Source organism: Virgibacillus litoralis (genome assembly GCF_017873675.1).
GTDB lineage: Bacteria > Bacillota > Bacilli > Bacillales > Amphibacillaceae > Lentibacillus > Lentibacillus litoralis.
Window position 1 is genome coordinate 1 of the sequence record NZ_JAGGKK010000011.1, and the last position, 115343, is coordinate 115343.

General features: G+C 38.5%; 111 protein-coding genes, 1 pseudogene and 1 riboswitch (1 of these 113 running past the window's edge). Of the genes and pseudogenes, 49 read left to right on the forward strand and 63 right to left on the reverse strand.

What is annotated here, in order from left to right; genetic code table 11:
• The first annotated feature begins 70 nt into the window (after window positions 1–70).
• A complete protein-coding gene (locus J2Z82_RS10495) occupies window positions 71–607 on the forward strand; it encodes a DUF3231 family protein (RefSeq protein ID WP_209480750.1) in 537 nt (178 codons plus the stop codon).
• A 212-nt stretch (window positions 608–819) separates the two neighbouring features.
• Here the strand turns inward: J2Z82_RS10495 and J2Z82_RS10500 are convergent, their stop codons facing one another.
• The 8 genes from J2Z82_RS10500 to J2Z82_RS10535 form a co-directional block, all read right to left on the reverse strand.
• Entirely contained in the window at window positions 820–1755 is a 936-nt protein-coding gene (locus J2Z82_RS10500) for a fumarylacetoacetate hydrolase family protein (protein ID WP_209480861.1), read from the reverse strand.
• A 22-nt stretch (window positions 1756–1777) separates the two neighbouring features.
• On the reverse strand, window positions 1778–5191 hold the full coding sequence (locus tag J2Z82_RS10505) for a hypothetical protein (RefSeq protein WP_209480751.1): 3414 nt from the start codon (window positions 5189–5191) through the stop codon (window positions 1778–1780).
• Between the two features lie 697 nt (window positions 5192–5888).
• Window positions 5889–6065, reverse strand: a complete 177-nt coding sequence (locus J2Z82_RS10510) for a YjzC family protein (RefSeq protein ID WP_209480752.1) — start codon at window positions 6063–6065, stop codon at window positions 5889–5891.
• 171 nt (window positions 6066–6236) lie between these two features.
• On the reverse strand, window positions 6237–6665 hold the full coding sequence (locus tag J2Z82_RS10515; RefSeq protein WP_209480753.1) for a cell wall hydrolase: 429 nt from the start codon (window positions 6663–6665) through the stop codon (window positions 6237–6239).
• A 175-nt stretch (window positions 6666–6840) separates the two neighbouring features.
• Window positions 6841–7821 carry a TIGR00341 family protein gene (locus J2Z82_RS10520; RefSeq protein WP_209480754.1) on the reverse strand — a complete coding sequence of 327 codons (981 nt, stop codon included), beginning with the start codon at window positions 7819–7821 and terminating at the stop codon, window positions 6841–6843.
• 257 nt (window positions 7822–8078) lie between these two features.
• Window positions 8079–9221: an ABC transporter substrate-binding protein gene (locus J2Z82_RS10525; RefSeq protein WP_209480755.1), complete on the reverse strand. Its 1143-nt coding sequence runs from the start codon at window positions 9219–9221 to the stop codon at window positions 8079–8081.
• Window positions 9222–9227: 6 nt separating this feature from the next.
• A complete protein-coding gene (locus J2Z82_RS10530; RefSeq protein ID WP_209480756.1) occupies window positions 9228–10025 on the reverse strand; it encodes an ABC transporter ATP-binding protein in 798 nt (265 codons plus the stop codon).
• A gap of 33 nt (window positions 10026–10058) precedes the next feature.
• A complete protein-coding gene (locus tag J2Z82_RS10535; RefSeq protein ID WP_209480757.1) occupies window positions 10059–10865 on the reverse strand; it encodes an ABC transporter permease in 807 nt (268 codons plus the stop codon).
• Window positions 10866–11016: 151 nt separating this feature from the next.
• Here J2Z82_RS10535 and J2Z82_RS19375 point away from each other — a divergent pair.
• Window positions 11017–11532 (forward strand): annotated as a pseudogene (locus J2Z82_RS19375) (peptidoglycan recognition protein family protein); the annotation flags it as partial.
• 105 nt (window positions 11533–11637) lie between these two features.
• Window positions 11638–12069 (forward strand): peptidoglycan-binding domain-containing protein, encoded by a 432-nt coding sequence (locus J2Z82_RS19700; RefSeq protein WP_342453627.1) that lies wholly within the window; start codon window positions 11638–11640, stop codon window positions 12067–12069.
• A gap of 63 nt (window positions 12070–12132) precedes the next feature.
• On the opposite strand, the gene J2Z82_RS10545 is transcribed toward J2Z82_RS19700, so the two are convergent.
• From J2Z82_RS10545 to J2Z82_RS10580, 8 genes are all read right to left on the reverse strand, one after another.
• Window positions 12133–12927: an ABC transporter ATP-binding protein gene (locus J2Z82_RS10545; RefSeq protein WP_209480759.1), complete on the reverse strand. Its 795-nt coding sequence runs from the start codon at window positions 12925–12927 to the stop codon at window positions 12133–12135.
• Window position 12928: 1 nt separating this feature from the next.
• Window positions 12929–13915: an ABC transporter permease gene (locus J2Z82_RS10550; protein WP_209480760.1), complete on the reverse strand. Its 987-nt coding sequence runs from the start codon at window positions 13913–13915 to the stop codon at window positions 12929–12931.
• A 69-nt stretch (window positions 13916–13984) separates the two neighbouring features.
• Window positions 13985–15028, reverse strand: coding sequence for an ABC transporter substrate-binding protein (locus J2Z82_RS10555; RefSeq protein ID WP_209480761.1), 1044 nt, complete (start codon window positions 15026–15028; stop codon window positions 13985–13987).
• A 388-nt stretch (window positions 15029–15416) separates the two neighbouring features.
• Entirely contained in the window at window positions 15417–15737 is a 321-nt protein-coding gene (locus J2Z82_RS10560; RefSeq protein WP_209480762.1) for a nucleoside triphosphate pyrophosphohydrolase, read from the reverse strand.
• A 249-nt stretch (window positions 15738–15986) separates the two neighbouring features.
• Complete coding sequence (locus J2Z82_RS10565; protein ID WP_209480763.1) at window positions 15987–17144, reverse strand: hypothetical protein; 1158 nt, start codon at window positions 17142–17144, stop codon at window positions 15987–15989.
• 205 nt (window positions 17145–17349) lie between these two features.
• Window positions 17350–18189, reverse strand: coding sequence for a glycerophosphodiester phosphodiesterase (locus tag J2Z82_RS10570; protein WP_209480764.1), 840 nt, complete (start codon window positions 18187–18189; stop codon window positions 17350–17352).
• A gap of 199 nt (window positions 18190–18388) precedes the next feature.
• On the reverse strand, window positions 18389–19048 hold the full coding sequence (locus J2Z82_RS10575) for a DUF4352 domain-containing protein (RefSeq protein ID WP_209480765.1): 660 nt from the start codon (window positions 19046–19048) through the stop codon (window positions 18389–18391).
• A gap of 177 nt (window positions 19049–19225) precedes the next feature.
• Window positions 19226–20596, reverse strand: coding sequence for an alkaline phosphatase (locus J2Z82_RS10580; RefSeq protein ID WP_280922995.1), 1371 nt, complete (start codon window positions 20594–20596; stop codon window positions 19226–19228).
• Window positions 20597–20858: 262 nt separating this feature from the next.
• On the opposite strand from J2Z82_RS10580, the gene J2Z82_RS10585 reads away from it, so the two are divergent.
• From J2Z82_RS10585 to J2Z82_RS10605, 5 genes are all read left to right on the forward strand, one after another.
• Window positions 20859–22403: a solute symporter family protein gene (locus J2Z82_RS10585; protein ID WP_209480766.1), complete on the forward strand. Its 1545-nt coding sequence runs from the start codon at window positions 20859–20861 to the stop codon at window positions 22401–22403.
• Window positions 22400–24139 carry a LytS/YhcK type 5TM receptor domain-containing protein gene (locus J2Z82_RS10590; protein ID WP_209480767.1) on the forward strand — a complete coding sequence of 580 codons (1740 nt, stop codon included), beginning with the start codon at window positions 22400–22402 and terminating at the stop codon, window positions 24137–24139. The genes J2Z82_RS10585 and J2Z82_RS10590 overlap by 4 nt, the downstream gene beginning before the upstream one ends.
• A gap of 20 nt (window positions 24140–24159) precedes the next feature.
• The gene (locus J2Z82_RS10595) at window positions 24160–24918 is read left to right on the forward strand and encodes a LytR/AlgR family response regulator transcription factor (protein ID WP_209480768.1); all 759 of its coding nucleotides are present in this window, start codon (window positions 24160–24162) and stop codon (window positions 24916–24918) included.
• Between the two features lie 271 nt (window positions 24919–25189).
• Window positions 25190–25555 (forward strand): DUF485 domain-containing protein, encoded by a 366-nt coding sequence (locus J2Z82_RS10600; RefSeq protein WP_209480769.1) that lies wholly within the window; start codon window positions 25190–25192, stop codon window positions 25553–25555.
• Entirely contained in the window at window positions 25552–27090 is a 1539-nt protein-coding gene (locus J2Z82_RS10605; RefSeq protein WP_209480770.1) for a solute symporter family protein, read from the forward strand. The genes J2Z82_RS10600 and J2Z82_RS10605 overlap by 4 nt, the downstream gene beginning before the upstream one ends.
• A gap of 157 nt (window positions 27091–27247) precedes the next feature.
• Here the strand turns inward: J2Z82_RS10605 and J2Z82_RS10610 are convergent, their stop codons facing one another.
• The gene (locus J2Z82_RS10610) at window positions 27248–27862 is read right to left on the reverse strand and encodes a PH domain-containing protein (protein ID WP_209480771.1); all 615 of its coding nucleotides are present in this window, start codon (window positions 27860–27862) and stop codon (window positions 27248–27250) included.
• A gap of 131 nt (window positions 27863–27993) precedes the next feature.
• Here J2Z82_RS10610 and J2Z82_RS10615 point away from each other — a divergent pair, with 131 nt between their 5' ends.
• Window positions 27994–28719, forward strand: coding sequence for a LysM peptidoglycan-binding domain-containing protein (locus tag J2Z82_RS10615; RefSeq protein WP_209480772.1), 726 nt, complete (start codon window positions 27994–27996; stop codon window positions 28717–28719).
• 275 nt (window positions 28720–28994) lie between these two features.
• Here the strand turns inward: J2Z82_RS10615 and J2Z82_RS10620 are convergent, their stop codons facing one another.
• Entirely contained in the window at window positions 28995–29225 is a 231-nt protein-coding gene (locus J2Z82_RS10620) for a hypothetical protein (protein ID WP_209480773.1), read from the reverse strand.
• A 274-nt stretch (window positions 29226–29499) separates the two neighbouring features.
• Window positions 29500–29601, reverse strand: a riboswitch (SAM riboswitch).
• An 835-nt stretch (window positions 29602–30436) separates the two neighbouring features.
• Here J2Z82_RS10620 and J2Z82_RS10625 point away from each other — a divergent pair.
• A complete protein-coding gene (locus J2Z82_RS10625) occupies window positions 30437–30877 on the forward strand; it encodes a CBO0543 family protein (protein WP_209480774.1) in 441 nt (146 codons plus the stop codon).
• A 123-nt stretch (window positions 30878–31000) separates the two neighbouring features.
• Complete coding sequence (locus J2Z82_RS10630; RefSeq protein ID WP_209480775.1) at window positions 31001–32170, forward strand: D-alanyl-D-alanine carboxypeptidase family protein; 1170 nt, start codon at window positions 31001–31003, stop codon at window positions 32168–32170.
• 48 nt (window positions 32171–32218) lie between these two features.
• On the opposite strand, the gene coaW is transcribed toward J2Z82_RS10630, so the two are convergent.
• Together coaW and J2Z82_RS10640 are read right to left on the reverse strand one after the other, a co-directional pair.
• Complete coding sequence (coaW, locus tag J2Z82_RS10635; RefSeq protein ID WP_245251431.1) at window positions 32219–33028, reverse strand: type II pantothenate kinase; 810 nt, start codon at window positions 33026–33028, stop codon at window positions 32219–32221.
• A gap of 107 nt (window positions 33029–33135) precedes the next feature.
• Window positions 33136–33288: a hypothetical protein gene (locus tag J2Z82_RS10640; RefSeq protein ID WP_209480777.1), complete on the reverse strand. Its 153-nt coding sequence runs from the start codon at window positions 33286–33288 to the stop codon at window positions 33136–33138.
• A gap of 139 nt (window positions 33289–33427) precedes the next feature.
• Between J2Z82_RS10640 and argF the strand changes: the two genes are divergently transcribed.
• The 3 genes from argF to argH are packed head-to-tail and all read left to right on the forward strand — an operon-like array spanning window position 33428 to window position 37013.
• Complete coding sequence (gene argF / locus J2Z82_RS10645) at window positions 33428–34402, forward strand: ornithine carbamoyltransferase (protein WP_390313525.1); 975 nt, start codon at window positions 33428–33430, stop codon at window positions 34400–34402.
• A complete protein-coding gene (locus J2Z82_RS10650) occupies window positions 34395–35612 on the forward strand; it encodes an argininosuccinate synthase (RefSeq protein ID WP_209480778.1) in 1218 nt (405 codons plus the stop codon). Before argF ends, J2Z82_RS10650 begins: the two co-directional genes overlap by 8 nt.
• Before the next feature lie 12 nt (window positions 35613–35624).
• Window positions 35625–37013: an argininosuccinate lyase gene (argH, locus tag J2Z82_RS10655; RefSeq protein ID WP_209480779.1), complete on the forward strand. Its 1389-nt coding sequence runs from the start codon at window positions 35625–35627 to the stop codon at window positions 37011–37013.
• Window positions 37014–37095: 82 nt separating this feature from the next.
• Here argH and J2Z82_RS10660 read toward each other — a convergent pair whose 3' ends face one another.
• From J2Z82_RS10660 to J2Z82_RS10675, 4 genes are all read right to left on the reverse strand, one after another.
• A complete protein-coding gene (locus tag J2Z82_RS10660) occupies window positions 37096–38031 on the reverse strand; it encodes a nucleoside hydrolase (RefSeq protein ID WP_209480780.1) in 936 nt (311 codons plus the stop codon).
• Window positions 38032–38214: 183 nt separating this feature from the next.
• On the reverse strand, window positions 38215–38745 hold the full coding sequence (locus tag J2Z82_RS10665; RefSeq protein ID WP_209480781.1) for a protease complex subunit PrcB family protein: 531 nt from the start codon (window positions 38743–38745) through the stop codon (window positions 38215–38217).
• Between the two features lie 318 nt (window positions 38746–39063).
• The gene (locus J2Z82_RS10670; protein WP_209480782.1) at window positions 39064–40578 is read right to left on the reverse strand and encodes a family 10 glycosylhydrolase; all 1515 of its coding nucleotides are present in this window, start codon (window positions 40576–40578) and stop codon (window positions 39064–39066) included.
• Between the two features lie 356 nt (window positions 40579–40934).
• Window positions 40935–41579: an SDR family oxidoreductase gene (locus tag J2Z82_RS10675; protein ID WP_209480783.1), complete on the reverse strand. Its 645-nt coding sequence runs from the start codon at window positions 41577–41579 to the stop codon at window positions 40935–40937.
• 154 nt (window positions 41580–41733) lie between these two features.
• Here J2Z82_RS10675 and J2Z82_RS19390 point away from each other — a divergent pair, with 154 nt between their 5' ends.
• Both J2Z82_RS19390 and J2Z82_RS10680 read left to right on the forward strand, forming a co-directional pair.
• Complete coding sequence (locus tag J2Z82_RS19390; protein WP_245251441.1) at window positions 41734–42432, forward strand: hypothetical protein; 699 nt, start codon at window positions 41734–41736, stop codon at window positions 42430–42432.
• A complete protein-coding gene (locus tag J2Z82_RS10680) occupies window positions 42407–43903 on the forward strand; it encodes an FUSC family protein (protein ID WP_245251443.1) in 1497 nt (498 codons plus the stop codon). The genes J2Z82_RS19390 and J2Z82_RS10680 overlap by 26 nt, the downstream gene beginning before the upstream one ends.
• 79 nt (window positions 43904–43982) lie before the next feature.
• Here the strand turns inward: J2Z82_RS10680 and J2Z82_RS10685 are convergent, their stop codons facing one another.
• From J2Z82_RS10685 to desA, 8 genes are all read right to left on the reverse strand, one after another.
• Complete coding sequence (locus J2Z82_RS10685; RefSeq protein WP_092501910.1) at window positions 43983–44186, reverse strand: CDGSH iron-sulfur domain-containing protein; 204 nt, start codon at window positions 44184–44186, stop codon at window positions 43983–43985.
• A gap of 297 nt (window positions 44187–44483) precedes the next feature.
• A complete protein-coding gene (locus J2Z82_RS10690) occupies window positions 44484–45212 on the reverse strand; it encodes a hypothetical protein (RefSeq protein WP_209480784.1) in 729 nt (242 codons plus the stop codon).
• Window positions 45213–45281: 69 nt separating this feature from the next.
• Window positions 45282–45809 (reverse strand): D-glycero-alpha-D-manno-heptose-1,7-bisphosphate 7-phosphatase, encoded by a 528-nt coding sequence (locus J2Z82_RS10695; RefSeq protein ID WP_209480785.1) that lies wholly within the window; start codon window positions 45807–45809, stop codon window positions 45282–45284.
• Window positions 45810–45813: 4 nt separating this feature from the next.
• The gene (locus J2Z82_RS10700) at window positions 45814–46392 is read right to left on the reverse strand and encodes a GNAT family N-acetyltransferase (RefSeq protein ID WP_342453623.1); all 579 of its coding nucleotides are present in this window, start codon (window positions 46390–46392) and stop codon (window positions 45814–45816) included.
• 273 nt (window positions 46393–46665) lie between these two features.
• Window positions 46666–46803: a hypothetical protein gene (locus J2Z82_RS10705; protein WP_175476684.1), complete on the reverse strand. Its 138-nt coding sequence runs from the start codon at window positions 46801–46803 to the stop codon at window positions 46666–46668.
• A 74-nt stretch (window positions 46804–46877) separates the two neighbouring features.
• Window positions 46878–47477 carry a response regulator gene (locus tag J2Z82_RS10710; RefSeq protein ID WP_209480786.1) on the reverse strand — a complete coding sequence of 200 codons (600 nt, stop codon included), beginning with the start codon at window positions 47475–47477 and terminating at the stop codon, window positions 46878–46880.
• Window positions 47474–48610 carry a sensor histidine kinase gene (locus J2Z82_RS10715; RefSeq protein ID WP_209480787.1) on the reverse strand — a complete coding sequence of 379 codons (1137 nt, stop codon included), beginning with the start codon at window positions 48608–48610 and terminating at the stop codon, window positions 47474–47476. The genes J2Z82_RS10710 and J2Z82_RS10715 overlap by 4 nt, the downstream gene beginning before the upstream one ends.
• 113 nt (window positions 48611–48723) lie before the next feature.
• Window positions 48724–49776 (reverse strand): Delta(5) desaturase DesA, encoded by a 1053-nt coding sequence (gene desA, locus J2Z82_RS10720; RefSeq protein ID WP_209480788.1) that lies wholly within the window; start codon window positions 49774–49776, stop codon window positions 48724–48726.
• Window positions 49777–49992: 216 nt separating this feature from the next.
• Between desA and J2Z82_RS10725 the strand changes: the two genes are divergently transcribed.
• The gene (locus J2Z82_RS10725) at window positions 49993–50583 is read left to right on the forward strand and encodes a sigma-70 family RNA polymerase sigma factor (RefSeq protein ID WP_342453624.1); all 591 of its coding nucleotides are present in this window, start codon (window positions 49993–49995) and stop codon (window positions 50581–50583) included.
• Window positions 50576–51721 carry a hypothetical protein gene (locus tag J2Z82_RS10730; protein WP_209480789.1) on the forward strand — a complete coding sequence of 382 codons (1146 nt, stop codon included), beginning with the start codon at window positions 50576–50578 and terminating at the stop codon, window positions 51719–51721. Before J2Z82_RS10725 ends, J2Z82_RS10730 begins: the two co-directional genes overlap by 8 nt.
• Window positions 51722–51902: 181 nt before the next feature.
• Here the strand turns inward: J2Z82_RS10730 and J2Z82_RS10735 are convergent, their stop codons facing one another.
• From J2Z82_RS10735 to J2Z82_RS10780, 10 genes are all read right to left on the reverse strand, one after another.
• Window positions 51903–52088, reverse strand: a complete 186-nt coding sequence (locus tag J2Z82_RS10735; protein WP_209480790.1) for a hypothetical protein — start codon at window positions 52086–52088, stop codon at window positions 51903–51905.
• A gap of 280 nt (window positions 52089–52368) precedes the next feature.
• Complete coding sequence (locus tag J2Z82_RS10740) at window positions 52369–53301, reverse strand: type II secretion system F family protein (protein WP_209480791.1); 933 nt, start codon at window positions 53299–53301, stop codon at window positions 52369–52371.
• 3 nt (window positions 53302–53304) lie between these two features.
• Window positions 53305–54264: a type II secretion system F family protein gene (locus J2Z82_RS10745; RefSeq protein WP_209480792.1), complete on the reverse strand. Its 960-nt coding sequence runs from the start codon at window positions 54262–54264 to the stop codon at window positions 53305–53307.
• A complete protein-coding gene (locus J2Z82_RS10750; RefSeq protein ID WP_209480793.1) occupies window positions 54264–55589 on the reverse strand; it encodes a TadA family conjugal transfer-associated ATPase in 1326 nt (441 codons plus the stop codon). The genes J2Z82_RS10745 and J2Z82_RS10750 overlap by 1 nt, the downstream gene beginning before the upstream one ends.
• Window positions 55589–56770 (reverse strand): CpaE/TadZ family protein, encoded by a 1182-nt coding sequence (locus J2Z82_RS10755; protein WP_209480794.1) that lies wholly within the window; start codon window positions 56768–56770, stop codon window positions 55589–55591. Before J2Z82_RS10755 ends, J2Z82_RS10750 begins: the two co-directional genes overlap by 1 nt.
• Window positions 56770–57393, reverse strand: coding sequence for a Flp pilus assembly protein CpaB (gene cpaB / locus J2Z82_RS10760; protein ID WP_209480795.1), 624 nt, complete (start codon window positions 57391–57393; stop codon window positions 56770–56772). Before cpaB ends, J2Z82_RS10755 begins: the two co-directional genes overlap by 1 nt.
• A gap of 27 nt (window positions 57394–57420) precedes the next feature.
• Window positions 57421–58371, reverse strand: a complete 951-nt coding sequence (locus tag J2Z82_RS10765; protein ID WP_209480796.1) for a TadE/TadG family type IV pilus assembly protein — start codon at window positions 58369–58371, stop codon at window positions 57421–57423.
• A complete protein-coding gene (locus J2Z82_RS10770; RefSeq protein WP_209480797.1) occupies window positions 58371–58751 on the reverse strand; it encodes a TadE/TadG family type IV pilus assembly protein in 381 nt (126 codons plus the stop codon). Before J2Z82_RS10770 ends, J2Z82_RS10765 begins: the two co-directional genes overlap by 1 nt.
• Complete coding sequence (locus J2Z82_RS10775) at window positions 58748–59257, reverse strand: A24 family peptidase (protein WP_209480798.1); 510 nt, start codon at window positions 59255–59257, stop codon at window positions 58748–58750. The genes J2Z82_RS10770 and J2Z82_RS10775 overlap by 4 nt, the downstream gene beginning before the upstream one ends.
• 66 nt (window positions 59258–59323) lie before the next feature.
• Window positions 59324–59494, reverse strand: coding sequence for a Flp family type IVb pilin (locus J2Z82_RS10780; protein ID WP_209480799.1), 171 nt, complete (start codon window positions 59492–59494; stop codon window positions 59324–59326).
• Window positions 59495–59707: 213 nt separating this feature from the next.
• Between J2Z82_RS10780 and J2Z82_RS10785 the strand changes: the two genes are divergently transcribed.
• The 3 genes from J2Z82_RS10785 to J2Z82_RS10795 all read left to right on the forward strand — a co-directional run bounded on the left by J2Z82_RS10785 (window position 59708) and on the right by J2Z82_RS10795 (window position 62760).
• Window positions 59708–60040 (forward strand): DUF192 domain-containing protein, encoded by a 333-nt coding sequence (locus J2Z82_RS10785; RefSeq protein ID WP_209480800.1) that lies wholly within the window; start codon window positions 59708–59710, stop codon window positions 60038–60040.
• A gap of 133 nt (window positions 60041–60173) precedes the next feature.
• On the forward strand, window positions 60174–61751 hold the full coding sequence (locus J2Z82_RS10790; RefSeq protein ID WP_209480801.1) for a Na+/H+ antiporter: 1578 nt from the start codon (window positions 60174–60176) through the stop codon (window positions 61749–61751).
• Between the two features lie 373 nt (window positions 61752–62124).
• Window positions 62125–62760 carry a lysoplasmalogenase gene (locus tag J2Z82_RS10795; protein ID WP_342453625.1) on the forward strand — a complete coding sequence of 212 codons (636 nt, stop codon included), beginning with the start codon at window positions 62125–62127 and terminating at the stop codon, window positions 62758–62760.
• Window positions 62761–62798: 38 nt separating this feature from the next.
• On the opposite strand, the gene J2Z82_RS10800 is transcribed toward J2Z82_RS10795, so the two are convergent.
• The gene (locus J2Z82_RS10800) at window positions 62799–64454 is read right to left on the reverse strand and encodes an FAD-binding dehydrogenase (RefSeq protein WP_209480802.1); all 1656 of its coding nucleotides are present in this window, start codon (window positions 64452–64454) and stop codon (window positions 62799–62801) included.
• Between the two features lie 318 nt (window positions 64455–64772).
• Between J2Z82_RS10800 and J2Z82_RS10805 the strand changes: the two genes are divergently transcribed.
• Both J2Z82_RS10805 and J2Z82_RS10810 read left to right on the forward strand, forming a co-directional pair.
• The gene (locus tag J2Z82_RS10805) at window positions 64773–67148 is read left to right on the forward strand and encodes an immune inhibitor A domain-containing protein (RefSeq protein WP_209480803.1); all 2376 of its coding nucleotides are present in this window, start codon (window positions 64773–64775) and stop codon (window positions 67146–67148) included.
• 664 nt (window positions 67149–67812) lie between these two features.
• Window positions 67813–70179, forward strand: coding sequence for an immune inhibitor A domain-containing protein (locus J2Z82_RS10810; protein WP_209480804.1), 2367 nt, complete (start codon window positions 67813–67815; stop codon window positions 70177–70179).
• A 43-nt stretch (window positions 70180–70222) separates the two neighbouring features.
• On the opposite strand, the gene J2Z82_RS10815 is transcribed toward J2Z82_RS10810, so the two are convergent.
• Complete coding sequence (locus tag J2Z82_RS10815) at window positions 70223–70840, reverse strand: class I SAM-dependent methyltransferase (protein ID WP_209480805.1); 618 nt, start codon at window positions 70838–70840, stop codon at window positions 70223–70225.
• Window positions 70841–70895: 55 nt separating this feature from the next.
• Window positions 70896–72167, reverse strand: coding sequence for an MFS transporter (locus J2Z82_RS10820; RefSeq protein WP_209480806.1), 1272 nt, complete (start codon window positions 72165–72167; stop codon window positions 70896–70898).
• A 162-nt stretch (window positions 72168–72329) separates the two neighbouring features.
• Between J2Z82_RS10820 and J2Z82_RS10825 the strand changes: the two genes are divergently transcribed.
• From J2Z82_RS10825 to J2Z82_RS10875, 11 genes are all read left to right on the forward strand, one after another.
• On the forward strand, window positions 72330–72515 hold the full coding sequence (locus J2Z82_RS10825; RefSeq protein WP_209480807.1) for an H-type small acid-soluble spore protein: 186 nt from the start codon (window positions 72330–72332) through the stop codon (window positions 72513–72515).
• Between the two features lie 18 nt (window positions 72516–72533).
• Complete coding sequence (locus tag J2Z82_RS10830) at window positions 72534–72722, forward strand: H-type small acid-soluble spore protein (RefSeq protein WP_209480808.1); 189 nt, start codon at window positions 72534–72536, stop codon at window positions 72720–72722.
• Window positions 72723–72726: 4 nt separating this feature from the next.
• Window positions 72727–72846 carry a DUF4023 domain-containing protein gene (locus J2Z82_RS10835; RefSeq protein WP_209480809.1) on the forward strand — a complete coding sequence of 40 codons (120 nt, stop codon included), beginning with the start codon at window positions 72727–72729 and terminating at the stop codon, window positions 72844–72846.
• 95 nt (window positions 72847–72941) lie between these two features.
• On the forward strand, window positions 72942–73730 hold the full coding sequence (locus tag J2Z82_RS10840) for a CAP domain-containing protein (RefSeq protein ID WP_245251460.1): 789 nt from the start codon (window positions 72942–72944) through the stop codon (window positions 73728–73730).
• A gap of 270 nt (window positions 73731–74000) precedes the next feature.
• Window positions 74001–75239, forward strand: a complete 1239-nt coding sequence (locus J2Z82_RS10845) for a dicarboxylate/amino acid:cation symporter (protein ID WP_209480810.1) — start codon at window positions 74001–74003, stop codon at window positions 75237–75239.
• 859 nt (window positions 75240–76098) lie between these two features.
• A complete protein-coding gene (locus tag J2Z82_RS10850; protein WP_209480811.1) occupies window positions 76099–76860 on the forward strand; it encodes an AAA family ATPase in 762 nt (253 codons plus the stop codon).
• Between the two features lie 45 nt (window positions 76861–76905).
• Window positions 76906–78141, forward strand: a complete 1236-nt coding sequence (locus J2Z82_RS10855; RefSeq protein ID WP_209480812.1) for a polysaccharide deacetylase family protein — start codon at window positions 76906–76908, stop codon at window positions 78139–78141.
• Window positions 78142–78172: 31 nt separating this feature from the next.
• A complete protein-coding gene (locus tag J2Z82_RS10860) occupies window positions 78173–79036 on the forward strand; it encodes a M23 family metallopeptidase (protein WP_209480813.1) in 864 nt (287 codons plus the stop codon).
• Between the two features lie 28 nt (window positions 79037–79064).
• Window positions 79065–79457, forward strand: a complete 393-nt coding sequence (locus tag J2Z82_RS10865; protein ID WP_092491172.1) for a bactofilin family protein — start codon at window positions 79065–79067, stop codon at window positions 79455–79457.
• 404 nt (window positions 79458–79861) lie between these two features.
• Window positions 79862–80614 (forward strand): SGNH/GDSL hydrolase family protein, encoded by a 753-nt coding sequence (locus J2Z82_RS10870; protein WP_245251462.1) that lies wholly within the window; start codon window positions 79862–79864, stop codon window positions 80612–80614.
• Window positions 80615–80815: 201 nt separating this feature from the next.
• Window positions 80816–82012, forward strand: coding sequence for a PLL family lectin (locus J2Z82_RS10875; RefSeq protein WP_245251464.1), 1197 nt, complete (start codon window positions 80816–80818; stop codon window positions 82010–82012).
• A gap of 173 nt (window positions 82013–82185) precedes the next feature.
• Here the strand turns inward: J2Z82_RS10875 and J2Z82_RS10880 are convergent, their stop codons facing one another.
• The 3 genes from J2Z82_RS10880 to J2Z82_RS10890 all read right to left on the reverse strand — a co-directional run bounded on the left by J2Z82_RS10880 (window position 82186) and on the right by J2Z82_RS10890 (window position 86531).
• Window positions 82186–83274 (reverse strand): alanine/ornithine racemase family PLP-dependent enzyme, encoded by a 1089-nt coding sequence (locus tag J2Z82_RS10880; RefSeq protein ID WP_245251465.1) that lies wholly within the window; start codon window positions 83272–83274, stop codon window positions 82186–82188.
• Entirely contained in the window at window positions 83271–84359 is a 1089-nt protein-coding gene (locus J2Z82_RS10885; RefSeq protein ID WP_209480815.1) for an N-acetyltransferase DgcN family protein, read from the reverse strand. Before J2Z82_RS10885 ends, J2Z82_RS10880 begins: the two co-directional genes overlap by 4 nt.
• Window positions 84360–84710: 351 nt before the next feature.
• The gene (locus J2Z82_RS10890; protein ID WP_209480816.1) at window positions 84711–86531 is read right to left on the reverse strand and encodes a cation:proton antiporter family protein; all 1821 of its coding nucleotides are present in this window, start codon (window positions 86529–86531) and stop codon (window positions 84711–84713) included.
• Window positions 86532–86778: 247 nt separating this feature from the next.
• Here J2Z82_RS10890 and J2Z82_RS10895 point away from each other — a divergent pair, with 247 nt between their 5' ends.
• Window positions 86779–87291 carry a low molecular weight phosphatase family protein gene (locus J2Z82_RS10895; protein WP_209480817.1) on the forward strand — a complete coding sequence of 171 codons (513 nt, stop codon included), beginning with the start codon at window positions 86779–86781 and terminating at the stop codon, window positions 87289–87291.
• A gap of 385 nt (window positions 87292–87676) precedes the next feature.
• Here J2Z82_RS10895 and J2Z82_RS10900 read toward each other — a convergent pair whose 3' ends face one another.
• Window positions 87677–88708: a tellurite resistance/C4-dicarboxylate transporter family protein gene (locus J2Z82_RS10900; RefSeq protein ID WP_209480818.1), complete on the reverse strand. Its 1032-nt coding sequence runs from the start codon at window positions 88706–88708 to the stop codon at window positions 87677–87679.
• Between the two features lie 409 nt (window positions 88709–89117).
• Here J2Z82_RS10900 and J2Z82_RS10905 point away from each other — a divergent pair, with 409 nt between their 5' ends.
• The 3 genes from J2Z82_RS10905 (at window position 89118) to J2Z82_RS10915 (ending at window position 91385) form a co-directional block, all read left to right on the forward strand.
• Window positions 89118–89324 (forward strand): hypothetical protein, encoded by a 207-nt coding sequence (locus J2Z82_RS10905; RefSeq protein ID WP_209480819.1) that lies wholly within the window; start codon window positions 89118–89120, stop codon window positions 89322–89324.
• A gap of 101 nt (window positions 89325–89425) precedes the next feature.
• The gene (locus tag J2Z82_RS10910; protein WP_209480820.1) at window positions 89426–90364 is read left to right on the forward strand and encodes a Na/Pi symporter; all 939 of its coding nucleotides are present in this window, start codon (window positions 89426–89428) and stop codon (window positions 90362–90364) included.
• A 94-nt stretch (window positions 90365–90458) separates the two neighbouring features.
• Window positions 90459–91385, forward strand: a complete 927-nt coding sequence (locus J2Z82_RS10915; protein WP_209480821.1) for a Na/Pi symporter — start codon at window positions 90459–90461, stop codon at window positions 91383–91385.
• Between the two features lie 83 nt (window positions 91386–91468).
• Here the strand turns inward: J2Z82_RS10915 and J2Z82_RS10920 are convergent, their stop codons facing one another.
• Both J2Z82_RS10920 and J2Z82_RS10925 read right to left on the reverse strand, forming a co-directional pair.
• Window positions 91469–92743: a hemolysin family protein gene (locus J2Z82_RS10920; protein ID WP_280922996.1), complete on the reverse strand. Its 1275-nt coding sequence runs from the start codon at window positions 92741–92743 to the stop codon at window positions 91469–91471.
• 191 nt (window positions 92744–92934) lie between these two features.
• Window positions 92935–93147 carry a hypothetical protein gene (locus J2Z82_RS10925; RefSeq protein WP_209480822.1) on the reverse strand — a complete coding sequence of 71 codons (213 nt, stop codon included), beginning with the start codon at window positions 93145–93147 and terminating at the stop codon, window positions 92935–92937.
• A 474-nt stretch (window positions 93148–93621) separates the two neighbouring features.
• Here J2Z82_RS10925 and J2Z82_RS10930 point away from each other — a divergent pair, with 474 nt between their 5' ends.
• A complete protein-coding gene (locus J2Z82_RS10930) occupies window positions 93622–94530 on the forward strand; it encodes a Gfo/Idh/MocA family protein (protein ID WP_209480823.1) in 909 nt (302 codons plus the stop codon).
• Window positions 94531–94623: 93 nt separating this feature from the next.
• On the opposite strand, the gene J2Z82_RS10935 is transcribed toward J2Z82_RS10930, so the two are convergent.
• Window positions 94624–94980 carry a nucleotide excision repair endonuclease gene (locus J2Z82_RS10935; protein WP_209480824.1) on the reverse strand — a complete coding sequence of 119 codons (357 nt, stop codon included), beginning with the start codon at window positions 94978–94980 and terminating at the stop codon, window positions 94624–94626.
• Window positions 94981–95187: 207 nt separating this feature from the next.
• Complete coding sequence (locus tag J2Z82_RS10940; RefSeq protein WP_209480825.1) at window positions 95188–96747, reverse strand: malate:quinone oxidoreductase; 1560 nt, start codon at window positions 96745–96747, stop codon at window positions 95188–95190.
• A 206-nt stretch (window positions 96748–96953) separates the two neighbouring features.
• On the opposite strand from J2Z82_RS10940, the gene J2Z82_RS10945 reads away from it, so the two are divergent.
• Both J2Z82_RS10945 and J2Z82_RS19395 read left to right on the forward strand, forming a co-directional pair.
• Window positions 96954–97118: a hypothetical protein gene (locus J2Z82_RS10945; protein ID WP_209480826.1), complete on the forward strand. Its 165-nt coding sequence runs from the start codon at window positions 96954–96956 to the stop codon at window positions 97116–97118.
• 43 nt (window positions 97119–97161) lie between these two features.
• A complete protein-coding gene (locus J2Z82_RS19395) occupies window positions 97162–97287 on the forward strand; it encodes a DUF6254 family protein (RefSeq protein WP_245251470.1) in 126 nt (41 codons plus the stop codon).
• 113 nt (window positions 97288–97400) lie between these two features.
• Here J2Z82_RS19395 and J2Z82_RS10950 read toward each other — a convergent pair whose 3' ends face one another.
• Window positions 97401–98594 carry an aminotransferase-like domain-containing protein gene (locus J2Z82_RS10950; protein WP_209480827.1) on the reverse strand — a complete coding sequence of 398 codons (1194 nt, stop codon included), beginning with the start codon at window positions 98592–98594 and terminating at the stop codon, window positions 97401–97403.
• Between the two features lie 452 nt (window positions 98595–99046).
• Complete coding sequence (locus tag J2Z82_RS10955) at window positions 99047–100435, reverse strand: YjiH family protein (RefSeq protein ID WP_209480828.1); 1389 nt, start codon at window positions 100433–100435, stop codon at window positions 99047–99049.
• Window positions 100436–100930: 495 nt separating this feature from the next.
• Between J2Z82_RS10955 and J2Z82_RS10960 the strand changes: the two genes are divergently transcribed.
• Together J2Z82_RS10960 and J2Z82_RS10965 are read left to right on the forward strand one after the other, a co-directional pair.
• Entirely contained in the window at window positions 100931–102232 is a 1302-nt protein-coding gene (locus J2Z82_RS10960) for a chloride channel protein (RefSeq protein ID WP_209480829.1), read from the forward strand.
• Between the two features lie 171 nt (window positions 102233–102403).
• Window positions 102404–103015: a DUF421 domain-containing protein gene (locus J2Z82_RS10965; RefSeq protein ID WP_209480830.1), complete on the forward strand. Its 612-nt coding sequence runs from the start codon at window positions 102404–102406 to the stop codon at window positions 103013–103015.
• A gap of 521 nt (window positions 103016–103536) precedes the next feature.
• On the opposite strand, the gene J2Z82_RS10970 is transcribed toward J2Z82_RS10965, so the two are convergent.
• Together J2Z82_RS10970 and J2Z82_RS10975 are read right to left on the reverse strand one after the other, a co-directional pair.
• Window positions 103537–104226, reverse strand: coding sequence for an LrgB family protein (locus tag J2Z82_RS10970; protein ID WP_209480831.1), 690 nt, complete (start codon window positions 104224–104226; stop codon window positions 103537–103539).
• Window positions 104216–104590, reverse strand: a complete 375-nt coding sequence (locus J2Z82_RS10975; protein ID WP_209480832.1) for a CidA/LrgA family protein — start codon at window positions 104588–104590, stop codon at window positions 104216–104218. The genes J2Z82_RS10970 and J2Z82_RS10975 overlap by 11 nt, the downstream gene beginning before the upstream one ends.
• A 474-nt stretch (window positions 104591–105064) precedes the next feature.
• On the opposite strand from J2Z82_RS10975, the gene J2Z82_RS10980 reads away from it, so the two are divergent.
• On the forward strand, window positions 105065–105364 hold the full coding sequence (locus J2Z82_RS10980) for a staygreen family protein (RefSeq protein ID WP_245251533.1): 300 nt from the start codon (window positions 105065–105067) through the stop codon (window positions 105362–105364).
• A gap of 348 nt (window positions 105365–105712) precedes the next feature.
• On the opposite strand, the gene J2Z82_RS10985 is transcribed toward J2Z82_RS10980, so the two are convergent.
• The 4 genes from J2Z82_RS10985 to J2Z82_RS11000 form a co-directional block, all read right to left on the reverse strand.
• The gene (locus J2Z82_RS10985) at window positions 105713–106312 is read right to left on the reverse strand and encodes a dihydrofolate reductase family protein (RefSeq protein ID WP_209480834.1); all 600 of its coding nucleotides are present in this window, start codon (window positions 106310–106312) and stop codon (window positions 105713–105715) included.
• Window positions 106313–106324: 12 nt separating this feature from the next.
• Window positions 106325–106777, reverse strand: a complete 453-nt coding sequence (locus J2Z82_RS10990) for an SRPBCC family protein (protein ID WP_209480835.1) — start codon at window positions 106775–106777, stop codon at window positions 106325–106327.
• Complete coding sequence (locus J2Z82_RS10995; RefSeq protein WP_209480836.1) at window positions 106761–107120, reverse strand: ArsR/SmtB family transcription factor; 360 nt, start codon at window positions 107118–107120, stop codon at window positions 106761–106763. The genes J2Z82_RS10990 and J2Z82_RS10995 overlap by 17 nt, the downstream gene beginning before the upstream one ends.
• A 449-nt stretch (window positions 107121–107569) precedes the next feature.
• Window positions 107570–108490, reverse strand: coding sequence for a glycine betaine ABC transporter substrate-binding protein (locus J2Z82_RS11000; protein WP_209480837.1), 921 nt, complete (start codon window positions 108488–108490; stop codon window positions 107570–107572).
• Between the two features lie 361 nt (window positions 108491–108851).
• Between J2Z82_RS11000 and J2Z82_RS11005 the strand changes: the two genes are divergently transcribed.
• Entirely contained in the window at window positions 108852–109358 is a 507-nt protein-coding gene (locus J2Z82_RS11005; protein ID WP_209480838.1) for a CBO0543 family protein, read from the forward strand.
• Between the two features lie 254 nt (window positions 109359–109612).
• Here J2Z82_RS11005 and clpP read toward each other — a convergent pair whose 3' ends face one another.
• Together clpP and J2Z82_RS11015 are read right to left on the reverse strand one after the other, a co-directional pair.
• Window positions 109613–110194, reverse strand: a complete 582-nt coding sequence (gene clpP, locus J2Z82_RS11010; RefSeq protein WP_209480839.1) for an ATP-dependent Clp endopeptidase proteolytic subunit ClpP — start codon at window positions 110192–110194, stop codon at window positions 109613–109615.
• 24 nt (window positions 110195–110218) lie between these two features.
• The gene (locus tag J2Z82_RS11015) at window positions 110219–110908 is read right to left on the reverse strand and encodes a sigma-70 family RNA polymerase sigma factor (protein ID WP_245251534.1); all 690 of its coding nucleotides are present in this window, start codon (window positions 110906–110908) and stop codon (window positions 110219–110221) included.
• A gap of 1242 nt (window positions 110909–112150) precedes the next feature.
• On the opposite strand from J2Z82_RS11015, the gene J2Z82_RS11020 reads away from it, so the two are divergent.
• The 4 genes from J2Z82_RS11020 to J2Z82_RS11030 all read left to right on the forward strand — a co-directional run.
• Window positions 112151–113398, forward strand: coding sequence for a helix-turn-helix transcriptional regulator (locus J2Z82_RS11020; protein ID WP_209480841.1), 1248 nt, complete (start codon window positions 112151–112153; stop codon window positions 113396–113398).
• Window positions 113395–113529 (forward strand): hypothetical protein, encoded by a 135-nt coding sequence (locus tag J2Z82_RS19620; protein WP_280922997.1) that lies wholly within the window; start codon window positions 113395–113397, stop codon window positions 113527–113529. Before J2Z82_RS11020 ends, J2Z82_RS19620 begins: the two co-directional genes overlap by 4 nt.
• Window positions 113530–113967: 438 nt before the next feature.
• The gene (locus tag J2Z82_RS11025) at window positions 113968–114585 is read left to right on the forward strand and encodes a hypothetical protein (RefSeq protein ID WP_245251476.1); all 618 of its coding nucleotides are present in this window, start codon (window positions 113968–113970) and stop codon (window positions 114583–114585) included.
• Window positions 114586–114661: 76 nt separating this feature from the next.
• Window positions 114662–115343, forward strand: partial view of a hypothetical protein gene (locus J2Z82_RS11030; RefSeq protein WP_390313527.1) — the 5' portion only. The gene runs 278 nt beyond the window's last position; the window shows 682 of its 960 coding nt (coding positions 1–682); the start codon lies at window positions 114662–114664; its stop codon lies off the right edge, out of view.

The following is a 115343-nucleotide window of genomic DNA, read 5'->3' on the forward strand; positions in this document are numbered from 1 at the left end:
TTTATTTCGTCCAGTAATTATTTGGAAATTCAATTGAAAATGGATACCAGTTACAGGAAATATTTAACCTGTGGATACATTTGCAAGGCTAGTGAAGAATAGACCCTTATCTGCACAGGAAATTAAGCATTTGCAAGTTAATATTAACTCAAATACACTAGGTAAATCCTTCATGCTTGGATTTAGCCAAGTTGCTTCTTCTGATAAATTAAGAAAGTATTTTTATCAAGGTGCTCAATTAGCAGATAAACAAATTAAACAGCTAGGTTCCTTCCTTATAGAAGATAACTTGCCTTCTCCAAAGCTAATGGACGCGCATGTAACAGATTCTACCACACCACCATTTTCGGATAAGTTAATGCTTTATCATACAACATTGTCTAACGGTATAGGAATACAATACTATGGACTGGCTGTTTCCAAAATTATGAGACATGACATCCATGCAAAACTAGCTTCACTTACAACAGGTATTGCCAAATACTCAAATGAAGGTATTAATATTACAATCAATAATGGCTGGTTAGAGGAACCTCCAACGGCTGCTGATCGTAAAAAGCTTTCTAAAATGTCCCCCGGAAATTCACCTAATAATTTTAGAAATTAATTATAGTAACATTTAGGAAGCTATTCATTAAAGGGATTCTTATGAAAGTGTATTTTTCCTTTTTAGAACCCCTTATACACACCGGAGTCCAAGCCCTAAAGCTAATTGCCTTAGTTGCTCTTTTGCAGTTCTTAACTGTTAAAAAGCGTCTGAAACCCTTTATCGAAAGTGGCTTAAGACGCATTATTAATAAATCATCTATTAACAGAAGATTAATACCTTCCCATTACTTTATTTTTCAGCTTTCCAATCTTCTCTACTTCTATTTGTACGACATCCCCGTCCTTTAAAAATCGTGGTGGGTCCATCGCCATTCCAACACCATTTGGAGTTCCCGTCAGGATAATATCTCCCGGCTTTAATGTAATTAGATTGGAAATAAACTCAATCAGAAACGGAATATCAAAAATTAACTTATTTGTATTGGAAGATTGACGTTCCTCTCCATTCACAGTTGAACGAATCGATAAATTACCGGGATCCCCAACTTCATCAGCAGTAACAATCCATGGACCAACCGGAGTACTTTTATCCAAGGTTTTCCCCTGCAGCCACTGAGGCGTTCGTTTTTGCAGATCACGTGCAGATATATCATTCCCTATCGTGTAACCGGCAATGTAATCCAGGGCATCCTCTTTTTTAACTTGTGAAGCTTCTTTTCCAATAACGACAGTCAGTTCAGCTTCATAATCGAGTTTCTGTGTAACATTCCTTTTCTCAATCACATCTTCAGGTCCAATAAGCGCATTTGAAAATTTTGCAAACAGAACAGGAAACTCAGGAACGTCACTTTGCATCTCAACTGCATGTTCGGCATAATTCTTCCCTACACAAATAATTTTCGCAGGCACAGGAATAGGTGTGGATAGCAATATTTCTTCCTGATTTAGGCTAAACCCTTCTGTGCTATTTGTTTTAGCGTAAATATATGCTTCTTTAGCATTATCAATCACTTGATTTCCAGCAGCAAAAAAGTGCGTTGGATCAGAGGGAAGTACATTTTCTATCCTATTACTAAGATCTGTTTCCTGCCTTGAAAGAAGCAATTGACAATAGGCCTCCTGCAAGTCAATTACCTTCTCACCAAGCATAAACCCAACCCGAAATGAACCTGGTTTTCCTTTTAACTTATAGCTTACTAATTTCATCACAAACACCCCTCTTAAAATTTTAATCCCAGTTTTTGATCTTTTGAATAATTTTTTTATTAAAGACAGTAATTAATGTATCTTTTCCATCTGATGTTTTTTGCTTATGCCATTCATTGTAACTTGCAACTGCAATCAATATGGAACCCGTAATAAGTAGGTACATCCACCATGGCAGGTTTCCCCAATATGGTCTGGTTTGCAGAAATACATTTAATAGCAGTACTCCTGTTCCAACAAAGAAAAAGGACTTCATTTGATATGCCATACCACCAATAATGGATACAAGGGCGAGGGTTCCGACAATCAACGCGTCATAAATCGTTGAACTTGCCATCCCATCCTGAATCAAAAGAAGCGAAACAACAATCAGGACTGCCCACTGTACGTTGTTGATGAGTGTCTTCAAGGAATTATCCGCAGCCTTTTTAAGTAAAATAACAAGAACGATCCATGGCAGGACATACATTTCCCTTTCCATCAGCTCAGGTAAATCACTATTAACCAATATTGTATAATAGGGTTGCAATAAATAAGCACAAGCAACAAATATGACCCATTTCGGTGCTGCAAAGGGAATACGATTGTGTTGCAGCAATAAACTTCCAACTAGCAATAGCCCCGGCAGCAGTTTTGTCCATAAGTCTTCTGTCGTCCACAGATATAAACTGCCTGCAGCAATAAAGCCAACAAACGTATACCAATCAATACGCAGCGGCTCTCCTTCTTTTTCCTTTGTATCTCGAAAAACCAACTGATAAAACTGCTTTCCAACCAGCAAAGCAATCAGCGCAGATCCTGTTACTGTAGCCTGCATTGAATAATTCCATTCCAGTTGGTCATAGCTATATAACAGCAACCCCTGATATAGAAGAAGAAGGGGGACAGCATTAAGAACATCCCATTTTTCTTTATGCAAAATCCATAACAGACCAATTCCATACAGAATTGTTACAATGAATAGCAGCAAGTCAAATGGATTTACCGATGTGAAAACCCTGATTCCGATCAGAGAGAATGGAACTATATAAAATGCAATTCTTCGTCCCAAGGATCTATTACTGAGAAACCATCCGGCAGCAAGTGCACCACTTGTTATTAAGAAGGCATAATGTACATGGTTATTCAAATCCAACAAAAGCATAGCAAGACTAACAGTTATCCAAAATGACGTGAAGTCGGCGTATAAAAAGGTATTTACCTTCCATCCAACATTTACTTTAAGAACACTTACACCATAAATCACAGCAGCCAAAAGAAATGCCCAGACTGCCTCCTCACCATTAAACATGTAAGTAACAAGTAATGAAAACGGCAAGTAAATGTGTCCAATCCACCAAAAGGCTTTAACAAGTTTGCGGTCCTCGTCTCCGATGAATATTCCAGTACCCAAAAGCAGTAGTGAACCAACAACAAATTGCAATGAATGATACAAATCAGATTGGATAGTAAATTGCGTATGAACTGCATACAACACGGTGAAATAAAATAATAAAGAAGTGCCACCAATCAGATAAGGCATGACTATCCATTTTGTCTTTCTGTACAGCAAATAGGCCATTCCAACTCCACCAAGGACAATCAATGTACGAAAATTATCATCAAAGTCATATAAGAAAGTCCTCATCGTTCCAATAGCGTAAAATCCTTGAGCAACATAAAAAGCATTATCATAAAAGGTCTTTCGTTTAAGCTTTTTCCATAGAATACTTACAATTAGAACAATAAGACCTGCTAATACCAAATGCCCAGCATCTACAGAAAATGCAGCAACGGAAAATCGATCTTTTGTAAAAAACGAAACGACGGCGAGACCTATAGAAAGTGCATGAACCCAGGAAGCTACTCTATTATTTGTAAAATAGACTCGTTGTTCATATTGGTCCATGAAAAGAGCAACTATAGCTAACAATAGAAACATTGTACCTACCTGCCACCAGCTGACAAATCCAAAATTGAGCAATATAGAAAGGGCCATCACAGCTCCGCCAATATCACGTGAGCTCTGATTAATCGGCTGGACGAAATCAAGCTTCATGAAGCAGCCAAAAACAATGTATAAGAAGAGGCCGGCTATAAACACTGGTAAACCTAAATTCTCATAACCAAATAGATCACGGCCAAGTAAAACCACTTCATACAACGCAGCCATGAAAAATACTGGACTTAGATAGGAAAACAGCGTTCGTTTCACCTTGTTTGCTAAATATGTAAAATTAAAGGCTATGATTAAATACGCAATTAGTAAAACAAACGATGGTTCATTCATATTCATAAGTATTCCTTCAAAACTTATAAAAACAAATGCACCTGCTGAAACGATTGCACTCGTAATTTGGAAGGCTTTTTGCAGTGAACTGCTATCCTTTATAAAATTCGGCAGTACCACAAACACAATCCCAAGCAGCGCATACACAATTGCCCCAACCTCATTCAATGTTGAGAACTCAATCAATTGATAGGCACCGTATACTAACAACGCACTAAACACGAAATGATATTCCTTTTGATTTGTAACAAATATCATGGAAAAATATATCACTGCTGTAAGCATCAGGTTGAAACTATAAATCAGTTCATTTTCATAAAATACAAGCATAAGTAAAGTAGACAAAATTAAATTTGCCTGAATATACAGGACAAACTCTTGTGTAAACAACTGAAAACGTCCCTGCTTGTCTGCATAATGATACGCCGCGATGAGTAAAGCGTTAAATGCTATAATTCCCAAGTAAAAACCGTCGACAGGCATTTCTAAAGTTGCTATAAGGAATCCTGCGAACACCGTAAACGTTACAAAAGAAAACCACACAAATAAACGTGATGCTAACTTTATGGAGAGGAGTAAATACACAGGCAAAATCATCAGGCTCCCAACTGCCCCGTATAGATAACGTCCCTCACCTGAAAATGAAAAATAAGAGCCAAATAACTCAAAATAGCCTAGAGACAATATGACAATCGGCAGAAACAGACTACCAAGCACATGAAATGCAAACGCAGTCTTTTCGATTTTTAATATACGTGATGTAAAATATGCCAGACCAAAAAACAGTAAGGAAACGAGACCAATAAATCCTGATTTCTTCCAGTCTGTTAACGTATCCCAAGTACTTGTAGCAAGAACCAGTCCTCCAATCAGCAGCAAAACCACCCCAAGGATTAGAGACCATGTAATATTCCGATCACGGATTTCCTGTGAAGACAGTACTTTTTTGACCTTTTTTGGCTTTGGTGCTTTTGGTTCTGACTGCTTTTTAACCTTTTCCACATTCTGTTCCGATGTCTGTTGATTGTCTTCCTGATCAATATAATACTGATTATGAGCATGCCGAACATTCAAATATGTATCCTTGTCTATGTATTGTTTCTCTTCCAGCTTGTTCAGCTCTTCTTCTAAAATCTTTTGTCGCTGTTGAGCGTGCAAATGATTCAATATATCACCTCTATTTAAACATTACGTATTATGGGGAATTGGCTGCAAGACGTAAATAGCTATACGGACTTTTAGGAACATCTTGGAGATGGAGAACCCGTACTAATGAAAAACCCTCTGCAACGCTTTGTTTTATCGAAATATTTGAAACATTATTATATCATATGTTAGTGCGTATCTGTCATAATTTTCCACAATCTATAATGTGAATCCTCGTTCCGTTAAAAAGGCGAAAAACTGCTCTAACAGGGATGAAGTGAATCCTCATTCCGTTAAATGCACTAAATCAATAGAATATGGGGTTAAAAAAGACAAATAACGGAACGAGGATCCTAAAACATGCTCTAAACGAGGGGTTTTTGGGAAATAGCGGAATGAGGATTCAATAGGGTCTGCAAATGAGGGGAACGTGCACGAAAGCTCCTTATAACATACAAAATGGGAAAGCGGAAAGTGTAAAAGCATAATTAGGGAACTTTAGAAAACTTGGCATTCGTTAAAGGGATTCTTATGAAAGCGTACTTTGCTTTCTTAGAACCCCTTATACTCTGGAGTGCAAGCCTATTATAGATAAGCCTTAGTTGCACTTATGCAGTAAGAAAGGATTTATACTTTCTTAACTGCTAAAAACGCTCAGATTTAATTTTTCTGAGCGTTTTTTTAATATGTTTTTTAGTATTATGAGCCCGTTTCAAGCTTAATGTTTCTCATTTGTCCAAACACGATCAAAGTTCGAGTTTTGCGGAAATTTCTCTCCAGCCTTTAGCTCAACTCTTTTCGGGTCATTGACATTGTTGCCTGTCTCCCCAATTTCTCTATACACACCATTGTTCGGTGCTTTTTGCCCAAAACGAAAATGACTGTATTCACCCATTTCAATCACTCCTTATCATTATTCATTCTTATTATGGCTAATTGCCCAGCCATTCATTCTTTGAATTGCTCGGCTTCACCAATTCTTAAAGGCAAGTACCTTAGTTGAATGCATTTATGCAATAAGGATACGCTGAAAAAATAAGGAGCGTTTTTTATCAGATTCGTGTAACTACCATGTACTATATACTTCTGAGCACTCATCTGCAGTTGGCTCATAAAAACAGTGAAGCTTATATCGTCCCACTAAAGGTTGATCATACCATGTAGCAGGGCAATCAGCTGGAGGTCTGAAATACCATAAACTATATTTAGCTGGCCAGCGCCTTTCCCCGTTAATTACTCTGCGTGCTAACCGTTTTTCACTTTCTCGTGCTCTTTTATAAAAAGTACCATGCTGAAGTGCTTCATATGCAGTTGGCTGGTTAATTACTTGTGGCAACGTGCGTAATCCTTCAAAATCGGAGCAATCTACTCTGGCTCGGTTTACTGTTACAGCACCAACATGCAACATACCTAACTTCCCTTCTCCTACAGCTTCTGCTCGAAGAAGTCTTGCCAAGAGATTGACATGATAATTTGTAGCCTTAACAACGGCCATTTTTCCACCTCCGTTTTACACCTACTTTTATAAGTATTAACCGGGAGTTAACATAGTGCCTGTCTATGTAAAATTCTAATCTAAAAGTTGGATAAGTAATTGCCCATCAGCAGTGGAATCACGCGAGATTCAAAAGCGAAGTATAGCGAGTATAATTAACTAGCCTAAACGACAACTAGACAAAGTTTATAAAGATAATTGCAGTAATAAGCACCAAAGCAATAATTGAAACGAATAGGAGAGATAGTTTGCGCGAAATATTTGCCTTCTGCAGATCCTGCCAGTTGTTGGGTTTAATACCACTCAGCCAAAATACAATAACAGCTGAGAGCATTATGGAATTTACATTGACCATTAATAAAATAAAAGGAACGAGAGCCTCCTCCCATCTACCTGCACCAAGGTTCATACCTAGCACTACAGCAGGTGGCACTAAAGCAACTGAAACCATAACACCCACAAGAGCCCCCTCATTCCTTTTAATAAAAGAAAGTGCTCCTGCAGCGCCAGAAGCTAGAGCAGCAATGACATCGATGATCTGAATGGCTGTTCTAGATAGAAACTCATCACTATTTACAGGTGCATTAAAAAGAAAACTAAATACACTAGCAACTAATACAGGCACTCCCACTCCAAATAATGATGTCAATATTGACCGACGTATCAACTTAAAATCACCTAGTACAGATGCAAATGAAACAGCGGTAACAGGACCAATTATCGGGGCAATCACCATAGCACCGATCACAACAGCAGGGCTGCTCTTTATGACACCTACAGTCGCTACAAATGCAGAAAAAACAATAAACCACATATAGCTGACACTCATATGGCTTGCTTCGGTAATTGTCGTGAATAATTCGTGCCGACTCGCTCGCTGTAAATCTTTTTCCTCATCCTCAGGTTCCTTTTTTTCCCTGGGAAGATACGTTTGAACAGGCAACAGCATAACTTGGTAAGTATCATCTTCGCTGGGCAGCTTTTCCAAATAATTAAGAATTTGTTCAACATCATTTGTTTCCACAAGAATCCGAGTCAGCTTCTGTTCTTTGAATTTTTCAGAAACCCAATACGATACAACAGAGAAATTATTCTCTATATCTTCAATATCTAAAAAATCCGGTGGCGCATAAATTTCAACCAATTGTAATTTCATCGTTAATTCGTCTCCCATTTGCTTAGAAAACTTGGCTTATCGCCAAGCCTTAATGACGAAAGCCTTAGTTGCACTTGTGCAGGTATACTTAACTGTTAAGAATAATCCTATGCCTTATTGTTACCCCTTTCGTTCTACTTCATGACGAAAAATACAATTTTTCATTTTCGTATTGGAAACACAATGGATACCAATCTGCTTCCATAAAAAATAACCCTTCCATTTAGAAGGATTATTTTAAACGTGAATTTAACTTTCTACTTATACTCACCAACTATATCTAATACATCCTCGACTAATGACGGGTCTACAGCCTTATCAAAGTCTACTTCCCCTTTAATTGCACCATTTTCTTTATACATATCGTATTGTTTCTTAATATCTTCAATGAACATACGACCATCTGGATTCAAGCCTGTAACGGCAACCTTATTCCATATCGCTGGATCCTTAAGTGCTGTGTATTCCGTCATAATGTTAATAATCTCTTCCTTTTCACCTTCATCTTTGACAAACACATCGTTATAATCACGAACACCTTTTAAGTAGCCTGCCATAAATCGTAAAGCTACTTCCCGACGTTCATTAAGAAACTCTGGTGAACCTAAGACCATTGCGATTTGAGCCTTTGGAGCAAAGTCAGTCACATCCCCAAACTTAACGTGTAGGTCCTGTTCAATTCCTTGTGTTATCAAGGGCTCTATTTGCAGCGCGGCAGCGATTTGATTATTTCCAATCGCAGACATCATATTTCCAAAGTCGGACATTAAGGTAAACTCCACATCATCCCTCGTTAACCCAGCATGCTCTAACATCCGCTCAAATATATAATCATCAACTGCGTTTTTTGTGGAAACTGCTATGCGTTTTCCTTTCAAGTCCTTATAATCTTTAATTTCATCCTGCAGATCTTTTCGTAGAACAAAGGTAAAATAAGAATTACCCATAACGTTATGACCTTTATCAGCAATCATGCGAACGTCAATACCTTGGGCAATGGAGTTAAAAAATGATGCTGAAGATATACCTCCTGCCACATCAATTTTTCCAGCAGCTAAAGCTGGCAGCATTTCATCACTATTACCAAATTTAACGAATTCAACGTTTATGTTGTATTCCTCAAAATAGCCTCTTTCCTTGGCAATATAAAATCCTGCTCCAGATGCGGAACCATCCTCAGCAATTGTTACAGTAACAGGTTCTGCAAGTGGATCAAGTGCCCCTTCCGTACTAGTGTCTTCACTGGTACTACCTTGCTCCTCCTCTTTTTCTTGGTCCGTTGACTCTTGGTCATCTTGTGTGTCGTCTTTTGGTTTAGTCTCTGAATCAGCACAACCTGCTAAAGCAAGTGTTACAATTAAGAAAAAGACACCAATTAACTTTAACCATTTTCCCCTCATGATTAATCAACCTTTCTGTTCTTTGGTTTTACGATCATTTTGTACTTCTCTTTGTAAATGCTTCCATATATCAACGAACTGCTCTGCCATTTCCGGGTTTGACCGGACATCCTCAATCGTCCTTGGACGTGGTAAATCAATTTTCTTCTCGCTCAAGATTTGGCCTGGCTGCGCACTCATTAATAATACTTTGTCACCTAACAACAATGCCTCATCAATGCTATGTGTAATGAATAATACAGTTTTCTTTGTTTCTGCCCAGATTGCGAGCAATTCTTCTTGAAGAATAAATTTATTTTGTTCATCCAATGCCGCGAACGGTTCATCCATCAATAGTATTTCCGGATCGTTGGCAAAGGCTCGAGCAATGCTTACCCGCTGCTTCATTCCTCCAGATAATTCTTTTGGAAACAGCTTTGCAAACTGCTTTAATCCAACCTTATCTAAATAGTAATCTGTTTTCTCTTTCACTATTTTCTTCGGAAGGTGACGCATCTTTAATCCAAAGGCAACATTTTCTTCAACTGTCTGCCATGGAATTACACCACGTTCCTGAAATACCATTGATTGCAGAGGTTTAGCATTATCTGACTGATGAATTTCAAATGTTCCTGTACTAGGTTTTTCTAAGCCAGCTAACATTCTTAATAGTGTCGTTTTTCCACACCCACTTGGTCCCAGCAAACAAACAAATTCACCGTCCTCAATATTAAGTGATATATCCTTTAACGCTGTTACACTTTCATTTCGTTTATAAAATACTTTTGTTAACTGATTAATTGTTATTTTACTCGGCTGTGCCATTGTCAAATTGACCCTCCTTATGATTTGATTTGGCTATCTCCACGGAATCAATTTACTTTGCAGTCCTCTTAAAAGTAAGGAGAAGAAGTAGCCAAAGAAGGAAATGAGCACAAGACCTACATACATTTCGGTTAATAAAAAGGCCTTATAATTTACCCAAATTAGATAACCGATCCCGCTGTTTGCTGCAACCATTTCAGCAGCCACAATCGTTAATAAGGCAATCGCCTGCCCCATTTGAATTCCTTCCAGCATAACGGGCAAGGAGCCAGGTAGTGCAATTTTAAAGAAGAAATCCTTCGCACTTGCCCCATAATTCCTAGCAACATCGATATAAATCCTATCAATATTTGTTACCCCTGCAGCTGTGTTAATGACAACAGGAAAGAAAACACTGATTGCAATAATCAACATCTTAGAAAACTCACCAATTCCAAATATAATGAGAATAATCGGTAACATCGCTAATGTTGGAATTGGCATTAACGCCATAACTAACGGTGAGAAGAAATGCCGTATCGGTGAATACATTCCCATTAATAGCCCAAGAGCTATCGCTGGAATTACCCCAAGTACAAAACCCGAAAAGATACGATATAAACTAATTTTAATGTGGATAAATAACTCGCCGCTTGTTCCCATCGTAATTAACGTCTTGATTATTACTGAAGGTGGAGGGAAAAAGCGCGGGTCTATGACACTTGTTCGTGATAAGATTTCCCATAAAACCAAAATGAAAATAGGAGATGAGATTGTTAACAAACTCTTCAACCTTTGATTACGTTGTCTTTTTTGCCATTCAGCACGTTCTAGCTGAACAGCAGATTGACTGTTCCCCATATCCTCACCACCTCTCATGCACTATGCTATGCATCCGCCCAGAAAGTGGTGATGAATTATACAAGCCATTTTGCTTTGAACCCATTCTACATAGCATTCTTCTTCATATACTGATTATGGAAAAACAAAAAATGCGAGGTGACAAATTTAAATGGCAAAATATAATATTACTCAGGATTATATTGACTACGGTGACTCAAGATCAGGTGAAGAACTTCAAAATGTGGAATATATCGTAAGTCATGATACAGGAAACCCTGGTTCAACAGCCTATAACAATCGGAGTTATTTTGACCGTATCCAGCCCTTAGCCTCCGCTCATACCTTTATTGATGATAACTATATTCTCGAAATTATCCCACAAACGGAAAAAGCATGGCATGTTCGTTATAATGCAGCAAAAGATAACACACTTTTTGGTGAAGACGCTAACGATGCTGCCATTGGTGTTGAGTTAGCTTATGGAAGCAACATTGATTTTCAGGACGCCTATAACCGCTATGTTTGGTACCATGCCTACCTAATAGATAAGTACGGTCTTAACCCTGACACAGATATCGTTGCTCATAGCACCCTCGATCCCCAGCGTCGCACAGATCCGCAAAATGCTTTGCACCAGAATGGAATCTCATGGGACGAATTTATCCAGGATGTAAAAGAAGTTTATCAAACGGAGTTTTCAGAAGATGGAGGTGCAACTGAACCGGCAGAACCTGAAGTGAAAGGGGTATCCGTGGAATTACCACTAGATATTGGTGATGAGGGTCAATTTGTGAAAGAAATTCAACAAGACTTAATTCGAACTGGGTTCCCTTTACCAATATACGGGGCAGATGGAATCTATGGAGAGGAAACCCAACGTGCCGTCATGCGGTTCCAAAGCGCGTACGGACTGCACGTTGATGGATTAGTAGGGCCTAATACACTCGCTAAATTAAAAGAAGTCCTTGGGTCCAGTTCACCAGCTATAGATTTCCCATTACCAGATAAAGTATTGTCGCTAGGAGATGAAGGGGAAGCTGCGAAACAAGTTCAACGTGCTTTAAAAGATATCAACTTTGATCCCGGAGCGATCGATGGGATATATGGGCCAAAAACGCAGGATGCTGTCCGCAGATTCCAATCGATGTACGCAGCTCTCGCTAATGACGGAATCTATGGACCTAATACAAGAAAATATATTCGAATGGAGCTTAATGACTGAGCCAAATAAAAAAGATGGTTCACAACCCGCATCTATCGCGGCAATGTGAACCACCTTTTTTGTTTATCCTAAGATTGCACGATCACTTTCAAATTGCTCTCCTCTAATTCGCTTGAATTCATGCAATAACTTTTCGATTGTCAGCTTCTGTTTTTCTTCACCTTTTACATCTAAAATGATTTGTCCCTTATCCATCATAATCAGACGATTCCCTAAATCTAACGCCTGTTGCATGTTATGAGTGACCATTAATGTAGTTAAATTGAATTTATCCACTACATCTTTGGTTAGATTTTTAATTAACTCTGCACGAGATGGATCAAGTGCAGCCGTATGCTCATCTAACATAAGAATATTTGGTTCGGTAAACGTAGCCATTAACAGTGACAATGCTTGTCGTTCTCCACCAGATAGTAAGCCAACCTTTGCTGTTAGACGATCTTCCAGGCCAAGATTCAATGTTTTTAAGTAGTCACGAAACAATTCTTTTCGCTTTTTGGTTACCCCAATGCGAAGCGTGCGTTTTTTATCACGTGCATAGGCCATGGCCAAATTTTCTTCAATTGTCATGGTTGGGGCTGTGCCTGCCATCGGATCCTGAAAGACTCTTCCAATAAATTTTGACCGTTTATATTCTGGTAAACCTGTCACTTTTTTATTACCGATATTAACAAATCCTACATCTGGAATAAGGGTCCCGGAAATAACATTCATCAGGGTTGATTTCCCAGCACCATTACTGCCGATAACAGTAACAAATTCACCCTTTCCCATTGTTAAATTCACCTGCTGTAATGCCTTTTTTTCATCAGGTGTATTTTCATTAAATGTTAAGGAAATATCATGAAGATCTAACATATTAAGCCCCCTCCGCAGTGGAACTGTTTAGTTCTTTTTGTTTTTGCCGGCGCCGCATTTTTTCTTTTTGTGCCTTCATTATTTTTGGCGTAATTAACGCAGCAACTACAAGTAATGCGGTAATTAGTTTCATATCACCCGTTTCTAAAAACTCGACACGTAAAGCAAGTGTTACCACAATACGATAAATAATCGCACCACCGATCACGGCAACCGTCGTAATGGCGATTGTCCGTTTTCCAAACAGAGCTTCCCCAATAATCACCGAAGCAAGACCAGTAATAATCATCCCTATTCCAAGCCCAACATCAGCAAATCCGCCATACTGGGCAACTAAAGCTCCAGATAAGGCAACAAAGGCGTTAGAAACACCAAGACCCAGAATAATTAATGTATCCGTGTTAGCCGATAAACTTCGTATCATTTTTTGATTATCTCCAGTAGCTCTGATCGCCAGTCCTACCTCAGTTTTAAGAAAATAATCGGTCAATAGCTTGATGAAAATGCTAACAAATATCATAAAAATAAGAATAGCCCATGTACTGGGTACTTGAGCTGAGCCGAGTGTTTTCAACATGCCATTGAGCACTTGATCAAAACCTGTTCCTTTCCAAAATCCTTCCACTTGCGTAAAAAGTGTTGATTCATTAAGGAGGGATAAATTCGGCCGACCCATTATCCGTAGATTAATAGAATAAAGTGCAATCATCATGATAATACCTGATAATAATGGGTTTATTTTTCCCTTTGTATGAAGAACACCTGTTATACTGCCTGCTACAAATCCGGCTATTGTACCCAAAATTGTGGCTGTTACAGGATCTGTTCCATTTATAATAGAAATGGCAGCGACAGCACCGCCTGTTACAAAACTTCCATCCACTGTTAAATCGGGGAAATCTAAGATACGAAAGGATAAGTACACACCAAGCGCCATTATCGCATATATAATTCCTGATTCAACTGCTCCAAACATTGATATAAACACAAGATGTCCTCCTCTCTACAGCAAAGGATACAATTGGCCCCTCTAAGAAAGGGGCCAAATTCCTATCTCTTATTCAGGCTCAACGAACTGAGCTTTTTCATCCCATTCTTCGTTCCACTCAATGCCTTGTTCCTCTGCTGCTCCTTTATTAATAAACAATTGCATTTCTGCTGGGTATTCTACTGGAATATCCGCAGTTGTCTTTTCGCCTGTTAACACTTCTACAGCCATTTCACCTGCACGAGTACCAATTGTATGATAATCGATTCCGTATGTGGCAAAACCACCTTTTTTGAGTGAGTTTGGTTCGCCAACAATCAATGGAATATCCTGATCATTTGCTACCCCAACGACACTATCTAATGCCGATACAACAGTGTTATCTGTAATAATATACATAACATCGACTTCACCTACAAGTGTTGTCGCTGCTTGTTGTACCTCAGCAGATGTTGAAACAGTACGCTCAGCTACACTCAAGCTTGAACCTTCAATTTCTGCCTTCACCGCTTCTATCTGAGATACAGAATTCTGCTCACCAGCGTTGTAAATAAGCCCAACCGTTGAACCCTCAAAGTACGAATCGATAAAGTTTACCGTATTCTTAATCGCATCCGGGTGAAGGTCAAGTACCCCCGTAATATTTTCTCCCGGTTGATCCATCCCATCTACTAGACCTGCTCCCACTGCATCCGTAACAGATGTAAAAATAATCGGAATGTCCTGTGTCGCCTGCAATGCACTCTGGGCACTCGGTGTGGAATTTGCAAAGATTAAATCAACATTATCTGCTACAAAGTTCTGTGCTATAAGACTCGCATTGTTTTGATCATTCTGTGCGTTCTGAAGATCAAACTTTACATCCAAACCCGCTTCTTCAACCGCTTGTTTAAACCCTTCATATGCCGCATCCAGCGATGGATGTTCAACAATTTGAGTTGCCCCTATTGTATAAGACTGTTCATCTTCCTGATCAGCCTCTTGATCAGTCTCTTCCCCTGATTCTGATCCCGAAGTCTGCTCTCCTTCAGCATCTTCACTGGTCCCACAAGCCACCAATGATAGTAAGCTAAACAAAGCTATAATTAGAAAAGCTAGCCATTTTTTCGTCATTTGTTTACCCCCTGTATTCTCCACTCTTTTAGAAATTTTCAAAAGATTTATGCCATATTATATCACAGAACAAAATTGATAACACTGTTTTTATGCATTATTTTTTATAAATATAAATAATATAGATGCAAAATTGATTAAAACAGCAATTTAATGAATATTTATTCGCGACAGCCATTGATTAATTAGAAAACTTGGCATTCGCCAAGCCTTTGGGCTAATTGCCTTAGTTGTACTTATGCAGTAAGAAAGTAGTTATACTTTCTTATCTGCTAAAAAAATGAACCCTTCCTTGTAATCAGAAAGGATTCATATATATATATACTAATTACGCTTATATTGTGCTTTAAGTTCACACCCTTTTATTCTATCACCTAGATTAATACCTTTACTCTACATCGATTAAAAAGACTCTATCATTAAACCCACCGCGTTGTTCCGCTTTTTTCTTGCGAATCTTCTCAACCTCTTCCATAGAGCTTTTATGCACATGTGCCAGTGTATGCATTAATTCAAGCAAGTCAGCTAGCTCATCTAACGCATCTGGATCATTATTAGCAGCTAAATATTCCTGCAGTTCTTCCTTGGTCTTCTTTCTAATTTCTTTTATATAATCTTCATCAGATAGCGTTGCAGTATTTGCTTTCTTACCCGTCATTGCAATGATTCCCGGTATTTTATCTCGTATTAGCTTGTTGTATGTTGGCATTTCGCACTCTCATTTCTTTTTTTACTTTTATTAGAAACTTGGCTTATCGCCAAACCTTAATATAGATAAGCCTTAGTTGCACTTATGCAGTAAGAAAGGATTAATACTTTCTTATCTGCTAGAAAATCACACAAATAATATCTTACTATCTTTTCAGAACTAAATCCACCTAGCGAATTATGTATTGCATCGTCCTACCTTTTAATATACAAAAGGCAAAATGCTGCACCCAGCATTCAGCCTTCCACATCACTCGTATTCTTCTTCATCCTTTAAAAAATCATCATAATGTTCCATTTCCTTATACCGTTGCTGCTGACGATAGCCATACATAATATTTCTTACGACTTTATCACTTTCAAGTCCTGAGCCGATCGCCCCTACTACAGTAGCAACTGAGGTAACAAGCCACGTCAATTGAAAATAGTATTTGAAACTGACTTCTCCCTCAAGTCCTACTGTTTCGGTAAATACTTCTGGTGGGACAAAAAAGGCAACAGCAATCAGAAACAGTATATAGAGCATTGTATAGTAAACCAGTACAGCAATACCAAGGGTTATTACTGTAGCTGTATTATATAGCAATCTAAGTTTCCGATGGCTTTTCCTTGTTGGCTTCTCCCACAAATTATGAGCAAAAATAATCCAAATGATCATACCCAGCATGGCTGCTAGCATCAACACAACAAAACGTGTAGGCCCATAAGCGACACTAAGCTTCCAAAGGGAAGGGAATACCAGTCCGTAAGCACCGGTTGCAAATGCGATAGCAACTACACGTTTAAATGCAGGAATAATTGACCATGGTCTGTTTGCATGGGCCATTCCAAAGAGTAGCCTCTGTCTTCCATTAAACCTCGGAACAACTATAAAACGCACATCGGCTTTTTCTATTCTGTCAGGAGGCTTGATTTTACGGATTGGAGAAAAAGCGGAATCACTTCTTAATAAACGCAAATTATTTATGGCAGCACTATCTAAATCCTTGTTTAAAGCCTTGCCATGTCCGTTTACTCGATAATATAATTCACTTACCATTTGAATGATTGCTTTTTCTACCCGCTTACCCACTGGCAAAATTCCAAACGCTGGAATAGAAATTTGCGCTACCCCTTCTTTATCATTAACATCACCCAATACGACATCTTTCCCCGAAAAGATAGGAAGATCTGTTAGGCATACAGCATAATTCCAATTATGTTCCTGTTTTAAAACTGCTGCTCTATTAATTATCTCGTCCACTTTTTCTGCAGCTCCTGTAAGTGGATCACGAATTATTTCAACCTCCCACAATAGGTTTTTATCAATATTGCTGGAGAATGCATCTGGCAATTTGTCCACTAATTTATAAGCGATCGATTCTGGTAATTCAGGGGCTGGGATTATTCCTACGGTCAATTTTTTCAAATCAAAATTTCCTCCCCTCTTCTGTTTACAACCTATATTAATTGACATACGTTGGTTTTCAACTATTTTCCTTATAATACCCTTTTTATACTAATCCAAACAAAGAAGTATGAACAGAGTAATAGCTTACTTCAGATCCCTCGGACACCATCACAAATATGCCGAACCCTCATAGGCTCGGCATATTCTATATATCTAATACAGTTTAATTATTTGCCGGATGTTTATACACATATTCCGGGTAATCTGTAATAATCCCGTCGACATCAAGATTGAATAACCGATCAGCTTCTGCCTGCACTCTTACCGTGTAAGGATAAATATCCATGCCAGTCGCATGCACACGCGCCACAAGCTCATCTGTAACTATATTCATATTTGGATTAAAGTAATCTGCATACGTTGCGAATTCGGCTAACTGCCCATTAGTAACTCCAGCCCAAGTCATTCCAGCTAGTACACCATGTGGAACATTCGGCAAAAGTTCCTTGGATACTTGCATCGATTCGTGATTGAATGACTGGATAATAATTTTTTCGTTTTGCGGATGTTGCATATTACGTTCGATTAAAACATCCGCGACTTTTCCTTCAATTCCAGGATATAACTCCGGTGATTTCAGTTCAATCAATATCCCGATTTTCCCACGGTATGCATCGATTACTTCTTCAAATGTAGGAATCTGTTCTCCAGCAAATTCTTCCCCGAACCAGCTTCCTGCATCCAGTACTCGAATTTCTTCTAACGTGAAATCACCAACAAATCCTCTGCCATCAGTCGTACGGTTTAGTGTTGTATCATGGATGGCGATCAATTCTTCATCTTCTGTCATTTGTACATCAATTTCGATGTAATCTGCCTTCATATCAACTGCCTTTTCAAAAGCAGCCATCGTATTTTCAGGTGCATGGGCAGATGCACCACGATGTGCAATATTTGCAACCCCTTGCTGCTTAGAAAAATTCTCCTTCATTGCAAATACTGGTGTTTCAAACAGGCTTAAAAAAACAACTCCCATTAAAATAATTGGAAAAATACGTCTCATTAATAATCCTCTCCCATATCGTGTATATTTCTTTCATCTATCATTTTAAAGAGAGATTATTAATTTCGAATGAATACAAAAGTAATTTTTTGCAAAGAAAACCACGAGATTAGTAGCATGACAAAAGTCACTAAAAACATAATACGAATCTCTATCCATCTAACCTTCTCACTAATCCAGCTGATTTTCATACCCTTGTTTAAAATTGAAAATGTACAGTTTCTGGTTTTTCTATAATATCTTCGTTTGCATCAAGAATTTCGCTTGTTGATAGTTTAAAAGATTTGATAGCCTCAATATTCGTTTCGTCAATGATAAACCCCATCGTTCCTGTCTTCTCTTCCCCGGGACCATATTCTCCGTTTAGATGTTCCAGGTAAAACTCTTCTTCCCAACTTATTTTTTCTCCAGTATTTAACTCAATCATTGCAACTGGATTAAAAAAGACAGGCTGTTTAGACGTGTTTTTTGCTGTTATATTTAATTTAATATAATTAAATTGATTTTCTTGCTCTGTGTATCCATGAAAATAATCAATCAAATGTAGTTCGGGTGAGTAATTTAAAATTTTAATATTTTTAAATGTAATCTCTATTGGATTGATATCTAGTGTTTCTTTGCTATCTGAAACGGCTTTTAATATAATTTTTCCATTCTCATCTTTTGCAGTTTCTCCAATGGTGGTTAAGCCTGTATCATTAACCGCCTGTGGATAGTTGCCACTTTCATTCTCTTGTGCCGAAACTACATTATCATCCGAATTTTCCTCTTTCATTTCCTTAGAAGAATCCATAGAACAACCTACTACCAAAAAACCTGAAAGTCCAAAGAGTAAGAAGTTTTTTTTCCAAGATGTCATGTTTATCAAGTCCTTTCATTAGAAAGTCAGCTCTCGCAAACTAGAATTTTCACGCATCCTATCACTGTGAATAATCTGCATTTCACTGAATAATAGTTAAATCACATTATTATATAAAACAACCACTCGCTACCCACAAAGGTAACAGGTGGTTGTTTTTCGATGTCTAATTTACTTTTAGTCTGCCTTCGATCCTTTTTCAAGGAGACGGAAAATGTTATTACCAAAGTCAGTGTTGTCAATTTTACCTGCAAACCAGCTAGAATGTGGACCGTAAGCATAAACAGGGACATCAACACCGTCATGCCCACCAGTAGTCCATCCCGTTCTGGAACGATCTGTAAAAATGTCTTCAATGGTGTTGTCAATTTCCGTTACACCTTGACCATCAGCATTCTTAACTGCTTGCGTTTCCTCATCTGTTAAGTCTAGTTCAATATACCGCTCTAACGTTTCTTCTACACCGGCCCCGTCTGCAATTTCCGTTGCCATGAAGTCAGGCGTACGTTCTGCAGCTTTAATCGATTCTGGCAACCAGTTATATGGTCCACCACTACCAAGCGCCATACCACCCGTTTGGTGATCTGCAGTTGCAATAACAAGCGTATGCTTATCCTTTTTTGCAAACTCAATGGCGGCGTTAAATGCTTTCTCGAAATCTTCCATGTCACTCATCGCCGAAACTATATCATTGTCGTGTCCAGCCCAATCAATTTGGCTGCCTTCTACCATTAAGAAGAATCCATCTTTATCCCTCTTTAAACGGTCAATGGCACTGGTTGTCATTTCACCAAGAGAAGGAACCTTCTCTGTACGATCAATCATTTTCGGCAATCCGACCGGAGCAAATAAACCTAATACTTGTTCATTTCCATCATTCAACAGTTCTTCACGAGTGGTAACGTAACTATAACCGTCTTTTTGGAATTCTTTCGCTAGATTACGATCTTCCCTTACAAAATAATTCGTTCCACCACCAAGTATAACGTCTATTTTATGTTCGCCATTAATCATTTCATCATAATAATCATCGGCGATATCGTTGTAGTTATGGCGTGACTTATCATGTGCACCAAACGCAGCAGGTGTCGCATGGTTTACTTGAGAGGTTGAAATCAATCCGGTTGATTTACTTTGTTCTTTTGCTAGTTCCAAAACTGTTTCCACTTCCTGGCCCTGACGATCAACGGAAATTGCACCATTATACGTTTTAATGCCGGCTGCCATGGACGTTGCGGAGGCAGCCGAGTCAGTAATGTTCTCTTCATCATCGTGAGGGTTTACTGATTGCATGCCAACTAGATAAGGGTCAAACCCAGTATCTTCCATTAATGGCGTTGATGGATCATCTTTTAAATAGCGGTAGGCTGTCGTATAAGCTGGGCCCATGCCATCACCAATCAAGACAATCACGTTTTTGATTTTTGCTTGATTCTTACCCCCTTGTGCAGCTTTAACATTTGATAATGAACCTTGCAAGCTACCAAGAGCAACCGCGGACATTACTGCAACTGGCAATAGTTTCTTCTTCAAGCCTTTTCGAACCAAAATAAAACCTCCTTAGAAATTTTTTCTACATTGCCTACACTACAGGAAAGTTATTAATCTAGTATTAATGGTATGTAAATAGTCCCTAAATTTCTGTGTGAATAAAGTACCATGTCATGGAAGGATGAAGCCCTCCCTCAATCTTTACTTATAAAGTCAATTAAAGTACTATTTATAACAAGCGAAAATTTGTTAAATTTAAATTATTTAGATTAAATATAAAGTAACCTGACATAGATTGCTGAACGAAGAAGGTGGAGTAGTGAACCTTACATATTTCCTGTTTTTTTTATGTATTATTGTTTGTACATTAATTATTACTTACTGGGCGGCAAAGCAAAGCAAGACGACAAATCAATTTTATATTGCAGCTGGGAGTTTAACGGGTGTACAGAATGGCATGGCGATTGCTGGAGATTACATTAGTGCTGCATCTTTTCTGGGAATTGTCGGTACGATAGCAATTAACGGTTTTGATGGGTTTTTGTATGCGATTGGATTTTTAGTCTCTTATTTAATTGTATTAATTTTCATTGCTGAACCTGTCCATCATTTAGGTACTTATTCTCTCGGAGATGTAATTTGTTCACGTTTTCCAAGTTATAAGATGCGCTGGATGATGGCAATTGGAGCATTTATCATTTCTATTTTGTACATGATTCCGCAATTGGTAGCGGCTGGTCTTTTAATACGCTTACTTCTTGATATTGACTATTCAACTTCCGTATTAATAATCGGAAGTCTAATGACGGTTTATGTGGTTTTTGGAGGAATGTTTGCAACGTCATGGGTACAAATCGTAAAAACGGTCGTGCTTCTTTCTGGCACTTTCCTGCTCTCATTAATCGTGTTTTCGCATTTTGATTGGAGTATAGCTGAGCTGATTTCGCAGGTGAAGTTGGGAACGCCGCTGCGGGATCAGTTTTTCATGCCTGGTAATTTGTTCGGCAGCCCCTTGGAAACACTATCGCTTCACTTGGCTTTAGTACTTGGAACAGCTGGTCTCCCGCATATTTTGATTCGCTTTTTTACCGTCCGAAATACACTGGAGGTGCGCAGATCACTGTTAACGGCGAGCTGGATTATCGGGATTTTTTACATTATTACGCTTGTACTAGGACTTGGCACAGTTGCGCTTATCGGATACGAGGAATTGATTGCACATGATCCAACTGGGAATTTGGCTGCACCATTATTGGCAAATGAGCTGGGAGGAGACTTCCTGATGGCCTTTATTGCAGCGATTTCATTTACGACTATTGTTGCAGTCGTAGCTGGTTTAGTGATATCTGCTACAACTGCTTTTTCCTATGATATCTATTACCATATTATTAAAAAAGGACAAACGAACGAGAAGCAGCAGATACGTGCTGCACAATGGACTGCATTTGTCGTTGGGCTTATTTCTACTTTATTTGCACTTGGACTGCGGAATATTAATGTTACATTTCTTGTCTCCTTGACGTTTATTGTCGCTGCCTCTAGTAATTTACCTGTTCTTTTGTTTACGATTTATTGGAAGCGCTTTACCCAAACAGGAGCAATTATCGGAATGGTATGTGGATTAACAGCCTCACTGACGCTGCTGATTTTCGGTCCTCATATTATGAATCCGAATGGGGGCTGGATTGCGAGAGAACCTTTTTTTCCTTTACATAACCCAGGTATTATTGCCATTCCAATCGGATTCTTAGGTGCGTATCTTGGATCGATATTTTCAAATGAGCCACAGTCCAGCAATTCTGACTTCAGACGGTTCTTTATAAAAGCACAGACCGGTATTGATACGAAGGAGGACAACCAGTGAAATACTTGACGATTATTTTATTTGAACGTCTAGGGCTGTTGCTGGTATTCGCATTTGTGCTTACACGTATCCCCGGATTCAAGTCATTGCTTTATCGTGAATACTCGAAAAGAATGTCATTTGTACATGCTTGTATGTTTGGGCTTTTTGGAATTGCCGCAACAATTACAGGTATTGTCATTGAAGGCGATTCTGTTGTTAACCGCGAGTTTGTCTGGTTTGTCGAGGATGACCAAATGGCTGTCAGTTCCAGTCTGGTTGCCATTGTCATTGCCGGGTTATTAGGCGGGCCGGTAGTTGGACTAGGGGCGGGATTGATTGCTGGAACGCATCTTTTTTATCTTGGTGGTATCGGCGTCTTGGCAAACAGTCTGGTCAATCCACTGACAGGATTATTAGCAGGATTAACTGCTCAATTTTTTTCAAACGAACGGGTGATTTCCCCATGGAAGGCATTGTTTATCGGTGTCTTTCCACCAATCCTGCAGATGCAGCTGCTGCTCATCTTTGAGCCGCATTCAGATGACATTATCTCACTTGTCAATACGATTGGATTGCCGCTTGTCTTATCCAACAGTATTGCTATTGCGATTTTCACAGCTATGATCAGCATTGTACTCCGTGAGCAAGAAAACGAGGCTGCACTGGCTACCAAACAAGCCTTAACAATCGCAGAAGAAGCTCTTCCTTTTTTAAAAAAAGACTCTTCGCGAGATATGGCGTCTGGAATAGCTAATTTACTATATGACCGTTTGAAATTAGCCGCAGTCTCCGTAACGAATGAAAAGGAAGTTCTTGCTCACAAGGGGCTTGGAGAAGATCACCATCGTGAGGGAGATCAGATTATTACCGCTTTATCCCATCAGGCAATTTATTCAAAACAGATGCAGATTGCCCATTCACGTGCAGAAATTCAGTGCAACCATATCAATTGCCCCCTAGAGGCTGCGATTATAATTCCTATTATGGATGCAAATGATGCAACTGGACTGATCAAATTTTATTTTCGTAAAGCACAACACATTCGTCCAGTAGAATTAATGCTAGCACAAGGCCTTGGACAGTTAATATCCAATCAGCTGAATACAATTGCAACGGAAAAAATGAAAACACATATACGCGACGCAGAATTGAGAAATCTTCAAGCGCAAATTAATCCGCACTTTTTATTTAATACACTGCATTTGATTGCTGCATTGTTTCGGAAAGACCCAGAAAAGGCACGCCATATTACGGTTAACCTAGCCCATTATATGCGTTTTAATATCGGGCTTGTTTCATCGTCACTCATCCATCTGGAAAAAGAATGCCAGCATGTAAAAGCATATATTGAAATCGCCCAGACCCGTTTTTCCAGCCAGCTGCAGATCTTTTTTTCAGAACCAGATGGTATTTCAGAAGTGTTTATCCCACCCTCAACAATCCAGCCACTTGTAGAAAACAGTGTCCAGCATGGCTTGAAAGATGCTACAACTGGCGGGGTCGTTAAGGTAACAATTCAAAAGCTGGACACCTTTATTCAAGTTTCAGTGAGCGACAATGGCTGTGGTTTCCCAGCGAATATTTTAAACCAGGCGGGACATCAATTGTTGGAATCTGATAAAGAAGGGGGCGCAGGTTTGTATAACGTTAATCAGCGTTTAATCCATTTACTGGGAGACACTGCACGCTTACATATACGCAACCTGCCTTCCAGTGGAAGTGAAGTGTATTTTAACATTCCGTATAAAGATTAATGGTACGAGGAGGTATTTTTATGAAAAATATTCACGTCATGATTGCAGAGGATGAACAATTCACCCGTGAAGAATTAATCGACTTGCTGAAAAAAGAACAGGATGTCATTACCCATCCAAGTGCTGAGAATGGTCAACAATTAATAGATCTATACATGGAACATGAACCTGATGTTATTTTCCTTGATGTTCAGATGCCGGGTATTGCGGGTGTTGAAGCAGCGAAGCGAATCAAAGAGCTTTCTTATATTCAGCCGCCGTTATTCGTCTTTACAACCGCATATGACGAATATGCTATTGATGCATTTGAAATTGACGCTGTCGACTATTTGTTAAAGCCTTATGATGATTCACGTTTTCAAAAGACAATGAAACGAATCCGAAAACAAATAGTGCAGATGGATATGAATGAGAACAAGCCCTTCCAGCTTGATGTCCAGTCCCCTGCATCAAAATTACTCGTTGATGATGGGGAACGAATGGTTGTTTTATCTCCAGATTCCATTTATTACGCAGTTCCATTCAAACGTATGCTGGAGATCCATACAAAGGATGAAGTGATTGAAAGCCGGATGACATTACAGGAACTGGAAGAAAAATTGCATGGACTATCTTTCTTCCGGACACATCGAAGCTATTTAGTGAACTTGAATTATGTTCGGGAAATCACACCATGGTTTAACGGATCAAGTAATGTAACGCTTAATGATAAAAACGGTACATCATTACCGGTTAGTCGTTCTGCAAGAAAGATACTCCTTGACGTATTTAAACATTAACCATTGATGATTGATTTTAGACTATTCAGACATAGATGATTGCAATTGGCACAAATTCTCTCTCCTATAAACTCCATTCATTTATACTATTTAGTAAGCGCTTTCAGATAAGTGTGAAGTTGTGCATCTCAGCTATTCAGATGGCAGGCTACAATTATTAATAGGAGGAGGAATTCAATCTTCTTACTATAAAGAATGGATTTTAACTGCTGTAAGAGAGGTTTCTAAGGGCAGACAAAAACCTCTCTATCTACAAACGAGGAGGGTAATCATGAGTAATGTAAACGATTATAAGGCAGATGAAAATACAGATGAAAGGATAGATTTTGTAAAAGTTGAACAGAGTGAGAAGTTTCAATGGTTAATGGACGAAAGGAAAAGGTTTATCGTTCCCTTAACAATATTTTTTCTTGTCTTTTATTTTATGCTTCCCATTCTCACGTCCTATACGACTTTTCTAAATACACCAGTAATCGGCGATATTTCATGGGTATGGCTATTTGCCTTTTCACAATTTGTTATGACATGGGTGCTATGTACGATTTATGTAAAGAAAGCAGCATCTTTTGACAGGCAGGCGGATGAAATCATTAATGAACAGCTTAATAGTAATAATAAAGGAGGTAATGCCGGATGAATGCAACTGTCGTCATACTTTTTCTTGCTATTGTTGTACTAACACTCATTATTACGTACTATGCTGCCAAACAAACCCAATCAACTACTGACTTTTACACAGCTGGTGGTGGCTTGAAGGGCTGGCAAAACGGGGTCGCAATAGCTGGAGACTATTTATCTGCGGCTTCATTCCTTGGTATTGCAGGTGCTATTGCGTTATATGGTTTTGATGGTTTCTTTTATAGTATTGGTTTCCTTATAGCCTACTTGGTTGTTCTATTTTTGGTTGCAGAGCCACTGCGGAACCTTGGAAAATATACACTTGCGGATATGCTTAAGGCACGATTCGATGCTGACAAAGTCAGGGGAGCTGCCGCACTTAATACGATAACTATCTCTATCTTTTATATGATTGCACAGCTTGTCGGAGCAGGAGCCCTAATACAGTTGTTATTTGATATTCCTTATTGGATGGCTGTTCTGATTGTTGGTGTAATGATGACGATTTATGTTTTGTTTGGAGGAATGATCGCAACCAGTTGGGTTCAAATCGTAAAAGCTGTTCTGCTTATGGCTGGTATGGTTATTATTTCGTTCCTTGTTTTATTGAAGTTTAACTTTAACATCGTCGATATGTTCAATGATGTTAAAACTGTTACTAGTAATGGAGAAAATTATCTGAAGCCAGGTCTAAAGTACACAAACCCATTGGGAACCATTTCCCTAATGATTGCATTAGTACTTGGTACAGCTGGTTTGCCACATATACTTATGCGCTTCTTCACAGTTAAGGATGCTAAAACCGCCCGAAGTTCTGTCATTACAGCAACATGGGTGATTGGTATATTTTATGTACTGACATTATTTCTTGGTTTTGGAGCAGCAGCTTTTGTTGGTGAAGCAAATATTCTTGCGGCGAACCCTGGCGGAAACATGGCAGCACCATTACTCGCCGAAGCATTGGGCGGGGAAATACTATTCGCATTCATATCGGCAGTTGCTTTTGCTACCATTTTAGCAGTAGTTGCTGGTCTTGTCCTATCAGGTGCATCGGCATTTGCGCATGATTTATATGGACAAATCATTAAAAAAGGAAAAGCATCTGATCTACAGCAAATGCGGGCAGCACGATATGCTTCTCTAGCAGTATCTGTTCTTGCAATTATTCTCGCATTGTTTGCGCAATACTTAAATGTAGCATTCCTAGTTTCATTAGCGTTTTGTATTGCAGCGAGTGCAAATCTTCCAGTCATAATTTATACAGTTTACTGGAAGAAGTTTAATACATCAGGTGCTGTCACAGCAATGTTAACCGGTTTATTCTCAGCGTTAATTCTAGTATCTATGAGTCCAAGTGTTTTCTCACCGGTAGAAGGTGCAGCATTGTTTGTCGGGGATCCGATTTTCCCTCTTTCAAACCCTGCTCTTGTTTCAGTTCCATTAGGTTTTCTTGGAGGATTTCTTGGTACCCTATTCTCTAAAGATGGAAGTTCAAAACGATATGCCGAAGTAAAAGTGAAGGCAAATACCGGATATCGAGAAACAGGAAGCTAAAGCGAATCATGAGCGACTGCCATTGCGGCAGTCGCTCCTTTTGTTTTACTGGTTTCTTTCGGCTTGCATCCTCATCATGCTAAAATTGTAAAGCTTGCTGAAACAGAGAAATGGCTGAACAGTGCTCCAGCACCATTCAGCCTTATTTTATTTAAACCTAATTATTAATATACTTCTCAAAAACGTCTCCAAAGTCTTTCTCGTGATACTCCTCACGAATCGACTTCAACCAGTCGAACCCAAACTCTGTTAACTCTTTATATTGTTCTGCAAGCTTCGTTTCAGAAGTTCTTGAATGCTGCAACACTGTCACAGCTTTAGCTAAACTTTCTCCAGCCATCTCTGTAATAATCGCATTCTCATGAGTTGTTTCAGCAATAAATAACAGGGCCTTATATAAATCTTTTAATTTATCAATTTCGTCTTTATGGACATCAATACTTAGTGGTTCTTTTCCTAACGTGAATTTGATTTCGATATCCAGATCGATTTTTCCTGCTGTCTCAAGGGATACATCTGAAATCTTGTATTGTGAGTATGGATAACGATTTAGTGTTCGTTTAGAAGAAGCGGCATTTTCACCATTTACATGAATTAGTGCCAGGTTAGTGAAGCAATATTCATCTGCTTTTGTCTTAATCAGGAAGTAAATTTTTTCATCATCTTCGTGTCGGACGTAATCATCCGCGTCTGTCTTATCATAGTCCTCTGGGCCAATAATTCTCCCAATATCGGATAAGCCTAATGCATCTGAAGCTAATTTTTTAAACATTCCCGTGACTCCCCTTCTTATAATTATTTTCCTATTAATTATACCATTAACGGGCTTTAATGACACTCACCCATTCCTCTGTCTGTGAATAGGCTGTTACGATATTCAAAACGGAGGAGTGACGAACCAACATGAATAGAGAATTTTACTATACTATCCAGCCAGGTGATAATTTCGGGATACTGGCTGAACGATTCCATATACCAGCAGAACAAATTTTCAAAAATAACCCTGGAGTGGACCCGTACAATCTTCGGGTGGGGCATCGCCTGCTTATTCCAATGAGACAACCCGATCTCAGGCAGAATGATTGTATTAGTCAGGCTGAATTCGAATTTAGAAGTGATAATCGAAGGCTTTGGGAAGAGCATGTTGCTTGGACCAGAATGACAATTATCAGTTTGACGTTTAATCTGCCAGATGTAGAATTTGTTATCGCACGCCTTCTGCAAAATGCTACAGACATGGGTGATGCCATCAGACCCTGCTATGGTGACCGTCTAGCTGATATATACACTAATTTGATAAAAGAACATCTCATATTTGCCGCGGACCTTGTTAAAGCTGCAGTAGCAGGTGATCAGCAAGCAGCAATGACTGCTGAGCAAAAATGGTACGCTAACGCAGATGAGATTGCTAGGTTCTGGAGCAGTGTAAATCCTTATTTGTCCGAGGAAGGTGTTAGAGATATGTTTTATCGGCACTTAGATTTAACAAAACAGGAAGCAGTTTTTATGATAAATATGGATTACCAGAAAGATATTCAAATCTATGATGAAATTGAGGAACAAGCTTTGGCGATGTCAGATGCTATATCAATTGCAGTAGTGAAACAATTTCCTGAACTATTTGCGTAGATCAAGTTGAGTAGGAGGCATATGCCCCTACTCAGATTATTCCTATTACTGCGAATTGAGGTTGAAATCCTGCATCTCAAGTTGATAAATCACAATTGAGGTCGATATCCTGCTTTTCTGGTTGATAAATCATAATTGGGGTCGAAATCCTGCATCTCAAGTCGATAAATCACAATTGGGGTCGAAATCCTGCATTTCAAGTCGATTAATCTCAAAAAATCTTTAAATATGCAGCCTTACAGGACAGTAAGAGTTAACCTGCTATTAAAAGACATTTACTCATGATTCCAGCCAGGTTTCTGAGATTCTCTCTTTCTTTCTATGCTCTCGACATTATACTCCATCAAAGGCTTAACAAATTTCTCATAACGTTCCTTCTTGAATCTCTCTAATTCCTCGGGTGTCATGTCCTTCGTTACCTCCGATACATGTCTTCCCGGAAGTTGATCAAACTCCTCCTTCGTCATCCATGTCACGTTTCCATTTTTGATAATGAAATGTTTCATAATAATCCCTCCTTCACAGAACAAAAGTGCAAGCGCCTGTTCAGCGCCGTATGGACTGGACTGACCCGTGTGAGATAAAGGATACACGAAGAGCGTAAGCGATTCGATGTTGACTTATCGTAGACACGGGGAGGGAAGTCCACTAGGCGCTAGGCGCTGGAGCTGGACGTCGCTAATTCGGAAGTCCAATTATCCACAGCATTTAAATTTAATAATTTCCTATACACTATTAAAAACCCCTTCATGCGTTGGATTCATAAAGGGGTTTTCTACCGATTTATCACTCAAAGCATGGGCTTTGCTGGTGGGAGCACCTTACATTTGCAGGTTGCTGTGACGTCGTTGAGCCAGTTCTCTCGATCACTCTTGATAGCTATTCAATTACATAAAGTATATAAGAGTTTTAATGATATTTCAATGAATTACCGCCAGCACATTAATTCATCACTGTTGGTTACACTAATATAAAGGCTTTGTTAAGTTTGTTGACTTATTAAAGTAATGAAAACACGTAGTTGATAGAAACTGCGAACTAACATGGAAAAATAGCTGAGTGCTTTGACACCGCTTCGGAAATACACTACGCTTTCCGTGGGCGGCTGATGAGCCTACTTGCTCCTACGTCGCTGCGTAGTCTCATCTAGGCCTCAGCTCCCACAGGAGTCTACGTGTATTTCCTCCGCTGGGTATTGCTCACTAAAACTTAAAAAAACAAGATTTTATACCACTTAACTAGCAGTTGGAATATGCGAGACTCCTGTGGGACAGCGATCCTAAGAGACCCCACAGGGAGCGTTCTTTGCGAGCGAGGCAGACTAAGTACGCCACGTCCTGTGGCAACGTCTGCACTAGCACGTCCTATACGTCGGAGGCTCGTGGTGAGCCCACGGAAAGCGAGTATATTCCAGCTGCGTCGTTAGGGAGCCTCACGAAATGCTTCTAATAGGACTCCCTTAGTTAGTTCGCAGTTTATACCAATTGCGATTGTTAAAGAGCAACAAAACTTACGAGAGAGCAAATATAATAATCGGATTGCGGTGACTTTAATGGTGTGGTTAATCATTCAAAATCTTATGTCCCTCAACGAGTTAAGCCTATTGAATTCCATTTCACTGCCCCAATTAATTGAAGCCCACAGGGAATTCAGCGACATATTTAAAGAATACTGGCATCAGAGTGTATTTCTAACACCAAGATGGTGGTTCTTAGTTATGCTTAGCATACTACCGGCCATTATCTGGTGGATATTAGTTAATAAAAAGAGAATTATTGAAATTACAGCATTCGGATTATTCTATGGTGTTGCAGCAATTATTCTTGATTCTATTGGAAGCAACGCCTTAGCCTGGACTTATCCTTATATCCTTTCGCCGTATTTACGTCCGCAATTATATCCTTATGATGTTGGTGTTGTGATCATATCCTTTATGTTTTGTTATCAGCTGTGGAGTAACAATTCTAAAAAATTCTTCTTATTTTCAGGACTGCTGGCTGCTTTTTTGGCCTTTGTTGCTGAGCCGATTATGGTATGGCTAGGCCTTTACAAAACAATATACTGGAAACATATTTATTCATTCCCGATTTACTGGCTTTTAGGCATAATATGCTGGGGAATCATTATGTATTTTAAAAAATTGGAACAGAAGCAGTAATATCTTATTTCTCCTGTTCTTTTCTATTCCTTTTATGGAAAAGATGAATGTTTTGACTTTTACATTCGTCTAATTAGTAAGGAGTTGTAAAAAGAGCGGTAAAAGAAATAGGGGGAAATTATAATGTTATCCAAAAAATTCTCTTTCCTGATGGTTCTAATAGCCTTGTTAAGTCTAGTTATAACTGCATGCAATCAGGGTGGATCACCTGAACCCACAGATGAATCTGACCAAGAAGAAACAACTGAGAATAGTGAAGAAACTAAAGATAACACCGAAAATAACAAGTCTGATAAAGATAAGAAGGAAGAAACAGAAAAAGATAAACCATCTTCTGAAAAGAAAAATAATGACTCATCGGAAAAACAGGATGATTCCGATAAACAAAAGATTGAAGATGATGGGAGTGCTAATGAAAAACTCCTTCCTGTAGGAACATTATCATATGGAGATAAAGGCGAAAAAGTTAGTATGATGCAAGAAGCTCTGAACAGGCTAGGTTATTCATTGACGGTTGATGGTGACTTAGGATGGACCACCGTTTGGGCGATAAAAGATTTTCAAGCACAGGTACCTGCCTTAAAGATTGACGGCATTTACGGGGAAGGTACACGTGAAAATATTCAAAAGGCAATAGATGGTGAGCTAGAAGTAAATCCGGGCACTGGTCTGGAAAAGAATGAAGAGCAGAACGACAATGAAAAAAATAGTAATGTAGTGTCCAATCCATCAAGTATTCTTGCTTTAGTGAATAAAAACAACCAACTGCCAGCTAGTTATGTTCCGAAAAATCTTACAAACCCCAATGTCAGGTTTCCATTTACAGAAGACTTACCAAAAAAACAAATGCGAGAAGTAGCAGCAAGTGCACTTGAGAGAATGTTTAACGCTGGGGATAAGGCAGGGGTCGACCTTTTCGCACAATCTGGCTATCGTTCATATGACAGGCAGCAAGCCATTTTCGCAGCAAATGCTAGTGAACATGGGCGCGAAGCAGCAAATCAATTCAGTGCACAGGCTGGGGAAAGTGAGCATCAAACCGGTCTGACTATGGATGTCACTAGCGCTGATATCAATTACCGGCTGAACACTAAATTTGCCAATACTGACGAGGGTGAATGGGTAAAAAAGCACGCCAGTAAATATGGTTTCATCATTCGTTACCCAAAAGGAAAAACTAGTATCACGGGCTATCAATATGAACCTTGGCACCTTCGTTACATTGGTGAGAAAGCTGCTAAATACATTGACAGCAATAATATTACGCTGGAACAATACCTCGGTTCCCAATAATAGCATTTATACAGAGCTTGGACGCGGTTTCCAAGCTCTTTTTTTTAATTAGTCAAGTGATAACAATGAGCCGAGAGCACCGCAATATTCACCTTTTTCCAGAAAAACTGGCTCTTTTCCTGCCAGTTTAGTGTATTCTTCAATAATATCTCTTAAAAGGGGATTTGACAGGAATGACGAGCCGATATAAACAATGGAACCAACGTTATATTGGGCTGCCATTTGTGAGCTAATCGTAACAATCACCTCACCTATCATGCCAATAATTGAGGCCAAGATGTCTGACGCTGAGGGGTTATACGCTAGCATTGACTCCTTTTTCCCAAAGTTGCTTGCAGTCAAATCTCCGGAAATTGGCGGCAGCGCCCCTTCGAAGATATCTTTTACTTTAAGGTCCACATTTCCCCTGTCACCGTTACTTGCTAACTTTACCATCCTTGCATAGTCCTCAACTCCGGTTAATAAATAAGCAAGTCCCATTAATGTTCCGCCACCAATACCAGATCCACCAATCCGCTGTTGTTCCCCTTCATTGACATGATGAATTGATGTACCAGTACCAACATTTACAAACATAAAATTGTTCTCGAATGAATGCCTTTGCTGACCAGCCAAAAACTGTATACCACGGTTAGTTGCATCAAATTCAACCAGCGTTTTGGCAGGTGCCATAAGTTTTTCAGCGAGCAACTGGCTTTTCCCGCCAGTGATGCAGACTGTGGGATTCTCAAAGGTATCATAGAGCCATGAAACAGCATCGTCGATATCTTGTGAAGGGAATGTTTGATAGCCAATATTATCACTTCCCCTATATGCTACCTTTACAAGCGTACCTCCCGCATCAATTCCTATTTTCATTTGTATCATTTCTCCCCTCAGAATTCTAATTTCTATGAATAAAGATAAAACATTTCAACCGGTTTATAACCGCTATCAAGTAAAATTACACCTTTGCCCACGGGGGATTACTGTCGTGCTTCGTTAGATCCTAAAACGACATGATAGTCATCTAAATACTGTGCCAATTCTCCGAATCTTAAACCTGTACTCCCCATCTCGTAAAGAAATACCATGGTCGTGTTCTCTCTGTTTCCCCATTCAAATAAGCTATTCCCCATTTTCTTCCCACCTCTTAATAGCTGTTATTTTATTTTATCAAAAAATTATCAAATTTGATAAAATAACTGTTGTATGTTTATGCATAACTGTGTATAATAATACATAATCTAATTATGAAACGGAAAGGATTTGATTTTAGTGGCCAACACAATTTCAAAACCGCAATTAAACGAAAAGGATTTTTTAACATTAAGCCAGTTAAGTAAAGCAGAAATAACTGGACTGTTAGACGAGGCTGTTGCTTTAAAAAAACAGACAAATGAAGGAACACGTGAACCTCATTTAAAAGGGAAAGTTCTTGGAATGATTTTCGAAAAAGCATCTACCCGTACCAGAGTTTCATTTGAAGTAGGTATGCTTCAGCTTGGAGGGGAGGCTATTTTCCTTAGTTCTAATGACAGCCAAATCGGTCGAGGAGAATCAATTTTTGATACGGCAAACGTATTATCACGTTATGTTGACGGTTTAATGATCCGAACCTTCAGCCATGACATTGTTGAATCCTATGCACAGCATGCCACTGTACCTGTTATTAATGGCTTGACCGACATGCACCATCCAACACAGGTGCTTGCTGATTTATTAACCATTTATGAGCATAAGGGGAAACTTTCAGGATTAAAACTTGCCTTTTTAGGTGATGGAAATAACAACATGTGTCATTCATTAATCGAAGGTGCGGTTAAAGTTGGGATGGATATTGCTATTGCTTGTCCCACCGGTTATGAACCGAATCAGGAAATTTTGCAGCAAATGAAGCAAGAAGCTGAACAAAATGGAACAAAAGTAGAATACAGTGAAGACCCATATGGTGTGATAACAGATGCAGATATTGTAGTTACCGACGTATGGTCGAGTATGGGGCAGGAAGATGAAAATGATCAGCGAAATAAAATTTTCACACCCTATCAGGTAAACGAAAGTTTGTGTGAAAACGCAAAATCGGATTTCATTTTTTTACATTGCTTACCCGCCCACAGAGGGGAAGAGGTTACAGCAGGCATCATAGATAGCCCGCATTCTGTTGTATTTGATGAAGCGGAAAATCGCCTGCATGCACAGAAAGCTTTATTAAAACTATTACTAGAAGATGGAGGGATTAAACATGGCTAAAGAAAAAATCGTGTTAGCCTACTCAGGTGGTTTAGATACTTCTGTATCGATTAAATGGTTACAGGAGAAATATAATTATGATGTTATCGCACTGGCAATTGATCTAGGAGAAGAAAAGGATTTAGAAACGGTACGCCAAAAAGCATTAAATGTTGGTGCTATAAAATCAATCGTTATCAACGCTAAAGATATGCTTGCAAAAGAATATCTAATGCCAGCATTACAAGCAAATGCTCTGTACGAAGGTAAGTATCCATTATCCTCAGCGTTAAGCAGACCATTAATTTCGAAGTTACTTGTCGATGTAGCCGAACAGGAAAATGCAGTAGCTGTTGCTCACGGATGTACCGGAAAAGGAAATGATCAGATACGTTTTGAAGTTTCTATCAATGCACTTAATCCTGATCTTCAAGTGGTGGCACCAGTAAGAGAATGGGGAATGACCCGTGATGAAGAAATTGCTTACGCAAAAGAGAAAGGTATTCCTGTCTCAGCTAATTTAGACAATCCATTTTCGATCGATGCAAACATTTGGGGAAGAGCTTGTGAAGCGGGTGTATTGGAAAACCCATGGAATGAAGCACCTGAGGAAGCATTTGCATGGACCAACCCAATCGAGGCAACTCCGGATGAGTCTGAATATGTTGATATCACGTTCGAAGGTGGTATCCCTGTGGCACTAAATGACGAATCAATGGAACTTGTTGATATTATAGAGACATTGAATGAAGCTGGCGGCAAGCATGGTATAGGGCGAATTGATCATATTGAAAACCGCTTAATCGGCATTAAATCACGCGAGGTTTATGAAAATCCGGCAGCATTAATCTTAATCAATGCCCATCAGGAAATGGAATTTCTGACACATACAAGAGAAGTAAGTCAATATAAAAAAACAGTTGAACAGCAATATGCAAAGATGATTTATGAAGGTCTTTGGTATTCACCGTTACGTCCAGCAATAGATGCATTTGTTTTAGAGACACAAAAAACGGTCTCTGGGAAAGTTCGAATCAAGCTGTTTAAAGGAAATCAATTCGTCGTTGCCCGGAAGTCCGAATATAGCTTATATAACGAAGAGCTAGCTACCTATGAAAAAGGTGACATGTTTGATCATACAGCTGCAGTTGGGTTTATCAAACTGTGGGGATTACCAACGAAAGTTCATGCCGAAGTCAATAAAAAAGCAACTGATCCGGTTAAACAGTAGGGAGGATTACAAATGTCAAAGCTATGGGGCGGACGTTTCACTAAATCAACCAACGAACTAGTAGAAGAATTCACAGCATCCATCGAGTTTGATCAGCAGTTTGCAATGGAGGATATTGAAGGAAGCATTGCCCACGTTACGATGCTTGCTGAGTGTGAAATAATCACCCATGATGAAGCAAGTCAGCTGGTTAGAGGACTCAAAATCATTGAAGAGAAAATCAATAATGGCCTAGCCGATTACACGGTTGGGAATGAAGACATCCATATGAACATTGAGCAAATGCTAATTGATGAAATTGGAGCTGTTGGTGGTAAGCTTCACACTGGAAGAAGCCGTAATGATCAAATTGCAACAGATATCCATCTATACGTTAACAACAAAACAAAGGAAATTATCAAGCTTGTTGAGTCTGTCCAATCAGCTTTTATAAAGCAAGCAAAATCAAATATAAATGTAATCATGCCAGGATATACACATTTGCAACGGGCACAGCCTGTATTATTTTCACACCATCTGCTTGCATACTTCTGGATGCTGGAAAGGGATAAACAACGCCTGATAGATAGTTTACAGCGGGTAAACTGGTCACCATTAGGTGCTGGCGCATTAGCTGGAACGACATTTCCGATTAACCGCGAACGAACTGCAGAATTACTTGGGTTTGACATGGTTTATCCGAACAGCCTGGACGCTGTTAGTGATCGCGATTTTGTCTTGGAATTCTTATCGATTGCATCAATCATGATGACGCATATTTCCCGGCTATCTGAAGAGCTTGTCATTTGGTCCAGTCAGGAGTTTAATTTCATCGAATTGGATGATTCTTTCTGTACCGGATCAAGTATTATGCCACAAAAGAAAAATCCTGATGTGCCAGAACTGTTGCGCGGAAAAACCGGACGTGTCCATGGGAATTTGTTCGGGTTATTGACAGTATTGAAGGGGCTCCCGCTTGCCTACAATAAGGATATGCAGGAGGATAAAGAAGGACTTCTTGATACGGTGAAGGCAATAGATGGTTCGTTACGATTACTTGCACCAATGATTGAAACGATGCAAGTGAAACAAGACAACATGTACAACGCCGTTGACCAGGACTATTCCAATGCGACTGATATCGCGGACTACCTGGTCACAAAGGGCTTGCCATTTCGACAGGCTCACGAAATAATAGGAAAAATTGTGCTTTATGCAATTGAGCAGAAGAAATATTTACGTGCGTTGACACTAGAAGAATACCAATCCTTTAGTAATCTATTTGAGGAAGATATTTATGTTGTACTCGAGCCAAAGCATGTCGTAGATGCCAGAAACAGTACAGGTGGCACCGCAGAAAGCCAGGTTCGTAAACAGCTTGAGCAGGCTGAGGCAGTGCTTTCTGGAAATAGCACTTCGTAAAACCGCATATATTCAACTACTAAGCCTTCTAATGTTAATTTTAGGAGGCTCCATTTTTGCTCTAAATGCAGGACATGTTCAATTAGGAATACGATTTTAACGAACGAATAAATAAATCCCAAAATTTATCCTGGTTCAATGTTCTAGCAAAATTCGCATTCGGCTCCCTGTCTGTCATTCCGTTTGTGTACACACAGGTCATCCCGTAGGTGAATTCTCCTTTTGTCTCAATGTCTATACGAACCCGTTCCATTTCAAACATTGTGGGATCGATTAAATAAGCAACAGGACAAGGATCATGCACAGCCGCTCCAGTAAATCCAAGTTTACCCTGATATATTTGCGAATAGAAATTCATCATTTGCATAACAGCTTTTGCAACTGGATTGTTGATAGCAGACATTTCCATCATTCTATCTGAAGTTGCCAATGCCTGGTGCGTAACGTCAAGACCAAACATCTCAATTGGCACGCCACTTTCTAAAACAATTTTAGCTGCCTCAGCATCAACATATATATTGAATTCTGCTGCAGGTGTTCTATTGCCATATGTTCCACCACCCATTAATACGATTTCCTTTATTTTCGGAATGATTTTAGGTTCCTTTCTGATTGCCAGCGCTATGTTAGTCAAGGGTCCGGTTGGTACGATTGTAATATCACCATCCGAATCTATAATTTTTTCAATAATTAAGTCCACAGCATGCTGCTTAACTATTTGTTTAAAAGGCTCAACAGGAAGCGTCGTACCATCCAGTCCGCTCTGGCCATGAACATGTGCAGCAGCTTTCATTTTACGGATCAATGGCTGTGCTGCCCCCTTTGCAACAGGAACATCATTTAATCCCAGAAGATCGCATATCCTTAAAGCATTATTTGTATTCTTTTCCACATCAACATTACCTGCTACGGTCGTGATTGCCTCAAGCTTCAAGTTGTTAAGTTTCGACGCAGCAAGCATCATGGCCATCGCATCATCATGCCCTGGGTCACAATCTAAGATAATTCTCCTATTCATATGTAATTCCTCCTGCATTTTAATCACTTACATTAATCTCCCAAGACTGCACCTCAAGTCCTGGAATTCACATTGCAATATCGTTAGCTCCGTAAAAACTTTTTTTAACTTCAACTCGTTTTTCAAATGGATACATCACTCGCCTGACTATTCAGGATGTGCAGTAATATACCAATGGCACAATTATTTAACCTTCCCATCACTTGCCAACTCTTGAGGCGCTATAAATTCAGTATCTTCCAATTCTTTTTCCTTTGATGTTGAGAACTGAAACGATTGACTGGTTTCACCCTCCAATTCCGCTATCGCCACCGGATACGTAAGTGTTTGTATATTTACACTTCCCTTTTCAGGTTCTGTCACTTCATAGCTAACAGTGTTAACACTATCCGATTGCGAAGAATTGGTTTTCATCTTCTTTATTTGTTCAATTTCTACATTATAGCCGCCGGTTGGCTTTTGGCCAAGCAGGATAATTGCATATGTCATCCCATCGACATTTAACACCTTTTCCACTTCTTTTGATCTGTTTTTCTGAATCCATTGTTGAACCCTATCCGGGGTATTTTCAACTTTGATTGTTTTAAAAGAAAGATTAGTGGACTCCTTTTCTCCTCCCATTGATTCATCCTCCATTGTCCCTGACCCACAGCCAGATAATAATAAAATTGATATAATCATTAATACCAGATAACGTATACTATTCCGCTCCATTTATCATGATACTCCTTTCGGTAATACCACTAATTCCTAATTCTTATATTTCCCTACATTTTTCTTTTTTAAAAGATTTTTGGTTTTTCCAAGCAATGCATCTTAGAAGTAGCTGCTTTAAACTACACTTCGCGGGGTATATTCGCTAGTAGACTTGTACCCCAAAGCCTAATGAGGTCTAAGAAAGCAGAAATCTTACCTACTATAAACAGCGAAGTTGCCGCATTCCTAATTGGAAACTGCGGCAACTACATTATACATTACTTACTAATTCAATTACGCAACAACTGTCTGAATTATTTAATCTTACCCCTTTGCTCAATTACTAGATTGTGGAACAGCTTTAACTTGTAATTCAGTTTCGGTAACTACACCGGCTTCAATGTCCAGTGGTTTTGCAGCACCTTCACCGGTTTCACCATCTATCTGGGCGACATAATGGCCGTCCGGCAAATCTGTTAGCCCAAAGAAACCATTTCCATCCGTTTCGAATTGATATGTTTTTCCTTCTGACCCGCGCAGCACTACTTTTCCATTATCAACAGGGTCGCCATCCTGATCGATAAGATAGCCCATCAAATGTCCTTTAGTTGGGTTTGTTTTCCATGGCATGTCTGGTATTGCTGCTGGTTCAGAGAATACAGGTTCTCCGTATTCACTTTCCGCTGACAACGCCTTGAAGAACGTGTCATTTTCGATTCCGCTGTTATTGGTAGAAGCATAGCTGTATAGTGAAACGCCTGCTAGCCGGTTCCCTTCAGCAGAGGGTTGTAACGCACGATTAATCTGTGCCAGCGTTCCTTCGATTGTATTAATGAAACTTCCGGGTCCAGCAGCTACTTGCCGATCGTACTGATGATCTTTCTCCCATTCAATCCACAAATCATACCACGCTTTTTGAAGCGGAACATGTTCCCTATCATAATTCATTGGAATAGCTAAATCGACAATACCTTCTTCTAGCCACCCATTCCAATCCTGCAGAACAGTATTATATGGCGCAGATTGTTTATACTCCTCCATTGTTTCTGGTCCCTTTCCCCAGGCTATGACAGCTGCTGATACTTTAACACTGGGATCTTCGGCAATGGACCTCAAATAGACTTGGCGTACTAAGTTGTTTACCTGTTGACGCCGCCAATCTTTCCATTGAGGGTTCTCCGGTTCAGGAATATCTTCTTGCCCAGTTTGAGTTAAATAACGATCTACACTTGTTGGATTATAGCCCCACGTTGGATCTGTGAATCGTACAAGGTCCAAATGGACACCATCCACATCATACTCCTTTACGACATTGACATATTGATCTGCTGTATAATCTGCCGCATCAGGATGACCCGGATCGAGAATATAATCTGCTCCAGAACGATTATCCCCCGAAATACTTTCTGTCAGCCAGTAATCCTCACCACTAGCAGAAGGACCATGCTGGTTAAATGCATGTTCTTCAGATTCTGGTGGATATAAAGAATTCCAAATCGGTAAGGTTGTTAGCCATGCATGAACTTCTATATCTGCTTGGTGAGCTTTTTCGATAAGGTATTCAAGTGCGTCAAAACCAGATTCTAACGCAGGATCTTGTGACCTCGGTTCTAGTGATTTATTAAAATAAGAATCTCCCCTCCGTCTTACTTGTACAACCACCGCATTCGCATTTGCCTCTTGGACATCCTGAACAAGCTTGTCCACCTGTTCAGGCGTTTTAATCCCATCATGAAAAGCATCTACCCATATGGCTCGAAATTCTTCCGGCTGTTCTTCAGCCTGTCCTACTGCAGGCACTAAGGAGATGACCATTAATATGATCATCGGTAACACTAACCGTTTTCTCACATCTACCTCTCCTCATTTTCAAATTTATTCCATTATACTAAAATTTCTGTAAATTTAAATGAGAAGAAAGATAGATTTATAGAAACGAAAACCATTTGGTACAGTAGTTTTTAACTAGTACAATACCCATATATGCATTAAACTATCAGAATTCATTCCAACTAATAGAACTATGAGACAACCTCTTTAAAAAGCCCCCTATAAGCTTCTTAAGCTATAAAGGGGGCTATATTGTCTGTTCTACTATTACAATCGAATGTCACGTGAAAAAAGTGGCATCACCAATATTTTTTATTTTTTTAGAAAACATGCCACTTTTCTACTCTGGGATTCGATTATAAGTAAAAGAGGGATGTTTATACATTTTTTAGTGCTTCTGCAATAGAGGTATCACCTGACATAAGATCAAATGACCGTTTATAGGTGTTTTCTTCTGTCAAGGATTCCATGACGGCACGTGCTACGTCTTCGCGCGGAATGGATCCTCTTTCCAAGTTCTCGGAAGCAGCAATTTTTCCTGTGCCGGGCTCATTTAATAACCCGCCAGGTCGAACAATCGTATAATTCAGGTTGCTTTCTTCAAGCATTTTGTCAGCGTAATGCTTAGCAACATAGTATGGTTTAATCTTTTCATTCCATTTTTCCCGGTTATTTGCTTGGAAGGCACTTACCATTACATAACGTTCAACTCCTGCTTTTTCTGCAGCTTCGAACGTTTTAACTGCACCATCAAGATCGATCAATAATGTTTTATCATAGCCTGTACTTCCGCCAGATCCAGCAGCAAAAATCACGGCATCGCACCCTCTTGCTGCCTTAACAATTGTATCGGCTCCACCTTCAAGGTTAGCCAGAACTGCGTCAATGCCTTTTTTCTTCAGTTCTTCTGCTTGCTCTTCTTTTCGAACCATTGCTCTTACTGTATGTTCATTACTCTTGTCCAATAAGTCGACAAGGTGCTTACCAATTTGTCCATTTGCACCTATTAATAAAACATTCATGACGTACATCTCCTTCAATTTGGATTTGCCTCACCCTATTATTATTCCAAAATGATGGTTTCATGACAACTTTGCTGTTTGAGTTCAATGGATAATCTGAATTTCAAGTGTTAAAATGAAGCAATAACATTTCTGTTAGGAAAGATTGATGCGGATGAAAGGTTTACACTTAAAACATCACTGGGTTGGCAGACTTCTTGCTTCTGACCCCGGACACATAAGATTCCAAAAAGCTGGAAAGGCAACAGTTAGTTTAATTTGTGCGGTTATAACTACACTGCTTATTTTGCGAGTAATGGAAAATGATCTTCTTACGCCAGCCATCGTTTCCGGAATGGTTGGCTTAATGGGTATCATGATGGTAATGGATGAAACTAAGAGTCAAAAGAAAGTGACTACGCTGCTGCTGGGAGTTTCAGGAGCAGCTGGAATAACGATTGGTTCTCTATTAGCAGGAAGCGCCTATTATATTAGTTCGCTGATGATTCTTGTTATTTTTAGCAGTCTTTACTTTTCACGATTCGGCGTAAGGTATTTTTCAATTTGTATGATTGGCTTTATGACCATATATATTTCTTCTGTATTAAAGCTTTCCCAGGATCAATTGCCATGGTTTTATATGGGAGTGCTAATAGGTGTACTGTTCGCATTCTTATTTAATTTTGTTCTATTTCAGGATTCTTCGCAAACTTTAAAACGAAGTATGCGTTCTTTTCATATCCAAAGCAATCTTACATTTAACATGCTAATAAAGGCGTTACAGATTAAAGACATTGATCCTAAACGCAAGGAGCGTATAGAAAAGAACATTCAGAAGCTTCGCCTTTATGCGAACGGTAGCTGCAAATCTTAATGCAGAAGATATTAATAAAATTTGGCCTGGTCTTGAGCCTTCACAATTAAGGCTGTACGTTTTCGATACCGGCATGCTTGTTGAGACATTAGGCGGATCCATTTATAACTTAAAAAAAGCCAATGCCCTAGAATCAGATGAATTAAGACGCATTCTTAAGTGGGTAATGGAGTCGTTACGTGATGCAGAGGTGCTCTCGCAAAACTATAACGAAAAGAATATGCAAGACGCAGAACTGGCTGTTCAGGCGCTCCGGAATGTAATAAGAGATCTCCTCGATCGTACAGAAAATCCAAAAGGATGGTTGTACCTCATCCGGCGAATTGAGTCAATCGCCAATCATGTTGTTGAAGCAGGTATCACTATGCAGCATTCATTAAATAAAGGCGAACTTGTGCAGCAAGAAGAACAAGAGGAAGAAGACAGTGATGATAGCGAGGACGATTCCGATGAAAATAAGGAGTTGAAACCATCAACTAAAAAAGCATATCAGGCTTTAATAGCAGGTGGTATTTCCATTATCGTTGGCCATATTATTTCCCCAACACAGCCCTACTGGGTGCTTTTAACAGCGTTTGTTTGTCTGCTTGGCACTGAGTCAATTGGCAGGATTTATATGAAAGGATTTCAACGTTCATTCGGTACAGTTATCGGTGCAGTGATTGGCTTTATGCTGGCAAAGATGCTTGCAGGACAATCAATGATTGAACTGGTCTTATTATTTCTGGTGATATTTCTAGCCTTCTATTTATTAACTGTTTCCTATACTTTAATGAGCGTGTTTATTACGATGCTCATCGCCTTTATGTACGATATTCTGCTCGGTGGAATTAGTTTTTCGTTAATTGGGGCCCGAGTCATTGACACAATTGCAGGTGCAATTATCGCGCTAGGTGTTTCAACTGTTATTTTTCCTAAAAAAACAAAAGATAAAGTTGCAGATGTAACTGATGAATATTTAGCCGAGCTAAAGCCATTTGTAATCAACTATGTACGAAGGTTTCGCGAGGATGTGAGTGTTAAAGAACTTACTAACAGCGCAATTGACATAGACAATAAGCTCCAATTAATCGAGGATGAAGCTCGTCCACTCTCGAAACCAACCGAGTCTAGCAGCACCTCTGATGTCAGTCGCTGGGTAACTATATTTACAGCAATAAATTACTTTGCACGACACCTGGTTGCCTCAACTTATCGTAAGAAATTTGATTATCCAGTGGAATTGGTAGATACATTTAAGCAAGTTGAAGAAAAACTGGAGCATAACATGGATACTTTAAGCAAGCTAATTAAAGGAGCAGACCGTACTGGAGTTATTTATCAGCTTGATCGAGAACGCGAACAAATTGAACAGCTTGCTCCAAGCATAAGTCAATCCCATCAGGATCTTATCCATCACCTATTCTATGTATGGCGAATCAACCAGTCCATCGTGGCGCTGGCTATGGACTTAGGTGCAGAGGAGAAGTAAACATAGAAAATTCAAAACCCCTTTATGCAGCGGTGTACATAAAGGGGTTTCCATATTGCTCATGACTATGTTTACAGCCTTATTTCGCACTTGGCTCACTTTCAAAACCAATCTTCTTATGAGTTCCATCGCAAAATGGTTTGTTGGATGACTGCCCACAGCGACACAGGGAAAATGCCTTTTTCGTTTCAAACACATTTCCGTCAGCATCAACCATTTCTACATCTCCTGTCACAAGCAGTGGTCCATTATTGTTTACTTTAATTTTTCCTTTATCACTCATAAAAATCCTCCCTTACATTCTATCTCTACTTATAACTATTCGGTACATTTGCTTGAAAATCCTTCTTTATAATAGATGAAATTATTACTCTGGCATTCGCTATTACACTAATTCAGTCTTTCCGGCAATTATTCAGTCTTTATCAAGTCACTTGTACCATTATTCAGTTTTCATCCAAGCTTATTCAGTTTTCGTATGGGGTTATTCAGTATTCAACGAGGTCTTTTCAGTTTCCAGCGTTTTTTAACCACATCAAAAAATGAATCCCCGATATATTATCGAGGATAGTTGTGCTATTTATTTCTTGTGGTGACCCCAGAATAATTTCCCATTTCTCTCTTCAAACGGGAATAACCCTAGCTGCTTTGCCTTCTCAGCATGCTCTTGCATAATTTCATCCATTATTTCCTGGGTATCTTTATCTTTCGTTTTTATTCCTAATGCCTCTGCTGTCTGGAAAACTTTCTTGTTATAAATTTCTTTATTCAAATCACGTGGATCCTTGCCTTCTGTCTCAATTCCCAACTCTTCGGCCTTACGTTTGACAGATGCTTCAAAGACTTCCTTTTTAAGTTTCTTTGCATTTTTACCCTCAGTTGAAATACCTAACTCTTCAGCTTTTTGTTTCAGCATCGCTTCATAGACTTCTTCTGCCAGCTCTTTTGGCTCTTTTCCCTCTGTTTCTATCCCAAGTTCAGCTGCCTTTTGCTTCACCTTTGCATGATGTACTTCCTTGGACAGTTCCTTCATGTCTTTTCCTTCTGTATTTATTCCCAATTCATTGGCAGCTTGTTTCATTTTAGCTTCCATTACTTCTTTTTCCAGTTGATCAATTTCCTTGCCTTTTGTTTCTATTCCGAGTTCTTTAGCCTCTAACGTTATAAATATATCTTTATTCGAATTCTCTTTATCACGTTTTTGACTATGGATATCCTCAGCAATTCCCTTGTAAAATGGTAAACCTGAAGGCGCACTCATGGAGAAGCCCATTGACAGCACCAATGCTATTAAAAAACCTTTCAACATCTAGTATTCATCCTTCCTGTTGTTAATTTCAATTTTAGTATTTCCAGAAATAGAGAATACATGAAGATTTTATTGTTTTGTTAATGAATCCGCAACCGAAATAAGATTAGGGTAAAACAAGTCAGCATCACGAGACTCATCTTTTCTATCTCCAATGAGAATTGTCTGCGTGCCTGCTTCCCTTCCCGCTTCTATATCAGGCGCTCGATCACCAACCATATAGCTATTGGATAAATCAATTTTATGTTTTTCGGCCAAATCCAAAATCATTTGCGGCTTTGGTTTACGGCAGGCACAGTTTGCATGTGGTTTATGTGGACAATATGCAATGTCGTCAACATGTGCACCAAATTCCGCTAAGTCGCTTTCCATCTTTTTATGTACGTCATCTAAAGCAGATTCCTGCATATAACCAAGACCAATCCCACCTTGATTTGTCACGACAAAAACCTTAAATCCTTCGTCATTAAAACGCTTAATTGCTTCTCCAACCCCATCCAGCAAGTAAAAATCCTTTGGCTTGTTTACAAATTTCACACGGTGACTAAGCACTTCATTTATCACGCCATCCCGATCAAGAAACATTCCAATGTGCATGATCTCACCTGCCTTCTTGTAAGGCATCATATTCTGACTTCAACAATGAAAAGATGACTGTATCGTGAAATCTCTTCCCGTCAAAATCCGTTTGTCTCATGGTGCCCTCTTCTTTAAAACCGTATTTTTTTAAAAGCTTTTCTGATCCTTCATTCTCGGCAAAAATGTCACCTACTATCCGATTCAATTCAAGCGTATCAAAGGCATAATGGATAATTTGTTCCAAAACCTCCGTCACGACACCTTTTTTTTGATATTCTTCACGAATGATGACACCTAATTCGGCCTTTCTATGCCACATACTCAATTTATGTAAACTGAATTTACCGATGACCTCACCATTGTCCTTATCCTCAATCACCCATGGCAGTTCTTTTCGTTTAGCAAAGTTCTCCAGCTGCATTTGGATTTCTTGCCACATATCAGTTTCTGACTTTACTGGGTCAGGTGTAATAAATTTCATCGTGTTCTTGTCACGCATAAACCCGAATAATTCACTTGCATCATCTTCCCTTAACCCTCTTAGTCGATAGTTTTCCGTTTCCAAAACCGGAACCGTTGTCATTATAGCTTCATGGCTCACTTAATACCCTCCAGTATAACAAAAGCGCAAGCGCCTGTTCAGCGCCGTATGGACTGGACTGACCCGTGTGAGATAAAGGATACACGAAGAGCGTAAGCGATTCGATGTTGACTTATCGTAGACACGGGGAAGGAAGTCCACTAGGCGCTAGGCGCTGGAGCTGGACGTCGCTGATTCGGAAGCCCAGTTATCCACAGCACTTAAATTTTATAATTTCCTATACAGTAAAAAAGCAGTGTGATTCCATACTATCACACTGCTTCATTTTCTATATCAATCTTTCTTTTGATCAATGAACTCGTTCGGCTCATCGCCGCCATGGATACTGTTATTCTTATATTGACTCTTCCGGCCGTTTCGATGTTCGCCATGTTGTTTGTTTTCTTTAAATTGATTATTCTTGTTCGACATTAATAACGCCCCTTTCTAATTACTATGCCTTAGTTTTAGAATTAGGGGCTATCTTTATACATGAGCCTTCATTTCTACTTCAGCCAGCCTTTTTCCTTAACCTTTGATATCGCCTCAATCCGGTTGCTTACTTCAAGCTTATCTAAAATCACGGAAACGTAATTGCGAACAGTTCCATAGGTAAGAAAAAGTTCTTTTGCAATTTCTTTTGTATTTTTTCCGTCAGCAATCAGTTTGACCACCTGCTCTTCACGCTCAGTCAGTGGGTTTTCTTTTTCATATGCCATATCAACAAGCTCTGGAGCATATATACGCCGGCCTTCCATTATTGTACGGATCGAACTCGCTAAATCCTCACTCGGACTGTCTTTTAGCAGATACCCGCTAACTTTAGCTTTTCGGGCACGTTCAAAATAACCTGTTCGGGCAAATGTTGTTAAAACAATAACTTTACAAGACTCATCTTTTAATTCCTCAGCTGCATCAAGTCCGCTTTTTATTGGCATTTCGATGTCCATAATGCAGATATCCGGCTGATGTTCCTTCACAATACTTATAGCTTCTTCTCCATTCTTTGCTTTACCGACAACTTCCATATCTGTCTCCAAATCAAGCAAAGAACCGAGAGCCCCAAGCAGCATCCCCTGATCTTCAGCAATCACAATTCGAATCACAGCATTTCCTCCTGTTCCGTTTGCTTGACGACTTTTGGCACTTGAATCTTCAGTGTTGTTCCATTAGTTGACTCAATATCTAAGCTGCCGTTGATAAATTCCAAGCGCTCTTTCATCCCCTGCAAGCCATTTTCTTTATAGGAATCTTTTTTATTAGAAATTCCAATCCCATCATCTTCCACTTTAATAAGTACTTCATTTGGCGATTGCGTAATCGTAACATTGCAGGAAGTAGCCTGACTATGCTTAACAATGTTAGTCACTGCCTCCTTCAAACACATACTAAGAACATTCTCTACCAGTAAAGGTGTTTTGGTTAACTCGGTATTTCCTTCTAAATGAAAATCTATTTGTGCAGCCTTCAATACTTGTTCGACACGTATTATTTCATCGTTTAATCTTGCACCTTTCATATCCGATACCATTTCTCGAACTTCTTTTAATGCAGTTCGTGCTGTTTGATGAATATCATTAATTTCATTTTTTGCTAAATCAGGTTCCACACTTACCAATTTTCCAGCCAGATCACTTTTCAATCCGATCAAGGAAAGCTTTTGTCCTAATGTATCATGCAGATCACGAGCTATCCGCTGACGTTCCTCCAGGACAACCAACTGAGAAAGCTTTTGGTTCGCATCTTTCAACTGATTTTCCAGCCGCTCCCGCTTATTTCTAAAGTATATGGTAATAGGCAGCAATATTACGCCTATTACACTTATAACTATAAACGGTAACTGTGTACGGAATATTTCGTTTTGGATAAAAAAGCCAGCACTTACGGCAGCTAAAGTGGTTGTAAGGTGAATCACATATAATATAATAAATCTGGTTTTATGCTGAATATTACCAATATAGAATGCCAAAAACAAGGCGAAATAAACATAGCCCAAAAATAGTGTCATTACGATGCTTATCACCATTTCTGTACTCACTGAGAGATAAACTGTCCAACCTTTAGAAAGGAAAGATACCCTGTATGCAGTGAAAAAAAGCAGAATCATGAAAACACCGAAAATAATTTCCCATGTTCCTGAGGTTCGAAAGATAAAATAAAAAGGCAAAATACAAAAAATAATCCATGCATAGATACTAAGCCCTGTATTTTTCGGGATAATATGATACCACTTCTGCATTACAGTTCCTCCTTCTCCACTTCTATTCAGTATATTAGAAATCTTGACTTATCGCTATCAATACAAAAGCATGACCCCTCAATACAATATTGAAGGGTCTCTAACTAAATTTATTATTTTTCCTGAAAGCTGGATCTTCCAGGGGTCATCTGTATCCCTAATTTTCTTTTGCGCAATAACTCTTTAATTTCTTTAAAGCTGACAAAAGTCTTGTTATCTTCATCATATAGTCTGAATCGTATTGACTTCAAACTGGAAGCAAGCGTTATTGTTGTTGCCTGTTGTAATGGCGGAGTTGATTCATGTGCTTTTTCCAAATTATAGTTTGGAACTCTTGGACTTAGATGATGCACGTGATGGAAGCCAATACTTCCTGTCATCCATTCCATTACTTTTGGAAGCTTATAATAAGAACTTCCATCTACCGCAGCTTTAACAAAGTCCCACTCATCTTCGTTTTCAAAATAAGAATCCTCAAATTGATGCTGTACATAAAACAGCCAGATGCCTGACGCGCCTGCAATGAACAGGATTGGAGCCTGAACTATAACAAAAGCCTGCCAGCCGATCGCCCAAATCAATAGTGCATAAATAACCGCAACAGAGCCATTGATTAAGTACGTATTCATACGCTCTTTACGTTTTGCACCTTTGCGATTGAAACGGTTCGACACTAAGAAAAGAAAAATTGGACCTAAGCCAAACATAACTATTGGGTTGCGGTAAAGTCGATAGGCCATTCTGCCCCAAAAGGATGCTTCAACATACTCATCGACAGTCATCACCCATACATCACCAGTACCCCGCTTGTCCAGGTTACTACTTGTCGCATGGTGTATCGCATGATCCCGTTTCCATTTATCAAAAGCAAACAACGTTATAACACCGGTTATTGTACCGACAATCCGATTTGCTTTAGCACTTTTGAAGAATGACCCGTGGGTACAATCATGGAAAATAATAAACGTCCGAATAACAAACCCTGCTGCAACAACCGTCAAAGCTAATGTTAACCATATCGAAACAGCCAAACTTTGATATGCAAGAAACCATGTCAGGAAAAACGGTATTAACGTATTTATAAGCTGCATTATGCTTGCTTTCTTATCTGAACCCGCAAAAGGGGTAACGCTTTTTCGTAATTGTGCTTGTTTTTGTTTACTCATATTGCTTCCTCCTAGGGTAGGATTATCTATATTTATTTGCAATTATTGATATTCTACTCTACATAATAGAGGAAAAATACAAGCTAATATAGTCATAAACGTCAAATATATCGTATGACAAATGTCATGTTTTACTATATTGGATGAAAAAAAATGAATCATTCCATTAAAATACAACGTCTTACACATGAAAAACCATATTAGGGGGGAAATAGAGTGGGCCACTCGAAAGCTTTCCATCCACCGTACAAGGAAGATGATCAGGACATTATACAGATGAATCCGGCTGAAGCAATAGCAGAAATTATGGACTTGTACGGTGATGAAATAAAACGATTGATATACACATATGTGAAAAATAATGCCGATACAGATGATGTCACACAGGAAGTTTTCATGACCATTTACCAAAAGCTGAGCACGTTCCAAGGTAAATCAACACTAAAAAGCTGGGTTTATTCGATCGCAATCAATAAATCAAAGGACCACTTACGTAGCTGGCGATCACGAAATAAGCGTCTAAAAGAAAAACTGTCGCAGTCCGCCCGCTTTTTAGAAAAATCCGATGAAACTCCAGAGGAATACATGATTAGGGAAAACGAATCAAGTGACCTTTTGGATAAGGTTATGAAATTACCGATCAATTACCGCGAAGTCATTATCCTGTATTACTTCAAAGAACTATCAGCAAAAGAAATCAGTTACGCATTGAACATGAAAGAAGTATCCGTAAGAACCCGGTTAAATCGTGGACGAGAGAAATTAAAACAGGTCTTATCACTAGAAAGAGGTGTAAATCATGGATAAAAAGTTAAAAGAATTAAAAGATCAATTTGAAAGTGATATACCAACCTCCTTTACAAATCAAGATAAACAAAGGGTTTTAACTAAAATAAAAAACGGGCAACATAAACAGGGCACCAAATATCTTCTTCCTAAAGCATTAACAGCAGTCGTCTTAACTGCAATACTCTTTGCAGGAGTGACAATCGCCAGCGAACAGCTTGGGTTAACTGGAGGAGATAAACCAAACGAACAAGATTACAGTGATTACAGCGTCCTTCTTGAGGAGAGTACGGAACAATATCTGACATTTATTCCTGCTAAAGTTAAGGTAGGAGATACCTTTGGTCAAATGAAAGTAACCGAGATCCAAAGACAAGACGATCAGACAATTGTTAGTTTTAAGGAATCCAATAAACCATTTATGGTAACTGGAGTACTCTACAATGATGACGGATTCAGTTTTATTCCAGACAAAAAATCTCTGTTAAATATACCGGTTGCAGCCAAAGACATAGGAAAAAACCTAGAATTTCATTTTCAAGATAATAAAAAGGTCGAGAAAATATTTGGAATGGACTTAGAAAATTCAAAGCTTATATCTATAGAAGACCTGTCAGTTAATATTGATCAAATCCATTATATCTTTTCAGAAAATGGTTCACGTATTAAACTTGAAATTAGGAATGCTGTAAGTTCAGAACCAGAACTTGATTACCCAAAGGAAAAATATAATACATCGATTGAACTATCAGATAGACTCTTAAATATTTATAGTAAATATGCGAAAACTTTTGATGACGACTTGTTAAAAGGACTAATGCCAATAGATATTTTTAAACTTTATTATCATTCTAAAAACGAAGGAAATAATAAAGTTCAGTATGCCCTTTATATTAAAGGTGAAAATCAAGGTACACCAGATAAAGAAACCTATTTTAACGATCCATTCTTTGCTATTGATCAAACGATGAAACAAAATGACAAGGAATTTTACCAAAAATTAAAAGAAGTTAGGATTTTTGAGGAAGTTTATTTATCGGAACAACAGGCAATAATCCGTTTTGAACTGGAGGATTCTAACTTTCAAATGGCTGCATTCAGGTTAATTAAAAACACAGAATTGGGCGTATGGAAAGTTGGCTGGATGGCAATGCAATAGAGGATTTATTCAAATTAAATTCTTATAAAGTAGACGGTATTGGTTTAATTCCCCAATACCGTCTTCTATTGATAATTAATAGTAATTTTAGTTAAAAATATTTGAATAAGATTCCGTGTTGTTCTGGTGATTCCGCATATTATTCTGTTGATTCACGGCGCTCTTCTGGCGATTCCGCATGTTATTCTGTTGATTCATGGTGTTCTTCTGGCGATTCCGCATCTTCTTCTGTTGATTCATGGTGCTCTTCTGGCGATTCCGCACGTTCTTCTGTTGATTCACGGTGCTCTTCTGGCGATTCCGCATGCTCTTCTGTTGATTCATGGTGCTCTTCTGGCGATTCCACATGTTCTTCTGTTGATTCCACGTGCCCTTCTGGCGATTCCGCACGTTCTTCTGTTGATTCACGGCGCTCTTCTGGCGATTCCTCATGTTGTTCTGTTGATCACGACACTCTTCTGGCGATTCCGCACGTTCTTCTGTTGATTCACGGGGCCCTTCTGGTGATTCGCATGTTCTTCTGTCGATTCACGATGCTCTTCTGTTGATTCACAAGGCCCTCAAGGAGGTTCCGCATCACCTTCTGTTGATTCACAAGGCCCTCAAGGCGATTCCGCACCACGTTCTCGCGATTCCACCTGATATCCCTACAGCATATCCAACATATAAATAATTAGCGGACCTAACAATACAATAAACATCGCTGGAAAGATGAACAGCATCATTGGAAAAACCATTTTAACCGGCGCTTTCATCGCTTGTTCACGGGCTAATTGGGTTCGCTGCTCCCGGATTCTTTCCGTCAAAGATCGAATAACTTTTGCCATGCCCACTCCCAGCATATCGGCTTGAATTAGCGATGTGATGATGCTTTGGAACTGGTGAACCGGAACACGCTTTCTTAAATCAGCAAACGCTTCCCGTCTGGACTTTCCGAGCTTCATATCGTCTAATGCTTGCATGAACTCTTCTGATAGTGGTCCTTTTGTTTGATTGCAGACCTTTAGAAGGGAAGCATCAAGACCCATACCTGCCTCAATTGAAAGGTTTACCATATCAAAAAAGTCCGGCATTTTTTTCTGAATCTCCATCCGTCGTTTTTTAGTAATCTTACTTATGTGAAAGGACGGATAGTACATACCAAGCAGTGCTACAATTCCTGCTAGCACCATAACAGAGAAAAAACTTGTTTCTGTTTTGCCCAATAATAGAAATAAAACGAAAAACAGGAATGCGCCTATTAAAAACTGCAGAAAACGAAAGTCAATAGGTGACAGCTTAAGCGGATAGCCTGCCTCACGCAGCCGTTGCTCAAGCTCCTTTTTCCTCGTCTTTGATGTTCTTTCGTCGATTACCGTCTTCGCTTTATCTGTATACTTTTTCATGATAACCAAATTTTTACCACGATCACGATGCTTCTTAGCCTTTTTCTCGCGCTTTATTTTAGCTTCATCTATGTCAAAGTAATACTCCGTTCGGCTATTGATGACAATTTGTTTCTGAAAAACCTTCGTTAAAACCGCTCCAATAATTATCATGAAAAAAAGCGCGGAAAACAGGAAAAAATAAAGCGATATCATATTCTACACCTCAATGTGTACGATTTTTTTGATAAAGAACCACCCTAGTGCGATGTTAATACACCCTACGATGACCATTGTCCAGCCCAGTGGATGTGAGAATAACATTTGGAAATATTCCGGATTTACAAGCCTGATATAGAGCGCTAAAACTATCGGTAAAAGAGTGATGATTACCGACGACATTTTCCCTTGTGCTGTTAACGTATTTACTTCATCCTTCACTCTTGATCTATCGATAATCGTCTCCTGCATGGTTTCCAATAAAAATGCCAGGTTACCGCCACTTGACCGCTGAATGAGCAGTGTATTTAATACTATTTCAAGCTCCTTATCAGGAAGCCGCTCCAATAAACTTGCAAATGCATCCTCTACTGAAACACCATAATTTATATCCTGTATCGCTTTTAGAAATTCCGGTCCTAGTGGATCATCGATTTCCTCAGCGACCATCTTCATTGCCTGCATAAAGCTAAATCCAGCCCGGAGTGCATTCGCCATTGTGCCAAGCGCTTCGCCAAGCTGTTTAGAACATGCATTTAACCGCTTTTTTCGCTTCTTCTTCACATACATAATTGGAACGTAAAATCCAACTGCACCACAAACAATAAGCAATAAAAAGTGAAAATTATACATGTATCCAATCATTACTAGGAGAACCCCTACGATTATTCTTCCAATCAATAACTCTCCAAGGGAAAGTTTAACTCCTGACTGTGTAAGCAGCTTTTCATTTTTGGATAGATTAATAAATGCTTCTAAAGATTTTCCAGCTTTTTTAATAAAGGACTTCTTTTCTTTCTGACTAACATCTTTCTCTTTTTTAATATTCTCGAAAAAAACATACTTTCTTAAGCGTTTTTCGTACTTGCCCTTTTCAATAATTACCGAAAGAATGATCTTCGAAAGAATCGTAATAATTACGAATGCAGCTACAATAATATAGATAGGAGTGGTGGACATTACCATTCCTCCCTGAACATTGATTGCAGGTTATATCCCGCTTCTTCAAGTTTCTCCATACAATGTGGACGAATTCCTGTTGATTTAAATTCACCTTCCATTTTTCCGGAAGCTATATTTTTGCGCTCGTTGTAGACGAAAATATCCTGGAGTACGACTGTGTCACCTTCCAGACCTAATACCTCAGTGATTTTAACAACTTTCCGTGAACCGTCCTTCATGCGTTCTTGTTGAACAATAATGTCAAGCGCACTTGCAACTTGTTCACGAATCGCTCTAACCGGTAAGTCAAACCCGGCCATCAACACCATTGTTTCCAATCTTGCCAGCAAGTCCCGTGGAGAATTCGCGTGACCAGTCCCTAAACTCCCGTCATGACCAGTATTCATAGCCTGAAGCATATCAAGCGCCTCTGCACTTCGAACCTCCCCAACAATAATTCGGTCAGGTCGCATTCGCAGGGAGTTTCGTACGAGGTCCCTGATGGTAACTTCACCTTGCCCCTCAACATTCCTAGGACGGGATTCCAGTGAAACAATATGATCCTGGGAAAGCTTTAGCTCGGCTGCATCCTCAATTGTGACAATCCGTTCATGCCTTGGAATAAACGAGGATATCACATTTAATGTACTTGTTTTACCTGACCCTGTACCACCACTAATAAATACATTTAGCTTTGACTCTACAGCCGCTTTTAGAAAATCAGCAATTTCCTGGTTAACGGTACCCATTCGTAATAAGTCATATATCGTAAATGGGGTCTCTGAAAATTTACGGATCGTAATCGTTGGACCATTTAATGCAAGAGGCGGAATAATTGCATTAACACGCGACCCGTCTGGTAATCTTGCATCTACCATAGGAGAGCTTTCATCGATTCTCCTCCCTAGTGGTGCAACAATTTTTTCTATGACACGCAATACATGTAAATCATCACGAAAATGGGTAGTAGTCTTTTCAATTCGTCCATTTATTTCGATATAAACATCGTTTGGCCCATTCACCATAACTTCGGTTACATTCGGGTCAGCGAGCAGTGGTGAAATTGGTCCATAACCTGTTAATTCATGGGTCATGTCTTTAATCATTTGCTTCTTTTCTTCAAATGTTAGTGTTTTACCCTCTTCTTCAAAAAAACGCTCCGTAAGCTGTTCAATCAGTACTTCAATTTCTCCATTCTGGTTTGCGGGCTTTTTCAGTTCATCAACAAGGAAGTTATGAAGGCGGACCTCAATGTCTGATGATTTTTTAATTGAACTTGAAGGTTTTGCCTGACCTTTATTTGCTGCCGGCTGCTCACCACTTAGACGTGTTAATAAGGACATTACACATGCCCCCCTGCCGATACTTCAACCCGCTTAGCCTTTTTCTTCTTTTTAGATGAACGACTCTCTGGATTGTATAAGGCTTCAGCGAGCCGGAATAGTCGCTTGGCTACTTGCGATCTTGGATTTGTATAATTTAAAGGATTCCCCTCATTTATCGCGGTTATCATTGGCTTATCCATTGCAGGAAGTGTTGTATAAACTTTCCTACCAAGCACTTTCTCTACCGTATCCACTGTTATCCCTTTTACTTTCATTTGCCGATTCAATACAACTTTGGCCCTGTCACCTATATGTAATGAACCCAATGTATCAAGCAACATTTTACTATTTTTTAGCGTTGGAAGATCAAGGAATGTCATCACCAAAATATCGTCTGAATTCTCCAGCGCAACAATGACATTCTCATCCATACTGCACGCTGTATCGATGATTACCACATCATAAAGCTTTTTAAGCGAATAAATTGCTTTTCGCACATAGTCACCAGTGATGACCTCGGCAAATTCAGGCCTTGGCGGAGCTGCCATTACCGAAATGCCATTTTTATACTCGGTCATAAAGTTTTCGATTTTTGTTCCATCCTGGTCCTCTTTTACCCAGTCATATATTGTACGCTTAGGCTTCAGGTCCATGTACATCGCAACATCACCGAATTGCAGATCTAAGTCAATTACAGCAACCTTTGCTATCTTCTTGCCATAGGATGCAGCAAGATTAACTGCTACCGTCGTCTTACCAACACCACCCTTAGTACTGGCAACCGTTATTACTTTGGCATTTTTGACTGGCTTTGACTTTAACTGAAAATACGACTTGCTCTCACTGTTTGAAATAGCCAGCTGGATATCCTCTCTTATTTTAGAAAAGGAAGAAGAGAGAAAAATAACATCTGCGGCGCCTGCCCGTAATGCCTTTTTCATATCCAGTTCTTCCTCGGATTGAAAAATTAACAATGGCGTTGCAAGCGGAAACTGCAGGGATACCTTCTCACATAATCGATACACATCATAAGCATTCGTATCTGGTAAAATAACAACACTCTTATCCTCGGATTGTAATTGTTCAAATAGCTTTGTCTCATTAGCAGCCCAGTACAATTTATTTTCAGAATCGTTTATCAATCTGCTCAATCCTGTTGTTAAGTCGTCATTCCCGGCAATAGAATAAATTTTAACCATTATTTAAACACCCCTTCATGTAAGTCATCCTCATGGATATGGGTATCCTTTGGCGCTAACTTGTTATCGCCTTCTTGCCTGAGCATTAAATACAGCTCATACCTTGTGGCGAACCCAAGCGCAAGACCCTGTTTCGGCGATAATTCAACCGTCACCATCTGATAACGTTTCATCGTCTCTTCATCATCTGCTGCATGACCGATTGCCAACACTTTCACATTTTCTAAAAGGAGTGTCGCGGAGTCGTGCTGTGTATCCCTATAATCTTCTGGAACAGTCATAACGCCGACTACATCGACAAATGCTCCAGCCTCAATGAAACCTGCAACCCCTGTCACATCCGTCACTTCCATTGTCATTGCGCGATTTCCTTCTGAAACTGGGATCATCTCATTTCCTGTGAATTCATCCGGTTCTTCGGTCTGGGACTCTTCCCCATCGCCAGAGGCTTTAGCGGTCTTGGCCTCATCTTCTTCGGTTTCTTCATCTTTTTTCTCTTCTTCTGTTGTAGTAGTAGCCGGTTCAACAGTCTGGTTTGTGTTTTCTGTAACTAAAAAGTACATCATGCCTGCAGCAATTAATCCAAACACCATCGCAACTAACCATATCTTCTTGGAATTCATATACCCACCTGCTTAACTAAAATTTTATTATTCAACAAGCTTGACTCCGGAGATTCCATAGTCTTCGCCTTCATCACTGAATTCGCCAGACCTGACATAATCGATAAAACGTCCACTAAGTTCAAAATGGTGAATCGATTCAATCCAAAAGGCAGCAAATCCAACAATCCTTACTTCTGAAGAACCAGATTCTGTATATTCCTCTACTATTGGAACTGTTACGACACGGCTGCATGTATTATCAGCTGTCTCATATGTTTGACAATGGTCTTTGTCTGCATCCTGTTCAATAAGTGTTTCAAAGGCATCATTTACTGGACCTACCATGGCTCCTGTTTCGGTTTCCACATATTCATAGCTTTCAGGATCATCTGGATCATAAACTTCAAAATCTGCTCCATTTAAAATCGCATCTGCGAGTGCCTGCGCCCCATTTCCGTCTATCCCAAGAAAACCAAAGTTCCCACCAACAGACGAATTCTCACCATTTCCAGGCTGAAAATTCATAACATATGGTGTTCCATCTGCAAACTCCCATTCATCTCCAAGTTCAACCCCAACAGGTGTTATTCCACCTCCACCTATTAACGTATTCATAATTTCCGCACGTGCCTTGGCCGCTACATCGGTCTGGTCGAAACCTAGTACTCTAGCAAAGGTGAGGTCTTTGTTAACCGTCTTATGTATTTCAATAAAGTTCTCACCAGTTGATACTTCACTGTCAATAACCGTAAAGCCATTATCTGCTGCAATGTCTATTGCGACTGCTCTGGCATTAGCCTCTGAAGTTGTTAAAACCTGTGCACCTCCAAGTACTGCAGCATCCAAAGATTTTTGCAGACGGCTTTTCTCAAGATACAGTCCTCCTGCATCTACTACAATTGCGCTAAACCCTATTAGGACAAACATTAATAGTGCAACTAAAATCATCGCAATTCCACTTTGTTCTTTGAAAAGTAATTTAAATTTTCGCTTCATTATTCCACCCTCATTACTGTTGTGTCTTTTAAATCAAACTCTTCTATAATTTGACCGATAACCGGCGTTAAAAAATCAATTGGATATGTAAGTGTAATGTTCACTTCACTTCCACTTGTTCGGTTTGCTTCGCCTCCTGGAGTAATCACAATCCCTAAATTGTCTTCATCAAGGCTACTAGTTGCATCGATAATTTTTGCTTCGATAACGCTGTCTGCAGAACCAATTGCTGCAGTTCGTGCTGCTTCTCGCCCTGCATGATCAAGTGTTAAATATGCATGAAATATCCTCCCAAAATCAGTTATCCCAAATACCAGGAGTAACAAGATTGGTAGTATTAATGCTGTTTCCACTAAAGATTGACCTTTTTGTGATTTCATAGATAACTCTCCATTATAAATGTCATAAGTGCGCCCAATGCGATAGGAATTGCGTATGGAATCGATACATTGTTTTGCGTATCATTGGAAATTTCCAGTGACCCTTTCGTGCTTTTTAAAAATAATAATGAGAAAAGCATGTTTTTCACTGTAAATACGAGCTTCTTACGTTTGATTAAAATGAATAAAGCGATGAGTCCTCCAAAGATGCCTGCGTATATTCCGGTATAAAGAACAAATAATGTTCCTTTCCATGCACCAACAGCTGCAAGCAGTTTTACATCACCTGCGCCAATACCTCCCATCATGCATGGAATGAATAATAACCCGATTCCTACTAAAAATCCTTGACCACTGAATAGAAAGCCGTCTAGGCCTGTTGTAATGAGGTGAAAAATAAGCGCAAGGATAATGGCTGGCATTGTTACTATGTTAAGAATTTTCCTGCTGCGAAGATCTGTTATGGTGGAGATAATTAGGATGAGGATGATTGCTAGATTTGTCATATGAGGTTCTCCTTTCTTTGAAAAATTAGCCCCGCCGTAGCAGGGCTAAAGTTCACATTATACTACTTACAAAATTGAGCTAAGTTTAGTTGTTATTCTAGTGAAAACTTCCTGCAATTGACCACCCATGGTTCCTAAGACTGCTATTACTGCAACTGCAATCAACCCTACCAACAATCCATATTCCGTTAATGCTTGCCCTTCTTCTTCCTTGAAAAGTCTGATAAAATGATTCATATAAAATTCCTCCTAAGTATTTTTGTTCTTTTTAAAGAACTTAAGTGAATTATATACAGAACGTTTTTATTTGCAAACCTTCAAATTAGTCTGTTTGAACTATATAAAGAACGATTTGCTTTGATTTTCGTTCTTTATCTCGTTTGTTCTTACAATTTCGTTATTTATTTAGAACAAATAATTCATTATAATGAACACAATAAAATAAGAGGAGTGGAAGCTTTGGAAATCAGTTTACCGTTTGAGATAAAGATAGCTGATAGTTATTGGGCAAGATTAAAAGGACTTCTATTCTATAAGAAACCTTTTACAGAAGAAGGACTTTTAATTACACGGTGCAAGTCCGTTCACATGTTTTTCATGCGGTTTCCAATCGATGTAGTATTTCTTGATCATTCAAACAAAGTAGTGAAAGCAATCCCGAATTTAAAACCATGGAAAGTAGTTCCGCCAGTATCTAATGCTGATTCAGCACTCGAGCTGCCTACTGGTACGATAGTGAAGAATCACATTACAGAAGGGGATATTATAAAGTTAAGTTCATGAACCACTACAGTCGACTTCTTAATAGTCGGCTCTTTTTTTTGCCTTTTCTGATCATCTCATGGTAAATTTCATGATTTTGGTAAAAATGAATGATATGATATGAAAAAGTGTTCGATGAAGGAGGAACAGCATAGTGGAGGAATTGGATTTACATCATATATTTTCGCTTGCTCTTATCCTGGTCATGATTGCAGCAGGGATTACCGCTATTGCCATGAAATTTAATAAACCGTATCCAATTGCGCTTGTCATTATCGGAGCAATCATTGGCTTGATTAACATCCCTGTTCTTGAGCCCTTAAAGGGTTTTATAACAGAAGGAGAAGTTTTTAATTTTGCTGTCATTACGCTGTTCTTGCCTGCTTTATTAGGTGAAGCAGCATTAAAGATTCCATTTTCACATCTTTACGATAATAAAAGGCCAATTATAATGCTCGCTTTTGGAGGAACCTTTTTATCTTTTATCGTTATCGGCTTTTCCTCCATCTGGCTGTTGCAATTTTCCATCCCAGCAGCCTTTGTGTTCGCGGCTGTTATGAGCGCTACGGACCCCGTCAGTGTTTTATCGATATTTAAAAACCTCGGTGTAAATAAACGACTTTCTACTATTATAGAAGGAGAAAGTTTATTCAACGACGGGTTAGCAGTAGTGCTATTCAACATTTCCGCCTTTTCGTTAATGACTTATGCTGGAATGGGGATCGAAGGTGTCGGTTTAGGTGCTTGGGAATTTGTAAAAGTTGTTGCCCTAGGCGTGATCATTGGTGGTGTATCTGGATATATCATTTCAAGGATTACAAGATATTTTGATGATTACCCATTAGAAATCATCTTCAGTATTGTTCTCTTTTATGGTGTTTTTTTACTGGCAGAGACCATTCATGCATCAGGGGTAATTGCTGTCGTTGTTGCTGCACTGATCTTAGGAAATTACGGAGCAAAAATTGGGATGAGCCCCACGACAAAATTGAATATCAATAACTTCTGGGATGTTGTAACATTGCTTGCAAACTCCCTGGTATTTTTAATGGTTGGACTCGAAATCACCATTATTGATGTAACAGATATGTGGGGACTAATCTTCCTCGCTATTATAATTGTCCTTGCCGGAAGAACTGTCGCTGTTTACGCGGGCTTGTTTTTCACTAAAACTGTCCCGTTATCATGGAAGCACACGTTGACTTGGGGTGGTTTAAAAGGTTCCCTATCAATTGCGCTTGTTCTCAGCCTGCCAAGAGATTTTGAGGGGCGTGAGGAGATATTAATATTAGCCTTTAGTGTGGTGTTATTTTCACTAGTCCTTCAGGGGCTTACGATACAGCCACTGCTAGCCTGGCTGGGTGTTGACAAAAAAGATGATGGCTATGATGAGTATGAAGCATTACTGGCACAGGCTTACCGTTATGAAAAAGGAATTGAGGAAGTTAAACGAGTTAAAAAGAACCTGCGGATAACAGATACTGTAACAGAAGAAATTATCGACGAGTACCAGGAAAATCTTGATACAGTACAGAGTAAAATTGAAAAACTCATCAAGAATCAACCTGAATTACGAGAGAAACAAATCAATACACTTGAGCGTCATTCCCTATACGCACAGCACGAAGCCGTTGAACGGCTAGCTAAGGAAGATATTATTTCCAGCGAAATTGCTGATCAGGTAGTTGAGCAAATCATGAATCAACTGGCAGAATTGGAAAGTGAACATTAATAGCTCATGCATTTGTGAGGAGTACAATCAATTGCGGAATGAGGATCCGGCAAATCTACGGTGCGGATCCTCGTTCCGTTATTTGAAGGAAAACCTGGCCCAAAGAGGATGAGATGAATCCTCGTTCCGTTATTTACCCAAAATCAACGAAAAATGAGGGTGTAAAGCACAAATAGCGGAATGAGGATTACATAACGTGCTCCAAACAGCCGATTTACAGGAAATAACGGAATGAGGATCCGCCAAATCAGTAAAACTGTTCTAGGCCCGCTAGTTGTACGAAGGCAATACGAAAGCGCACATTGCTTTAACTGGGAAAAGAGGAGTATTTGAAGGTAATATCGAATAATATATAGAGTTACCATATAAGGATGTGAGTTTATTGAAAAAATATGGCTTACCTGTACTTATCCTATTAATGAGTATACTCTATATATTTTTCTTTTCTGATCAAATTGTCTTCAAATTAATCCCTATGTGGCTGATTATTTGTTATGCCTATTTGCAATTCCCATCCAAAAGATCATTTACGCATTGGCTAGTCTTGATAGGTTTATTTTTCTGTATGCTTGGGGACGGATTATTAGGGAAATGGTTTGTTATCGGGCTGACCGCTTTTCTTATCGGTCACCTCTTTTATATGGCAGCTTTTTTTAGCTGCTGGAAATTCTCTAAAATCAGGTTTGGTACAATCATACTATTAATATTGTACGGCCTATTAATTGGCAAAGAGTTAGTAGACGGGCTTGTTACCCAGGGGAACGACGCCTTATTGGCACCTGTTCTGTTTTACATAATTATAATTTCCTTAATGGCGTGGGCCGCTATAATGACTAAGAATAAGTGGGCTATTATAGGCAGTATATTATTTGTTATCTCCGACTCGATTCTTGCTTGGAACATGTTTATTTCAGATATCACTTTTTCAGGATCGCTTATTATGACTACGTATTACGGAGCACAATTCCTGATTGCTCAAAGTATAGGCAACCTAAAAACTGACTTATAATGGACGGTTGAAACTACGTCATATAAGTCAGTCCTTTTTTACTTTAATTCTTTCGCTATGGCACGGCCTGCTTCTCGTCCGGTGAATAAGCACCCGCCTAAGAATGTTCCCTCAAGCGCACGGTAGCCATGCAGTCCACCGCCACCAAATCCAGAAACTTCGCCTGCCGCATAAAGACCAGGAATTGCTTCACCCAAGTTATTTAAAACGCTGCCAGATAGATCGGTTTGCAGTCCGCCTAACGTTTTACGACTAAGGATATTCAACCGAACAGCAATTAGTGGTCCGTTTTTCTTATCCAATAATTTGTGCGGAGAAGCAACTCGAATTAATTTATCACCTAAGTATTTACGTGCCCCACGTATGGCTGTTATTTGCAGATCTTTGGTAAACTTATTATCCATTTCACGGTCACGTGCTTGAACTTGCCGTTTAATGTCCTCGATATCCAAGAGCTTATCACCTGTCAGTTTGTTCATGCCGACTACTAAATTATCAATATTATCAGCAACAATGAAGTCCTCACCCTTGTCCATAAATGCCTTCACCGGAGAGGTTGGACCAGGTAACACCCTGCTCAATACTTTTTTAATACTTTTCCCCGTCAAATCGGGATTCTGTTCCGACCCTGATAAAGCAAATTCACGCTCAATTATTTTCTGTGTCAAAATAAACCAGGAGTAACTGTATCCCGTCTTCTGTATAGTATCTAGTGTTCCAAGTGTATCAAAACCAGGAAAATTCGGTGCTGGCAATCTCTTACCTGTTGCATCCAGCCATAGTGATGAAGGTCCAGGCAGAATACGTATCCCATGTTTATTCCATACCGGGTTCCAATTTTTTATCCCTTCCGTGTAATGCCACATGCGATCGCGGTTAACTACTCTGCCACCAGCATCTTCTGTAATAGAAAGCATCCGCCCATCAACATGTGCTGGTACACCGGAAATCATATTTTCAGGTGGTTTGCCTAAGCGATCAGGCCAATTTTTTCGAACCAAATCGAAGTTGGCACCTATTCCGCCACTTGTTACAAGCACTGCTTTTGCACTATATTCAAAGTCGTCAATGATCTCACGTGAACTTTCCTCACCTCGCCCTGCAGAACTCGGAGCAAGAACAGCCCCTCCTGCGCCAATAATAGCACCATTATTCGTAACAAGTTTATCCACACGGTGACGTGGCATGTACTCTACAAGGCCGCGCTTCATGTGCTCGCGAACACGTCGCTCAAAAGGGTCTACAATTCCTGGGCCTGTTCCCCATACAATATGAAAGCGCGGCACCGAATTTCCATGCCCTTCAGCATCGTAACCACCACGTTCAGCCCAACCGACTACTGGGAAAAACTTTACACCCATTTCACGAAGCCATGCCCGTTTCTCGCCAGCAACAAAACCCATGTAAGCTTCTGCCCATTTTCTGCCCCAATAGTCTTCATCATCTTCTCTATCAAATCCTGCAGTCCCAAGCCAGTCCTGCCAGGCAAGTTCTTTGGAATCCTTCACACCCATTCGGCGCTGTTCTGGCGAATCAACTAAAAATAAACCACCAAACGACCACCAGGCCTGCCCTCCAAATGAAGCTTCAGGTTCCTGATCCAGCAATAGCACTTTTTTGCCAGCATCTGCTATCTCTGCAGTTGCTACTAAACCAGCAAGACCTGCTCCAACTACTATTACATCATATTCCACTAAAATACCTTCCTCTCGACATCTTATTGTCTTTAACATTATTTTAAATTTTTTAAAAAGTCAATGTTTTAAAGCGTGACTTTAAACCCGTTCCATTACACAAAATTAATTCTTATTACCCATATCAGAATTAGGCCTTATCGCCCTTTATTTGTCATAATCTGTTTATAATATTTACAATATTCAATTATGAATATATTATTAAATTGTTATTACAATTTTTTTACTATTTTAGCAAATTTGGAAGGAGGGTCATACTTAATTAATAGATTTATAGAAAATTACTAATTAAAAATACTTAGGAGGCTTTTTCATCGTATGAAGAAAAAGGGACTAATTCTCTCAACAACGTTAGCACTATCGCTGGGTCTTGGAACAGTTAGTGCTGACACAACAACTACAAACGATTTATCTACTAAAATCCAAACATCACAGGGATCTTCCTTTGATCCAGGAATGGCTAATGATGACAAGTTAATCAAGATGCTGAAAGAAAATGGAACCATTGCTAAAGATGCATCTGCAACTGAAGCTCAGAAGGCATTACAAAAATACTTAAAGAATAAAGCAAAAGGTGCTAATAACACGAAAGATGAACTACCAGCTGGTCTTAAAGCCAATATGAAAGATTCAGAGAATAATAACAACAATCCTCTGACAAATGGAAAAGGTAACAAATTAGGACAAGCTAAACAGGGTGACGTTGATTCTGTCGAAGAAGAAAGCTATAACGGAGAAGTTCGGGAAGACAAGGTTCTAGTACTTGCAATTGACTTTCCTGATTATGAAAAGAGTTCAATTACACCAGAGGAAACGGATATGTGGTATGAGAATTACCCAACGCAGCATTTCCAGGACATGATCTTTGGTGATAATGGATATGAAGGTCCTAATGGGGAAAACTTCACTTCTATGAAACAATATTATGAGCAACAATCAGGCGGGAGCTACACTGTAGAAGGTAATGTAGCGGGCTGGTATACAGCTGAACATCCTGCTGCTTACTATGGTGGAAACGTTCCAGCTCCTGATGGCAGTGATGCTCGTCCTCGTGAGTTAGTTTATGAGGCACTTGAGAAGGCTGCTCAGGATGAAAGCATTGATTTAAGTGAATATGATGTTTGGGATCGCGCTGATTATGATGGTGATGGCGTTAAAGCTGAGCCAGATGGGATTATTGACCATCTAATGGTTATCCATGCTGGTGTTGGTGAAGAAGCTGGCGGCGGTTCACTTGGTGGCGATGCAATCTGGTCTCACCGCTGGAACCTTGGGCAGTTAACTGCAGTTCCTGGTGCTACATCTGACAGCGATCGCTTCGGCGGTCTACTAGGTGCCTATGATTACACAATCGAACCTGAAGATGGTGCTGCTGGGGTATTTGCCCATGAATATGGACATGACCTAGGCTTACCCGATGAATATGACACTGTGTACAGTGGAGCTGGTGAAGCTGTAGCATATTGGTCACTTATGGCAAGCGGTAGCTGGGCCGGGGATGTACCTGGAACAGAACCTCCCGGAATGAGTCCATTCGCGAAAGAAATGCTGCAAGCCAATCATGGTGGCAACTGGTTAAGCGGATCTACACTTCATTCAGACGAAGTCACATCCGAAGGTACTAGTGCCCTTCTAGATGAGGCTGTAACAAAAGGTACCAACAATGATACAGTTCGCGTCGACCTGCCAAAAAAATTAAATGTGTTGAACACACCTGCAGAAGGTGAGTTTGAATATTATGGTGGCAAAGGTAATGAAGTTGACCATAAGATGACAACAACAGTTGACTTAACAGGGGCAACAAATGCAACGCTCGATTTCGATGCTTGGTATAACATTGAGCAGGATTGGGATTATGCAATGGTTCAGGTATCAACTGATGGTGGTGAAACTTGGGAATCACTTTCAAGTGATCGAACTAGCTCAACACTAGCTGAAGGTGGATATCCTGCAATAGAAGCAAACCTTCCTGGTTACACTGGTTCAAGTGACGGTTGGGTTCATGAAACAATCGATATAAGCCAGTATGCTGGACAGGAAATACAGCTTCAATTCCGTTCCATGTCAGACTGGGCTACAAATCTCGATGGGTTCTTTACTGACAATGTGGCAGTGACAGCAGACGGAAGTGAAGTATTCTCTGATGGTGCTGAAGCAGAACCTAAATTTGATTTAAATGGATTTGTTAAGCATGATGGTCAGTATAAAACAGATCATTATTACTTGCTTGAGTGGAGATCACACAATGGTGTGGATGAAGGACTAGCAAACATCCGCCGTGGAGCTAGCCTAATGAGCTATGACCAAGGTTTAGTTGTATGGTATGTCGATGAATCATATGATAACAACTGGACTGGTAATCACCCAGGTGATGGCTTCCTAGGTGTTGTTGATGCGGACCAACATGCTACTTACTGGAGCGATGGGGCAGTTGGAGCTACCCGTTATCAATTAAATGATGCAGCATTCAGTTTAGACAAAAGCAGTAAAATGTTCTTAGATTACACTGACCTATTAGGTGTTACGATGACGGATAATTACACAAAACGCACACCATTATTCGATGACAGTGCAGACTGGAGCAACCCTGGTCTTGTTGACGCTGGACGTAATGTTCCAGAATACGGGTTGAAATTCCGTGTAACTGGTCAAAGTGATGATGGTACTGTTGGTAAAGTATTAATTTCTAAATAAACACTACTTTATCCTACCTTTAGACTCTAAAGGTAGGATTTTTTATGCAGTTAAGAAACCAACATAGCTGCCAAATGCGCAGCCACTATCTATTTTGAAAATGACTTTTCATAAAGTAAATTTGAGTTTTGCGGACACCAGAGACCTTATTTGATAGAAATCCACTAAAATGATGGTGTTCACGGACACCAGGGACCTTATTTGGCACAAATACCCTAATACAACCATTATATAGGTGAAATAAGGGCTTCTGTGTCCGGATAATTTCGAGAAGGTCACTTTCCTATTAAAGTAGCGTCTCCTGTGTCCGCTAAAATCAAATTAGAAAGGGTATTTTCATACAAAAGCATAAATCCTTTCTTACTGCATAAGTGCAACTAAGACTTGGTGATAAGCCAAGTTTTCTAATGCCTTACTGAAAAATATCCTGAATCAACCACCCTACCTTGTCGATTTACAGTACAATAAATCAGATCCCTGGGGTGAATCTTCATATATTATCACTTCTTTTGTCATAACATGTTTTTAATATTTACAATATTCAATAATCTCTATATCATTAATATGTTCTATGATTATTTTCTATTTTTCACAGTAAGGGGGGCGTCTAATATAAGCGATTTATAGGCTGAATAGAATCAAAATATACTTTAGGAGGCGTTTCATGATTAAGAAAAAGGGACTAATACTTACAACAACATTAGCACTATCGTTAGGTTTTGGTACAGTAAGTGCTGGAACAGTATCAACAGTAAATTATGGCTCTGATTTATCTACTAAACTTGTATCACAAGGATCAACCTTTGATGCCGGAATAGCTAATGATGAGAAATTAATAGAAATGCTTAAGAAGAACGGTACCCTAGCGAATGATGCTTCACCTGCTGAAGCTCAAAAGGCTTTGAAAAAATATTTACAAGCAAAAGCTAACAGCGCCGGTAAAACACAAGATGAACTCCCAAATGGTCTTGATGCTAAAATCAAGGACTCACAAAACGAAAACAACAATTCACTTACTAACGGGAAGGGAAATAAATTAGGACAAGCCAAGAAAAACAATGTAGACTCTGTTGAGGAAGAAAGCTATAACGGTGAAGTTCGTGAAGACAAGGTTTTAGTACTTGCAATTGATTTTCCAGACTACGAGAAAAGCTCCATCACACCAGAGGAAACGGATATGTGGTATGAGAATTATCCAAAACAGCATTTCCAGGACATGATCTTTGGAGAAAATGGTTATGAAGGACCAAACGGGGAAAATCTAGTCTCCATGAAACAATATTATGAAGCACAATCTGGTGGAAGTTACACTGTTGATGGTACAGTTGCAGGCTGGTATACAGCTGAACATCCAGCAGCCTACTATGGAAACAATATAGATGGTTCTGCAGCTCAATTAGTGTATGAGGCGCTTACGAAAGCTGGAGCAGACAACAGTATCGATTTAAGCGAATACGATGTTTGGGATCGTGAAGATTATGATGGTGATGGTGTTAAAGCTGAGCCAGATGGGATTATTGACCATTTAATGGTTATCCATGCTGGTGTGGGTGAAGAAGCAGGTGGTGGATCACTAGGCGAGGATGCAATATGGTCTCACCGTTCATCACTTGGCTTAGTTGCAGTCCCTGGTGCTTCATCTGACAGCGATCGATTTGGTGGTCTATTAGGTGCCGATGATTACACCATTGAACCAGAAGACGGAGCAGCTGGCGTTTTCGCCCATGAATACGGCCATGACCTAGGTCTCCCTGATGAATATGACACCATATACAGTGGTGCAGGTGAAGCTGTTTCTTACTGGTCACTTATGGCAGGTGGAAGCTGGGCAGGAGATATTCCTGGAACAGAGCCTCCTGGAATCAGTCCATTTTCCAGACAAATGTTACAAACCTTACATGGTGGCAATTGGTTAAGTGGAACAACACTTGACGAATCAATTGTAACAAGTGAAGGTACTTCTGTTCTTCTTGATGAGGCAGTAACAAAAGGAATAAACAATGACGCAGTACGTGTTGATTTACCAGATAAATTAAATGAATTAAACACACCTAAAACTGGTGACTTTGAGTACTATGGTGGCCGAGGTGATGAAGTTGACCACAAAATGGTAAGAACTGTGGACTTAACTGGAGCATCAGACGCAACACTTGATTTTGATACGTGGTATGATATCGAGACAGATTGGGATTATGCAATGGTTCAGGTTTCAACAGATGATGGTGAAACTTGGGAATCACTTTCAAGTGATCGCACAAGTTCTACACTAGCTTCAGGCGGATATCCAGCAATTGAAGAAAACTTGCCAGGTTACACTGGTTCAAGTGATGGATGGGTCCATGAATCAATTGACTTAAGCCAATATGCTGGTCAGGAAATTAAATTGCAATTCCGTTCTATGTCTGACTGGGCTACTAACATGACTGGGTTCTTTACAGACAATGTAACTGTGACTGCAGATGGTAACGAAGTCTTCTTTGATGGTGCAGAAGCAGATCCATCATTTACGTTAGACGGCTTTGAGAAGCATGATGGTACGTATACAACAAATCAATACTACTTACTGGAATGGAGATCACACAACGGGGTGGATGAAGGTCTTGCAAATATCCGTCGCGGAGCTAGTTTGATGAGCTTTGATCAAGGATTAGTTGTATGGTATGTAGATGAGTCATACAACAATAACTGGACCGGCACACATCCTGGTGAAGGATTCCTAGGTGTAGTTGATGCGGATCAACATACAAATTACTGGAGTGATGGAGTAGTTGGATCCACTCGCTATCAATTAAATGATGCAGCATTCAGTTTAGAAAAAAGCAGTAAAATGTTCTTGGATTACACCGACCTATTAGGTGTTACGATGAAAGATAATTTCACAAAACGCACACCATTGTTCGATGACAGTGCTGACTGGAGCAACCCAGGTCTCGTAGACGCTGGACGTAAAGTTCCGGAATACGGATTGAAATTCCGTGTAACTGGGCAAAGTGACGATGGGACTGTTGGTCAGGTAATGATCTCTAAGTAAACATATGTTAAGCCTGCCTTTAGCAAAACTAAAGGCAGGCTTTTTATTTTCTGCAAATAGCTAACCCCAACGGGAATTTTTCCGTCACTTTAAAGTCTTCCGGCTTGATTAATGCACCTTTTTGAAAATAGAATTCCTTGGTTGTATACTCCGGAAACAAATTTCTAAATTCATCAATCCTCAACTGATGGATGTGAAATGGTGAACCACATGCAACACCACGCCCTTCACCAAAAGGGGTTGATAAGATAAGCGTGCCCCCTGGCTTCAGCATTTGGTAAATATTAGCTAAAAATTGGCTTTCTTCCTCTACATGTTCAATTGTTTCAAAGCTGAGAATACAGTCAAATTGCCCTAATTTGTCTGGTACTGTTGAATCTGTCACATCACCTTCTATAAAAGTGGATAATGGATGATAAAAAGTACCCTGTGCGTATTTCACTGCTTCAGGATCAATATCGACTCCCACAACTTCATTTACTTTATCCTTACATTTCTTTGCGATGATATGTGTTCCATAACCAGCGCCACTTGCAAAGTCCAATACACGTCCATGAACAAACTCACTGGCAAAATGATATCTTGCCACATGTTCAATTAACAACTCGTTAGTTATTTTCATCTTTTCGGGAATAACGCGTTCTCCTGTATCCTTTAACATCATATTCACCGCTTAATTATATTTTATACAATTTATTTTGTCATAACATTTACCGTTACATCGCTTTCAACTTGTCCTTATGAGGTTTTCTTGCTGTTATTGCACAGATTAGCCCAATAAATGGAAAGGTCAATGAAGCAAGTAAAACAGGTGTATAGTTGTGAAACAAATCAAATCCTGCCCCAAACGGCAGTGGTCCTAAAGATGATCCAAGTACAACCATTGTCATTCCAACACCATTTATACTGCCAATATATTTCCTGCCAAAAAAATCCGGCCAGACAACATTCATTCCAATCCGCTCAATACCATTTGCTATACCCCAAATTGCACCGAATAAAATCGCCATTAGCAGATTATTTGTGATCAGAAGTAATAACATAAAAATCATTTCAATTACAAAGACACTTGCTAACAAATAATTCGTCTGTATTTTTTCGGTGATAAATCCTGAAACCAGCGACATCGGAAGACCAACAATAGCCATTAAACTTAACACCATTGCAGCAACACCTGGAGAGAGCCCATTCGAATCAAATATGGAAATAATATGAAACGTGATGCCTGTATTAATCATGGATGGAATGCTGACACTAACCAGAATGCCCCAAAAAGCCCATGTACGCATCGCTTCTTTTAATGTCCAATCCTCTTCCGATTCAGGTAGTGTTGTTCCGATAACTGGTTCTTGGTTCTCGTCCTTATCCTCATTTGTTCCGTCTGGCTCCAGACCCATTACTTCTGGACGATTGCGAACCCCAAACAGAGCAATTGGAACGAATATGACAAGCAACGACACTCCCCAGAATCTCCATGCAAACTGCCAATCCCATGTTTGAATGAGCCAGGAATTAATAATTGGCAGCAGCATCGCACTAATGAAACTGCCCATCGTCATAAAACTGAATGCCCGGCCTCTCTTTTTAACAAACCATTGGGCCACAAGGGTATTGGGAATAAGTGACATTGTACCTTGACCCAATAAACGAACCATAAAGAAACCAATCGCAAGCATAAACATGTTCGTAACTGCACTGTTAAAAAAACAAGCCAATGCAAAGACAATTCCAACTGTTACCATCATGAACCGCTGGCCAAATCGATCAATAAACCGACCAACAAACATCATTGTTAATCCAGCGACAAGTGTGGCTGATGAGTATAGGCCGGAAACCTCCGTTCGAGACCAGCCAAAATCATTTATGTATTGGTCAATAAATAGTGAGATGGAATATGTTTGACCTGGCCCTGAAAAAAAGATTCCCAGCCCACCAATAAATACAATAAACCAGCCATAATAAAATTTTTGAAAAAATTTACCTAACAAAGTTGCACCTCCATGTCCGAACGCCGAAGCTCATTTCAAATCTAGGCTAAATTTTACGTCAAAACAAATGCAAATACAAACTTTAAAATGGTTATTTCATCCTCGTATATTCCCTTTCCCAAAGTAAAAAATAAGTTTAAGCAATTCAGAAAGGAGACTATCATGGACAGTAATCGGGCACAGGAAATTATTGATTCACTTGCAATGATAAACGTAAAATACCATGGAATACCGGTCTATATAAAAGGAATAAACGAAGATAGCGAAACAGCAACTGTTTTCCCGCTTGATGAAATGGACCATGAACAACAAGTTGATTTAGATGGCTTATTTGATGAAGGTCCATAAGAAAGGAGTTAGTTAACAATGAACAGACAACGAGCAGAAGAAATAGCACAATCAGCTAATATGAAAAACGTTACCTATAACGGAAAACAAGTCTACATTCAGTATGTTAGTGATCAGAATGAAACAGCTCGAGTTTTCGCTCTGGATGACACAGAAAATGAATTTGATGCCCAGCTTGCACAACTCAACGAAAAGTCAGGAGGATAAATAGATGGATGACACACATGAGTTTGTGAAAAAGTTTAATGAAACAAAGAAAAAGGATAGACAAAACAAGAAACAACAAGGCCGAGGCGATCCAGCGGATAAACTGCCTAACAAACGGAACTAGACATTAAAAACCCTCCATTTGCTTTAATTTCCCATATATATTTATTAAATAAAAGCACAAATTAATAAAGACAATGAGCAAAGGAGGCTTATAACATGAAATTTAATAAACTTTTCGTAGTATTAATAAGTATACTCTTCTTATTACTGGCTGCATGTAACACTACCAATAATAATGAAGATGCTTCGAATAAAGATCCGAGTGAAGAAGATACTATTTCTTTTACCAAAACTGATGAATCCAGTGGGGATCTTCAGACCGACCAAATCGAAAATCAACAAAATCAGGGCAATTTCAACGTCGATATGTTTGGCTTAGGAGAAGACGATAAAAATTGGAACCAGCGTGAACAGAATCGACAAGGATTAGATCGACAGGATCAGGGACAGCTTAGACAAGATCAACAGCAACGAAATCAAGGACAACAAGGTCAACAAGGAAAAACGCAACAACAGCAAGACCAGCAGACAGAGGATAATGCAAACCAAACACAGCCGCAACAGGGACAAAATGAGTTTACGTCGAATGTCATTAAGCTAACGAACCAAGAAAGAAGCAATCAAGGGCTCTCCCCGTTAAAGGCACACAAAAAACTAAGCAACGTAGCCAGAAATAAAGCTCGGGACATGCAATCCAATGGTTATTTTTCACACAATAGCCCAACACATGGATCGCCTTTCGATATGATGAAAAACGCTGGTATTTCTTATCAATCAGCTGGTGAAAATATCGCACGCGGGCAGCAGTCACCTCAACAGGTTGTCGATGCCTGGATGAACAGTCAAGGGCACCGTGAAAATATTTTGAATGAAAGCTTCACACATATTGGAGTAGGTCATACGGAAAGTGGCGATTACTGGTCACAGATGTTCATCCAAAAATAACGATAACATTTTAACGAGGATCTAAGAAGTCAATTCTTCTCTGATCCTCATTTCTTTAGCCCTCCCTACTTAAGCATGGATTTTGACAGTATAATGTGAGTGCTGTATGTTAAAATAAATTCCGATAAATTTTATAGGAATAATACTTTATTTATAAAACTTTGCATTCACCAAGCTTTTTGGTGAATACCATAGTTGCACTTATGCAGTAAGAAAGTAGTTATACTTTCTTAACTGCCAAAAGAAACCTGCTTTAAAGGAGGGCATTTTATGAAAACAATATGGAAAGGCTATATTAATGCTTCACTTATCCTAAAAATTACTGTCGCACTTATTCTTGGCGTTATTGTCGGTTTACTATTTGGCAAGGAAGCAGCTGTGTTAGCTCCTTTTGGAGATTTACTAATTCGATTACTTAAATTCCTTATCGTACCACTCATTTTATTTACGTTAATCGTCGGAGTAAATCAAACCAGGCTGGCTAATTTAGGGCGTATGGGTGGAAAGGTATTTCTGTATTACCTGTTAACATCCGCATTGGCAATTACTGTTGGAATATCTGTTGCAAGTATTCTCGATCCCGGGACTGGGATGACACTAGATACAAATGAAGAATTTGAGGTTCCCGATAACCCAGGTGTCACAAGTGTTATCCTAAATATTGTTCCTGAGAATATTATAACAGCGTTTAGTAACCTAAATCTGCTCGGAATTATTTTCACTGCAATCGCATTTGGAATTGCTATATCTGCTTTAAGGTCATCCAAAGATCATGGAGAACTAGGCGAAAGTGTGTATAAAGTAGTTAACGGGCTGAATGAAGCTACATTGAATATTATGAAGGTCATTATTCAATACGTCCCAATCGGGATCTTCGCTATAGTTGCAGAAATCGTTGGTAACCAAGGTTTAAATACACTATTAGAGTTAGGTAACATGATTGTTGTCCTCTATATTGCGTTAATTGTTCAGATTGTTTTTTATATAATCTTTATGATTTTATCAAAAGTAAACCTAAAAGAATTCTTCACACAGGCACGCACACCTATGATTACCGCCTTTGTGACGCAAAGCAGTTCAGGTACATTACCATTAACGCTTGATGCTGCGAAGAACCTGAAGCTATCCAAGAGCCTATATGGATTTAGCTTGCCGTTAGGAGCCACTATTAACATGGATGGGGCTGCAATCCGCATAGCTGTATCTGCAGCATTTGCCGCCAATATTATTGGTGATCCACTGAGTTTCACCGACATGCTGCAAGTGGTCTTAGTTGGAACACTAGCATCCGTTGGTACTGCAGGTGTTCCTGGTGCAGGAATTATTATGATTGCCACCGTATTTGCACAGTTAGGACTACCAATGGAAGCAGTGGGATTACTGACTGCAATCGACGTTCTTGTTGGCATGGGCGCTACAGCCCTAAATGTCACCGGTGACTTAGTCGGTACATCTTTTATTAATAAAACGGAAGCCGAACGTAGTAATGAGGAATCAACCACGAATTAACTAAAAGCAATTTAGAACGTGGCTGGGACAAAAGTATTTAGTCAAAGTAAAATCCGAACTATGATTCAAAATTCTTGAAAAAGAATTCGAATCAGTTCGGATTTTTTGCAGTTAAGAATGTATAGCTACATTCTTACTGCATAAGTGCAACTATGGCATTCACCAAAAGGCTTGGTGAATGCCTAGTTTTCTAATGTTGCTGATTAGATTTAAACTGCGACATAGATCCGATTAATATCATTTAGTGAAGCTCACTAGCCGCGCAGTTGGAATATACTCGCTTTCCGTGGGCTCACCACAAGCCTCCGACGCATAGGACGTGCTAGTGCAGACGTTGCCACAGGACGTGGCGTACTTAGTCTGCCTCGCTCGCAAAGAACGCTCACTGTGGGGTCTCTTAGCCTCGCTGTCCCACAGGAGTCTCGCATATTCCATCTGCTGGTTTAGATGGTCTAAAATCTTGCTTATATCATCACAACATGCATTTATTTTTTGAATAAGTGAACAAAGCCAGCGGAGGAAATACACGTAGACTCCTGTGGGAGCTGAGGCCTAGATTAGACTACGCAGCGACGTAGGAGCAAGGAGGCTCATCAGCCGCCCACGGAAAGCGAAGTGTATTTCCGGAGCAGCATATAGCACTCAAACTTTTTTTAAAAGTACTTTGCAGTTTATAGGATCTACGTATTAGACTCAACCATTGATAATGAACGTTCTACATAACCTATCCTGTTATTATCCGTCTTTAAAGTAGAGATTTTTAATTATGTCCCAGCCTTGTTTTTATGCTAGCCCTAAAATTGTTGCGAAAACAGTCGATATAAGAAGAGTCGAACTTTTTTAAATAGGAGATGATAGCGTGACCAAGGATACGGAAAAAAAGTCAATGGGCTGGTTGAAAGGTGTTTTATCTAATCAAAATCAGCCGGAACAGGCAGGTCTTGAAGAACACCCCTCTTCTGAAGTAACGGAAAAACAGCAGCCAAACAATCATGAGGAACCTGAGCAAACAGACACACCTGAGAACAAACATTTATTCTCAAAGGATAACCAGGATAAGATAGCTTCAGATTTAATTGTTTCTTTAGAAAACATGCTAAAGGACAGGGAGCTGATACTTTACAAAAATAATGGGCTAAAGGATCAATTACATACAGCGAATGAAACCATTAATCGTTACAAGCATGACGAAGTTAAAAAAGATCAGCTTATACAAGATAAAAATAAGGAAATTCGCGAGCTAGAAGGTAACCTTACGAATAAACAAATGAGTTATGATCAGCTTCTTGAGGACTACAAAGAATACCAAAGTACTTCTAACAGCGAATATGAGAAAATCTCGAATGACCTTGAAACAGAAAGCAATAAATACAACAAGCTAAATGAAGAATCTACGAATGCTCAATACCAGAGCATGTTAAAGATTAAAGAACTGGAAGAAAAAGTTAGAAATCTGGAAATAGAAAACAAAAAATACAATGAACAATACGAAAAAATTACCGATGAAAAAGCTGAATTAATGCAGACAATTAACGACTTTACTGAGCGGATGTCCTTTTCTTTCTCTCCAAAGACTACCGCCGCCAATGCTTCACCAGAATCAGCTGATTCATCAGACTAACCGAGCGGGTTGCAAACTTCTACTAATAAAAAAAAGGAGGCAGCCATGTCAGTCTACCATGGAAAACTAATCGAACTATTAGACATTGAAACCAACGAAGAACAATCATTTTTACGGGTAAAATTATCATTCGAACAGGATACTGAGCTCATTTTGAAGGTTACTAATAATACAGCTGAGAGTTTAAAGGAAATAACCACCGCAGACCAACATTATAAACACAGATTATCCTTTCATAGCTCCTGGGACCCCATTAGAAAGTGTTACGTTAGTTTTTTAACGAGAACATATCGAGATCAAAGTGATAAGGTTTATTTTGCCTGCTCAGAAGAATATGTGAAAGCATTACATGAGATTAAACTTATCCAAAGAACAGAGGACATTGAAAACATAGCCTGTCTATCTTTTAATCAGTTGGAAAATGATGAGCTAAAACAAGCACCAAAACAAGATGTACCCAAACTAAAAAAGCCCAATCACAAAATGACATGGGCAGCTGTTGCTTTAGTTGGCATCATATCTACCATTCTATTCGGTTATTCAAGTTCAGCTTTTAAAAATCTGTCTGATGAGAAACCAACCGCAAATGCAGAAACGACCAACAGCGAATTGAATACAAAGCAAGATATAAAACGCAAACAACCAATCACAAGTTCAACAGAGGTTATCCCTTCTGAACAGTCAAAGTCCAGTATTCCTTCTGTAGAGCTTAATGATGCTCTAACATACAGCATCCCAGAAGGTAGCGTAGCACTTACATTTGATGATGGTCCTTCAAAATTTTCCAAGGAAATTGTTGATATATTAGATGACTTTCAGGTTGGTGGAACATTCTTTTTTATTGGACAAAATGTTAAAAAACATCCGAATTATGTGAAGTACGTGAACTCAAAAGGCTACTCTGTTGGTACGCATTCAACGAATCATGTACATGTATCAGGCCTCTCTTATGAACAACAGGAAAATGAATTAATTGAAACAATACAATTAATTGAAGACATAACGAATGAAGAGGTTGATCTATTTAGACCACCATATGGTGATATGAACCAACTAACAATAGATTTAATTAATGAGCACCAAGGAAAAATGGTACTTTGGAATAACGATCCGAAAGATTGGAAAAGCAATAACCCAAAAGAAATAGTCAACTCTGTCCAGGGTACAAAAACATCCGGGTCAATTATCTTGCTTCACGAATCAGAAGCTGTAATAGAGGCATTACCACAGATAATTGAGTATTTACAAAGCAGAGGCTTGCAAATCGTCAATTTAACTTAGCAAGGAAGTATTTAAGGAGTGATGATAAACATTGAAGCGGAAAATGAAAACACTGACCTTTACCATTCTATCAAATGACGCTAATAAGGTTGTCACTCGGTTTCAACTACCAAGAAAAATTGTATATATCGTATCGTTTATAGCTATTATCCCAATAATACTTTCATTTTATTTTTTCAACGAAACGAACCAGAAACAACAGATGAATAATCATCTAGCTGCTGATTTAACTATTCAAACGAACAAAGTTGATGGATTACAGACAAAAGTTGATAGCATGAAACAAAAAACGGCTAAAGTACAAGCTAAAATGAAGGAATTAAAACTGTTGGAATCCCAGATGAGAGAATCTATGACAGAACTACCTGTTAGTTTAGGGCCTAGTGGCGGAATTGATATACAAATACCTGAAAATGAATTGAAACAAAGCGAGTTCGTTAAGCACTATAAAAAAACAATTGACGAAATGGAACAAACAAATAAGGAGCTTAAACATACTCCAACTATCTGGCCGTCAAGCTCACATAGCATTTCATCAGAGTTTGGACCGCGTAGTGATCCATTTAACAGATCATCTTCCCTACACACCGGAATCGATATTAGAGGAAGTACTGGTACTCCTGTCTTTGCAGGTGCTGATGGAACTGTAACTTTGGCTGAATACTATGGCGGATATGGAAAAACGATTAAAGTTCGACACTCAGATAGGTTCGTAACCCTTTACAGCCACCTTTCAGAAATTAAGGTGAAACAAGGAGATACCTTGAAAAAAGGAGATAACATCGGATCTATAGGCAGTACTGGGAGAAGTACAGGCCCCCATCTCCATTACGAAATTTTGGAAAATGGAAAACCAGTTGACCCTTATCCTTATATGACTATATTTAATAAATAAGTGACAACTTCGAGAAAGGAAACTGTATATGAAAAAAGAAAAACAGCAAAAGATTGTTGATACAATTATTGGGCAAGGAACAGTAATTGAAGGAAAAATCAAACACCCATCAAGCCTGCGTATTGATGGAAAAATTTATGGTGAAGTTGATTGTGCCGGTGATGTTTTTATTGGGAAAGATGGCTATGTTGAACCAACCATCAAAGGAAAGAACATTATCATAGCCGGTGAAGTAAATGGAGATTTATACACTTCTGAAAAAGTACATGTCCAGCCAAGTGGTAAATTATCAGGCAGTGCAACAACAAAAGGTATTATTATTGATGATGGTGGTACGTTTAACGGTGAAAGCACGATTAAAAATAATGACAACAAGGCTTCTGAAAAGAAGAAAAAGAAACAAGACGAAGAAGCTAGTTAACGATCTGAAAACTTGGCATTCGTTGAAGAATGCTTAGCATGCATGGATGAGGATCTACATATTGCTAACCTAGCTGGATCCTCGTTCCGTTATTCTTTACAATTCCATCGTTTAGAGCATGGTTTAGGATCCTCGTTCCGTTATTTGTGTTATTTAACCTCAAATATCATTGAATTTGTGCATTTAGCGGAACGAGGATTCACTTCATCCCCCTTATAACAGTTTTTCTTCCTTTTAGCGGAATGAGGATCCGTATTACTGATCTGAATTTTGCGTTTTGATAATTCATCTCTCACCTTAACGACATTCTAATGTAAATTATTTTTCAATCACACTAACTTTCGACAGATTAATCGAAAGGAATGAATTATACTAAGGACAAGTTTATGAAAGGGAGTGTTTATTTGAAGAAAATAGTTAAGTTACTCGTATTCATTTTAGTTGCAAGTTTGCTTTTCTCGACTCCTGCAGTTGCTAAAAATGGTAATGCGAAAGAGTCTCTTGTATCGCTGGGTGATTCAATTCCATACGGTTATAATTTAAACCAACATAACAAGACAACATCTAAAGATGCTTTTCCATACTTAATGGGAGATTATGGTGATCTGCGGGTTCGTAACCTTGGCGTTCCAGGCTGGACAACTCCTGAACTACTAACTTCATTGAAAACAGATCAAAAGTACCGGCAAGCGGTAAGGCATGCAGACTATATTACATTAACAATTGGAAACAATGACCTGCTCCAAGCACTGCAGGCTGCTCAAAGAGAAAGTATCGGTGATCAGGGTTCTTTTATGGCCATATTACAGCAAAAAGTTAAAGAAAGTAATGTGTTTGCAAATATTGGAGCCATTATAGAAGAAGCTCGTTCACTAACTGACGCGCCAATCGTAATTTACAATGTATATAATCCTTTTCAGCTAGATAATCCATTGCATGCTATCAGCTCGCAAATTTTACCGAGTATTAATAAAAATTTCACAGATTTAGCATCTCTATATAATGTTATGTACGGTAATATTCTGTTAGCTGATTCTTATGCAGCATTTGGCCAAGATCAGGATTCCTATGTGATTCCTGATGACATACATCCTACTATTGAAGGTCAAATTAAGCTTGCAGAAATCGGGTTAGATGTGCTGGGTCTAAACGAATAAAGCAATCTCAGGAAGGACACTCATATCCTTCCTGTTTTTTTGACCAAAAAATCTATTCGCTCCTTACTCATTCCCAATTTTGCCCATAGGTGCATATACTGACTCTGTTAGAAAACTTGCTTTCTGCCATTCCTTAATGGCGAAAAGCTACGTTGCACTAACGCAGTTTCTTAACTGCTAAAAAATGAGGAGGTATATAAATTGTACAGATATCCATATCAAACACCACAATTTGTACCAGTAGATTATTATGGTCAACCTTATATTGATTTCAGACAACAGCCACAGGAAGTTATGCAGATACTTCGTTCACAGCACAATAACTTATATTCCCAGTTAGAACAAGCTGGAATGAATCGAGGTATAACGGATTATATTTTTTCGCTTGCTGTTGGTTTTACACTCAATCAGGCAAACACAAATCAGTCAGCAAGCCAAATATACACTCAATTTCAAAATCAAATCCCGTGGCTAAATCAGTTTTTCAGACGATTTAATGTATCGCAGAATCTGGCTGAACGTATACTGACAAGAGTAATTGAAATAACGTTAAATCAGATTGGAGACGGTCAAGGGCAGCCTGGCCAAGGCTGGAGCAGCTGGGAAAACTTAGGAGGCACATTAACTTCTGCTCCTACTGTAGCTTCCTGGCAACCAAATCGGCTTGACGTTTTTGCAAGAGGTACCGGAGACAGACTATACCATAAATGGTGGAACGGAAACCGGTGGAGTGATTGGGAAAACCTTGGCGGCACATTAACATCACCACCGGCAGCAGTATCTTGGGGTCCTAACCGTATTGATGTATTTGCCAGAGGAACTGACCAGAGCCTGTACCACATATGGTGGAATGGAAATCAGTGGAGCAACTGGGAAAACCTTGGTGGCACGTTAACAAGCGCCCCTACAGTTTCCTCACGCCGTTCAAACCAGCTTGATGTCTTTGTACGAGGAACCAACCAAAGACTCTATAAAAAGACCTGGAACGGCTCAAGCTGGCAAGACTGGGAAGATCTCGGCGGCTCTTTAGCATCAGCACCGGCAGCAGTATCTTGGGGACCAAATCGTATTGATGTATTTGCCAGAGGGCAAAACCAGGACTTAATTCACAAATGGTGGAATGGAAGCAATTGGAGTGATTGGGAAAGCCTTGGTGGTACATTAACTAGCCATCCTACTGTATCTTCACGTCGTCCAAACCGACTTGATGTCTTTGTACGAGGAACTAATCAAAGGCTTTATAAACGATCATGGAATGGCTCTCGCTGGGAAAATTGGGTAGATCTTGATGGCACTTTAACATCAGCACCGGCGGCAGTATCCTGGGGGCCAAATCGTACTGATGTATTTGCCAGAGGGCGTAATCAGAACCTCATTCATATATATCAAGGGCGTTAGACATTGAGGCCAGGAAAAAATTGTTTTAGTCAAAGTAAAATCCGAACTATAATTCGAAATTCTTGAAATAGAATTCGAATTAGTTCGGATTTATTTTGCAGTTAAGAAGGTATAACTACTTACTTACATGCATGTTGTGATAGAAAGTTTTAGTTATGTGCCAGCCACAATGTTTATTCTTTTACGTTCGTATATTTTTTTGTTATATAACCTGAAGACATAACTGCCAGGAGTGCGCCATAATTAGGAGAAAATTTCACCTGATCTCCTACTTGCAAATCAACGTCCTTGGCATCAATAATCGTATGATCACTGCTTGATCCGAGAATTTCAATATCTAATTCAGGAGTTAATCCTGTTACAAGAACATCCTGGGATCCAAATGCAACAATTACCCTGCGAATCATTCCACGATCACGAAACTGAGGTTGATTGCCAAACGCATCCTGTCCGGTTTCTCCGTCAGGTACAGATGACTTTATTTTCGATTCAATTACTTCTGAAACGAACGTAAAAGCATCTGTAAATAAACCAGGAATAGCTTTTCGATCAAGTGTTTCTCGACCTAGATAAATTGACTCACCTAGTCGTAAATTATTGATTTTCCCGATATTTTCAGCAGCCGTAAACCAATTGTAATTAGCCGAATTTCCACCTGAAACATATGAAAGTGAGAGCGAGAATTTTAGTTCAATAAGGCCAGCTAGTTTCGATAGGTCTGCCATCTTTCTTTCACTTGGTTTGACCCCTCCAAAGCAGGCGAAATTTGCACCAATCCCAACAATTTTAACTCCTGAAAGTTTTAGGATCTCCTGAACAAAACCCTCAAGGTCTGCAGGCATAATTCCTTCTCTTAAATCTCCCATTTCAACCATCAAAATAATTTCATGCACTGTATTGTATTTTTCAGCTGTCGTACTTAGCCCTTTAATAACAGCTAACTCCGTATTCATACTAATATCAGCATTTCTAACAACTGCATCAAGCTCACTAAGAGCAGGTGATCGCAGCAAAACAAATTGTGCGTTCACACCTGCATCACGCATCTTCTTGATATTTTCTATTTTAGAATCTGCGAGTATATGAATCCCTTTATTTACAAAGATTTTGGCGATATTCGGATCACCGCAAACTGTTTTTGTAACTGCCATGATTTCGATCCCTTTTGATCCATAAAATTGAACCAATTTCTCTGCGTTATGAGCGATCTTTTCAAGGTTAATTTCAACCCTGGATGTGGCAGGTGCCGCAGTACCTATCAATTTACGAGTACTTTATTCTTTTTCCTTGCCAACTCCGGATAAGTAGAAAATAATGTATCAATTAATTTGTCACAGCCATGCTTAAGCACATCCGTCGCAGGAAGCTTCAGATCCTTTTCATATCTGGTTACAGCCTCAGAAATTTCTGTATCCGACATATTTTCATGATTGATGGTTACCCCAATCACTTTTGATTTTGAGAAAGTTTCAATGAGTTCAATTTCACTTTGTATTGTTGGCATTTTCATATAGTCAAAATCACCTAAGTTTTTCCGCTTCGGTGGATGCTGAACAATAATGGAGCTTGGTCTTGATCCCCGGATTATCGAACAGGAACTAATGTATGCGGGGTGACTTAGTGCCCCTTGGCCTTCAACAATAATAATATCAGGATTATCATTATCGTAAGCTCTCATAACTTGATTTTCAATCTCGCCTGTCATAAATTGTGAAGGGATTGCATCTACTGCCACACCGTACTTTGCACCTTGAATTAAACCAGTTTGACCAGTTGCAACAAAAGCCACTTTCAGACCCATTTTTATTAATGCTTCTTCAAGAATTACCGAAGTTGTTCGCTTACCAACTGCGCTGTCCGTGCCAAGCACCGCAACGGTAGGTGTATTGATATCGAGAATTCTTCCTGAAAATAAATGCATATCCTTTTTTTCAGGCGGCTTTCTTACGTCATTGATCGTTACGTCATACTTTATTGAATGTTTCACAAATTCTTCATCGTTTGTAAAAAATTCATGTAGGGTGTTTACAATACTCATCCCTTGTTTCATTGCGTCTAATACAATTTCACGTTCATAACGTTTCAAGAATGCTTCTGATGGTGCTATCCCATAAATGAACTGATCAGGTACTTTAGATAACTGTAAAAGGGCTTGCTCAAGACTTGCGAATATAGGGATGTTGTTTGGCTTCCCTTCTAAATAATCACCAGCGTCGACACCAGCTTTTGTACTGTCGATTACTCCAACAACCTGGTATTTATCCGATCTGCGTACAAGACCGTTTGCAGTTTTGCCATCCATTGTGCCGAACATATTCTCACAATAAACTATTGCTGTTTCCTTCATAAACTTCCACTCCTATAGATATTTTAAAAAGATTTGGTAATTTTTACCATATAAAGGCAAATAAAAAACCCTTTCATCTAGTAAAAATCGACATACGAAGAGTCAAGATACTAATTATGCAAGGATATTTTTCGAGGGTATTTAGTTTTTTTACTCTACACTTATAAGTATAGCATAGTTTTAAAAATAATGTGCCTTTTCAAAAAATACTTGTTTCCTGTGAAACCTTTAAAAACTAAGACATTTGCTAAACCTTAATTGCAAGTGCTTTAGTTGTATTTATATTTTCTCAGCTACTAAAAAGGCAACCATCCCTGCTCTCTTTAAGCTGGATGCGTTACCTCGAACTAGTTAGCAGGTTAGTTTTCTTTGAATAACACGAAGATCCTCCGGTGTTCCACTTACTAAGATTCTGTCACCAAGTTCTAATGTGGTATTTCCATGAGGGATAACTACTTTCCCATATCTATAAATGTGCAAGATGAGTGACTCTCCCAGAAATGGCAGGTTAGTAATAGGTGTCTGATCATAAAATGAATGATTGACGCTAATTTCTCTGATAGTTTTGCTATGATTCGTAATAAGTCGAACAATACCTGGATTATCAATAAGTGCTTTTAATAGAGTTCTCGTTGAGTACAACATGGAATAAACAGTAAATCCTTCTTCAGTTAATTCTTCTTGAAGATTTGTATCCTCAATCCGTAAAATAACCGTTTTTATACCATGCTCTTTCGCATGACGTCCAAGTTCAATGTTAGTTAAATCGTCGTCGGAAGCAATTACTATTTTATCTGCTTTAAAGGCATTTTGTTCTTCTAAAGATTCTATCGTTAACTTATCGACATGTATATGCGGAAATGAAAAAGGCTCACTGCCTTGCACGGCTTGTCTGCTATAGACCCGAACAACTGCCTTTTCCTCCATCTTATCCCTTGCAACCAGCATTGTTGCATCATTGGCACCAATAATAGAAATCTCTAACTGCCGTGGACCAGCATTAGATATTGGAAATAATTTTGTGAACGTAATCGGTGAAATAAGACAGGTTAAAATGGATACTAGAATAATAGCTCCATTCAGAACCTCGTTAATCACACCTAATTCAAGGGCAATTGAAGAGGCCGCAATAACGAGACTCAATTTAGATGTTGTTAAAATACCAACACTCAAAACTTCTTTCCATGGGTACCACTTTTTCAACACTAATGCAGGGATCATTTTAGCAAGATACATGAATAATAGTAAGAGCGGCATTAATAACAGGATTTTTTGGTCTACAAATAGCTCCCAAATATCTAACCCCACACCAACCATTACGAAAAAGATCGGGATTAAAAAACCAAATCCGAACGAATCCAGTTGGTGAATAAATTCTTTTCTGGGCTCAAGCAAAGATATAATAACCCCAGCAAGAAACGCTCCTAATATATTTTCTGCTCCTATCGTTTCAGACAGAGATACAAATAATAAAATTAGAGCAAATACTCCTCTGGTCCCAAGCTGAACAGTTCCTTTTAACAGGTTGTCAAACAGCTCAAAGTTGAAATACTTTTTAATAGTTCGATAGGCGAGAAAGACGGCCAGAAAAAGTACTAATAACAGTAATACTTTCATACCTTCCTGATCTTTGAACATGGCATATACCGTTAATAGAATCATAGTTGTAAAATCGGCAATAACGGTGACCAGCAGAATAATTTGTCCAAGCAGCCCCTCAGTCAAATTCTTCTCTTTAATAACTGGCACAACAATACCAAGTGACACAGTTGAGATGATCAGCGTCATTAAATAAGGGTCCTTAATTAAGTCCAGCAACACCAAAATACAGGAAAGCGCAAATGACACGCTAATTATTAATGCAAAGATAACCATCGAAACCTTCACAGGGTCCGGAGAGTCTTTATCTTTCTTTTTCTTCTTTTTAAAAGCACTAAAATCTATTTCTAAACCACTAATAAACATAAGAAAAATAAAACCGAGCAATGAAAGTAATTCAAGTAAAGGATCTTCTAAAATAATATTAAAACCACTTTTTCCAATAATCAGCCCAGCAATGATTTCCGCAATAACGACTGGAATAAACCGCAGATTAAACCTCTGCAGGAAAATTGGAATAAAAAAGGCAATCCCAATCACAATCATTAAGGATGTTAGTGATTGATGTTCCATAAAACACCTACTTTGAATTATATAATAAGAATAAGATTAACGAATGTTCGCAGTTTTTACAATACTATTGTTTTTTATATTTTATCATGGAAAATAGTACAACGGATTGCGGATTGTGAAAATTGTCATTACCAACGATTGTAATTTAGTCTAGGTTGGGAGATTCCGTATTTTATACTCAGGTATAATTTATTAATCATATGTCCGCTGTTAAGCTATACAAAAGTATAAGGGGGAATTAACTCCAATGAAAAAATTTATAACTGTTTTATGTCTGTCCTTCGCTCTCTGTATATTTTTAGTGGCGTGTGGATCAGATGAAGAAAAATCAAATTCAGAGGCAGATACGCAAGAGGATGTTAATGCTAGTAGCACTGATGAAACAGATACAGATAAAGCAGAAAATGAACAGGATGACGACGCAGCTCCGGATGAAGATGAAACAGCATTACCAGAGGAAGTTCCATCAGATCTTCCATTTCCAGCTGGAGCCGATCTACAGGTTCAATCATATGATACAGCTGGACATAAACAATATGTTGTAAGCTTTTCGTTTTCAGATGAAATTGATGGGGTTTATAATACGTTTAAAGAGTATGCAGAAAATAATGGATACGACATCATCACAGAGGATAATGAGAACAATGGATTTGAGTCAATGAAAGAATCTGATGCAGGTCAAACAACCCTTGGCGTGACTTTTTCAGATATGGAGTCAGTTAAAATAGGAACTGTGAGTTTTGCTATTCCATTAGAATAGACATTAGGGATCCTTCCTACAGCGAAACTCTGAAAAGTATTTGATGGTTTGCCAATAAAGTCACTTCAACGGAATGAGGATCCACTTCGATTGTTTGGCGGATCCTCGTTCCGTTATTTGCTTGAAAACCCATGTTTTAAGCTTGGGTTCGGATCCTCATTCCGCTATTTGTCATTTTTACCTCAAATTTGGTTGATTTTTTGCTATTAACGGAACGAGGATCCGTCTCGCCCTCCCGAAAGCACCTTTTCTGCTAAATAGCGGAATGAGGATTCACTTCGATTGTTTGACGGATCCTCGTTCCGTTATTTCCTCAAAAACCCTCATTTTAAGCTTGGGTGCAGAGGCTCAACGCATAACTGCCAAAAATTGATGTACCGCCCTTTCATGATTTCACCCCTAAGTAAATGTGATAGATCAGCCCTCCAAACCCTATTATCCATGCGGCTATAGCAACAAAAACCATAAATTGAGGTATCACTACCAGAAACGGGACTCCTAAAGCTGCTGACAGTTGAAACGTACTAGTGGTATACATGGAAAGCGGGAAGACCATCCCCCAGAATTGCGGGTCATACTTAAATGGATAGTGATTGTAAATATGACGCCATATCATCAGAATAAATAGTAACGGAATCCACCATGTCCCCGTTATCCAGAAGAATAAGGTGAATCCTTTTAAGAATGGCGTGATTTCACCAAGCAAATTCCAGTGGTCAGAATGCAATATCAAGGTAGAGCCAGCCAAAGTAGTAATAGCAACTGCTCCCATGTTAATCCAGTAAGGAGGAGTAAGAGCGGCAAATTTAAAATTTACAAAGGTAAATCTGTAAAAAATGAGCGTGATAATATTCAGATACAGCATACAGCCTAGAAAATACATACATAACGTAAAAAATAAAATGATTTCATGGCCACTTTCTACATGAGGAGATAAAAGGGTTCCCAAGATAGAAACGGATTGTGTAGCAACTGCTGCGATTAACCAAGCACCATTAATGCCTTCTGCAATTGTAGGCTTATCCCTCCGTACCGTAACCGCTGTAAAAAACGTATACATAATAACTACCCATAAAATAATTGCAAGTATCCACAAGTAAACCGGTAATATGTAATTTTCACCAACAATTATTAACTGACTTCCAAACACACTTGTTCCAGCAACTAACGTAAAAAAACCGGGTCCGAGAGTGTGGCTTGTCAAATCTTCTATTACGTCAGGAAAATACCCAACAAGACGGATAATTGTCAGTAACCATAAGGTAAGGTATGCGACAATGTTAATATACAGCAGTATTGTGGAAACAAACTCCATCCCCAGCAAAAATGAACCAATTGATAATGCCCCAGTAGCCATAACTAATGCGAAATAGCCCGGGAAGAGATCCCGTGCCTGTTGCTTTAAAAATTTAATCATTGCAAATCATCTCCCCAAAATTTGGACATTATTGAACATCTAGTTCCTATCTTATCATTTTCTCTTTATTTATAACCTGGGTTTTATAAATTTAACATGATTCGCTATAGGAATTTTGAGCAGAAATGGTGAGGTATCGAAGAAGTCATGACACCCCCTCCAAATGGCATAAAAAGGCGACATTACATTCAACGATTATTTGAATGTAGTCGTCTTTTTTTCATGGAAAACTTTAAATATCGAGATTTCAGTATCCCCTTTGTGAAGATTCACCTATGCGACTGTGACAATAATCTATTAAATGGTCTAACTTCTACTTAGTCTTTCACACATTTATCTCTATTCTATTTTCTTGCCCAAGCATGCCCCCTTTCCCTTCCATATAGTAACTATTAAAGGAGGTGAGATCATGACCGAATTATTATTTTATTCTCTAATCTTTGGATTGTTCCTGGGTGGAATGGTAGCTTTCAGATTACTAATGCAACACCATGTAAATCAGGTGTTTAAGTCTTTAGATGTTGATTTAAAACCAGAGAAGGAGGCCGTGAAAGTTCGCCCAATCACAAAACCTTCTTTCGTATTACAAGAATCTACGGAACGCCTAAAAGACTAATATAGAAAAATACTTCCAGCATCCACCAACTACAGTCCACTATATTTATATGTAAAACCACTTCTACTCAATATTCATTAATTTAGAAAGGAGGTGTGGCAATGGTCCAAGTATTATATTTCGTTCTAACCTTAGGAATGTTCTTATTAGGAATGTATCTCGTTAGAACTGGTCTATTTAACCTATCAGCCGATAAATTAAAACACTGGCTGGCAACTTTAACTGATGCCCCTTGGAAAGGACTTATATTGGGTACAATAGTAACCGCGATTTTACAAAGCAGTTCTGCTGTGTCGATTATTGTAATTGGTTTAGTTGCTGGTCAAATGCTCAAATTCTCTCAAGCGATTGGAATTATTTTAGGAGCAAATATTGGAACTACTATCACTACCGAAATAATTGCCTTAGACATTGAATCTATGATCATTCCAATGGCAGTTATTGGAGCAGTTTTAATGCTTATTAAAAGAAACAACATATTACGCAATAGCGGGATTGCATTAATCGGATTATCGGCGGTATTTGGAGCTATGTGGGGGTTCAAGACATTAGCGGCTCCTTTAACGGAAATGGCATTTATCGACCAATTGTTTCTTACTTTAGATAACAACTTATTTCTTGCTGTTATCGCTGGAGCAATCATTTGTGCGATTATCCAGTCCAGCACTGCCACTACAGGGATTACAATGGGCTTCATTGCTACTGGATCCTTAAACTTAGATACTGCTGTAGCCATAGTTCTCGGAGCAAATATTGGTACATGTTTTGATGCATGGCTTGCTTCAATTGGAGCTGGCAGAGAAGCAAAACTTACTGCTTGGTCACATATATGGATAAATGTCTTAGGGGTCATCGCGTTCTTTCCATTTATAGGAATCATCGCTAATATAGGGACCATGTTGGCTGAGCATCCGGCTGTCCAGATTGCGCATATAAGTGTAATTTTTAATGTCGCTTGTTCCTTAATGATATTACCATTCACAAATAAATTGGCAAATCTCATCTCAAAAATTCATGACCGTAAAAACGCTCAGGCATAACCCCTTTATCCCCTTTCAAAAACATCTCCTAAGAAATGAGGAGATGTTTTTTATACACATTATAAAAAGGCAAAAAAACAAGGGAGGTATAACAATGATTTTTCTGCTTTCATCTTTTCTCTTTTTAGGTGGGCTTCTCTATGGAATGTATTTGTTAAGGTTTGGACTTTTTAACCTATCAACTAACTCTTTAAGAAAATGGCTGATTAGCTTAACCAATACTTATTGGAAGGGCATCCTATTAGGCATCTTTATTTCAGTAATTCTTCAAAATGGTTCTATCGTTATGGTTATCACTGTGGGATTAGTTGCTACAAGACTACTCACCTTTCCTGAATCCGTTGGTTTTATATTAGGAGCAAATATTGGAGCAACTTTAACCATAGAGATAATTACCATAGATCTTCAATCTTATTTCATTCTGCTAGCGTTTATTGGGGCAATATTATGTTTTTTTAACAATAGGAATTCAATTTGCATGGGTTACGCATTAATTGGATTATCACTAGTGTTTGGGGCTATGTGGGGATTCGAAATGATTGCAATCCCTATAAGCGAGCTGGAATATGTGCGTAATTTATTTCTTAATTCAAATCATAATAGCGTCTTTCTTATTTTACTTGGAACGGTCCTGACAGCAATTGTTCAATCGATAAACGCACTTTCTGGCATTGCAATGGATATGCTTGCAGCAGGGGAAATCGACTTACGTACTGGGGTTTCACTTATTCTGGGGGGGAATATCGGTGCAAGCGCTACTGTGCTTATAGCTGCTATTGGTTCTGGTAAAAAAGCTCGGCTAACTGCTTTTGCCTACACATGGCTGAATGTCTTAGGAGTCGCTTTATTTTATCCACTTATAGATATACTCATTTCTGTCAGCACCAACTTCTCATCACAGCCTGAAATACAACTTGCACATATCAATATCATCTTTAATGTAATTGTCTCCTTACTTGTCCTCCTTTTTGCCAATCAATTCGTAAGGCTTATTCAAAAAATTCATAATCAGATTAAGTAATTTAGACTAGCTGTTATCATCTTGCACAAATCCAATTCACCAAAAACAGGCTGTATAGAGCATTTCCACAGCCTGAGAACTGCTTACTTATTTATATTGTCCCCTTCATCCCTCTGAATTTCTACATGAACCTTTCTTAATCGCCGACCGACAACTTCCTTTACACTTATCTTTAAATTTTGATAAGTAAATGAATCTCCTTCTGAAGGTATTGCTTCTAGATTTTCCATAACCCATCCCCCTAAAGTAAAATAGGAACTTTTCGGTAAGGATACTTGAAGCATCTCAGCAAAGTCTCGTAAGTGGTATTGAGCATCACATATATAGACTTTTTTATTTATTTGAGATACTAAATTTAATTGGTCTTCATTCTCATCCAATATTTCTCCAACAATCTCCTCTAAGATGTCTTCTATAGTTACAATACCTGCTGTTCCTCCAAATTCATTTAAAACTATAGCTAAAGGCATTTTATTTTTTTGCAGTTGTGGTAAAAGGGTTGAAATCTTCATAGACTCTGCAACAAACAATGGCTTTCTTAGTAAATGATATATATTTACTTCTTTATACTTTAATAAGTGGGTTAGAAATTCCTTTTCGGTTATAAACCCGATAATATTATCAATATTCTCCTCATAAACAGGTATTCGTGAAAAGCGCTCTTCAAAAAAAACATTTTTTATTTCTTCAATGGTCATGTTACTATCAATAGCAACCATATCCAAACGCGGTGTTAAAATTTCTCGTACAAAGGTCTCATCCAAATCCATGGATCGATGGATTAACTCACTTTCTGCTTTATCAATAACACCCTCTTCCTCACTTATACCTAGGATAATTCTTATTTCATCTTCTGTGACCGATGGTAAGTTATTTTTCTTTGAAATAAATCTTGAAACAAAAAATACCTTGAATTTAAGGAAAAAGTAGTTTATCGGGGTAAGTAACTTTATTAATATATATAATACATGAGATATTGCTAATGAATAGGATTCTGCATGTTCCTTCGCTAAAGACTTAGGAAGTATTTCTCCAAATATTAATATCAGTATAGTCATTACCACTGTACTTACTACTACTCCAATATTCCCGCCAATTATTTCATTAGATAATTTCGCTGATATACTTGCTGCCGCAATGTTAACCATGTTATTTCCCACTAAAATAGTTGAAAGGGTTTGATCAAAATTGCTACTTTTAACAAGCTCAAGAGCCCGTTTGCTACCTCGCCTGCCTTCGTTCACAAATTTCGTTAACCTTATTTCATTAACACTTGAGTACGCTGTTTCAGATGACGAAAAGAATGCTGACAACATAATTAGTGAAACTAATAGAATTATAAAACTCACAGATACCAAAAACTCACCCCTATAAACAACGTATTTCTATTTCAACTCTTTTTGCTGAAGAAGTTTCACAGATAACCAATTATTGACCTGTACATTACCTACAATGCACCTATAGTTTGTGTTAAGTAACTCTATTGAATGGATTTTTTCAAAAAAACTACCTTTCTCCATTCAGGAAAAAGATAGTATCCTGTCCAATATTACTTGGTCATTTTAAACTCAATCATATCAATTCTTTCGCCAACCGCTATAAAAGTACTACCAGAACTGTTGGAGAAATAGGCAAGATCTCTTTTTTTATCATATTTTACAAACTTTTCAACTCCTGATATATCTTCACCATTCATCATTAATTCTTGTACTGCTGTACCAGTTGGGGTTTCTGCCAATAATGATTTTATAGGGTTAAACATTTCTATGTCCTCCTTTTTCTTTAAGATACTATACTATATTTCATTGCGGCAGATTTTGTATGTGCTTTTAATGGAGTGTATAGTAAAATGTGCACTTGATATAAGACAAGGGTACTAGGAGGTAGCCAAAAGGGACACACAAGTCTATTTGCGTCTTTCTGCAAAAGATTTTTTTACCTCTATTTAGACACCTGTTATTATGAGAAAGAAGATATTGGACTTGTGCTTTGTAGTAGAAATGAAGGTCCACTGAGCCTATTGGAGAAGGGTGTTGCTATGTAGATTGTGAAACAAAAATAGCAGTGTTCACCGAGGAAGTCATTGAATATTCTACGAGGCATTACTAGATATGATATACAAACCCATATCACCAACCTAAAGCTACTGACAGCTTAAACGTATCAGTGGTATATATGGAAACCCTATTAGTTAACATGTTATCCTATAAACACGAATTATCATCGGGGTGATTAAATGAAAATAGGAATTATTGGATTAGGTGATATTGCGCAAAAAGGCTACTTGCCTGTTCTCTCTGAAAAAGAAGGAATTGAACTTGTTCTTTGTACCAGAAATGAAGGCACGCTAAACCGGTTATCAAAGAAGTATAGAATTAATGAAAAGGTGCAAACAGTAGATGAACTGATCACCAAGAATATTGATGCTGCTTTTGTAAGCACTGCTACAGAAGCACATTTTGAAATAGCTGAAAAATTACTTAGAAGTGGAATACACACATATATAGACAAGCCAATATCAATGGATTTTAACGAAACCAAAAAAATTACAGAGCTCTCAAAGGAAACAAATACATTAGCCATGGTAGGTTTTAATAGAAGGTTTATCCCGAAAGTTAAAGAGCTAAAGAATCATGGTAAACCAAGCCTGGTACTCATTCAGAAAAACAGATTTTCCTTACCAGATTATTTACGAAGATTTGTTGTGGAAGATTTCATACATGTGGTAGATACACTTAGATTTCTAATGGATACAACTGTTTTGGATGTAAAAGTAGTGAGCCAGAAAAATGGTAAAATGCTTGACCAACTGGTTATACAGCTTATTGGTGAAGGGTGTATCGCTATGGGGATAATGAACAGAAATGGCGGTGTCACCGAAGAAATCATTGAGTACTCTACCGGGCTCGATAAATATGTAGTTAACAATCTTACTGAAACAACCCACTTTCATAATAAAGAAATACGTATTGCTAAGTCCGGCGACTGGGAGCCAACCTTATATAAACGTGGTTTCTATCAGATAGTAGATCATTTTATTGATTCCGTAGAAAATAACAAATTACCTGACCCGTCTATTGAGGACTCACTGATTACTCATGAAATATGCGAGAGAATCGTGAAACAGATTGATCAAGATGCTTAACAATAGGCACAAAATATAAAGTTAAATACCCCAAGTTTCTTTTATGAAACTGGGGTATTTATGCCTTAGTATTCTGATAAAGGATACGGAGTTTTATTTATAATATACTTTTTCAACGTTGTATTTTGATTTAAGTTCATTAATAATATACGTTTCATAAATCTCTCTATGGGCAGGATCCCTAACAGTACAAACTTCAATCTTGCTTACTTCATCCCTGTGCAATTTGATCGGTGATACATTATCATTAAAGTGCTTTTTAATTCTTGGTCTTAACTTCCTTGCTTTTCCAACAAACAATAACTCCTGATTGTCGTTGTAAAACATGAAAATTCCACCCTTATCTCTTGTAATCAGGTGAAAATCTGTAAAACCGTATATATTACTAAGTTCCGGATTATCCTGTTTCGTAATGGTGACATCTGGTGTTGGGATGGTTATATTTATCATTATGCTCACTTCCTCTTCCTGCGTTGTTGTGTAAATGCTATCACAAATCGACATGTATTACTATTTACGTACATATTAAGCCAAGTCGTAATAAAAAAACCTGGCATCTACCCTTTTCAAAGAGCAAATGCCAGATTTAACTAATGACTTGCGCTGTTTACTATATAGAATTGACGATTACTAATTATTATTTCTGAAACCTAATAATTAACTATGGACCAGCTTCTTTTCGTTTAAATCCAACGCCTCCACTATGGAAGCATGAATTTCCCGATAAAGCTCTGGGTTCTCGACTAGTGAAACGCCATAAGAAGGAATCATTTCTTTTATTTTCGGTTCCCACTCTTTTAAATATTGCGGGAAGCATTTTTCTATTACCTCAAGCATGACGTGAGCGGCAGTAGAAGCTCCCGGAGAGGCGCCTAGCAATGCTGCTATCGAACCATCAGTGGAAGTGATTACCTCTGTACCGAATTGAAGCGTTCCTTTGCCGCCTCCCTCTGTGTCTTTAATAATCTGCACACGTTGGCCTGCTACTACTAAATCCCAGTCCTCACTTTTGGCATTCGGGATAAATTCTCGTATTTCTTCCATACGCTTTTCCTTTGATAACATAACTTGCTCAATCAGATATTTTGTCAATGGCATCTCTTTAGTTCCGGCCGCCAACATCGTTACGAGGTTATTCGGATTCACGGAATTTACTAAATCCAGCATGGAACCAGTTTTTAAGAACTTTGGCGAGAAGCCGGCAAATGGTCCGAATAACAGTGATTTTTTATTTTCAATATATCTTGTGTCAAGATGCGGAACAGACATTGGCGGAGCACCAACTTTAGCCTTGCCGTATACTTTTGCTTGATGCTGTGCTACAACTTCAGGATTGTTACACACCATAAATTGACCGCTTACCGGGAACCCTCCAACATGTTTTGATTCTGGAATACCGGTTTTTTGAAGTAAAGACAGACTTCCGCCGCCGCCACCGACAAAGACGAATTTAGATGTATGGTATTCGATTTTGCCGTTAACGTTATCATGAACTTTTACTTCCCACTTACCATCACTGGTACGTTGTATATCCTCAACACTGTGTTTGTAGTTTACCTCGACATTGTTACTCTCTAAGTGATCAAACAGCTTTCGCGTTAATGCACCAAAGTTAACATCTGTTCCAGAGTCAACTTTTGTAGCCGCTATCGGTTCATTCGATGTACGTCCTTCCATGATAAGTGGAATCCATTCCTTCAGTTTTTCTGGGGCATCGGAAAATTCCATCCCATGAAACAGAGGATTCTTTGATAGTGCTGCAAAACGCTTCTTCAGGAACGTTACATTTTTCTCTCCCCGCACAAAACTCATATGAGGTAATGGCATGATAAAGTCCTGTGGGTTATGTATCAAATTACTGTTTACAAGATATGACCAAAACTGTCTTGAAAGCTGAAACTGTTCATTAATTTTTACAGCTTTGCTAATATCAATAGATCCGTCCTGTTTTTCCGAAGTATAGTTTAACTCGCACAAGGCAGAATGGCCAGTACCCGCATTATTCCATTCGTTAGAGCTTTCTTCTCCTGCTTTGTCGAGCTTCTCAAACGCTGTAATATCCCAATTTGGGGCCAACTCTTTCAGTAATGACCCCAAAGTCGCGCTCATTACTCCAGCACCAATTAAGATAACGTCTGTTTCTTTAGGCATGTTACTCATATTTATCATCCTTAAAATGTTAATTTTACATAAAGGGTGTAGGCACAACTTAGTCATATACCGTACACTATAATCCATCTATATTGTATCATATTTATTTAAAACATAGCTTAATAAATTAACAAACTATCTAAAAATGAAGGAAATTGAATTTTTCTAATCTCCTTCCGTTTTAATCTGTTTCGTATTGACTTCATATGATTATTATGTGCGAATATTTCAATCGCCTTGTCCCATACTAAACCCAAAAAGGAGGGACATTGATGGCAAAGCGAACAAAGAAAAATGACCCACAGCAAAAGAATAAACAAGGATTTGATTCCAGTAAAACGGATTCGGAGTTCTCTAAGGAATTAGGTAGCGCAGCCGCAAATCAGGCACACAAAGAGAAAGCAAAAAAAGAAAGAGCATCAAAAACGCAAAATTAGTGAACAGGGATAAACTACAACATAAAAAGGAGTTCTAGCAGATATGTCTAAATCCAAACAACAACAAGAACGGGAATGGAAAGACAGAAAGCAATCACAAAATCCACACGGGAAAGTTAGAACTTTTGAAGAGATAGCTGACGAAACACGGAGAGATGGGAACAAGTAGGTAAGTCAAAAAAAGAGCCAAAACAGTGCAGTGAGGCAAATCCCCACTGCACTCACTGTCTACAGACTTACAAGTGTTTCCGTTCATACCGACTTTTTCATCCAATTTGAATACTATAAAAGGATTCGTTTGATAACTTTACTTAGTTTTTGAATTCCTTCTACTATCTCTTTTTCGTCAGCGTAACTAAATGATAGACGAAGGTATTCCGCTCCATCTTGCTGATTCAGGAAAAAATGTTTGCCTGGGATATAGGAGACACCTTCATCGAGAGCCTGGGTTAATAATTCCGATGTATCGACGCCAGCAATTTTTACCCACACAAAGTAACCACCTTCAGACACATACCAGGTGACCTGTTTTGGCATGTGCTGGTCCAATTCGGAAAGCAAGACAGTACACTTATGTTGATATGTTTCCCTCAAGGTTTTGAGCCGTTTCTCGAAGTCATTTCTTTCTAAAAAGGAAGCCATTGTAGCTTGGGCAAATGGATGGTCTAAATCCTTTTTAAACCAAGCCACAGCGGTAATCAATTCGGGTGCTGCAGCTATCCATCCGATTCGCATTCCCGGCGCCACTACCTTGGATAAAGAACCAAGATGCAGCACACGGCCTTCGTTATCTATTGCTTTTAATGGGTCTGCTTGTTCATGAAAGTATAATTCGCCATAAGCATCATCTTCTAAAATCAGAAAATCATATTTGGCAGCAAGCTCCAGCACATGTTTCCGGCGATCCATTGTCATCGTTGTACCTGTTGGATTTTGGAAAGTTGGGATCGTATATAAAATACGAGGAAGCGGGAGCCCTTCCCTTTTCCTTTCCGCTAACATCGCTTCTAATTTAGTTGTTTGCAGACCGTACTCATCCACTGGAATACTAATAAAGTGCTCCGTATAGTTTTGGAAGATTTCTAAAGCTTCCATGTACGTTGGCGATTCTATGGCAACGACAGTTTCATGATCCATTATAATGCGGGCAACTAGATCGATCGCCTGACATGCTCCAGATGTAATGAGAAGTTCTTCTTCTGAAACACGGATACCGCGACGTAACAACCTATCATTAATCTGCTCCTTTAGCTTTGCCATTTTAGGGCTTCCAACATAATGCAACGGTAAATCCTTCTCTTCCTCAAGCAGGCGGGTAACTGCTGCTTGAAGCTGTTCAACTGGGATAAGGTTAGGTGCAGGGAATCCAGAGCTTAAACGTATACAACCATCTGGAAGTGTTGGCATCCATTCGCCCGGTGGGTTATTTTTAAGTGCGGCTTTCGTGCTTTCAGTGAAAAAAGATTCACTATTCATTTCTATCAATCACCTTTCCATTAAAACGTGCGTTATATGGAGATCACTTTCTTCTATAATACCAAATAATAATAGAAAGCATTGGTGGCGAATACTTTTGGAGAGAAAAGTGCTAATAACATAATAATTAGCATACATTTCGCACCTGTTGTTGAAGAACACATTTTTTAACGGAATGAGGATCCGGTTGACTGATTAGATGGATCCTCATTCCGTTATTTCCTTGAAAATCCTCGTTTTAAGCATGGGGGCGGATCCTCATTCCGCTATTTGTCATTTTCGCCTCAAATTTGGCTGATTTTTTACTATTAGCGGAATGAGGATTCATCTCACCCTTCCGAGAGTACCTTTTCTGCTATTTAGCGGAATGAGGATTCACTTCGATTGGTTGGCGGTCACTCATTCGTGTGTTTTTTATATTTTCTCCCTAAAACTGAACTCAGACTAATTCACTAGAAAAATAATAAATGTGCCATTAATGCAGCAACTGGCAACGTCACGACTGTTCTTTGCAGGAAAATAATAAACAGTTGCGCAAATGAAACTGGAATTTTTGATTTTATTAATAGTATGCCAATTTCTGACATGTAGATTAATTGGGATAGGGACATTACACCTATAACAAAACGAGTAAGCTCTGACTCAATCCCACTTCCAATTACAGCTGGTAAAAACATATCTGCAAAACCAACAAGCATTGCAGGTGCAGCAGCTTGAGCCTCTGGAATTTGCAGTAATTGAAGTAATGGCACAAAAGGATATGATAAGTAATTAAAGATAGGCGTAAACTCCGCAATAACAAGTGCAACCGTTCCTAACGCCATCACCAATGGTATTAAAGCAAACCAAATATCGATCACATTCTGTACCCCGCTTTTTATAACACCGGGATAACTCTTGACCTGGTCTGCTTTTTCAACAGCCTGTTTTAATCCCCAGCGAAAACTAGATACCCCTTCTGGCACAACTTCATCTATTTGTTTCCCAACTGGCTCATAATACGTATTTTTCTTAATTGACAAAGGCGGGACCCTTGGACAAATAATAGCAGCAATTACTCCTGTTACAATTACGGTAAAATAAAACTGGATAAACATATGGTCAATATTTAAAAACCTTGCAATTACAAGACTAAAGGCAATCGAAGCAATCGAAAAGTTCGTTGCAACTACAGATGCTTCACGTTTTGTATAATAACCAGATTCATATTGTTGTGTGGTTAATAATACACCCACTGTTCCACTTCCCATCCATGATGCTAAGGCATCAACAGAGGAACGTCCAGGCAATTTAAATAAAGGAAACATTACTCTACGTACCAATGTTCCGATAAAATCCATCAACCCAAATTGAAGTAAAAGAGGCATAAATAAACAAGCAAATAAAAACCACACCATTAATACCGGTATCAAATCATATAGTACTACCCCGCCCGTAACACTCGACCAAATAAATTCAGGACCTATTTGATTCAATGTAAAGACAGCAAATAATGCGCCAATACATCTCAGGGATAACCAGAATGGCGTAATATCAAATAAAGCCGTTAAGAATGCGCTCTTTTTAACCGCATCTATAGTTGTAAACTTAACGATAAAACTACCAGCAGCAGAAATACAGAGGATAATTGTCATTATTGAAGGAATATAATCAGCTATCGCTCCCTGTAAACCATCCGCTAAAACCCCTAATCCTATTGTTACTTTTCCATTTACAGAAATAGGGACTAAAAATAGTAAAACTCCAATTAATGAGGGAAGCCAAAAGGCCATATATTGTTTGGCTGTAAACTCCTTTTTGTTCGCAACTTCTTCTGCCTGTTGTAGTTTTTCATTTAACATGAAGACTCTCCCCAACTTCTTTATATTTTAAGTAGATATTCTTGAGCGTACTATTTCCGTTTAGCTTAATAACTCAAAATATACATTAATTTGTATAAATATGCAACAGTGTATTTTATCTTGCTCCGTGTGATTTATCTTACTAATAAGCCTGTTTTCTTTATAAATAACTAGAAAACAGGCTTTTGGAGTAAATAAATAAATGTATAAAATATAGTATATTTTTTGAATTTTTTTTAATTTGCTCCGGTTTGCTTCAAAAACTTTGCTCCCTTCATATAGAAAAGCACATCTGTTTGTAGTACGGTTCTTCGTGGTAAATCTAAATGAGGTTTTTCAAATTAGTGTGTTAAAAAACCTTTATTTAAACTGAATTAATGGGTTGATCCCTTTTTGCTTCTTTCATAATTGGCTATTCAATATTTAATTTAATAATAATAATACGATAGGCAACAATAGAATTGAATTTCCCAAAGGAAAGAGGCGAATTGGTGAATGCTCTTAAAGTATAAATACTTTTTTTCAGTTCTCTGTCAATGGATTATCTTTGGAAGCATAATTGGTATAGTTGTTGGCTCGACAACCTATTTCCTTTTAGAAATAAACGATTATCTAGGAGATGATATACGATTAAAAAGGGATTGGCTTATCTTCCTTCTCCCCTTTGGAGGAATTATCATAGGATACATATATATGAACTACGGAAAGGTACTTTTGAATAATACTTTGAATGACACTGCTGAACTAAATAATCTGGTGATAGACTCAGTTCATGGAACAAAAGAGGTACCGCGGAGAATGGGACCTATCGTTTATTTCGCGACTTTTATCACAGTCCTTTTTGGAGGTTCAACTGGAAGAGAAGGTGCAGCTGTCCAAATGGGAGGAAGTGTCGCTGCTGCGGTAAACAAATTTTTTAAGGTTAACATATTCGACAAGAGACTTTTAATGATGAGCGGGATAAGTGCTGGTTTTGGTGCTGCATTTGGAGCACCTATCACAGGTGCTGTTTTTGGCATGGAGATGACTGCTTTAGGAAAGCTGAAATTTGAAGCACTTGTTCCTTGTCTTACGGCAAGCTTTGTTGGTCATTATGTTACTACAGCAGCATGGGGACATAAACACAAAGAATTTATAATACATACTGTACCGGAAATATCTATTAGTACATTTATAATAGTTATTCTTCTATCAGTCATTTTTAGCCTAATAAGTATTTTATACTGTCAGTTGAGGCATGGGATAGAAAAATTCTCTGAGAAACTTTTCAAAAAAAATCATATGAAGCGAGCCTTTTTTGGAGGTATTGTCATTGTAGTATTAACTTTAATCGTTAGTTCACAAGATTACAATGGCCGAGGATTACAGATGTTAGAACAATCTTTTATAGAAGACGTTCCACCCTTTGCTTTCCTGGCCAAGCTAATATTTACAGCAGTGACTCTTGGTACCGGCTTCGTTGGCGGTGAAGCCATACCTTTATTTTTCATTGGAGCAACATTAGGCAATACCTTACATACATTCATCGATTTACCTATGTCATTTCTCGCTGCATTGGGATTAATTGCTGTTTTTAGTGGAGGGGCTAATACCCCTATAGCAGCATTCCTGCTGGCAATGGAGATGTTTGATGGAAAAGGGTTAGAGTACTTTTTTGTTGCTTGTTTAGTCAGCTATCTATTCTCAGGACACCATGGACTATGGCCATCTCAAAAAATATATGAGCCTAAAAGCAGGTTATATAATACTCTTCGCGCGGAAACTATTGAAAACGTTGAAAAAAAGAAAAAACTTTAGAAAACTAGACGTAAAACAGCAATATGCTGCCGTTTTATTGCTCTAGTTCTATAAAGACACTTCACTAAAGAATAAAGTAAAGGATTTCATCCACAATAAACAAATAGATATTAAACCAGAATGAGTCAACCGTAAGTATATTTTAGTAACATTTGAAAAGAGGGGATCCTATTGGATTTACACTTCATATGGAAAGCTGTCGTCGTCGTGATAGGAGGAATCCTGATTTTACGGTTAGCTGGAAGAAAATCAGTCTCACAGCTTACTGTTGCTCAGACCGTCATGATGATAGCTGTTGGATCATTAATTATTCAACCTGTTGGCGATAGGAACATTTGGATTACAATGCTGATTACATTTTTAATGGTAGCTACACTTCTTTTTATTGAGTATATCGTTTTGAAATCGAATGCTCTTGAAACTTTAATTTATGGTAAAGGACTTGTAGTAGTTGAAAATGGCCAAATTAATGAAAGTAATTTAAAGAAGCTGCGGTTAACGGTTGATATGCTTGAAGTACGAATGAGACAACAAAACATTCAGCATTTTACTGATTTACAATGGGCTACTATAGAATCGAACGGTCAGTTAGGATATATGTTAAAGCCTGATAAACAATACGCTACTAAAGAGGATATTGAGATGCTTAAATCGATGATTGAATCAAATCAATCTAATCCTCCAAATGAACCATCAAAAACAAAAACAAGTGTGTCAGATAACATATTTACTGAGGTTAAAAATAGAAAGCATAAAGAAAAACCTAAAGAGAATTTGGATTAACAGTAATGATAAAAAATTCCAACTAAGCATGATGATTTACGTTTTCTCACTTTTATGATGATTGATTGGAGCGGAGGGCAGTCACTCCTGCGGGAACAGCACGTGTCCGAAAACCTCGATTAGGTGCGCCTGCGTCTTCTAGTAACGCTTCGAAGTACCCGATTGCGATAAACATTTCGAGGTTGTAGTGCTTCGTTTTTCAGTTTGGTAGATTAGGATGTCCGTTTCATTCTGCATTAGATCACTCTTTTTATTTCTTTTTTCTATTATTATATCATTTTATTACCTAATTAATTAACATAATCAGGAACATTTGTTCTTGTATTTGTTATTAGAAAACTTGGCTTATCGCCAATCCTTAATGGCGAAAGCCTTAGTTGCACTTATGCAGTAAGAAAGTATTTATACTTTCTTATCTGCCAAAAAATCCTTCAAACTTGTAATAGTTTAAAGGAATTAAAATCACATCATCTATATTGAACAAGAATTAGCGAAATGCTTTTGCTGCAGTGACAAATCCCTTACATCAAAACCGCAACCAGCCCAGGCGTTATAACCGATACAACCACCGCACTGACAACCATTGCAATCGTGCTGACTGATCCTGCGAGCTGGTTTTGTTCCATAATGGTTGCTGTTCCGATGGCATGTGATGCACTACCCATCCCGACACCGCGTCCAATTGGGTGAGTAATCCGGAAATACTTCATAACTGTTGAGCTGATTAGCACCCCGCCAATTCCCGCTATCATCACAAAAACTGCCGCCAAAGGTGTTGCTCCGCCAAGCGTGTCCGTGATGGCCATGGCCACCGGAGTAGTAACGGATTTTGGAGCAAGTGAATGGATAATTAGCTGATCAACCCCCGCCCATTTAGCTAGTAAAACACCTGTTGACACGCCAACTCCTGCTCCTAGTATCGTTCCGCTAAGAATAGGCACCAGCAATTTTTTCAATATTCTTCGCCGCTGATAAACCGGATAGGCGAGCGCCACAATCGCAGGACCTAGCATATGGTCTATCCATTCCCCACCACGCATGTAGGTATCATAAGGAACTTGAAACGCCAATAATATAGCAATGATGATAACCGTAGCTATAATGATAGGTATGGTAAATGCAGAATTGAACTTCTTGTATATATAGACTGCCGCAGCATATATCCCAACTGTACCGGTAATAGCGGCAATGGCAATTAGGCTATCCATCATGTTCTACTTCCTTCCCACGCATCATCCATTGCGTCACAAGTCCTGATCCTGCCATCACAAGCACCGTACTCACGAGAACGATCACAATCAGGAAAAATCCCTTCCCGGAAAAGACCTTGTAATAATTTATGATCCCAACCGTTGCCGGAATGAAAAACAGCGTTAAATGTTTCACAAAAAAATCGGCACCCTTTTCAACCCACACGTCCTTTACAACATTTGTTGAGAGAAGGATAAACAGAATAATTAACCCGATGACACTCCCGGGCACAAATAAATTCAGTGCTTCCTGAATCCATTGTCCGATTAAGTAGATTCCATATAAAAAAGCAATTTGGATAATTATTTTACATACCTTCAGCACTTGACGACACTTCTTTCAAAAAATAGTAGAAAGCTATAGTTGCACTTATGCAGTAAGAAAACTGCCGATAAATTCTATCATAGATTGATTCAGACTTTTTGAAAAGTGAAACAGGCTCCATACTGACAAATATATAGTAACGTACAGACTGTACCAGCGATGAGTCATCCTGCAAAATCATAATATCGTTTAGGACTACCCTTCTTTATACTATAATCGAATTTCCTTATAAAAAGGTGGCATATAACTATTAATAATTTTTCCATTCAAAATGCCACTATTTACAGAACAAAAACGATTATAGTAGTGAATAGAGTGGGGCTAACTGCTTTCATCAGTCACCAGGCATATGAAGCAATAGCTCCGCTTGACCAACCCGCTCTCATTAGATGGAACAAGCAAATATCCTAGTATAAATGATTAATAGACATCATACTATTAAGAAAAAAGTGTTGGGAAGTGTTTACTTTGAGCATGTTAAACCCCGATAAACTTTATGTTGAGTTTAGAGAAGGAATTACCTCTACAGAACCTATAATCCATAGGCGCTACACATTGACCCATTCGGATATTACTGCAGAGCTTTTTTTGACAATTGGATTAAGCTTTGCCTGGGATAAAATTAGCCCTATGAGAGATGAAGTACTTGGTGAGTGGACTATAAATAGAGGTTGCTATGTATATAATGTGTATTTAGATGTAGATGGACAATCTGATCAGACTGTTGCAACAAAACGAAATGACATATTTAGACGTGAATTACCACTTGCCTAGAAAGCAATCAGATATGGAGACAGGAGATTTTTCATTTCACATCCTGAGTTGAATAAGATAGAAAATTGGGGTACTTTTGCAGAGTATAGTAAGCTCTGAATGACACTTTAATTTTAACGATGAAAAAGAGCATCAAAATTGCGTTGCAATTCAATGCTCAGTTATGTTGTATGTTTAATGTTTGTACTTCAAAATTGAACTACTTCCTCTGGAAATCGGAGCGGTTTTCTCTAAAAGACTACAAAAGACATTCAATTTTCTATACTTTTTCTCAATGAATAACCTTTTGTATGGTGTAATGCCTGATGGCAAATAAAATATGGTAATTCGAAACGAAATATTTTAAACTTATTTAACAACTCGATACTGCAGATGAGTAGCTTTGGAAGTATCCATTATGGTGACGGGTTCAAGTAGAACATGCTCGTCTCCAAGCTTTTCGAATAATGGAATACCTTCACCAAACAGTACGGGGACGAGATGAATCGATATCTCATCGACCAGCCCAGCCGATATGAACTGTTGGGCGGTGTCCGCACCACCCATGACAGAAACGACTTTACCGTTCGCTGCTTTCTTCGCCTGTTCCAGAGCACTTTCAATTCCATTCACAAACGTGTACACACTATTCTCCGGAACATTCTCTGGGGTCTGATGTGTGAGAACAAAAACAGGAATACGAGCGGGCCCCGTTGGTCCATTTGCACCCCACCACCGAAGGGAATCATCGTATGTAACTCGTCCGGTGATAACCGCCCCTAGACCTTGGCCGGCTTCTTCAAGAAGCTTGCGGTTACGACTGTCTTCATCGTCCATCACCCATCCGTGCAGTCGCTCTCCACCAGCCCCCATCGGTTCTTCTGCAGAACGATTTGAAGCCGCTATGAATCCATCCAGTGACATACTGATATCAAAGACTACTTTACTCTTCGTGCTATTATTTGTCATTAAATACTCCTCCTATTTAAATAATTTACCAAGCTTGTCGAAAGACTGTTCCCATCCACTAATAGCATGATTCATCTCTTTCGAATACGGGCCGTTGTATAACGTCATCTTGGTTTTACCATCTAGTTCATCAAATTGAACCCGAGTAATCATGGCAGAAAGCCTGAGATCTGTTTGTTCCTCGGACCGGAGGACAAGAAGACGAGGTTCTACGAGTTCGATAATTTCGTGTTGAATCCATATCTCTGTACCGGTATTGATTTGAACCATACATAAATTAAACCTACCGCCGACACGAAGGTCAATGTCAATAGATTCCTTCGGGGTTTGGAACCCGGCTGGCCCCCACCATTTAGCCAACAGCTCAGGTTTTGTCCAAGACTTCCAAACCAGCTCACGGGGCGCATCAAAAATTCTTTTTAGAGTAAGCTCCTTATCCCCATTTACATCATTCGGGTTCGTCATATTGATCAGCCTTTCCTTCCTTATTCTTCTTCATTTCAGTTTCTAACACCTTATCTAATGCATCAAAACGTTGAGTCCAAAGCTGTGTAATGTGGTTCGCCCATTCCTCAAGTTCGATTATGGCGTCAGGATTAAGCTGATATATACGCTGTTGAGCTTTTTTTTCCATCCGAACCAAATTCGCTTCTCGAAGAATTTTTAAATGTTGTGAAATCGCAGGTGGACTTATATTAAAACGATCATAAATATCCGTTGCAGTTAACTGCTCTTGATTGGCCAATATCTCTAAGATGTATCGTCGATTAGGCTCGGAAAGAGCATGAAAAATATCCTTAGACACCATGGTAATGTTAAAGTCACCTCCTTCTAAAGGAACTTTGGAACCGTTGCATACATAATAAATTATATAACTAATTAAGTCAACACTTAAATAAGTCAACACTTAATAAACATAATAGACCGTATTGTATTTAATTTCATTTTCTTATTAAAATTAGTAAGAGAGGGCCTGGTGCAGAAATATATTCGGTTTCACTAAAACACTAGAAGTCGTATCCGCATCAAACAGTAGCATTGTAAGAGTGTGGACGATTATTATGGTTAATCTGGATAATTTCGTTTCTGTGATAAAAACTGGTAACTTCGAGTGGTTAATGATTCACTCATTTAAAGAAAGACATTTTGGAACCCAATTAACCAGATTGTATATCCTCTTTAAAATAAGCGACATAATGAAAACTCCCCTTCAAGTATCCAAATACTCAAAGGGGAGAATATATTACTTATGCGGACTTATTCTGCAGGCTTAAGATCTTCAATAGAATCAATGTCCATATAGGTTGGCACAGCTAAACCTATCTTTGCGCCTTCTAAGTTCGCTCCTAAATCTTCAAATTGACCTTCATATTCTTCATAAAATGCACCATGTGTTGTTGGCATCCACGGAGAAAGAGATGCATCAGCATCACCCGATGCGATTGCTTCAAACAAAATAGCTGGATCAATTTGTGTAAGGTTAACCTCATATCCTTGTTCTTGTAGTACAATTTTCGCTACATTTGCTGAAAAAAGTTCTGTATCCCATGAAGTTGAAGCCAGTTTTATTTGTTTACCATCTACAGGCTCCACATCTTTTGTCCATTTTGCAACTGTTTCCTGATTTTCATCCACCCACTGCTTTGCTACTTTTTCAAAATCAAACTCCATTTTCTGTGCCTGGAGTAGAGCAGATTCCATTGCTGGTAATTCCCAGTAGATTCTATCTAATATCTTATAAGCCTTTGGCATATCATCTTTTAAGCCTTTTCTTGCGATCGTAGTAATGTATTCTTTCTCACCAAAGGTTCCTTTAGGATCTTCCAGGTACTTCAAATCCCACTTAGCAAATTTGTAGTGAGGTGACCATGCCGCAACAACAATTGGTTCTTGGTTATCAATCGCATTGCCTAATGCTGTTAACATGGCAGCCGATGAAGCAGTTTCTTGTTTCCAGCCAGCAAGACTATCATACGCAGCTATCGCCTTTTTGTTCGTTTCAGTCTGTCCAGCGCCAGGCTCAATACCAGTAATTGTATATTCCATTTCTTTACTCACACTTGTACCGGACTCAGCCTGCTCATTTCCACCTTCATTCTCTTCTCCACAACCTGCTGCTACAAGAGATAAAGATAATCCCGTAATAATGCCTAGTTTTTTCCATTTAAAGTTAAACATGTTGTATATAACTCCCCTTAGTCTAATTATAATGTGATGATTTAGTGGATTGTCTTAGAGGTTCCATACTCTTGTTAAATTAGTGAAATAATACTAATTATGTTTAAAAAGACAACTAGGGTAAATTCTATATGTTTTTCAATGTATAACTCAAACAGTGAATTAATCATTTCTGCGCCAACAAAAAGACTAGGAAGAGCTCTCTTGTAATTTTTAAAGGAAGCACGTTAACTTCCTTCCAATTACTACTTCTTAGACACCCAACTGATTTAGAAGGCTTTTCGTATCTTAGTTATTGCATAAGCGTGGTTAATCTTGGCGATAATAGCTGATAGTTTCTACTAATCTCAAGAGGTGGACTATGTATTTATTATTAGTTTTAGTTGTTTGGACAGTATTTGCTTATAAATTTATTGATTGGTCACGGGTAAAAGATCAATATCCTACGATTTTATTTTTCATTGCCATAAACATGACATATAACACGATTTATCATGATCAATTACTGTGGGCTTTTCAGGGAATTACTGCAGAATGGTTAAACCATACGACGATTAATTTATTTTTCACGTTTTATATTTGTCCAGTGACCCTAATTATTTTTTTCCAGCGAATGCCTGCAGTCCGGAATGCAAAAATTATTTATGTAGCAGTTTGGGTGATTTTTTACACGATTATTGAGGCGTTATTTGCTTATAAGGGAATGTATGTATATGGAGATGGATGGAATAGCTGGCAGAATATCTGGTTAAACGCCATATTTTTTATATTTTTACTTATCCATTACAGAAAACCTGCTTGGGCACTTATTCTTGCTTTACCAGCAGTAGCGCTTTTCTATTTCATGTTCCCGGTTCCGCTCTATTAAATAAACCATTACAGAGGTGAGATCCTTCATGTTCGTTCAAAATGTTTTATCCACACCAGTCTTTTTGTTATTACTATTTTTGACCTATTTATCCATGGCATTCTATTTATTTAGAATCGAAGGAAGAAAGTCTAAAAAATAATGATGAAAACAGTTTAAACAAGCCAAAATAAACTTGATATTTTGGCTTGTTCCTTTTATATCTTCCACCGTACTCACGGTTCCTTGTACGGTACATTTAAGTCCAACGCCTATTATTTCGCTTGTACGATGGCGTCAATTATTCCGTAATCTTTCGCTTCTTCAGCATTTAAGAAATAATCACGGTCTGTATCGACTGCAACCTTTTCAACCGGTTGGCCAGTTCGTTCTGCTATTAATTGATTCAACTGTTTACGCAGCTTTATAATCCTTTTAGCTGATATATCAATATCCGTTGCTTGACCTCGTGCACCACCAAGTGGCTGATGAAGCATAATTTCACTATTTGGGAGTGCATATCGTTTACCCTTTGTTCCTGCGAGTAAAAGCATTGCAGCGAATGAGGCCGACATTCCTGTACAAATCGTGCTAATATCTGGTTTAATGTATTGCATCGTATCAAAGATTGCAAACCCTGCAGAAGTTGAACCACCTGGGCTATTGATGTAGAGAGAAATATCCTTATCAGCATCATTAGCCGCTAAAAACAATAGTTGCGCTACAACACTGTTTGCCATGTGGTCGTTAATCTCATCACTTACCATGATAATTCGGTCTTTCAACAACCTGGAATATATATCGTACGATCGTTCACCTTGACTTGATTGTTCAATAACATATGGGATTGCAGTCATCCTTATTCCTCCTTTGTATACAGCCTAAGCTGCCATCGAGAAGGAGCCTTGAGGAGGAGAGAATTGGTAAAGTTTCAGCTTCGGTTGAGTTTCCATTGAGAATAAAATTGGTATAAGCCTGATTACACCAGTAGGGTCATTCAACCGGACCGCCTGGATTATTGCCGGGGTCAATACTTCTACATTCTCCTCGGACCAATAATCCCTGACAGAATGTATTTCTTCATCTAATAACAGCCTTGCAAGCCTTTTTCTGGCTCGGTTTAAAACTGCTTTAACAGCTGTTTCAGTCATATCGAACATCTCGGCGATCTCCATAATTTGATACCGAAACACATCTTTTAACGCAACTATAACCGATTGCTTTGGTGTGAGCTTAGAAATCAACTCTTCCACCAAGTCCATCATGTCATCCTTATACTCATTTGTTTCATCAGTTTCTTCAAACGTAAATCCGATTATTTCTCGATTACGTTTTTGGAGTAAATCCATCCACAAATTAAATGCCATCTTTTTTAACAATGCAGCGTTCAAATCTTTATGTTGTCCATAGTGGTTTATCGCTTTGAATAACGTTTCCTGGACAAGATCCTCAGCATCCCATTTGTTTTTGGTCAAATAATGGCAATAAGGAATAAGTTTCGAATAAAGATCTTTCAGGTCAGAAGAATTAACTTTTTCAGTTTGTACTTTTATGCCAGGCCTGGCGTACATTTTACTCACTCCTTTAGCTCCTCTCTTTACATACTTTAACGATTAAAGAAGGAAAAAAGATACGGGAGTTATATATTTTTTATTTAACACTAACATTTATACTTCATAAATAAGGAAAAAATGAATATCTTGGTCCGCTAATACTATTAAAACATCCCATTGTTGTTAGGAGAACTCTCTGGTATGGGTTGAATCCGCTGCTTTTGTATCAATTGCACTTTCAATCTTACCTACAATTCCAGCATTATTGAAGAAAATATCAATGCTGCCAAATTAATCAACTGCTGCTTTCACATATTTCTCTACATCTTCCCTTTTGAAACGTCTGCTTGTACTGTTAATACTTCTCCAAAAACACTTAAATCCTTTTTTAGTTTTCTCAAGAGGTTCTTCAAATAAATCTACAATGACAACCTTTGCGCCTTCTTTTAATAGTTATTTGGCAGTTTCTTTTCCAAGTCCACCAGCACCGCCAGTGATAACTGCTACTTTGCCTTCAACTCTACCCATGTTAAATTTCTCCTATTATACAATCTGTATCATCACATTAATAGAAAATTTATATTATAGATTATCGATAATCTATAATTGTTATAAAATTATTTCTACCAAAACAAATATAATGCATTAGAGAAGATGAAGCATAGAGACGGTGATGCTGCTTCCACGCCCCAAAAAGAAAGCATGAGAACCATATCCGAGCTTCTTCTTTTTTCCAATTCGGTGCACCTGTGATGGATCCAGCCTTTCTCCATCTTTTCGGCTTTGAATACAGGATGACCATCATGCCTATTTCCCTTTAATTCAACTGATACATTACAGTAATTATCTATTGAACAATCTCATAATATTAAATTTGACAGTATATTCCAATATATGTATATTTGTTTTAGTGACTTTGTTGTCATGGGTGATTTACTTTTGTTCATTCGTGTCTATAAAAAAGGGAGGTTTTAGCAACACTTCCTTTATTTATAGAACTTTTCCATTCAATAGCGTTGTGACATATTAAGATTGTTTAACTTTTTCTCATCTAGGTCTAACTCTATTTCTTTACCTATCAATTCTGTCAGGGTAGTTGAATTAAGGGGGATCCTCTCAATGTACTAAAGGATATGCATTGTTACTGATATACTGGTTCATTTATTACAAAAGTGTAATTTATAATCACGTCAAATTCCTTATAATAACATTTTAGTTGCTAGTATTATTATAAAAAGCTATAAGGGAAGTGGGGATAAGATGAGTTATGGAATCAAAATTAAACATTTACGTGTTAAAAAGAATATGAATCAACAAGATCTATCTAATGGAATTTGTTCTATATCATATTTAAGTAAAATAGAAAATAATGTAGTTAAACCGAATAGAGAAATTATAGATCTTTTATGTGAAAAACTAGGAATAACTTTACATGAACTACAAACTGAAGAAGAACTTTTGCTTAAAATGAAATGTGAGTTAACCGAACTGAATTATTTGATTCGTAGGAAAGAGACTAATATTGTATTCAAATTTAACGAGATACTAAAACGTTATGAAGCTCTAAACTCACCACAGGCAAATGTTATTAAATTAATATTTGAACTTCGAATTACCTTATTGTCATTAGATAGAATAAAATTAACAGACATCTATAATAGAGTTATCGAAAACCTTGATTATAAACCAAACTGGATTGAACCTTATTATTACATGTTTTGTGGTCTTTTTCATTACATGATTGGTAGTTTAGAGCAGGCATTATCTTTTTATAAAAAAGCTGAGAAATGTGTACAAACAGATAAAGAAGAAGTTTATTATCAATTGGCACTTGTATATAGTCGTCTTGGGAATTTTTCATTATCAACATTATATTTGAACAGAGCATACGATATCTTTGTTCAAAAAATGGATTATGAATTATGTACTAGTTGTAATTTATTATTAGGTATCAATTATAGGAAGATGGGAGAACTACAGAAATCTAAAGAAAATTATTTTAAAATAACACAAAATTTATCACCAAAGAGAGATAAGGAAACCTTGGGAAAGGTATACCATAATCTAGGTCTTATTTATTCAGATGAAGGTGACTCAACAAAATCAATTTTTTTTTATAAGAAAAGTTTAAAAGTTAAAAAAGCAGACTCAAAAATCAATACCCTATATGTCTTATCCCGGGAATATGTAAAATTAAAAGATTTTAAGAGTGCAAAAAAATGGAATGAACTTGGAATAAATTCCGCGATTAAACAGAAAAGTGAAAATCACTTAATCATGTTCAATGTATTAAATTATGAAATCAATAATAAACTCAATACACATGATTTCGAAAATTATATGATTAATGTAGCTATTCCTTTTTTTGAAAAACGGCAAGAGAGACAGACGTTATCAGAGTATGTTCATAAAATGGCTATTTATTACGAAAATATACGACAATATAAGAACTCATATTTAATGCTAAAAAAATTAACCCATTTTAAAGAAGGAGAGACAATAAAATGAAGGCGTTTAAAATTATATTATCAATCTCAATCATTGGTATTTTTTTGTTCAGTACCAAGGCTCCCCTTGTATCTGCTGAAGATGATTATCCAGATCCATTAAACGTATCACCTATTGATTATGACTGCTGACTTTACCAGTTCGAAATAAGACCTTAAATAAATTTGTGTATGGTTCAAAGTAAAGAGTAAGGACAAGAGATCCTTGTTCTTTTTTTTTTAGATTTTTTCAAATCCATTAAAATTATAGATCTAAGCTATATATATTTGGTTTTATTTCACAATATATATTTGGAAGGATAATCCCCTCAGTTGGAGAACTATATTAATCAAGACTAATATTTGAACAAGTAAATACTATTGTTTTCTACTTGTTCTGAACATTTAAAAATGGGGAGAGGTGATACACATATATTAAAAAAAGTGTAAAGGAGGCTAAGGGCAAACGAAAATCGTGATACAGAACTTTGAGGTTCTAGTTACGAAATCTAAATGATTTTAATTTTCATATGTGTAACTAATATTTCGCGTAGATTAAAGCAAATAAATATAATTAGGAGGATTTTTGATATGGAGATCAAAAAAATAATGTTTTCTTTAATAACCGTTTCATTTTTGTTCACATTGGTACTAGTGGCTCCTGTCGGTGCGGAAGAAGAAGCTAAGGTTTTCGACACTAAAATCGATAATGTATCTAAAGATGATTACATTGACAAAGAAGGAGATAAAGTGCAAGAAAAAGTTTATTACAATAGCGAAGGGGATATAGTTAAAGTCTCAGTAGAAAAAGGAGAATACGCAGAACCTGTAAGCACAGATAATTCTATACAATCTTACGGATCGTACTATGCAGTCTCTAGAAGTAGTGTTACTGCAAGATTCGAAGCCTGGTCGGGTGCTCCCCAGGTGAGGGTTTACGCTAATGGTTTCTCAGATTCATATACTAGTAGCAGTAAGAGCACAAAGAAATCAATTGATAGAATTATTGTGAATACCACTCTTATGATGAACGCATCAGTGGAAGATCAGGATTCAGATTCTAGATCATCATCGTCTTTTGCAAATGCAAGTGCCAAACAACAAAGTTTTATGATTCCTACACATTCCCAATATTCTAGAAGCAGTCATACTTACCATAATAGCGGTACAAATAGTGTATACCACAGCACCGAAGCAAGCCGCGGATAATGGTAGGAACGGCCTAAACAATATAGACTCAAAACATTAAGTATGAAAGCCCTCAAGGGCTTTCATACTTAAAGAGGTGTTAATTTTGAAGCAATTATTTATATTATGTATTGTAACCCTATTATTAATCTTAAGCGGTTGTTTCAATGAAGAATCTATAAAAGAACCTACAATTGATAAAGATGAAACCTATGAATCTCATGAACAACCTATTGCTGAATCAAAAGAGGTTTACACACTAGGCCTTTATAATAAAGATGAATTTGAATATGAACGTACTTTCGAAATTGATAATGAATCTTTTAAAAGAAATATAGTTCTAGGAAATAAAACATCAAAGGATGGTTCATTTATTCTTTTAATTTTTAATCATGGAGAACAAATGAACTTTAAGGTAGGAGATGGAAAAATCTCTAACAGCTATAGATTTGATATAGAAAAAGAAGAATACAAGGATTTAGAAGTTTCATTACTTGATCTCGAAGATGGTTTTCACTCCATTACATATATTCTTTTAAATGATCCTAAAGAGGCTCCCAGCGATTATGAAACTTCAATGGAACTAGCCGATTTATTTTCGATTAGAGTAAATTTATTAAAAAATATTGATAACATACCTGAGCAAAGGCCTAGTTTACTTACTAAAGGAATAAAAAGTGAAGAAAGAAGAATTCATGGAGCATTTCTAAGCAAAAAAGAAGTTCCATACGAAGCTTTATATAAAGAAGAAATGGGTGAAAAAGAAATTCCGTACACCT

Bases quoted from the DNA above. Each gene is read 5' to 3' on its own strand.
- J2Z82_RS11020 (WP_209480841.1), top strand. From the start codon at position 112,151: ATGAGTTATGGAATCAAAATTAAACATTTACGTGTTAAAAAGAATATG.
- J2Z82_RS10945 (WP_209480826.1), top strand. From the start codon at position 96,954: ATGGCAAAGCGAACAAAGAAAAATGACCCACAGCAAAAGAATAAACAA.
- J2Z82_RS10665 (WP_209480781.1), bottom strand. From the start codon at position 38,745: ATGGAGCGGAATAGTATACGTTATCTGGTATTAATGATTATATCAATT.
- J2Z82_RS10970 (WP_209480831.1), bottom strand. From the start codon at position 104,226: ATGATGGATAGCCTAATTGCCATTGCCGCTATTACCGGTACAGTTGGG.
- J2Z82_RS10570 (WP_209480764.1), bottom strand. From the start codon at position 18,189: ATGAGACGTATTTTTCCAATTATTTTAATGGGAGTTGTTTTTTTAAGC.
- J2Z82_RS10825 (WP_209480807.1), top strand. From the start codon at position 72,330: ATGGACAGTAATCGGGCACAGGAAATTATTGATTCACTTGCAATGATA.
- J2Z82_RS10865 (WP_092491172.1), top strand. From the start codon at position 79,065: ATGAAAAAAGAAAAACAGCAAAAGATTGTTGATACAATTATTGGGCAA.
- J2Z82_RS10950 (WP_209480827.1), bottom strand. From the start codon at position 98,594: ATGAATAGTGAATCTTTTTTCACTGAAAGCACGAAAGCCGCACTTAAA.
- J2Z82_RS10955 (WP_209480828.1), bottom strand. From the start codon at position 100,435: ATGTTAAATGAAAAACTACAACAGGCAGAAGAAGTTGCGAACAAAAAG.
- J2Z82_RS10900 (WP_209480818.1), bottom strand. From the start codon at position 88,708: ATGATTAAATTTTTAAAGCAACAGGCACGGGATCTCTTCCCGGGCTAT.
- J2Z82_RS10595 (WP_209480768.1), top strand. From the start codon at position 24,160: ATGAAAAATATTCACGTCATGATTGCAGAGGATGAACAATTCACCCGT.
- J2Z82_RS10680 (WP_245251443.1), top strand. From the start codon at position 42,407: ATGCGAACGGTAGCTGCAAATCTTAATGCAGAAGATATTAATAAAATT.
- J2Z82_RS10940 (WP_209480825.1), bottom strand. From the start codon at position 96,747: ATGACTAAGTTGTGCCTACACCCTTTATGTAAAATTAACATTTTAAGG.
- J2Z82_RS10600 (WP_209480769.1), top strand. From the start codon at position 25,190: ATGAGTAATGTAAACGATTATAAGGCAGATGAAAATACAGATGAAAGG.
- J2Z82_RS11015 (WP_245251534.1), bottom strand. From the start codon at position 110,908: ATGTACGCCAGGCCTGGCATAAAAGTACAAACTGAAAAAGTTAATTCT.
- J2Z82_RS10510 (WP_209480752.1), bottom strand. From the start codon at position 6,065: ATGGGTGAATACAGTCATTTTCGTTTTGGGCAAAAAGCACCGAACAAT.
- J2Z82_RS10810 (WP_209480804.1), top strand. From the start codon at position 67,813: ATGATTAAGAAAAAGGGACTAATACTTACAACAACATTAGCACTATCG.
- J2Z82_RS10610 (WP_209480771.1), bottom strand. From the start codon at position 27,862: ATGTTTAAAAAATTAGCTTCAGATGCATTAGGCTTATCCGATATTGGG.
- J2Z82_RS11005 (WP_209480838.1), top strand. From the start codon at position 108,852: ATGTATTTATTATTAGTTTTAGTTGTTTGGACAGTATTTGCTTATAAA.
- J2Z82_RS10995 (WP_209480836.1), bottom strand. From the start codon at position 107,120: ATGGTGTCTAAGGATATTTTTCATGCTCTTTCCGAGCCTAATCGACGA.
- J2Z82_RS10930 (WP_209480823.1), top strand. From the start codon at position 93,622: ATGAAAATAGGAATTATTGGATTAGGTGATATTGCGCAAAAAGGCTAC.
- J2Z82_RS10730 (WP_209480789.1), top strand. From the start codon at position 50,576: ATGGATAAAAAGTTAAAAGAATTAAAAGATCAATTTGAAAGTGATATA.
- desA (WP_209480788.1), bottom strand. From the start codon at position 49,776: ATGAGTAAACAAAAACAAGCACAATTACGAAAAAGCGTTACCCCTTTT.
- argH (WP_209480779.1), top strand. From the start codon at position 35,625: ATGTCAAAGCTATGGGGCGGACGTTTCACTAAATCAACCAACGAACTA.
- J2Z82_RS11000 (WP_209480837.1), bottom strand. From the start codon at position 108,490: ATGTTTAACTTTAAATGGAAAAAACTAGGCATTATTACGGGATTATCT.
- J2Z82_RS10705 (WP_175476684.1), bottom strand. From the start codon at position 46,803: ATGTCGAACAAGAATAATCAATTTAAAGAAAACAAACAACATGGCGAA.
- J2Z82_RS10530 (WP_209480756.1), bottom strand. From the start codon at position 10,025: ATGGCACAGCCGAGTAAAATAACAATTAATCAGTTAACAAAAGTATTT.
- J2Z82_RS10685 (WP_092501910.1), bottom strand. From the start codon at position 44,186: ATGAGTGATAAAGGAAAAATTAAAGTAAACAATAATGGACCACTGCTT.
- J2Z82_RS10750 (WP_209480793.1), bottom strand. From the start codon at position 55,589: ATGTCCTTATTAACACGTCTAAGTGGTGAGCAGCCGGCAGCAAATAAA.
- J2Z82_RS10845 (WP_209480810.1), top strand. From the start codon at position 74,001: ATGAAAACAATATGGAAAGGCTATATTAATGCTTCACTTATCCTAAAA.
- J2Z82_RS10535 (WP_209480757.1), bottom strand. From the start codon at position 10,865: ATGGGGAACAGTCAATCTGCTGTTCAGCTAGAACGTGCTGAATGGCAA.
- J2Z82_RS10625 (WP_209480774.1), top strand. From the start codon at position 30,437: ATGCTTAGCATACTACCGGCCATTATCTGGTGGATATTAGTTAATAAA.
- J2Z82_RS10910 (WP_209480820.1), top strand. From the start codon at position 89,426: ATGGTCCAAGTATTATATTTCGTTCTAACCTTAGGAATGTTCTTATTA.
- J2Z82_RS19390 (WP_245251441.1), top strand. From the start codon at position 41,734: ATGAAAGGTTTACACTTAAAACATCACTGGGTTGGCAGACTTCTTGCT.
- J2Z82_RS19620 (WP_280922997.1), top strand. From the start codon at position 113,395: ATGAAGGCGTTTAAAATTATATTATCAATCTCAATCATTGGTATTTTT.
- J2Z82_RS10520 (WP_209480754.1), bottom strand. From the start codon at position 7,821: ATGAAATTACAATTGGTTGAAATTTATGCGCCACCGGATTTTTTAGAT.
- J2Z82_RS10985 (WP_209480834.1), bottom strand. From the start codon at position 106,312: ATGACAAATAATAGCACGAAGAGTAAAGTAGTCTTTGATATCAGTATG.
- J2Z82_RS10695 (WP_209480785.1), bottom strand. From the start codon at position 45,809: ATGCACATTGGAATGTTTCTTGATCGGGATGGCGTGATAAATGAAGTG.
- J2Z82_RS10890 (WP_209480816.1), bottom strand. From the start codon at position 86,531: ATGGAACATCAATCACTAACATCCTTAATGATTGTGATTGGGATTGCC.
- coaW (WP_245251431.1), bottom strand. From the start codon at position 33,028: ATGAAAATAGGAATTGATGCGGGAGGTACGCTTGTAAAGGTAGCATAT.
- J2Z82_RS10500 (WP_209480861.1), bottom strand. From the start codon at position 1,755: ATGAAATTAGTAAGCTATAAGTTAAAAGGAAAACCAGGTTCATTTCGG.
- J2Z82_RS10815 (WP_209480805.1), bottom strand. From the start codon at position 70,840: ATGTTAAAGGATACAGGAGAACGCGTTATTCCCGAAAAGATGAAAATA.
- J2Z82_RS10935 (WP_209480824.1), bottom strand. From the start codon at position 94,980: ATGATAAATATAACCATCCCAACACCAGATGTCACCATTACGAAACAG.
- J2Z82_RS10675 (WP_209480783.1), bottom strand. From the start codon at position 41,579: ATGAATGTTTTATTAATAGGTGCAAATGGACAAATTGGTAAGCACCTT.
- J2Z82_RS10690 (WP_209480784.1), bottom strand. From the start codon at position 45,212: ATGTTGAAAGGTTTTTTAATAGCATTGGTGCTGTCAATGGGCTTCTCC.
- J2Z82_RS10925 (WP_209480822.1), bottom strand. From the start codon at position 93,147: ATGTTTAACCCTATAAAATCATTATTGGCAGAAACCCCAACTGGTACA.
- J2Z82_RS10885 (WP_209480815.1), bottom strand. From the start codon at position 84,359: ATGAAGGAAACAGCAATAGTTTATTGTGAGAATATGTTCGGCACAATG.
- J2Z82_RS10525 (WP_209480755.1), bottom strand. From the start codon at position 9,221: ATGAGGGGAAAATGGTTAAAGTTAATTGGTGTCTTTTTCTTAATTGTA.
- J2Z82_RS10660 (WP_209480780.1), bottom strand. From the start codon at position 38,031: ATGAATAGGAGAATTATCTTAGATTGTGACCCAGGGCATGATGATGCG.
- J2Z82_RS10775 (WP_209480798.1), bottom strand. From the start codon at position 59,257: ATGACAAATCTAGCAATCATCCTCATCCTAATTATCTCCACCATAACA.
- J2Z82_RS10740 (WP_209480791.1), bottom strand. From the start codon at position 53,301: ATGATATCGCTTTATTTTTTCCTGTTTTCCGCGCTTTTTTTCATGATA.
- J2Z82_RS10745 (WP_209480792.1), bottom strand. From the start codon at position 54,264: ATGTCCACCACTCCTATCTATATTATTGTAGCTGCATTCGTAATTATT.
- J2Z82_RS10715 (WP_209480787.1), bottom strand. From the start codon at position 48,610: ATGCAGAAGTGGTATCATATTATCCCGAAAAATACAGGGCTTAGTATC.
- clpP (WP_209480839.1), bottom strand. From the start codon at position 110,194: ATGACTGCAATCCCATATGTTATTGAACAATCAAGTCAAGGTGAACGA.
- J2Z82_RS10650 (WP_209480778.1), top strand. From the start codon at position 34,395: ATGGCTAAAGAAAAAATCGTGTTAGCCTACTCAGGTGGTTTAGATACT.
- J2Z82_RS10855 (WP_209480812.1), top strand. From the start codon at position 76,906: ATGTCAGTCTACCATGGAAAACTAATCGAACTATTAGACATTGAAACC.
- J2Z82_RS10905 (WP_209480819.1), top strand. From the start codon at position 89,118: ATGACCGAATTATTATTTTATTCTCTAATCTTTGGATTGTTCCTGGGT.
- J2Z82_RS10605 (WP_209480770.1), top strand. From the start codon at position 25,552: ATGAATGCAACTGTCGTCATACTTTTTCTTGCTATTGTTGTACTAACA.
- J2Z82_RS10835 (WP_209480809.1), top strand. From the start codon at position 72,727: ATGGATGACACACATGAGTTTGTGAAAAAGTTTAATGAAACAAAGAAA.
- J2Z82_RS10805 (WP_209480803.1), top strand. From the start codon at position 64,773: ATGAAGAAAAAGGGACTAATTCTCTCAACAACGTTAGCACTATCGCTG.
- J2Z82_RS10840 (WP_245251460.1), top strand. From the start codon at position 72,942: ATGAAATTTAATAAACTTTTCGTAGTATTAATAAGTATACTCTTCTTA.
- J2Z82_RS11025 (WP_245251476.1), top strand. From the start codon at position 113,968: ATGGAGATCAAAAAAATAATGTTTTCTTTAATAACCGTTTCATTTTTG.
- J2Z82_RS10830 (WP_209480808.1), top strand. From the start codon at position 72,534: ATGAACAGACAACGAGCAGAAGAAATAGCACAATCAGCTAATATGAAA.
- J2Z82_RS10615 (WP_209480772.1), top strand. From the start codon at position 27,994: ATGAATAGAGAATTTTACTATACTATCCAGCCAGGTGATAATTTCGGG.
- J2Z82_RS10515 (WP_209480753.1), bottom strand. From the start codon at position 6,665: ATGGCCGTTGTTAAGGCTACAAATTATCATGTCAATCTCTTGGCAAGA.
- J2Z82_RS10560 (WP_209480762.1), bottom strand. From the start codon at position 15,737: ATGCCAACATACAACAAGCTAATACGAGATAAAATACCGGGAATCATT.
- J2Z82_RS10640 (WP_209480777.1), bottom strand. From the start codon at position 33,288: ATGGGGAATAGCTTATTTGAATGGGGAAACAGAGAGAACACGACCATG.
- J2Z82_RS10630 (WP_209480775.1), top strand. From the start codon at position 31,001: ATGTTATCCAAAAAATTCTCTTTCCTGATGGTTCTAATAGCCTTGTTA.
- J2Z82_RS10755 (WP_209480794.1), bottom strand. From the start codon at position 56,770: ATGGTTAAAATTTATTCTATTGCCGGGAATGACGACTTAACAACAGGA.
- J2Z82_RS10980 (WP_245251533.1), top strand. From the start codon at position 105,065: ATGTTAAACCCCGATAAACTTTATGTTGAGTTTAGAGAAGGAATTACC.
- J2Z82_RS10770 (WP_209480797.1), bottom strand. From the start codon at position 58,751: ATGAAATCACAAAAAGGTCAATCTTTAGTGGAAACAGCATTAATACTA.
- J2Z82_RS10575 (WP_209480765.1), bottom strand. From the start codon at position 19,048: ATGACATCTTGGAAAAAAAACTTCTTACTCTTTGGACTTTCAGGTTTT.
- J2Z82_RS10780 (WP_209480799.1), bottom strand. From the start codon at position 59,494: ATGAATCATTTTATCAGACTTTTCAAGGAAGAAGAAGGGCAAGCATTA.
- J2Z82_RS10915 (WP_209480821.1), top strand. From the start codon at position 90,459: ATGATTTTTCTGCTTTCATCTTTTCTCTTTTTAGGTGGGCTTCTCTAT.
- J2Z82_RS10545 (WP_209480759.1), bottom strand. From the start codon at position 12,927: ATGTTAGATCTTCATGATATTTCCTTAACATTTAATGAAAATACACCT.
- J2Z82_RS10895 (WP_209480817.1), top strand. From the start codon at position 86,779: ATGAAAAAATTTATAACTGTTTTATGTCTGTCCTTCGCTCTCTGTATA.
- J2Z82_RS10765 (WP_209480796.1), bottom strand. From the start codon at position 58,371: ATGAAGCGAAAATTTAAATTACTTTTCAAAGAACAAAGTGGAATTGCG.
- J2Z82_RS10960 (WP_209480829.1), top strand. From the start codon at position 100,931: ATGCTCTTAAAGTATAAATACTTTTTTTCAGTTCTCTGTCAATGGATT.
- cpaB (WP_209480795.1), bottom strand. From the start codon at position 57,393: ATGAATTCCAAGAAGATATGGTTAGTTGCGATGGTGTTTGGATTAATT.
- J2Z82_RS10620 (WP_209480773.1), bottom strand. From the start codon at position 29,225: ATGAAACATTTCATTATCAAAAATGGAAACGTGACATGGATGACGAAG.
- J2Z82_RS19395 (WP_245251470.1), top strand. From the start codon at position 97,162: ATGTCTAAATCCAAACAACAACAAGAACGGGAATGGAAAGACAGAAAG.
- J2Z82_RS10555 (WP_209480761.1), bottom strand. From the start codon at position 15,028: ATGACGAAAAAATGGCTAGCTTTTCTAATTATAGCTTTGTTTAGCTTA.
- J2Z82_RS10990 (WP_209480835.1), bottom strand. From the start codon at position 106,777: ATGACGAACCCGAATGATGTAAATGGGGATAAGGAGCTTACTCTAAAA.